Below are 113680 nucleotides of genomic sequence, written 5' to 3'. Positions count from 1 at the left end.
TGCACGCCCGCCGGGCACGCACGGCGCGTCGCCGCGCTCAGCCGGGCCGTCGGCCGGGACCTGGGACTGCCGGAGGCCGAACTGGACGTACTGGAGTACGCGGCCCTCATGCACGACATCGGACAGCTGAGCCTGGTGGACCCGGTGCCGGCGGGGGCCACCGCCGTGCTGCCCGCCGCCGAGCAGCGACGGATCGCGCTGCTCGGCGGGGCCGTCGTGCGGCAGACGGGCGTGGACGGGGCCGTGGCGGTGGTGGTGGAGCGGCAGGCCGACCCCTACCGGGAGCAGCCGCCGGCGGCCCGGATCGTGCGGGCCGTGAACGCGTACGAGGAGAAGGCGCGCGACGCGGGGCCCGGCGGCCCGCTCACGGCGCTGGAGGAACTACGGCTCGGGACGGCCGGGGAGTACGCGCCCGAGGTCGTCGAGGCACTGGCGCGAGTCCTGTCACGGGGCTGTCTGACCTTGCCCTCCTTGGGGTAACCCATGGGTAATGAGCGCCTCTCCAGCCCTACGTGGTTGGATGCGAGGGAGAGGGTGTCCGGGGGCACTGGCCAGCCCACCCCACGGAACTGGACCGGCAGGCGGGAATCGTGAGGATCTTCGGCAAGGGACGGCACCGGCCCTCCGCCTCCTGGCGGCAGGCCACCGATCGCGCGTTCACGCTGATCGGTGACGGCCGGTACGAGGACGCGGGCGCCCTGCTGACGCGGGCCGCCGATCTGGAGCCGTGGCTGTCCGAGTCCTGGTTCAACCTCGCCCTGCTGCACAAGTTCCGGCACGACTGGGAGCAGGCCCGCACGGCCGGCCTGCGGGCCGTCGCCCTGCTGGAGCGGGAGACCGGGGCGCCGGACTGGTGGAACGTCGGCATCGCCGCCACCGCCCTCCAGGACTGGCCGCTGGCCCGCCGGGCCTGGCAGGCCTACGGGCTGCAGGTGCCCGGGGGCGCCACCGCGGCCGGGGAGCCCGTCGGCATGGAGCTGGGCAGCGCGGCCGTACGGCTGTCGCCCGAGGGCGAGGCCGAGGTGGTGTGGGGGCGCAGGCTGGACCCCGCCCGGATCGAGGTGCTGTCCATCCCGCTGCCGTCCTCCGGGCGGCGCTGGGGCGAGGTCGTGCTGCACGACGGGGTGCCCCACGGGGAGCGGACCACGTCGGCCGGGCACTCCTACCCGGTGTTCGACGAGATCGAGCTGTGGGCGCCGTCGCCGGTGCCGACCTGGGTGGTCCTGCTGGAGGCGGCGACCGAGGCCGACCGGGACGCGCTGGAGCGGCTCGCGGCCGACGCCGGTTTCGCCGCGGAGGACTGGTCGTCGTCGGTCCGGCTGCTGTGCCGGATGTGCTCGGAGTCACGGATGCCGTCCGACGAGGGCGACGGGGTGCACCTCGACCCGCACGACCACAGCGAACCAGGTCACCCCGGGCCGCTCGGCCACCGCACCGACGGGCAGCTCTGGGTGCCCGAGCGGGAGTGCGGGGTGGCCGCCCCGGCCGCGCTGGTGCGCGGTCTGCTGGACGGCTGGGTCGCGGACAGCCCGGACTCACGGGACTGGCGTGACCTGGAGGAGGTCTGCTGAGCCGTCCCGGGACGTACGCCCCCGTAGGCTGTACCCGCAGAAATCTCAGGCTTGCAGGAAGGCGTATGTCGGTCATGGCGCAGCAGGACACCGATCAGCAGCACACGGGCGTGCTCCCCGTGGACGACGAGGGCTTCGTCATCGACACCGAGGAGGCGGAGGAGCGTGAGAGCGCCTGGCGCGAGCGCGGCACCTCCCGGCCGATCACCGTCGTCGGCAATCCGGTGCTGCACAAGGAGTGCCGGGACGTCACCGACTTCGGCGCCGAACTCCAGCAGCTCGTCGCGGACATGTTCGCCAGCCAGCGCACCGCCGAGGGCGTGGGCCTCGCCGCGAACCAGATCGGCGTCGACCAGAAGGTCTTCGTCTACGACTGCCCCGACGACGAGGGCGTCCGGCACGTCGGCGTGATCTGCAACCCCCAGCTCGTCGAGCTGCCCGCCGACCGGCGCAGTCTGGACGACAGCAACGAGGGCTGCCTGTCGGTGCCGACGGCGTACATGTCGCTGGCGCGCCCCGACTACGCCGAGGTGACCGGACAGGACGAGCTGGGCAACCCGGTCCGGGTGCGGGGCACCGGCTACTTCGCCCGGTGTCTCCAGCACGAGACCGACCACCTGTACGGCTACCTGTACATCGACCGTCTCTCCAAGCGGGACCGCAAGGACGCGCTGCGGCAGATGGCCGATGGCGAGCCGCGCTATCCGGTGGTGGCCAACGACTGAGCCGTTCGACGGCTTCCTCACGCCTGGCCGGGTTCTTCCCGGCCAGGCGTCGTGCGTATGCCCTCCGCCGGGCGACGCCATGCACCTGACGCCGTACGCCCGGGCAGTGATCCAGAACCAGTCATGCGGGAGAGGATTCTCGGCAGGTTGGGTAGGGAATTGAAGCAAATCCATTCCCAGAACGGTCAGTCGTGGTGCTGAATAGGAAGTGCGGGGATACGCAACAGCGCACGCCCGGCACGACGGGAGGGGTGTTGCGCCTACCGGCGGCTGAGAGGGGTAGTTCGTGCCTGCTTTCCTATACAGCACAACCCACGGCACCACACCGGCATCCGCGCCGAATGTGACCGTCGTCCCGCCCGCGCTCTGTCTTTCGATGGTCGAGGACGAGTTTCCCCGGCAACTCCATGAGTATTGGCCAAAGCTTCAGGAGCGCACCCGCACCTGGCTGCTGGAAAAGCGGCTCATGTCGGCCGACAAGGTGTCTGAATATGCCGACGGTCTTTGCTACACCGACCTCATGGCGGGGTACTACCTGGGCGCTCCCGACGACGTCCTGCAGGCCATCGCCGACTACAGCGCGTGGTTCTTCGTCTGGGACGACCGTCATGACCGCGACATCGTGCACGACCGGCCGGCCGGCTGGCGGCGGCTGAGGTTCCGGTTACACGCGGCCCTGGACTCCCCCGGGACCCATCTGGACCACGAGGATCCTCTGGTCGCGGGGTTCGCGGACAGCGTGGCCCGGCTGTACGCCTTCCTGTCCACCACCTGGAACACCCGGTTCGCCCGGCATTTCCACGAGGTGATCGAGGCGTACGACCGTGAATTCCGCAACCGCGCCCGCGGGATCGTCCCCACCGTCGACGACTATCTCGCGCTGCGCCGCCTCACCTTCGCACACCGGATATGGACGGATCTGCTGGAGCCGAGCGCGGGGTGCGAACTCCCGGACTTTGTGCGGAAGAATTCCGCCTATCGACGGGCGGCCCTGCTGAGCCAGGAATTCGCCGCCTGGTACAACGACCTCTGTTCCCTGCCGAAGGAAATCGCGGGAGCGGAGCTGCACAATCTCGGGATCAGTCTCATCACTCATGAGAAGCTGACCCTGGAAGAGGCGGTCGAGGAACTCAGACGGCGTGTCGAGGAATGCGTATCGGAATTCCTGACGGTCGAACAGGACGCCTTACGGTTCGCTGACGGACTCGCCGACGGCACGGTGCGGGGAAAAGAACTGAGCATCGCCGTGCGGGCCTGTCTCGGAAACATGCGGAACTGGTTCAGTTCCGTCTACTGGTTCCACCACGAGTCCGGCCGTTACATGGTCGAGAGCTGGGACGACCGGTCCACGCCCCCGTACGTCGACAACGAAGCGGCAGGTGAGAAATGACCGTCGAGTCCGTGAAACCCGAGGGGACCGAGGCGTTGGGGCTGCGCGAGCCGCCCCTGGCGGGGGGCGGTGTTCCGCTCCTCGGCCACGGCTGGCGACTGGTGCGCGATCCACTGGCGTTCATGGCGCGACTGCGCGACCACGGCGACGTCGTACGCCTCAAACTCGGCCCGAAGACGGTGTACGCCGTCACCACCCCCGCCCTCACCGGCGCGCTGGCGCTCAGCCCCGACTACAAGATCGACGGGCCGCTGTGGGAGTCGCTGGAAGGCCTGCTCGGCAAGGAGGGCGTCGCCACCGCCAACGGCCCCCGGCACCGGCGCCAGCGGCGCACCGTCCAGCCGGCCTTCCGGCTCGACGCGATCCCCGCCTACGGGCCGATCATGGAGGAGGAGGCGCACGCGCTGACCGTGCGCTGGCAGCCCGGCGACACCGTCGACGCCACCTCCGAGTCCTTCCGGGTCGCCGTGCGGATCGCCGCCCGGTGCCTGCTGCGCGGCGACTTCATGGACGAGCGCGCCGAGCGGCTGTGCGTCGCGCTCGCGACCGTCTTCCGCGGGATGTACCGCCGGATGGTGGTCCCGCTCGGACCGCTCTACCGGCTGCCGATTCCGGCCAACCGGGATTTCGACCGCGCGCTGGCCGATCTGCATCTCCTCGTCGACGAGATCGTGGCCGAGCGCCGGGCATCCGGTCAAAAGCCGGACGATTTGCTGACGGCATTGCTGGCGGCGAAGGACGAGAATGGCGACCCCATCGGGGAACAGGAGATCCACGACCAGGTCGTCGCGATCCTCACCCCGGGCAGCGAAACCGTCGCCTCCACGATCATGTGGCTGCTCCAGGTCCTCGCCGAACACCCCGAACACGCCGACAAGGTGCGGGCGGAGGTCGAATCCCTGACCGGCGGCCGCCCGGTCGGATTCGACGACGTCCGCAAACTCACGCACACCAACAATGTCGTCGTCGAGGCCATGAGGCTGCGCCCCGCGGTTTGGATTCTGACCCGGCGGGCGGTGACCGACACCGAACTCGGTGGCTATCGCATTCCGGCCGGTGCGGACATCGTCTACAGCCCCTACGCGATCCAGCGCGACGGCCGTTCCTACCGGGACAACCTGGAGTTCGACCCCGACCGCTGGCTGCCCGAGCGGGTCAAGGACGTGCCGAAGCACGCCATGAGCCCGTTCAGCACCGGCAACCGCAAATGCCCGAGCGACCACTTCTCGATGGCGCAGCTGACCCTGATCACGGCGGCGGTGGCGACGAAGTACCGCCTGGAGCAGGCGGCCGGTTCCGACGACACCACCCGGGTGGGCATCACGCTGCGTCCGCACCGGCTGCTGCTGCGGCCGGTGGCGCGGTGACGGTGGTGGGGGTGACGGGGCGGGGGTGACGGCGGCCGGCCGCGGTCAGGCGGCCACCGGGCCCCTGAACGTGCGCCGGTAGGCCTGGGGCGTGGTCCCCAGCGCCCGGACGAACTGGTGGCGCAGTGCCGCCGCGGTGCCGAACCCGGTGCGCCAGGCGATCGCGTCCATCGTCTCGTCCGTCGCCTCCAGCAGCCGCTGCGCCAGCAGCACCCGCTGGCGCAGGATCCAGCGGTAGGGAGTGGTCCCGGTCTCCTGCTGGAAGCGGCGGGCGAAGGTACGCGGAGACATGTGGGCGCGGGCGGCGAGCTGGTCGACGGTGACCTCCTCGTCGAGGTGCTGCTCCATCCACGCCAGCGTCTCGCCGACGGTGTCGCACGCGCTGCGCGGCAGCGGTCGCTCGATGTACTGGGCCTGACCGCCGTCCCGGTGCGGCGGCACCACCATCCGCCGGGCGATCTTGTTGGCGACCTCGGGCCCCTGCTCCTTGCGCACGATGTGCAGACAGGCGTCGATCCCGGCGGCGGTGCCCGCCGAGGTGATCACCGGGTCCTCGTCGACGTAGAGCACGTCCGGCTCGACGATCGCCCGCGGGTAGCGCCGGGAGAGCTCGGCCGCGTGCCGCCAGTGCGCGGTGCAGCGACGCCCGTCCAGCAGTCCGGCGGCACCGAGCACGAAGACCCCGGAGCACACGCTGAGCACCCGGGCGCCCCGGTCGACGGCCCGGCGCAGCGCCGTCAGCAGCTCGGGCGGGTGCTCACGCAGGACGGTGGCGTCGGAGGCGGGCACCGCGATCAGGTCGGCCTCCTCCAGCCGCTCCAGGCCGTGCTCGGTCGACACCGTGAACCCGGCGACATGGGTGCTGAGGGTCGGCCCCTCGGCCGAGGCGACGGCGTAGTCGTACACCGGCAGCCCCTCGTCGCTGCGGTCGATGCCGAACACCTCGCAGACCACGCCGAGTTCGAAGGGGTGCGCGCCGTCGAGCAGAACGGTCACCACGTTCTTCAGCATGCCGTCAGTGTGCAGCAGATCCCGCCCGGACGCTGGCAGGAATTCGAAGTTGTGCGGCAGTCCTGCCACTGTCAGGGGTGTTCGCGGCGTACGACAGTTACTTCATGAACACATTCACCGGATACGCCGCCCTCCTGGTCGCCCTCGTCCTCCTCGCCGGTCCGGCGCTCGCGTGGCTGCTGCGCGAGCGCCGGATCGACCGGGAGCTGAGGCCGCGGCAGGCTCAGAAGTCCTCGTCCAGGTCGACGGTGCCCTCCACCGCCACCTGGTACGCGGACGGGCGCCGCTCGAAGAAGTTGGTCAGCTCCTGAACCCCCTGGAGCTCCATGAAGGAGAAGGGGTTCTCCGAGCCGTACACCGGGGCGAAGCCGAGCCGGCTGAGCCGCTGGTCGGCGACGCACTCCAGGTACTGCCGCATCGATTCGGTGTTCATGCCCGGCAGGCCGTCACCGCACAGGTCGCGCGCGAACTGCAGCTCGGCCTCGACGGCCTCCCGGAGCATGTCGGTGACCTGCTGCCGCAGCTCGTCGTCGAAGAGCTCCGGCTCCTCCTTGCGGACGGTGTCGACCACGTCGAAGGCGAAGCTCATGTGCATCGTCTCGTCGCGGAACACCCAGTTGGTGCCGGTGGCCAGACCGTGCAGCAGACCCCGGCTGCGGAACCAGTAGACGTACGCGAAGGCGCCGTAGAAGAACAGGCCCTCGATGCACGCGGCGAAGCAGATCAGGTTGAGCAGGAAACGGCGGCGGTCGGCCTTGGTCTCCAGCCGGTCCAGCTTCTCGACCTCGTTGATCCACTTGAAGCAGAACCCGGCCTTCTCGCGGATGGAGGGGATGTTCTCCACGGCGTCGAACGCCGCCGCCCGGTCCTCCGGGTCGGGCAGGTAGGTGTCCAGCAGCGTCAGATAGAACTGGACGTGCACGGCCTCCTCGAACAGCTGGCGCGACAGGTACAGGCGCGCCTCCGGGGAGTTGATGTGCTTGTAGAGGGTCAGCACCAGGTTGTTCGCCACGATCGAGTCGCCCGTCGCGAAGAACGCGACCAGACGGCCGATCAGATGCTGCTCGGCCGGGGTCATCTTCGCGAGGTCGGACACGTCCGAGTGGAGGTCGACCTCCTCCACGGTCCAGGTGTTCTTGATGGCGTCCCGGTAGCGCTCGTAGAAGTCCGGGTAGCGCATCGGGCGCAGCGTCAGCTCGAAGCCCGGGTCGAGGAGGTTCTGGTTACGGGTGGAGCTCATTACTGGCAGGCCTCGCAGGACTCGGGGTTCTCAAGGGAGCAGGCGACGGCGTCGGGGTCGGCCGTCTGCTGGACGGGGACGGTGGCCTGGGCCTGGGCGGCCCGCGCGATCCGGGTCGCCGGACGCGAACGCAGGTAGTACGTCGTCTTCAGGCCCGACTTCCAGGCGTACGCGTACATCGAGGAGAGCTTGCCGATGGTCGGCGTCTCCAGGAACAGGTTCAGGGACTGCGCCTGGTCCAGGTACGGGGTGCGGGCCGCGGCCATGTCGATCAGGCCGCGCTGCGGGATCTCCCACGCCGTGCGGTACAGCGCCCGCACGTCGGCCGGGATCCACGCGAAGTCCTGCACCGAGCCGCTGGAGTCGCGCAGCGCCTCCCGGGTGCGGGCGTCCCACACGCCGAGCTCCTTGAGGTCCTGCACGAGGTAGGAGTTGACCTGGAGGAACTCGCCGGACAGCGTCTCGCGCTTGAACAGGTTGGAGACCTGCGGCTCGATGCACTCGTACACGCCCGCGATGGACGCGATCGTGGCGGTCGGCGCGATCGCCAGGAGCAGCGAGTTGCGCATCCCGGTGGTGGCGATGCGTGCCCGCAGGGCCGCCCAGCGCTCCGGCCAGGTGAGCTCGACGTCGTAGTGGTCGGGGTGCAGGACGCCCCGGGCGGTACGGGTCTTCTCCCAGGCCGGCAGCGGGCCGTTGCGCTCGGCGAGGTCGGCGGAGGCCTCGTACGCGGCGAGCATGATCCGCTCGGCGAGACGGGTGGACAGTTCCCTGGCCGCCGGGGAGTCGAAGGGCAGCCGCAGCTTGAAGAAGACGTCCTGGAGGCCCATCGCGCCGAGGCCCACGGGACGCCACTTCGCGTTGGAACGGCCCGCCTGCTCGGTCGGGTAGAAGTTGATGTCGACCACGCGGTCGAGGAAGGTGACGGCGGTGCGGACGGTCTCGTCCAGCCGCTCCCAGTCGATGCCGCCGTCGACGACGAAGGCGCCGAGGTTGACCGAGCCCAGGTTGCAGACCGCCGTCTCGCCGTCGTTCGTGACCTCCAGGATCTCCGTGCAGAGGTTGGAGGAGTGGACGACGTGCCCCGGCTCGGCCGTCTGGTTGGCGGTGCGGTTGGCGGCGTCCTTGAAGGTCATCCAGCCGTTGCCGGTCTGCGCGAGGGTGCGCATCATGCGGCCGTACAGATCGCGGGCGGGGATCGTCTTCTTCGCCAGGCCCGCCGCCTCCGCCGCGCGGTAGGCCGCGTCGAACTCCTCGCCCCACAGGTCGACCAGCTCGGGCACGTCGGAGGGGGAGAACAGGGACCACTGCGCGTCGGCGTTCACGCGGCGCATGAACTCGTCCGGGATCCAGTGCGCGAGGTTGAGGTTGTGCGTACGGCGGGCGTCCTCGCCGGTGTTGTCGCGCAGCTCCAGGAACTCCTCGATGTCGGAGTGCCAGGTCTCCAGGTAGACCGCGGCGGCGCCCTTGCGCCGGCCGCCCTGGTTCACCGCGGCGACCGAGGCGTCGAGGGTCTTCAGGAACGGGACGATGCCGTTGGAGTGCCCGTTGGTGCCGCGGATCAGCGAACCGCGCGAACGGATCCGGGAGTACGACAGACCGATGCCGCCGGCGTGCTTGGAGAGCCGGGCGACCTGGTGGTAGCGGTCGTAGAGGGAGTCCAGCTCGTCCAGCGGGGAGTCGAGGAGGTAGCAGGACGACATCTGGGGGTGCCGCGTACCGGAGTTGAAGAGCGTGGGGGAGGACGGCAGGTAGTCCAGGCGGCTCATCAGCCGGTAGAGCGCGGCGACCTCGTCCACCGAGCGCACGGAGTCGTCCTCGGCGAGGCCGGCGGCGACCCGCAGCATGAAGTGCTGGGGTGTCTCGATCACCTGACGGGTGATCGGGTGCCGGAGCAGGTAGCGGCTGTGCAGGGTGCGCAGACCGAAGTAGCCGAACCGGTCGTCGCCCTCGGTGTCGACGAGCGCGTCGAGGCGGGCGGCGTGGATGCGGGTGAACTCCGCCGTGCGGTCGGCGATGAGGCCTTCCCGGTGCCCGACGGCGACGGACTCGGTGAACGTCGTCACGCCCTGCGAGGCGGCTTCCGCGGCGATGCTGATGGTCAACAGCCGGGCGGCCAGCCGCGAGTAGGCGGGATCGTCGGAGATGAGCCCCGCGGCCGCCTCCGTGGCCAGCTCGCGCAGCTCCGTCTCGTCCGCCCGCGCGGACCGGCCGCGCAGCGCGGCGGCGGCGACCCGGCCGGGGTCGGCGTCGGGGAGGTCGGAGGTCAGCTCGGTCAGGGTCCGCAGCAATGCGGCACCGGGACCGTCGGTCTCCCTCGCCGGGGTGGCTGAAGCCGGATCGGCTGGCGCGATGGTCACTTGGGGCTCTCCCTCGCTCGGCAGGGGGCCTCACGGAGGGCAGGGGGCGGCACACGAGCGCACGGGGCGTCGCGTCCACCGGTCCATTCCGCGAGACCCGGACGTCAAGGCACCCGGACCGGACGGCCGGGCGCGCGGTCGGCAGGTCCTCGGACTGGACGCGTGGACGCCCGCCGTAGGGCGGACAGGCACGGGTACACCGTTGCGGGACAGTTCCGGATTCGCACCGGATTCCCCTGCGGCGACAGCGAGCATGAGCATACATCTTGTGCCGGGCTGCGGTGCCACCCCCAGATGTTGTGTCACATCGGCTTCGGAGCGTGTCAGTCGGGCTCGTCGAGGACGGCGGCCGGAGGCCCGGGCGCGGGCGCGTGCGGGCTCCTCGCGGGCGCCGGACGGGGGCGTGGCGCGGCTGTCCTGCGAGCGCCGGACGGGCCCGTGGCGGGGCTTCCCCCGGGCGCCGGACGGCGGGCGGCGGGCGCCGGACGGGGCGGAGGCCGGGGACGCGAAGGGGCGGCGGGGCCTTGTTGCCCCGCCGCCCCTCGCCCCCGCCGGTGAATCCGGCGGGGAAGTGGTTCAGTGTCCTGCTCCGGTGCCGGCGTGCGGCTCCCGACGCGTCGGCGTCAGTGCGCCGATCCGGCCGTGGCAGGCGGCAGTTCCACCTGTACGCCCGGGTCGCCGGCGTCCGCCGTGTAGTCCTGCGGGCTGGTCTCGTCGACGCCCTCGGGCGCCTTGAGGGCCTTCAGGACGAAGGTGAGGACCACCGTGACGGCCACGTTGAGCACGAACGCCGTCAGGCCGATGTAGCCGATCTCGCCGATGCCGGGGATCTCCTTCGAGCTGCCGCCGAAGTGCTTCTGGGTCGGCGAGGCCACCCCGTACGCGGCGAGCGTGCCGTACACCATGCCCACGGCCCAGCCCGCCAGCAGTGCCCAGCGGTGGAACCAGCGGGTGAACAGGCCGCCGACCAGGGCCGGGAAGGTCTGCAGGATCCAGATGCCGCCGAGCAGCTGGAAGTTGATCGCGACCGTCTTGTCCATGGTGAGGACGAAGACGAGGGCACCGACCTTCACCAGCAGCGACACCAGCTTGGAGACCTGGGTCTCCTGCTTCGGGGTCGCGTCGGGCTTGATGAAGTCCTTGTAGATGTTGCGGGTGAAGAGGTTCGCGGCAGCGATCGACATGATGGCCGCGGGGACCAGGGCGCCGATGCCGATGGCGGCGAACGCCACGCCCGCGAACCAGTCCGGGAACATGTTCTCGAAGAGCTGGGGGATCGCCAGCTGGCCGTTGGTCACCTTCACCCCGGCCGCGATCGCCATGAAGCCGAGCAGGGCGAGCAGGCCCAGCATCAGCGAGTACAGCGGGAGGATCGTGGTGTTGCGGCGGATCACGTCGCGACTGCGACTGGACAGCGTCGCCGTGATCGAGTGCGGGTACATGAACAGCGCGAGCGCCGAGCCGAGCGCCAGGGTGGCGTACGTCCACTGGCCCGCCTCGGGGGGTACGAGCCCGCCCGCACCGGCCGCCGTGTACTTGTCGCCGGCCGCCTTGAAGATCTCGTCGAAGCCGCCCAGCTTGATCGGGATGTAGATGATGGCCACCGCGATCACGATGTAGATCAGGGTGTCCTTCACGAACGCGATCAGGGCGGGCGCGCGCAGCCCCGAGGAGTAGGTGTAGGCGGCCAGCACGGCGAACGCGATCAGCAGCGGCAGGTCCTTCACGAACCAGTTGCTGTTCTCGCCGCCGCCGACGCCCATCACGTCCAGCACGGCCTGGATGCCGACGAGCTGGAGCGCGATGTACGGCATGGTGGCCAGGATTCCGGTGACGGCCACGGCCAGGGACAGGCCCTTGGAGCCGAAGCGGCCGCGGACGAAGTCCGAGGTGGTGACGTACCCGTGCCGATGGGACACCGACCACAGCCGGGGCAGGAAGGTGAAGATCAGCGGATACACCAGGATCGTGTACGGCACCGCGAAGAAGCCCGCGGCACCCGCCGCGTAGACCGCGGCCGGCACGGCGACGAAGGTGTACGCCGTGTACAGGTCGCCGCCGAGCAGGAACCAGGTGATCCAGGTACCGAAGGAGCGGCCGCCCAGACCCCATTCGTCGAGGGTGTGCTCGTTGTCGGCCCGGCGCCAGCGCGCGGCCAGGAAGCCCAGGACCGTGACGGCCAGGAAGAAGAAGACGAAGACGCCGAGCGCGACGCCGTTGACCCCGTCCTTCACTGCGACGCACCCCCCTTCCGGGCGGCGCGGGCGCGCTGGTCGCGCTGCCACAGCCGGTAGGCGGTCATCGTCAGAGCCGTGGAGAGCAGCACCCACAGCATCTGGTACCAGTAGAAGAACGGGATCCCGATGAACGTCGGATCCGTCTTGGCGTAGGAACCGACCCACAGCATCGCCACGAAGGGCGCGACGAGGCAGAGGCCGATGACGGCGCGCACGGGCGTCATCACCGGCTCCCGGGTCACTTCTGGGGCATCTGACATCTGGCGTTCCGTCCCCTCGTAGATCGCCTATGACGCGCAGGCAATCTAGGTCACGGTGTCACGGGAACGGAACCCCTTGTTCGCACAACACGCGCACCACGGGGGCGCGATGGGTGCGCGAAGGCCCCGGTGGCGACGTGCCCCGGGGCCTTCCCCGTCTGTCGGCCGGGTCAGTCCTGCGGGCGCTTGAGCCGCGCGACGAACTTGTACCGGTCCCCCCGGTAGACCGAGCGCACCCACTCCACCGGCCGGCCGTTCTTGTCCAGCGAGTGCCGGGACAGCATCAGCATGGGCAGGCCGACGTCGGTGCCGAGCAGGCCCGCCTCGCGCGGGGTGGCCAGCGAGGTCTCGATGGTCTCCTCGGCCTCCGCGAGGTGCACGTCGTAGACCTCGGCGAGGGCGGTGTAGAGGGAGGTGTACTTCACCAGCGACCTGCGCAGCGCCGGGAAGCGCTTCGCGGACAGGTGGGTGGTCTCGATGGCCATCGGCTCGGCGTTGGCCATGCGCAGCCGCTCGATGCGCAGCACGCGGCCGCCCGCGGTGATGTCGAGCAGGCCGGCGAGGGTGTCGTCGGCGGTGATGTACCCGATGTCCAGGAGCTGCGAGGTGGGCTCGAGGCCCTGGGCGCGCATGTCCTCGGTGTACGAGGTGAGTTGGAGCGCCTGCGAGACCTTCGGCTTGGCGACGAAGGTGCCCTTGCCCTGGATGCGTTCGAGGCGGCCCTCGACGACGAGTTCCTGGAGCGCCTGGCGGACGGTGGTGCGCGAGGTGTCGAACTCGGCCGCCAGGGTCCGCTCGGGCGGCACCGGGGTGCCGGGCGACTGGGTCTCCGTCATGTCCAGCAGGTGCTTCTTCAAGCGGTAGTACTTGGGCACGCGCGCGGTACGGACGGTCGCCCCACCCTCGTTCTCCGCACTGCTGACGTCGGTGCTCATGCTCCGCCTTCCCGGCTTCCGCCGCCGAAGCGACCGACATGTCCGTCGGCCACGGCTCACATCGTGGCACGGCTTCGTGTGCGTGGTATCCCCTGTGGATGACCTCGCACGCTCCGTGATCCCCTCTGTATACCGTCGAGCCTCTGGTTGGTCTAGTCCAAGGTACTGCTGTGGGGGATGTGGTCCCGGGGAACCGGGGCGTCCGTTCTGGTGCCTTGCGAAATGAAAAGTCCCTGCATATCGCGGTCACGTAACGGACGACTCGACCCCGCTCGAACACCCTTGACAGCCCTATTGGTCTGGGCCAAGCTCCCGCTTACTGGTCTACACCATTGGTCCAGTCCCGGCCCCACGGGCGGTACGGCGCGTTGACGGTCACCGCGGGGAGGCAGGGGGGTTTGTGGCATCCCTGAGGAGGGTGGCGTGAAGCGCAAGCTGGTAGCCGCGATCGGTATCGCGGGCATGATCTTCTCCGTCGCGGCGTGCGGTGGCAAGGACGACGACAAGGCCGCAGCGGACGGCAACAAGGGCCAGACCCTCACCGTGTGGGTCATGGACGGCTCCGCGCCGGACCAGTGGCAGAAGGACGTGGCCGCCGCCTTCGAGAAGAAGACGCAGGCGAAGGTCAAGTTCGAGGTCCAGCAGTGGAACGGCATCCAGCAGAAGCTGACCACGGCGCTGTCGGAGGAGAACCCGCCGGACGTCTTCGAGATCGGCAACACCCAGACGCCCGCCTACGCCAAGACCGGCGGCCTGGCCGAGCTCGCCGACCTCAAGAGCTCCATCGGCGCCGACTGGACCGCGGCGCTGAACAACTCCTCGGTCTTCGAGAACAAGCAGTACGCGGCGCCCTGGTACTTCGCCAACCGCGTCGTGATCTACAACAAGAAGGTCTGGGCCGACGCCGGCATCAAGGACACGCCCAAGACGCGTGACGAGTTCTACGCCGACCTCAAGCAGATCGGCTCCAAGACCAAGGCCGAGCCGATCTACCTGCCGGGCCAGAACTGGTACCACTTCGTCGGCCTGACCATCGGCGAGGGCGCCGAGCTGGTCAAGAAGGACGGCGACAAGTACGTCTCCAACCTGGCCGACCCGAAGGTCGCCGCCGCCATGGAGACCTACAAGAAGTTCCAGGCGCTGTCCAAGGCGCCCAAGGACAAGGACGAGGCCACCCCGCAGCAGGGCGAGGTCTTCGGCAAGGGCAACGTCGGCGCGATCATCGGCATGGGCTGGGAGGCCGGCACCGCGATCAAGGCCAACCCGGCCATCGAGAAGGAGATCGGCTACTTCACCATCCCCGGTGCCACGGCCGGCAAGCCCGAGGGTGTCTTCCTCGGCGGCTCCAACCTCGCCGTCGCGGCGGGCAGCAAGAAGCAGGAGCTCGCCAAGGAGTTCCTGAAGATCGCCCTGTCCGACCAGTACGAGGGCGAGCTGGCCAAGATCAACGGCGTCATCCCGAACAAGGAGTCGCTGCAGAGCAACCTGTCGGGCAACGCCGCCGCCGAGGCCGCCGCGCCGGCCGCCGCGGGCGGTGGCACCACGCCGCTGATCCCGGAGTGGGCCGCGGTCGAGAACGCGCCCAACCCGGTCAAGGCCTTCATGACGGCCGTGCTGAACGGCAAGTCCCCGGCCGAGGCCGCCAAGCAGGTCGAGGGCGACTTCAACAAGCGCCTGGCGCAGCAGCAGTAACGCTCCGCAGGAGGCGGGGGCCGTCCTTCCGACGGCCCCCGCCCTGGCGTCGACCCGGTCGAGAGAAGAGATGGCGAGCATGACCGTGCAGACCGAACGGCCGCCCTCCGGTCCGGCGGACGTCCGCAAGTCGGACGACGGACCCGGCAGGCCCCAACCAAGAGCCGCCGAGCGCACCGGCGCGCTCGCCCCGTACCTCCTGCTGCTGCCGGCCTGCGCGGCCACCGTGCTGCTGCTCGGCTGGCCGCTGCTGAAGGACCTGCTGCTGTCGTTCCAGAACCTCAACATGGGACAGCTGATCCAGCATGTCACCGAGTGGAACGGCATCGACAACTACAAGGCAGCCCTCACCGGCGAGGACTTCTGGCGCGTCACCCTGCGCACCCTGCTGTTCACGGCCGTCAACGTCGTCCTGATCATGCTGCTGGGCACGCTGGTCGGCCTTCTGCTCGCCCGCCTCGGCAAGCGGATGCGGGTGACCCTGATGATCGGCCTGGTGCTGGCCTGGGCGATGCCCGTGGTCGCCGCGACCACCGTCTACCAGTGGCTGTTCGCCCAGCGCTTCGGTGTCGTCAACTGGGTGCTGGACAAGCTCGGCTGGCACTCCATGGCCGACTACAGCTGGACCAGCGACCAGTTCTCGACCTTCTTCGTGGTCACGCTGCTGATCGTCTGGCAGTCCATACCGTTCGTCGCGATCAACCTGTACGCGGCCACCACCACCATCCCCGGTGAGCTGTACGAGGCGGCGGCCCTCGACGGCGCCGGCGTGTGGAAGAGCTTCACCACGGTCACCCTGCCGTTCCTGCGGCCCTTCCTCTACGCGACCACGTTCCTGGAGATCATCTGGGTCTTCAAGGCGTTCGTGCAGGTCTTCACCATCAACGGCGGCGGCCCCGACCGGCTCACCGAGACCCTTCCCGTCTACGCCTACATCGAGGGCGTCGGCAACCAGCACTACGGCATGGGCGCGGCGATCGCCGTGCTGACCATCCTGATCCTGCTCGGCGTCACCGCCTACTACCTGCGGATCGTGCTCAAGCAGGACGATGAAGAGGGGGCCGAGCTGTGAAGCGCTCGCTCATTGGCCGCGTATGGCCCAACGTCACGGCCGCCGTCCTGTTCGTCGGCTTCGTCTTCCCCGTGTACTGGATGTTCGCCACGGCCTTCAAGCCGACCGGCGACATCATCTCGGAGGACCCGGTCTGGTTCCCGACCGACGTCACGTTCGAGCACTTCAAGAAGGCGACCGGCGTCGACCACTTCTGGACCTATGTCGGCAACTCCCTGGTCGTCACGGTCCTCGCGGTCGTGTTCTCGCTGGTCATCGCACTCGTCTCGGCCTTCGCGCTGGCACGGATGCGGTTCCGGGGCCGGCGCGGCTTCATCATCGGCTTCATGCTGGCGCAGATGGCCCCCTGGGAGGTCATGGTCATCGCGATGTACATGATCGTGCGCGACGCGTCGATGCTGAACAGCCTCGTCCCGCTGACGGTCTTCTACATGATGATGATCCTGCCCTTCACCGTCCTGACGCTGCGCGGCTTCGTCGCCGCGGTGCCCAGGGAGCTGGAGGAGGCGGCCATGGTCGACGGCTGCACCCGCGGCCAGGCCTTCCGCCGGGTCATCCTGCCGCTGCTCGCCCCGGGCCTGATGTCCACCTCGCTGTTCGGCTTCATCACCGCCTGGAACGAGTTCCCGCTCGTCCTGGTCCTCAACAAGGAGGCCGAGTCCCAGACGCTCCCGCTGTGGCTGTCCAGCTTCCAGACCGCCTTCGGCGACGACTGGGGCGCGACCATGGCCGCGTCCTCGCTCTTCGCCGTACCGATCCTGATCCTCTTCGTCTTCCTCCAGCGCAGGGCCGTCAGCGGCCTGACCGCCGGAGCCGTGAAGGGATAACCCCGTCCGATGACGACATTCGCCAGCGGCACCGACACGCTGACCCGCGACGCGCTGACGGTCCTCCAGCCCGGCTTCACCGGCACCACGGCCCCCGACTGGCTGCTGCGCCGCCTCGGTGAGGGCCTCGCCTCCGTCGGCCTCTTCGGCCGCAACATCGCCTCGCCCGAGCAGCTCGCCGTCCTGACCGCGCAGCTGCGCGCCGAGCGTGACGACGTGCTCGTCGCGATCGACGAGGAGGGCGGCGACGTCACGCGCCTGGAGGTGCGCACCGGTTCCAGCTTCCCCGGCAACCACGCCCTCGGCGCGGTGGACGACGTCGAGCTGACCCGGGAGGTGGCCTTCGAGCTGGGCCGACGGCTCGCGGACTGCGGCGTCAACCTGAACTGGGCACCCTCCGCGGACGTCAATTCCAACCCCGCGAACCCGGTCATCGGGGTCCGTTCGTTCGGCGCCGACACCGCGCTGACCGCCCGGCACACGGCCGCCTACGTCACCGGGCTCCAGTCGGCGGGCGTCGCCGCCTGCACCAAGCACTTCCCGGGCCACGGTGACACGGCCGTCGACTCCCACCACGCGCTGCCCCGCATCGACGTGGACGCCGACGTGCTCGCCGAGCGCGAACTGGTCCCGTTCCGCGCGGCGATCGCCGCCGGCACCCGGGCGGTCATGAGCGCCCACATCCTGGTCCCCGCCCTGGACCCGGAGCACCCGGCGACGCTGTCCCGCCGCATCCTCACCGGACTGCTGCGCGGCGAACTCGGCTACGACGGGCTGATCGTCACCGACGGCATGGAGATGCAGGCCATCGCCGCCACCTACGGCATCGAGCGCGGCAGCGTCCTCGCCGTCGCGGCCGGAGCCGACGCGATCTGCGTGGGCGGCGGCCTGGCCGACGACGAGACGGTACGACGGCTGCGCGACGCCCTCGTCGGCGCCGTACGCTCGGGCGAGTTGTCCGAGGAGCGGCTGGCGGACGCGGCGCGGCGGGTGCGCGAGCTGGCCCGCTGGACCGCCACGACCGACGTGCGCACCCACGAGGTCCGCTCCGACGTGGGGCTCGTGGCCGCCCGGCGCGCCCTCACGGTGACCGGCGCCGACACCTACGCGCCGCCCGTCGAGGCCCCGTACGTGGCCGCCTTCACCCCGGTCGCGAACATCGCCGTCGGCGACGAGACCCCCTGGGGGGTGGCCGCCGAACTCGCCGGTCTGCTGCCGGGGACGCGGACGGGCAGCTTCACCGGCGCGGACGCAGGTCCCGCGGCGCTGGCGGCGGCGGGGGAGCGGCGGATCGTCGCCGTCGTCCGCGACGAGCACCGCCACCCCTGGATGGCGACGGCGCTCGACACCCTGCTGGCGGCCCGCCCCGACACGATCGTGGTCGAGATGGGCGTACCCCAGTCCGTGCCCCGCGGCGCCCTGCACATCGCCACCCACGGCGCGGCCCGGGTGTGCGGACGGGCGGCGGCGGAGGTCGTCGCCGGCCGTTAGGGACGCTTCCACGACGAAGGCGCCGGGCCCCTTTCGAGGGGCCCGGCGCCTTCGTCGTGTCCGCGGGATCCGGTCAGATCCCCTGCCAGTGCGGCTTGTCGGCGTAGGTCTGCCGGAAGTAGGGCGCGAGCTTGAGCTTCGAGGCCGCGGCCTCGTCGACGACGACCGTGGCGTGCGGGTGGAGCTGGAGCGCCGAGGCCGGGCACACCGCCGCCACCGGTCCTTCCACGGTCGCGGCGACCGCGTCCGCCTTGCCCTCACCGGTGGCGAGCAGCACCAGGTGCCGTGCCTCCAGGATGGTGCCGATGCCCTGGGTGATGACGTGGTGGGGTACCTGCTCGATGTCGCCGTCGAAGAAGCGCGCGTTGTCCACGCGGGTCTGCTGGGTCAGCGTCTTGATGCGCGTGCGCGAGGCGAGCGAGGAGCAGGGCTCGTTGAATCCGATGTGCCCGTCGGTCCCGATGCCGAGCAGCTGGAGGTCCACACCGCCGGCCTCGGCCAGCGACCGGTCGTACGCCTCACAGGCCGCCGGTACGTCCTCGGCCGTGCCGTCGGGCCCCAGGAACGCCGGCATCCCGATGCCGAGCGGCTCCAGCACCTCGCGGCGCAGCACCGAGCGGTAGGACTCCGGGTGGTCGGCGGGCAGCCCCACGTACTCGTCGAGCTGGGCGATGCGCGCCCGTGAGACCTCCACGGCGCCGGAGCGCACCTTCGCCGTCAACGCCTGGTAGACGGGCAGCGGGGTCGAGCCGGTGGCCACGCCGAGCAGCGCGTCGGGCTTGCGCCGCAGCAGCCGCGCCATGGCCTCGGCGATGAGCTCGCCGCCCGACTCGGCGTCCGGAACGATGACAACTTCCACGTGGGCCTGCCGTTCTGGAGAAAGCTGGAGAAGGGGCTGGAAGGACTATGTGGTTTAGACCAATCTAGCAGAGCGGACTCTTGTCTCCCAGGCTACGGATCCGCCGGGGCGCCGGGGTCGCGCTCGCCCGGTGTGCCTCGGCGGTGGCCCAGGGTGAGCCCCGGCGGCCGCGGGGCGGGGCGAGCCGGGCGGAACCGGAGGCAGTCGCGGAAATTGCCATGAACATCTGGTCCCGCCGGTGACCCCGGCGGGCTAGGCTGCGTGGCGTCGGCTGCGAATCGCCGTCAACAAGCGACCTCCGACGCATGGACAGGCCAAGTGGTCTAGTCCAGAATGCTGGGGACGGTCGACAACACAACGAGCCTCCGTTCTCCCCGCACAGGAGAGCGGACCGAGGATCCGGTGCTCTCTGCCCTGACTGCCCCGGCTCCTCATCCTTCGGCCGAACGGGACCGCACACCCCGTGGCCGGATATTGCTCCGGGCTGCGGTGCCGACGGAGGGCTGAGGGTCCCTCCCAGGCGCCGCGGCCCGCGGGTGTTCCAGGACGGGGACGGACCGGCTGTTTTACGGCTGGTTCGGACCGGCGGGTACGCTCGCACACGTGCCCTCCATGAACGAACTCGTACGCCAGCACACGGCCCTCGACGACTCCGACCTCGAGTGGCTCCACCTGCTGGTCTCGGAGTGGCAGTTGCTCTCCGACCTCTCCTTCGCCGACCTGGTCCTGTGGGTGCCCACCCGCGACGGCGCCCGGTACGTCTCCGTCGCCCAGATGCGGCCCAACACCGGCCCCACCTCCTACCAGGACGACATGGTCGGCCACCTCGTCCCGCGCGGGCGCCGCCCCATGCTGGACGCGGCCCTGGACGAGGGCCGGATCGTGCGCGAGGGCGACCCGGAGTGGCGCGAGGAGGTCCCGGTCCGGGTCGAGTCGATCCCCGTACGGCGCGAGGGGCGCGTCCTCGGCGTGATCGCCCGCAACACCAACCTGCTCACCGTGCGCACCCCGAGCCGCCTGGAGCTCACCTATCTCCAGAGCGCCTCGGACCTGGCGCAGATGATCGCCGCGGGCGCCTTCCCGTTCCCCGGCCAGCAGGTCGACATGGACGCCTCGCCGCGTGTCGGCGACGGGCTGATCCGCCTCGACGCGGACGGCATCGTGCAGTACTCGTCCCCCAACGGGCTGTCCGCCTACCACCGGATGGGCCTCGCCTCGGACCTCGTCGGCCAGCACCTGGGCCAGCTCACCGCCGAACTCGCCCCGACCCGGGGCCCGGTGGACGAGGCGCTGGCCAAGGTCGCCAGCGGCTGGGCGCCGCGCGAGTTCGAGATCGAGGCCAACGACGGGGTGATCCAGTTCCGAGCGATCCCGCTCAAGCCCAAGGGCACCCGCATCGGTTCGCTGGTACTGCTGCGGGACGTCACCGAACTGCGCCGCCGCGAGCGGGAACTGATCACCAAGGACGCGACCATCCGGGAGATCCACCACCGGGTGAAGAACAACCTCCAGACGGTGGCCGCGCTGTTGCGGCTCCAGGCGCGGCGCATCGACTCCGAGCGCGGTCGCGAGGCGTTGGAGGAGGCCGTGCGCCGGGTGGGCTCGATCGCGATCGTGCACGAGACGCTCTCCCAGAACCTCGACGAACGGGTGGAGTTCGACGAGATCGCCGACCGGGTCCTCGCGATGGTCGCGGAGATCTCCCCGGGCAAGGTCACCGGCCGGCGCACCGGCCGGTTCGGCATCCTGGACGCGGAGGTCGCCACCCCGCTGTCGATGGTGCTGACGGAAATCCTCCAGAACGCCCTCGAACACGGCTTCCGCGAGGGCGACACGGGCACGGTCGAGGTCTCCGCGGTCCGCGGCGGGACGACGAAGGAGGGCCGACTGCTCGTCACCGTCCAGGACGACGGCGTCGGTCTGCCCGAGGGCTTCGACCCGCACCGCTCGGGCAACCTCGGCCTCCAGATCGTACGGACGCTGGTGGAGGGGGAGTTGGGCGGCAGCTTCGACATGGTCAGGGCACCGGAGCGCGGCACCCAGGTGATCCTGGACATTCCGGTCAGTGCGCAGAAGTAGGCACCTTCGCCCGGACAGCATTGAGCCCCGGACCACCAAGTGATCCGGGGCTGAAGCTCGTTGCTGCTTTTTACTGCTAAGCGCATCGGGGGTACTGCGCGCTGCGGCTCGGGGGCGGGAGTTGCGTACTCGCTGTACGCGCCGCCAAGCTCAGGCTGTTAGCGGGGTGGGTGAGGTCAGGCGGAGGCCTGACGAGCCCGGTTGCGGGCGGCGCGGCGCTTCATTGCGCGACGCTCGTCCTCGCTGAGGCCACCCCAGACGCCGGAGTCCTGGCCGGACTCGAGCGCCCACTGCAGACACTGATCCATAACGGGGCAGCGACGGCAGACGGCCTTGGCTTCCTCGATCTGCAGCAGCGCAGGACCGGTGTTGCCGATGGGGAAGAAGAGCTCGGGGTCTTCCTCGCGGCAAACGGCGTTGTGACGCCAGTCCATGGCTGCTACCTCTCCTTGGTATTACATGCAAGTTGCTTGTGAATGTGAACGCTTTCACGAATCCCTCAACAAGTGAAGGGCCACCCGCCAGGTTCCCTGGCGTGGTCCTTGTGTAGAGGGGTTCCGGTGATCTGTGGAGGCCGGTGTTGCGGGCCGTCCCGATCGCCAGGAAGAGACTCGCAAACCTCGACGGCGGATACAACCCCTTCTGAAAAGTTTTTTTTGATTCCTCGGTGTCGACTAGGTCACAGCCGTACTTCCATGGGGTGGATCCTGGCCTAAACGTTCGAGTGAAAGGACTTTGGCCCGTTCCGCTCACACAATCACACGCAGTGCACGGCGAACGCCTGTGAACGTCACGCTCGTACGCAGTCCCAGGTGGTCGCCGTCCATCTGGAGGGGCAGTGGCACCTTCGAATGCAAGGTGAACTGGTCAAGGTCGTGCAGTGAGGTCGCATGCCTGCCATGGGGTCCCCGCTCCGGGGACGAAGTGAGCAACTGCGTGCCATACCGGGCAACCGCCGCCGTGGACAGTCGGCTGAGACCGAGTACGTCGAGACCTTTATCGAACGAGGCCTTAGGCGACGTGTACATCGGGCGATTGCCGAGATACGTCCAGGGGGACGTGTTCGAGACTATGGCGACCACCAGATCGGCGACCGTGTCCTCACCGGGCCGATCCACCGAGATCGTGCCGCGTCGCCGGTGCTGCTCCCCCAGGAACTGCCGGACGACCTGACGAACGTACAGCGCGTGCGTCGACTTCATGCCGCGCTCGCGCTGCTGCTCGACCCGGCCGACCACGCCCGCGTCGAAACCCAGGCCCGCGTTGAAGGTGAACCAGCGGGACGGCACGGACTCGTCGTCCGTGCCGGGCGTACCGGAGGTGAGGCCGAGGCCGACCGTGCGCTCTCGGCCCTCGCGCAGGGCGTCCAGCAGGGCGCCGGTCGCCTCGACGGCGTCGTTCGGCAGTCCCAGGGCGCGGGCGAAGACATTGGTGGAGCCACCGGGGACCACCGCGAGGCCGGGCAGCCGGTCCGGGTCGGGGCCGGAGTGCAGCAGGCCGTTGACGACCTCGTTGACCGTGCCGTCGCCGCCGAGCGCCACGACCATCTCGACCTCGCCGCTCTCGGCCGCCTCGCGGCCCAGGTCGCGCGCGTGTCCCCGGTACTCGGTGGTGGCCACCTCGAGCTTCATCTCGCTGGCGAGCGCGTGGATCAGTACATCGCGCGTACGTGCGCTTGTGGTGGTTGCCGCCGGATTGACCACGAGAAGTGCACGCATGGGGTGCAGCGTACCTACTGGGTGGTACCCGGCCCAGACCGAGGGTAGGGATCGGGTAAGAGATCAGGACATGAGGCTCGACCCGGACGGCCGGGCTGACCGGGCTACCCTTCTCGGGTGAGCAGCCAGAGCCCCTCCAGTTTTGAGACCGAGATCACGCCGGAGAACGCCGGCCCCCGCCCGCGGCGGCTGACGTACGCCGCCGCGCTCGCCGCCCTCGAAGGGCTCGCCCTGCTCGTCGGAGGCGTGTGGATCCTGGTGCTCGGACTCACCGGCGACTCGGGCGACCGCACGTCGGGGGTGACCGGCGGGGTGACGCTGATCGCGCTCTCCCTGCTGCCGCTGCTCGCCGCCCGCGGCCTGCTCGGCCGGCGCAGCTGGAGCCGGGGCCCCGCGCTCATCACGCAGATCATGGCGCTGCCGGTGGCCTACACGCTGCTCCAGGCCGACAGCGCGGCGATCCCGGCCGGTATCGCGCTGGCGATCGCGGCCGTCGCCTCGCTCGTACTGCTCGTCAACGCGGAGACGACCCGGGCCCTCGGGATCCGGGGGCCCGGAAACGCGCGGCATCAGGACGAGCCGAAGTAACCGCTACTCCTCCACGAGCAGCTTCTCCCGCAGCTGCGCCAGGGTGCGCGCCAGCAGACGGGAGACGTGCATCTGCGAGATGCCGACCTCCTGCGCGATCTGCGACTGGGTCATGTTGCCGAAGAACCGCAGCAGCAGGATCCGCTTCTCGCGCGGCGGGAGGTCCTCCAGCAGCGGCTTGAGGGACTCCCGGTACTCCACGCCCTCCAGCGCCTCGTCCTCCGCGCCTAGGGTGTCGGCGACCGCCGGGGACTCGTCGTCGGTGTCGGGGACGTCCAGGGACAGCGTCGAGTACGCGTTCGCGGACTCCAGGCCCTCCAGGACCTCTTCCTCCGAGATGGCCAGCTTCTCGGCGAGCTCGTGCACCGTGGGCGAGCGGCCGTGCTGCTGCGAGAGCTCCGCGGTCGCCGTGGTGAGGGCGAGGCGCAGCTCCTGGAGCCGACGGGGCACGCGCACCGCCCAGCCCTTGTCGCGGAAGTGCCGCTTGATCTCACCGACGACCGTCGGCGTCGCGTACGTCGAGAACTCGACACCGCGCTCCGGGTCGAAGCGGTCGACCGACTTGATCAGGCCGATGGTGGCGACCTGGGTGAGGTCGTCCAGCGGCTCGCCGCGGTTGCGGAAGCGCCGCGCCAGGTGCTCGACGAGCGGCAGATGCATGCGGACCAGCCGGTTGCGCAGCTCCGCGTACTCGGCGCTGCCCTCCTTGAGCTGGCGCAGTTCGACGAACAGGGCCCGTGCTCCGGTGCGGTCCTGTGGGTCGTGCTGCGTGGCCTGCGGCGCGCTCTGCGCGTCCGGCTTCTCGTCTCGCTCGTGCTCGCTCATCGTCCCGCCCGTTGCCCTTCCCCGAGCTCTCGCCTCGGCGCGGCCGGGGAAGGCCCCGGACCGCCGCTCCCGAGGCGCGCTCTGCACGGCACCTTCCCGATCCCGCTGCCCGTCGTCGTCCGGGAGACCGGCCTCCGAGGTGTGTTCCTCCGGATGCGGCCGGGCCGGCTCGGGGATTCCGTCGATGCCTTCCGCCATGCGCCGGGAGTCGTCCAGGTCGGTGTTCTCGGCCGGCAGCCCCCGCGCGCCGCGCTCTTCGTCCCGCACCGGCCCGTCCCCGTTCCTCACGCCGACCCGGGTCCCGCGCCGCGCTGTTTGTAGAGGCTGATCGACACGGTCTTGTCGTCGTCCACGGCGGAGGAGACCTTGCCCGCGAGGGCGGACAGCACGGTCCAGGCGAAGGTGTCCCGTGACGGAGCGTGACCATCGGTGGTCGGCGCGGAGACGGTCACTTCGAGCGAGTCGTCGACGAGTCGGAAGACGCAGCTGAGCACGGAGCCCGGCACGGCCTGCTGGAGCAGGATCGCGCAGGCCTCGTCCACGGCGATGCGCAGGTCCTCGATCTCGTCCAGGGTGAAGTCCAAACGGGCCGCGAGGCCGGCCGTGGCCGTCCGCAGCACCGACAGGTAGGCACCCGCAGCCGGCAGCCGGACTTCCACGAAGTCCTGGGTCGCGGGCTCGCCTGCGATCTGGGACACCCTCACCTCCAAGGTGGTACAAGCTATTCGGGGCCGAGGGTCGCCCCCCGGGGTGACACGAAGTGTGGTTCAGCGGTGACGCTATCGCGCGCCCGACTTTGCTGTCCCCCGGACCCCAACCCCTTGCTGTCACTCATAGTAAACCTACGGATACGCTCCGTGGCTAGGGGTTTGCGGGCCCAAATGGGAAGAGCGCGCGCCGGGTTGACGTACCCAGACGTCAGACGGTCGAACCGTACCCGTCGGACGGTCTCGCGGGTGCCCGTCCAGGGTCACACGAGGACATGGTCCACGAAGCACCAACGCCAGTCCTCACCCGGCTCGAAGGTCCGCATCACCGGGTGGCCGGAGTCCGCGTGATGCCCCGTGGCGTGCCGTCCCGGCGACGAGTCGCAGCAGCCGACGTGGCCGCACGTCAGGCACAGACGCAGCTGCACCGGGTGCGTGCCGGCCGCCAGGCACTCCGGACACGTGGCGGTGAGCGCCTCGGGTTCGGGGTGCGGGAGTGCGTCCGAGTGCGTGCACTGTTTCATGATTGCCAGATTACGACGGCCGCACGGTCGGCGGCGCGGAAAACGAGGGCGGGCGAGGACCATGGACGTGATGCCACTGCTGTTGCTGGTGGCGGGGAGCGCGGCGATCGCCGCGGCGGCCCGGCGCACCCCGGTGCCGGCGCCGCTGCTGCTGGTCGCGGCCGGCCTGATGGTGTCGTACCTGCCGGGGGTGCCGGACTACACGCTCGACCCGGACGTCGTCCTGCCGCTGCTGCTGCCCCCGCTGCTGTACACGTCGGCCACCGACAGCTCCTACCTCGACCTGCGCGCCCAGCTGCGTCCCGTGGCGCTGCTGTCGGTCGGGTACGTGCTCTTCGCGACCTTCGTGGTCGGCTGGGCGGTGTACCGGATCGTGCCGGAGATGCCGCTGACCGCGGCGCTGGTGCTGGGCGCGGTGGTGGCGCCGCCGGACGCGGTCGCGGCCACGGCGGTGGCCCGCAGGGTCGGCCTGCCCTCCCGGATCACCACGATCCTCCAGGGCGAGTCGCTCCTGAACGACGCCACCGCCATCACCGCCTACAAGGTGGCCCTCGCGGCCGCCGTGGGCGAGGGCGCCACCTGGGCCGGCGGGGTCGGCGAGTTCCTGGTCGCGGCGGTCGGCGGTGTCGGGGTCGGTCTGGTCCTGATGGCGCCGCTGCACTGGCTGCGCACGCGCCTGACGGAACCGCTCATCCAGAACACGCTGTCCCTGCTGATCCCGTTCGTCGCCTACGCGGTCGCCGAGCAGTTCCACGCCTCCGGGGTCCTCGCCGTGGTCGTCGTCGCCCTCTACCTGGGGCACCGTGCGTGGGAGGTCGACTTCGCCACCCGGCTCCAGGAGGAGGCGGTGTGGAAGATGGTCGCCTTCGTCCTGGAGTCGGCGGTCTTCGCGCTGATCGGCCTCCAGCTGCCCGTCGTCGTGCGCGGACTCGGCGCCGACGAGGGGGCCGACGCCGCCTGGTACGCGGTGGTCCTCTTCCTGGTGGTCGTCGCGGCCCGGTTCGTGTGGGTGTACCCGGCGGCCTTCGTGCCGCGACTGCTGTCGGCGCGGATCAGGGAACGCGAGGAGAACCCCACCTGGAAGGGGGCGATGATCACCTCCTGGGCCGGGATGCGCGGCGTGGTCTCGCTGGCCATCGCCTTCTCGATCCCGATGACCGTGCACCACGGCGGCGCGCCCTTCCCGCAGCGCAATCTGATCCTCTTCCTGACCTTCACCACCGTCATCGGCACGCTGGTGGTGCAGGGGCTCACCCTGCCCCCGCTGATCCGGCTGCTGAAGCTCCCCGAGCCCGACCCGCAGGCCGCGACCCTCGCCGAGGCCAACGCGCAGGCACAGGCCTCCCGGGCCGCCGAGCGGCACCTGGAGGAGCTCCTCGCCGACGAGCGCAACGCCCTCCCGCCCCCGCTCGCCGACCGCCTGCGCATGGTCCTGGAACGCCGTCGCAACGCCGTCTGGGAGCGGCTCGGCCAGGTCAACCCGGTCACCGGCGAGACCGTCGACGACACCTACCGCCGGCTGTCGAGGGAGATGATCGGCACCGAGCGCGAGGTCTTCGTGAAGCTGCGCGACGGCCGCTACATCGACGACGAGATGCTGCGCACCCTGCTGCGCCGACTGGACCTGGAGGAGGCGGCGGCCTACCGGGAGGCGGCGTGAGCACCCGCGCGCGAGGGGGCGGGGGCGGCTGTGCGCGGCACCGCCGCGGCCGGGGTACGCACCGGGCGGAGTGTGCGGGGCCGCGTGCGGGGGCTTCGGCCGGCCGCCCGTGACGGGCGTCGTGAAGGGCGGGCGCCCGCGGGTCACGGGCGGCCGGTGATCACCGCCGCGACGGTGCTTCCCGGCGCGAGCCGGCCCTCGTCGGCGAGGGCGACAAGTCCGTACAGCAACTTGGCGACATAGAGACGCTCGACGGGCAGGCCGTGGCGCTGTTCGAAGTCCGCGGCGAAGGCGTCGAGTTCGGGGGTGGTACGGGCGTAGCCGCCGAAGTGGAAGCGGTCGTCGAGGGACCAGGCGCCGCGACGGCGGCCGAACGCCCGCTCCTGGAGTGCCTGTGTCTCGGCGTTCAGGAAGCCGCCCTTGAGGACCGGTATGCCCAGGGCGCGCTGGCCGGGAGCGAGCCCGGCGGCCAGGCCGGCCAGGGTGCCGCCGGTGCCGCAGGCGACCGCGACCACGTCGGCGAGACCGCTCAGCTCACCGCCGAGGGACACGCAGCCCCGGACCGCCTCGGCGTTGCTGCCGCCCTCGGGGACGACATGGGCGTCCTCGGCGTCGGCCGCCCGCAGGATCGCGGCCAGGGTCCGCGGCTCGGCCTTCGCCCGGTACGTCGACCTGTCGACGAAGTGCAGCCGCATCCCGTCGGCCGCGCAGCGGGCCAGACAGGGGTTGAGGGGCCGGTCGGCCAGTTCCTGCCCCCGGACCACGCCGGTCGTGCGCAGGCCCAGGAGCCGGCCGGCCGCGGCGGTGGCGCGCAGATGGTTGGAGTACGCGCCCCCGAACGTGACGATCGGCCGCCCCGCCGCCGCTTCGAGGTTCGGCGCCAGCTTGCGCCACTTGTTGCCGATCAGCTCCGGATGGATCAGGTCGTCGCGTTTGAGCAGCAGCCGGACGCCGTGCCGCGCGAACCGCACGTCCTCCACCTCCTGGAGCGGCGAGGGCAGCCGGGGCCGCAGGGCGGCGAAGAGGTCGGAGCTGGTCACCCCGCCATTGTCGGACACCTGTCCTGATCGGGCCGGCCGCCCCACGGGTACGAGGGCGGGACGGCCGCTCGGGATCCCTCTTCCTGCCCCGCCGCCCGGTGATCCATTCCCGCTCTTTCGGGTAATAGCACCGCCACGCTCCGTGATGGAAGGCTGGTCGCGAGATCGGTGCCCGGTGCGAACGGCACCGGTGCATGACGGGAGGGCAATTCAGAATGTCGGTAGGCGAAGAGGTCCGCACGGATCAGGGCAAGCCGCAGCAGAGCCTCGGCACGGCCGCAGCGCGGAACCTGGCCACCACCACCAAGTCCGCTCCCCAGATGCAGGAGATCAGCTCGCGCTGGCTGCTGCGGATGCTGCCCTGGGTGGACGTGCAGGGCGGCACGTACCGGGTGAACCGGCGCCTGACCTACGCGGTCGGTGACGGCCGCATCACGTTCGTGAAGACGGGGGACCGGGTGGAGGTCATCCCCGCCGAGCTGGGCGAACTGCCCGCCCTGCGGGACTACGAGGACCAGGAGGTACTCGCCGAGCTGGCCCAGCGCTGCCGGCAGCGGGAGTACGCCCCGGGCGAGCTGATCGCCTCGTTCGGCAGCCGCACGGACGAGGTGTACCTGCTGGCGCACGGCAGGGTGGAGAAGGTCGGCACCGGCCCCTACGGGGACGACGCGGTGCTGGGCGTCCTCGCCGACGGCGCGTACTTCGGCGAGGCGGCGCTGATCGACCCGGAAGCCATCTGGGAGTACACCGCCCGGGCGGACACCGCGTGCACGGTCCTGATCCTGTCCCGCCAGGACCTCGACCAGGTCGCGGAGCGCGCGGACACGCTGGGTGAGCACATCGGGCGGCTGCGCGCCATCCCCGAGCAGCGCACCAACAAGTACGGCGAGAAGGCCGTCGACCTCGCGGCCGGCCACTCCGGCGAGGCCGAGATCCCGCACACCTTCGTCGACTACGACGCCAGGCCGCGCGAGTACGAACTGAGCATCGCCCAGACCGTCCTGCGCATCCACACGCGCGTGGCGGACCTCTACAACCAGCCGATGAACCAGACCGAGCAGCAGTTGAGGCTCACCGTCGAGGCGCTGAAGGAGCGCCAGGAGCACGAGCTGGTCAACAACCGGCAGTTCGGGCTGCTCCACAACTGCGAGTACGACCAGCGGCTCCAGCCGCACGACGGCGTCCCGAGCCCGGACGACATGGACGAACTGCTCAGCAGGCGACGCGGTACGAAGCTGTTCCTCGCCCATCCGCGCGCGATCTCCGCGTTCGGGCGCGAACTCAACAAGCGCGGACTCGTCCCCGAGACGATCGACGTCGGCGGGAACCGCATCCCCACCTGGCGTGGCGTCCCGATCTACCCGTGCAACAAGATCCCGGTCACCGAGGCCCGGACCAGCTCCATCATCGCGATGCGCCTGGGGCAGGAGGAGCAGGGCGTCGTCGGCCTGCGGCAGTCCGGCATCCCGGACGAGATCGAGCCGAGCCTGTCGGTGCGGTTCATGGGCATCAACGAGCAGTCGATCATCAACTACCTGGTGACGGCCTACTACTCGGCCGCGGTCCTGGTGCCGGACGCGCTCGGTGTCCTGGAGAACGTCGAGATCGGCCGCTGGCGGTGAACCCGCCTGCCGGAACCTCGAGTTCCGGCCCGTCCCCCCGGGTGCGCTCCAGGGGGGTGCGCCCGGCCGGGACGGAAGCGTCCGACGCGCCACCGTGCGCCGCTGCTGCGAGGGGGATTCCATGACCGAGTTCACGACACGGGGGAGAACCGAGACGCTCGAAAGGCGGACGACCATAGCGACCCCGGGGAACGGGCGGCCCGCTCCGGCCGACGGGCACGAGGCGGCGGTGATCCTGGAGCGGGCGCGGGCCTCGGTCGACCCCGAGCTGCGGGCGGCTCTCGACTCGCTGCCCGGTTCCATGCGCCGGGTCGCGCTCTACCACTTCGGCTGGGAGCACGCCGACGGCACACCGGCGGCGGCCCACGCGGGCAAGGCGATACGTCCCGCGCTCGTGCTCACCGCGGCCGCCGCGCTCGGCGGCCCGGGCGCACGGGAGAGCGCCGTGCGGGCGGCCGCCGCGGTGGAGCTGATCCACAACTTCACGCTGCTGCACGACGACGTGATGGACCGCGACACCACGCGTCGGCACCGGCCCACCGCCTGGACCGTGTTCGGCGACCCCGACGCCATCCTCGCCGGTGACGCCGTCCAGGCGCTGGCGCTCGGGCTGCTCGCCGAGGACCCGCACCCGGCGTCCGGGGCCGCCGCCGCCCGGCTCGCCGCGTGTGTGGTCGAACTGTGCGCCGGGCAGCAGGCGGACACGGCGCTGGAGCGGCGCAACCCGGCCGACGTCACCCTCGACGAGGTGCTCGCCATGGCCGAGGCCAAGACGGGAGCGCTCCTGGGGTGTGCCTGCGCCCTGGGCGCGCTGTACGCGGGGGCCGCCGAGGACGACGTCGACGCGCTCGACACGTTCGGCCGCCAGGCCGGGCTGGCCTTCCAGCTCATCGACGACGTGATCGGCATCTGGGGCGACCCGAACCGCACCGGCAAGCCGGCCGGCGCGGACCTGACCGCCCGCAAGAAGTCGCTGCCCGTGGTCGCCGCGCTGACCTCCGGCACACCGGCCGCCGCCGAACTGGCCGAGCTGTACGCGGTGCCGTGCGGGACGGCGGACGCTGCGGGGACGGCGCGTATCGCGCTCGCCGTGGAGCGGGCCGGCGGCCGGGACTGGGCGCAGAGCCAGGCGGCCGACCGGATGTCCCGGGCGATGGGCGAACTGGCCCGGGTGATTCCGGAGCCGGAGTCCGCGGGCGGCCTGCTCGCCCTGGCCGAGTACGTGACCCGGCGCAGCGACTGAGCGCCGGCCGGGCGGCCCCGGAGTCGGCGGGGCCACCCGACTCCCGACCCCGTCGGACCACGGCGGCGAGGGGGGTCCGGTCCCGCGGGTCCCGCGCCTCCCCACGGGGTGCGGGGCCCGCGGTCTGCCGGTGGGGCGAGTGCGGCCGGGAGCGCCGGGCGCGCGTCCGCCCTACGCTGATGACATGGACAGAGACGAACAAGTCTGTCCCGTCTGTGGACAGCCCGTCCGGACGGCCGCCCGGCGGTACAAGACGCTGGGCGTCTGGGTCCCGGTGTGGGGGCCCGGCCCGTGCCGGAACCGCGCCTGCGAGGCGTACGCCGGTGGCGGCGCCGCGCCGATGGAGGACCCCGGCTCCGCGAGCGGCCCCGGGACCGGTTCGGCACCCGGCCGCGCATCCGGCCCCCCGGCCGGTGTCGTCACCGACCCGGTGGCCGATCCGGTGACCGGTCCCGCGGCGGCCCCCGTGACCGGCCCGGCGACCGGCCGTACGAGCCGCCGCGCGGAAGGCCCCTGAACCCGAACCGGGCGGACCGGGGCCGGACCCGTCGGGAGGAACCCCGGCCGGGCAGCGCACCGACCGGGGGCCGACCGTGGTCCGCCCGTGTTCCGTCCGAGGGGCTAGCGTGCTCCCATGGCCGAACACCCGTACCTCCTGCACATCACCGAACGCGCCCTGTGGGACGCGGCCCGCGAAGCCGGCGCGTACGCGATGTCGACCCGTGGCCGCACCCTCGCCGAGGAGGGCTTCATCCACTGCTCGACCCGCGCCCAACTCCCGCGGGTGGCCGCGTTCCTGTACGGAGCGCCGGACGCCCCCGACGACCTGGTGGTCCTGGTCGTGGACCCCGCCCGGCTCGGCGTACCGGTGAAGTACGAGGCGCCGCAGCCCGGCGGCGAGGAGTTCCCGCACGTGTACGGGCCCATCCCGGTGGACGCCGTGGTGGACGTGGAGACCTGGAGGGCGACGGGTTCCTAACCCGCGCCGCGGGGCAGTCCGCCGGTCTCCGGGTCGCGGCCGGTGAGGCAGTACGTGCCGCCGGCCGGGTCCCGCATCACGGTCCAGTGCCGCTGGCGGGACACCGTCACCGCGCCCAGCCGCTCGTGCGCGGCGACGGTCGCCTCGATGTCCGCGCAGGCCAGGTCCAGATGGGCGGAGGCCGGGCGTTCCTCGTCCAGGCGTTGCAGGAGGATGCGCACCGGCAGCCCGGCCGGCGGCGCGACCACATGGAACTCGGGGAGCGACCCGGGCCGTGCCTCCCAGCCGGGCAACAGGGCACCCCAGAAGGCGATCTCGTCCTTGTACACCGACGGCGGCAGGTCGAGGCTGACCTGGTCGAGACGGCTGCCCCGCACCACGGGAGGCCGGACCGCCTCGCCGTGCCACGACACCACGCAGAACAACGGCCCGCCGGGCGAACGCAGCACGGTCCAGCCCGCGTTGTCGGCGACCGTCCGCGCGCCGAGCCGCAGCGCCTCGGCCGTGAACCCCGCCACGTCCTCGACGCAGAGGCAGAAGTGCGCGCCGCCGTCCCCGGAGGCGACCCCCTGCACCTTCACGCAGGCGTCGGCCCCGTCCGGCAGCAGGGTCGCGAACTCACCGTGCTCGCCCCTCGGTTCCGACAGTTCGGTGCCGGTGACGGCGGTCCAGAAGGCGTGGGCCCGGTCCAACTGCGCGGCGGGCCGGTCCACGAAGGCGTACGTCCAGCGGATGTCCATGCGGTGATCGTAGGCAACGGCCTTACGGCGTAGGTCAGTCGTTTCGCTGGATGAACCGCAGCATGTTTCCCGCCGGGTCCCGGAACGCGCAGTCGCGCACTCCGTACGGCTGGTCCGTCGGCTCCTGGAGCAGGTCGTAACCGGCGTCCTGGACGCGCTCGCACAGCGCCTCGCAGTCGGTGGTGGTGAAGATGACCCCGCGCAGCATGCCCTTGGCCAGCAGCCGGGCCATCGCCTCCTTGTCGGCCGGGGAGGCGTCCGGGCTCGCGCCCGGCGGCTCCAGCACGATCTCCACGTCCGGCTGGAGCGGCGAGCCGACGGTCACCCAGCGCATGTTCTCGAAGCCGACGTCGTTGCGCACCTCCATGCCGAGGACGTCCTGGTAGAACGCGAGCGCCTTGTCGTGGTCGTCCACGGCGATGAAGCACTGCTTGAGTTTCAGGTCCATGGTCTCGAACCTAACGATCGTCTCGGGCGGGTGAAGGTGCGCGCCACGCAGGGCGGGATCGCCGCGAGGTCCTCGTCGTGCGAGCCGTGCGAGCGGGCCCGGTAGGCGCTGGGGGTCTCGCCGACCAGCTCGGTGAACCGGGAGCTGAAGGAGCCCAGCGACGTACAGCCGACCGCGAGGCACACCTCGGTCACGCTGAGGTCGCCGCGGCGCAGCAGGGTCTTGGCGCGTTCGACCCGGCGGGTCATGAGGTAGGCGTACGGCGTCTCGCCGTACGCCTCCCGGAAGCTGCGCTGGAAGTGTCCGGGGGACATCAGCGCGGTACGGGCGAGCGCGGCGATGTCGAGCGGCTCGGTGTACTCGCGGTCCATGCGGTCGCGGGCCTGCCGCAACCGGACCAGATCTTCGAGGGCCACCGCACCAGCATGGCACGGTGGCCCCCGTCGGGTCCTCGGACCGGTTGCTTCCGGCAGACCGGTTACTTGAGGTAGACCAGCCCGTCGGCGGTGACCGTCGGGCGGCCCGCGGTGCCGACGACCACGAGCTTCACCGTGTGCTTGGCACTGGCGGACCAGGTCTTCGTCCAGATCGCGTCGCGGTACTTCGTCGTCGTCGACTTCAGGTCCACTGTGGCGGTCTTCACGCCGTCCACGTAGACGTACACCTGGCCGGAGGTCGCGGCGCGCGAGACCACCAGGGCCGCCGAGCGGCCGGTGAAGGTCCAGCTCAGCGAGGCGTTCTTGGTCGAGCTGCCGTACGACTTGCCGCCCAGGTAGCTGGTCGACGACTTGGCCGTCCAGGTGCCCGACTTCGTGGCCGAGGTCTCCTGGAGGAGTACGGGGGTGCCGCTCACGGAGGCCGAGGCGGTGTTGCCCGCCCGGTCGTACGCGGTCATCCTCCAGGTCGTCGTCACACCGGGCTTGGCGGTGAGGTTCGCGCTCAGGACCGTCGGGCCGTACGTCTTCGCGACCGGCGCGGTGAGGCGGACCTCCTTCAGGCCGCCCGCGTCGGTGGCCTTCCACTTCAGGGCGAGCGGGACGGCCGTGGTGTTCACCGTGCCGAGCCCCAGGGCGAGGTTCGGCTTGGTGGAGAAGGCGGGCGGGGTCTTGTCGGCGGCGGTGGTGGGCTTCGTGGTGGGTGTGGCAGCCGGTGCCTGAGTGGTGGGTGTGACGGTCGGAGCGGAGGTGGTGGGTGTGGCGGTCGGAGCAGGGGTTGTGGGTGTGGCGGCCGGGGTGGTGGCGGCGTCCGTGGTGGCCGGGGCGGGCTCGGCGAGCACGGTGACCTCCGAGCTGAGCGCGGCCCAGCCGGACTGGTGGATGCCCTGTACGGAGACCTTGTGGGTGCCCGCCGTCAGGTCCACCCGGGCGGAGCCGACGGAGCCGGCGACGGTGGCCGCGACCTTGCCGTCGACCAGCACGTCGTACTGCCTGACCAGCACGGCCGGGGTGGTGGCCGACCACTTCACGGTGACGGCGCCGCTGGTGAGGACGGTGGTGCCGGACATGCCGTCGCCGGTGACCGAGTCCAGCGTGAGTCCTTCGACCGGTCCGCCCGCCCAGGTGCGGATCGTGGGCAGCAGGTTGTAGTAGGCGTCACCCGGACACACCGTGTTGTAGCCGTCGCGGTGGCCGTGGATGACGGGGAGGGTCCTCGTGTCGCCCGCGGCCCACGTCTGGCGGAAGTAGTTCGGCCCGGCCGCGCCGGCGGTGAGCTTGGCGGTGCCGGTCGGGTCCACGCCGTACTGGCCGAGCTTCCACGCGGCGAGCCGGGCGACCGCGGTCATCGCCTCCTTCGACGGGGCGAGGGTGCTGTAGTCACCGATGATGGAGATACCGGTGGTCTCGGAGTTGAAGCCGTAGGCGTGCGCGCCCATCACCGGCCGGTCCACCCCGCCCTTGCGGCCCTCGTAGATCGTGCCGCACTTGTCGACGAGGAAGTTGTAGCCGATGTCCTTCCAGGTCAGCTCCTGCACGTCGTAGGCGTAGATGGACCGGATGACGGCCGGTGCCTGGGCGCAGGTGTAGTCGTTGGAGGTGGCGGTGTGGTGGAGCACCACGGCCTTGATCTTCCCGCCGGGCAGATAGCCGGGCGCCTCGGGGCTGATGGATTCGTCCGCGCCCCAGTCCAGCCGTGAGGCGATCGGCGGGCGGGGCGCGGACGACGCCGGGGCCGGGGGCACCGACGCCGCCGACACGCTCGGCGCGGCCGGGTCCGGCGCGGAGACGGTGGGGGAGACGTCCGGGCTGCCGGCCGAGGTCGCCGTCTCCGTGGGCGCGGCGGAGGTAGTCCCGGCCGGCGGGGGATCGGTGGACTCGGAAGCGGACGGGTCGGCGGGGTCCGGTGCCGACGGGTCCGGGGTGACCGGGTCGGCGGTGTCGGTGGGGTCGACGGGGTCCATCACGAAGCCGGCGGGCTCCACCTGCGTGGTCGTACCGCTGCCGGGGTCGACCATGGCCACCCGCAGGCCCTCGGGGAGCCGCTGCGACGCCCGGCCGGACATCCGCACCTCCACCCCGTCGGACGGGCCGAACCACATCGGGGCGGTGCCGCCGCGGGACGCGTCCTGCGCGCCGTCCCCGCTGTTGCCGTCGAGCCGCCGCCACTTCGACCAGGTGCCGTTCGCCGTGCTCCGGGCCCGGGCCTCGACGGTGCCGGTCACGTGCGCGGCCGGGTCGGTCCAGCTGACCCCGAGCAGGCTGAAGGACGCGGTGTCACGCCGGTCCAGCCGGGCGGACGTGCCGTCCCCGGTCACCGTCAGCGCGGCCGTCGTCGTACTCGTCCTGATCGGCCCGGGCTTCCCCTTGTCCCCCGAACCGCCCTCTCCGTCACCGATCCCCTGGACGACCAGCGTCCCGGTCACCGCAGCGACCGCCAGAACGGCCGCACCCCACCCACGACGTCTCATGCCCCGCCCCTGCCCCTGCCTGCTCATATGCATCACGTGTATGACGCAAGGAAAGGTATATGAAGATTCAGTGGAGGAGGGGACGAGGTGTCTGAATCGTCATGTGCACGGCCGCCACGACATCACGCACACCCCGCGCGCGCTCCGCAAAGCACCGCACCCGGCCCGCCCCGGACGCCGGAAGGGGCGTCCCGGGCGAACCGGGTGCGGTGGGGAGGCGCCGCGGTCAAGTGGGCCGCGGGCCGGAGGGCCTGATGCGGGATCAGGCCTTCTTGGTCTCCCAGAAGATCTTGTCGATCTCGGCGATGAGCTCGAGAGCCTTCTCGCCGGTCTTCGGGTCCGTCGAGGCCTTGGCGGCCGACAGGGCCTTCAGGGTGTCGTTGACCAGCTGGTGCAGCTGCGGGTACTTCTCGAAGTGCGGGGGCTTGAAGTAGTCGCTCCACAGCACGGACACGTGGTGCTTCGCGAGCTCGGCGCGCTGCTCCTTGATGACCGTCGCGCGGGCCTGGAAGTGCGGGTCGTCGTTGGCGGCCATCTTCTCCTGGACAGCCTTCACCGAGTCCGCCTCGATGCGGGCCTGGGCCGGGTCGTACACGCCGCAGGGCAGGTCGCAGTGCGCGCTGACCTTGACCTTGGGGGCAAACAGGCGGGAAAGCATGGAGCGTTCCTTCCTCGTGATCGTCTTCTCAGGTGGGACATTACTCCTTGGGGGAGGGGTTTTCGCGAGTGCCCCTGTGGGCTTAGGGCAAAAGTCCGGCGTCACACTGGGACTGGTGGAGGACCGACCGGGGAGGTGCCGGGTGATGCCGGAGCTGTCGCAGGAGACCGAGCGCGGGCGGGCGGGGCAGCCTTTCGGGCTGGCCGAGGTGACCGGGCCGTCGATGGTGCCGACGCTGTACCACGGCGACCAGCTGGTGGTGCGTCACCGGGGCCGGGTCAGGCCCGGTGACATCGTCGTCCTGCGTCATCCCCTCCAGCAGGACCTGCTCATCGTCAAGCGCGCCACCCAGCGGCGCGAGGGCGGCTGGTGGGTGCTCGCGGACAACTCGTTCGCCGGCAACGACAGCAACGACTACGGCGTGGTGCCCGACGACCTGATCCTGGGCCGGGTCTGTTTCCGCTTCCGGCCGCGCAGGCCCGATCAGCGGGCGCCCTTCGCGCTGCTGCGGTGGGCGCTGTCGGCCGCCAGGCCGGTCTTCTCCGACCGGTCCGCCTCCTGGCGCTTGCGGGCGCGGTAGGCGGCCACGTTGGCGCGGGTCGCGCAGCGGTCGGAGCAGTAGCGCCGCGACCGGTTGGTCGAGGTGTCCAGGTAGGCGTTGCGGCAGGGGGCGGCCTCGCACAGGCCGAGCCGGTCGACGCCGTACTCGGTGAGGTGGAAGGCGAGCCCCATCGCGGCGATCGCGGCATAGCCGGCGGTCGCGTTCGACGGATGGTCCGCCAGGTGCATGTGCCACAGCGGGCGGCCGTCGTCGTCCCGGAAGTCGTGCCCGGAGATCTGCGGGCTGACCGGGAACTCCAGGAGCAGCGAGTTCAGCAGGTCCACCGCGAGGGTCTCGTCGCCGGTGTCCGCCGCCTCGAAGACCGCGCGCAGCCGGGCGCGTACCGAGCGGAACCGCGTGACGTCCGCGTCGGTGGCGCGCCGGGCCGCCGACTGGTTGCCGCCGAAGAGGTCGCGGACGGCCCCGACCGAGGTCAGCGAGTCGTTGCCCCGGGCCGGTTCCTCGCTGTTGACGAGACGGACGGCATAGTCCGAGTAATAGGCCAGTTCCACTTGTAGTCCTTACGGAGGCGCTCTATGGTCTTGGATGCGGTCGGGGTAACAGCCGGTCGTGCATGCAGGGTATTACGTTGGAGCCTGCGACGGAGGATGCGGTGACGAACGCGGACACGACCACGACGGGTACCACCGGAGCGAACGGCGCGGACTGGCCGGCCTGGCAGGAGAGCTGGGACCGGCAGCAGGAGTGGTACATGCCGGACCGCGAGGAGCGCTTCCGGATCATGCTCGACATGGTCGAGGCGCTCGTCGGCACCACCCCGCGCGTACTGGACCTGGCCTGCGGCACGGGCAGCATCACCGCCCGGCTGCTCGCCCGCTTCCCCGGGGCCACCAGCACCGGTGTCGACCTCGACCCGGCCCTGCTCGCCATCGCCGAGGGCACCTTCGCGGGCGACGGACGGGTCTCCTTCGTCACGGCCGACCTCAAGGACCCCGACTGGCCGACGCGGCTGCCGCACGACTCGTACGACGCCGTGCTGACCGCCACCGCCCTGCACTGGCTGCACCGGGAACCCCTCGCGGCCCTCTACGGCCGGATCGCGGAACTCGTGCGCGACGGCGGTGTCTTCATGAATGCGGACCACATGATCGACGAGAGCACGCCGAGGATCAACGCGGCCGAGCGCGTCCAGCGCCTCGCTCACATGGAGCGGGCCAGGGACGCCGGTGCCCTCGACTGGGCCGAGTGGTGGCGGGTGGCCGCCCAGGACCCGGTCCTCGCCGTGCCGACCGCCCGCCGCTTCGAGATCTACGGCGAGCACGCCGACGGCGAGATGCCGTCCCCCGCGTGGCACGCGCGCGTGCTGCGCGAGAAGGGCTTCGGCGAGGCCCGCCCGGTGTGGTGCTCGCCCTCGGACACCCTGCTGCTCGCGCTCAAGTGAGCCCGGCCGACGCGGAGGGGCGGGCGACGCGGAGGGGCGGGCGGGGCCGGACGTGGAGAGGGGCGGTACGGAACTCCGTACCGCCCCTCTTCCGTCGTCGCTCGGCGCCGGGTTACAGCACCTTGGACAGGAACGCCTGGGTCCGCTCGTGCTGCGGATTCGTCAGCACGTCGCGCGGGTTGCCGGACTCGACGACCACACCGCCGTCCATGAAGACCAGGCTGTCGCCGACCTCGCGGGCGAAGCCCATCTCGTGGGTGACGACGACCATCGTCATGCCGGACTCGGCGAGGTCGCGCATGACGTCCAGGACGTCACCGACCAGCTCCGGGTCGAGGGCCGAGGTCGGCTCGTCGAAGAGCATCAGCTTCGGGTCCATGGCCAGCGCCCGGGCGATGGCAACCCGCTGCTGCTGGCCGCCGGAGAGCTGGGAGGGGTAGTTCCCGGCCTTGTCGGCCAGGCCCACCCGCTCCAGGAGCTGCATCGCGCGCTCCCTGGCCTGGGCCTTGCTGGTGCCCTTGACCTGGACCGGTGCCTCGATGACGTTCTCGACGGCCGTCATGTGCGGGAACAGGTTGAAGCGCTGGAAGACCATGCCGATGTCCCGGCGCTTCAGCGCGACCTCGCTGTCCTTGAGCTCGTACAGCTTGTCGCCCTTCTGGCGGTAGCCGACCAGCTCGCCGTCGACGTACAGCTTCCCGGCGTTGACCTTCTCCAGGTGGTTGATGCACCGCAGGAAGGTCGACTTGCCGGAGCCGGAGGGGCCGATGAGGCAGAACACCTCGCCGGTCTTCACCTCCAGGTCGATGCCCTTGAGGACCTCGACGTAGCCGAAGGACTTGTGGACGCCCTCGGCCTTGACCATCGGGACGGTGGAGGACCGTACGGGCGTGTCCGCGCCGCTCTGCGTCTCGGTCATGCCAGGCCTCCCTTCGGACGGCTGAAGGACATCATGTTGCTCTTGATCTTCTGGAACACCGTGGGCGGCAGCGAGCGGCTGGAGCCCCGGGCGTAGTACCGCTCCAGGTAGTACTGGCCGACGCTGAAGATCGAGGTCAGCAGCAGGTACCAGGCCGCCGCCAGGAACAGCATCTCGGCGGGGGCGCCGGAGGTCTGCCCGATGTCCTGGGCGACGCGGAACAGTTCGGAGTACTGGACGACCGACACCAGCGAGGTCGTCTTCAGCATGTTGATGACCTCGTTGCCCGTGGGCGGCACGATCACGCGCATCGCCTGCGGGATGACGATCCGGCGCAGCGTCTTGGCGTGGCTCATGCCCAGCGCGTGCGCGGCCTCGGTCTGGCCCTCGTCGACCGCGAGCAGACCGGCACGGCAGATCTCGGCCATGTACGCGGCCTCGTTCAGGCCCAGGCCGAGCAGCGCGGTCAGGAACGGGGTCATGAAGTCCGACCACTGGTCCTTGTAGATCGGACCGAGGTTGATGTACTCGAAGACCAGGCCCAGGTTGAACCAGACCACGAGCTGCACCAGGACCGGGGTGCCGCGGAAGAACCAGATGTAGAACCACGCGATGGACGAGGTCACCGGGTTCTTCGACAGGCGCATCACGGCGAGCAGGATGCCGCCGCCGATGCCGATCGTCATCGACAGCACCGTTATCAGGAGCGTCTTGCCCACGCCCTGCAGGACGCGGTCGTCGAAGAAGTAGTCCGGGATCGCACCCCAGTTGATCTTGCCCTGGGAGAACGCGTAGACCACACCGGCCATCAGGGCCAGCGCGATGACGGCGGAGACGTACCGCCCGTAGTGACGGACCGGGATGGCCTTGATGGCCTCCGGGCCGGCCGGTGGAGCGTCCACCGGCCCGTCCGCCTTGGTGTTTTCAACAGTCACGGGTGTTGCCTTTCAGCGGCCGCGGCGCGGTCACTTGCCGCCGTTGACGGCGGCCGAGGTGACGGCGCCGGCGTCGACGCCCCACTTCTGGATGATCTTGCCGTACTCGCCGTTCTTGATGACGGCGTCCAGAGCGGCCTGGATCGCGTCGCGAAGCTGCGTGTTGCTCTTGGCCACCGCGATGCCGTACGGCGCGGCCTCGACCTGCTCGCCGACGATCTGGAAGTCGTTGCCGCCGCCGGAGGTCTTCACCGCGTACGCGGCGACCGGGAAGTCGGACGAGCCGGCGTCGGCGCCGCCCGCGCGCAGCCGGGTCTGGGCCTGCTGGTCGTTGTCGAAGGACTGGAGGGCGATGGTCTTGCCACCGGCGCACTTCTTCGACTCGGCCTTGGCGAGGTCCTCGGAGACCGTGCCGCGCTGCACCACGAGCTTCTTGCCGCACAGGTCCGCCCAGGTCTTGATGCCCTGGTCCTTGCCCTTGGGGGTGTAGATCGAGACGCCGGCGGTGAAGTAGTCGACGAAGTCGACGCCCTCGCCGACCTTCTTGCCGGTGTCGGAGTCGATGCCCTCCTGCCGGTCCTTGGTGTCGGTCATCGCGGACATGGCGATGTCGTAGCGCTTGGAGCGCAGACCGGTGATCAGGGTGTCGAAGGTGCCGTTCTCGAAGTCGAACTTCACTCCGAGCTGCTTGCCCATCGCGTCGGCCAGGTCGGGGTCGATACCGACCGTCTTGCCGGAGCTGTCCTTGAACTCGACCGGCGCGTAGGCGATGTCGGAGCCGACCTTGATGACACCGGCGTCGCGAACGGCCTGCGGCAGCTTGTCGGCCAGCGGGGCCGAGGCGGTGGCGGTGGAGGAGTTGCTTCCGGAGCCGTTGTCCTTCGTCTGGTCACCGCAGCCGGTGAGCAGCAGGGCGCCGGCGACCGCGATCGCGCCGACCGCTGCTAGCCGGGTGTGCGCGGCGGTGGAACGACGGGTGGTGCCTGCGGTCATGGTGGGTTCCTCCGGCGGGTGGATGGAGTTGCCGATGGGTCGACGAGAACACACACCTTCGGGTGTCGCGACCTCGTGTGGTTACGGCATCCTGCCATTCGGATTCAGTCATTCAGGTGAGTCGGCATGTCAAAATCGGATAACGGGACACCCTCGAACTGCACCAGGCCGGACATCACGGCCGGACCTTCTGCGGGAATCCCTCCTTCCGGCCGAAAAATCTGCGGCGTGTCCCGCCGTGCGGCCGGTCTCGGCGCGTCCGTCGCGGACGCTTGATTCTCCTTCGAGTCTTTGTCCAGGATTTGCCCCCATTTCCGAACATGAGTCATCTCACTGGTGCCGGAGCACATGTGACCTTCGCGTTATGGACTCGTCCTCGGCCGCGTCCGTCCGGTAAGAAGGATCCTCACACCCCTCATCCGGGGCTCAGGGCGCGTGTGCGGCGCGCCCGACGCGTATGTGCCCGTACGCCTCACCTCACTGGGCCGTGCGCGATGCCCGCCCACCCCTCACCAGGAGTGGCCACCCTCAACCATGTACACCTAAGGGGTAAGACACAGTGGCAGCGGAGATCGTCAATCCTCGCAGCAAGAACAATACGGACCAAGGGGACAGTGCGGAGCCCCTCGATTCCTTCGACCCCGCGTTCGCCCTGCATCGCGGCGGCAAGATGGCTGTGCAGGCCACCGTGCCGATCCGGGACAAGGACGACCTGTCCCTCGCCTACACCCCCGGCGTCGCGCGCGTGTGCACCGCGATCGCGGAGAACCCGGAACTGGTCGACGACTACACCTGGAAGTCGTCCGTGGTCGCCGTCGTGACGGACGGTACGGCCGTGCTCGGCCTCGGGGACATCGGTCCCGAGGCGTCCCTGCCCGTGATGGAGGGCAAGGCGATCCTGTTCAAGCAGTTCGGCGGCGTGGACGCGGTTCCGATCGCCCTCGCCTGCACGGACGTGGACGAGATCATCGAGACCGTGGTGCGCCTCGCGCCGTCGTTCGGCGGGGTGAACCTGGAGGACATCTCGGCCCCCCGGTGCTTCGAGATCGAGCGCCGGCTCCAGGAGCGCCTGGACATCCCCGTCTTCCACGACGACCAGCACGGCACGGCCGTCGTGACCCTGGCGGCGCTGCGCAACGCGGCGCGGCTGAGCGGACGCGCGGTCGGGGATCTGCGCGCCGTCATCTCGGGCGCGGGCGCGGCCGGTGTCGCCATTGCGAAGATGCTGGTCGAAGCGGGTATCGGGGACGTCGCGGTCACGGACCGCAAGGGCGTCGTCTCCCGGGACCGTGACGACCTGACGCCGGTCAAGCGGGAGTTGGCCGAGTTCACCAACAAGGCCGGGATCTCCGGAACGCTGGAGACCGCGCTGGACGGAGCCGACGTCTTCATCGGCGTCTCCGGCGGTACGGTCCCGGAGGAGGCCGTGGCCTCGATGGCGAAGGGTGCCTTCGTCTTCGCCATGGCGAACCCGAACCCCGAGGTGCACCCCGAGGTGGCGCACAAGTACGCCGCCGTCGTCGCGACCGGGCGTTCGGACTTCCCGAACCAGATCAACAACGTGCTGGCGTTCCCGGGCATCTTCGCGGGCGCGCTCCAGGTGCGGGCCTCCCGGATCACCGAGGGCATGAAGATCGCCGCGGCCGAGGCGCTGGCGGCCGTCGTCGGCGACGACCTCGCCCCCGACTACGTCATCCCCTCGCCGTTCGACGAGCGGGTCGCCCCCGCGGTGACCGCAGCGGTCGCGGCGGCGGCGCGGGCGGAGGGCGTGGCTCGCCGCTGAGCCCCTCCCCGAGTTCCACGGAACGGCCTCGCCCGCACGGGCGGGGCCGTTCTTCCGTCCTCCGCCGTTCTGCCGTTCCTCGCCGTTCTTCCGCCCCCCGCCGTCCGGGTGTCGTGCTTCCCCCCGCCGTTACGTCTGACGTGTTCCGCGCAAGAGGGCGTGTGTCACAACGTGTCCTGGTTCCCCCTGCCGCCCCCGGAACCTATCGTCGGCTTCATGTTCGCTGCCTATGCCGCCCGAATCGACCGTGACCAGCCGCTCTCCGGACTGGAGTTGGGGGAGCGTCCGGCCCCCGAGGCCCGCTCCGGCTGGAGCGTCGTCGACGTCAGAGCCGCCTCCCTCAACCACCACGACCTCTGGTCCCTGCGGGGTGTCGGCCTGCCCGAGGACAAGCTGCCCATGATCCTCGGCTGCGACGCCGCCGGTGTCGACGAGGACGGCAACGAGGTCGTCCTGCACTCCGTGATCGGCCAGAGCGGCCACGGAGTGGGGCCCAGGGAGCCCCGTTCCATCCTCACCGAGCGCTATCAGGGCACCTTCGCCGAGCAGGTCGCCGTGCCCACCTGGAACGTGCTGCCCAAGCCCAAGGAGCTCTCGTTCGAGGAGGCCGCCTGTCTGCCCACGGCCTGGCTGACGGCGTACCGCATGCTCTTCACCAACGCGGGCGTGCGCCCCGGCGACTCGGTGCTCGTCCAGGGCGCGGGCGGCGGGGTCGCCACCGCGGCCATCGTGCTGGGGAAGGCGGCCGGGCTGCGGGTCTTCGCGACCAGCCGCGACGAGGCCAAGCGCAAGCGGGCCCTGGAGCTCGGCGCCGTGGAGGCACTGGAGTCGGGCGCGCGGCTGCCCCAGCGGGTGGACGCCGTGATCGAGACCGTGGGCGCCGCGACCTGGTCGCACTCGGTGAAGTCCCTGCGGCCCGGCGGCACCCTGGTGATCTCCGGCGCGACCAGCGGCGACCGGCCCTCGCACGCCGAGCTGACCCGGATCTTCTTCCTCGAACTCAAGGTCGTCGGCTCGACGATGGGCACCAAGGACGAACTGGAGGACCTGCTCTCCTTCTGTGCCGCGACCGGGGTGCGTCCCGTCATCGACGAGGTGCTTCCGCTCGACCGGGCCCGGGAGGGCTTCGAGCGGCTGGAGTCGGGCGACCAGTTCGGCAAGATCGTGCTGACCACCTCCTGATCTCCCGTCCGCTCTCCCGCCCGCGCGCTCTCGACGGCCGGCCCGGCTCCCGGGCCGGCCGTTCGCATGTCAACTTGGGTTGACATCGTTCGCGTGTCAACGTAAGTTGACATCATGACCGAAGCAACGGATCTCGCCCAGCGAGCCGGCGACCGCGATCCGCGGGTCGGGCTGCGGGCGGTGGCGGCGCTGCGCCGGCTGCTGGAGCAGTTGGAGGCGGTGCAGGTGCGCAGTGCGCGCCATCAGGGCTGGTCGTGGCAGGAGATCGCCGCGGAACTCGGAGTCAGCAGGCAGGCCGTGCACAAGAAGTACGGGAGGCAGTGATGTTCGAACGCTTCACCCAGGACGCCCGCGCGGTGGTGGTGGGGGCGGTGGCCCACGCGGAACGGGCGGGCGCGGAACGGGTCGAGGAGACCCATGTCCTGCTCGCCCTCCTCGACCGCGAGGGCAGCCGCGGATCCTTCGCGCTGGCGGCGCTCGGCCTTCCGCCGGGAGGCCGGGACGGTGTCGTACGGGAACTGGGCGAGGCCCGCCGCCGCGGCGGGCTCTCCCGGGCCGACGCGGACGCCCTGTCCGGGCTGGGGATCGACCTGGCGGAGATCGTCGCGCGGATCGAGGAGGAGCACGGGGAGGGTGTGCTGGCGGATTCCGGCCGGGGCGGTGCCACCGGCCGGCGGACCGGGCGGCGGTTGTTCGACCGCGGCGCCAGGGATCTGCTCACCGAGTCGCTGCGCATCACCCTCGGCCGGCGCGACCGCCGGATCGGCGACGAGCATCTGCTGCTCGCCCTCACGGCACGCCCCGGTGTGCCGGCGGAGGTCCTCGCCGACCACGGGGTGACCCATGAGTCCCTCACCCGGGTCCTGTACGGCCCGGGCTCCGCAACGGACGCCGGAACCGGCCAGGCGAAGGCCGGCTGAGGAGCGGGCGAGCGGGGCGGCGGGCAGGGCGGGGGCCGGCCGGGGGAGGGAGCGGGGGGAGGGCGAGCGCCGGTGCGGCGCTCGCCCCGTCTCATGCCTTCGGCGTACGCAGCACCGCGCCGATGAGGGCCGCAGCCGCGGACAGATGGCCACGGGCGTCATGGAGCTGGTCCGCGGTGACGCCGTGATCGCGGGCCGCGTCCCGGATGTCGTCCCGGAAGCGGTCGAGCAGCCGGTCCAGATCGCGGGCCGGATCGCCGGTGAGGTCCTCGTGGGCCCAGGCCGGTTCGTAGTCGGCCGGGAAGTCCTTCGGCGCGCGGCCGTACTCGGGACCGGGCGTCGCCCTCTCGGCACCGGCACCCCTGCCGGCACCGGTACGGCCGAAGCCGAGGTCCCTGCCGAACTCCTTACCGAACTCTTTCCCGAAATCGCCGAACTCCTTGGCGATTTCCGTCAGGCCCTCCCGCAGACCCGTGGGCCAGTCGCCCCGCTCGAAGTGGTCCTGGACCTGCTCCTGGACCCGCCGGGAGATGCGCTGCAACTCCTCCTGGGCCTGGGCCCTGGCCTTGTCCTGCGCCTCCTTCGCCTGCCGCCGGGCCCGCTGGGCCTCCTCGCGGGCCCGACGGCTCTCGTCCTTGGCGCGGCGGGCCTGCTCCTTCCACTCCTGCTTGACGCGCCGCATCTCCTCCTTGGCGGCCCGCCACGACTCCTTGTCCCCGTGGTCCCCGTGGTCGCCGTCGGTCCGGGGTTCCCCGGACGGCGCCGAGCCGCCGCGCCGGGCCTCCGAGGCCGCCGCCCGCATCTCCCGGCGCAGGTCACCGGCGGCGCCGCGCACATCGGCGCGGATCTCGGCGGCCAGTTCCGCGACCGACTCCCGGATCTCCAGTTCCAGGTCGGCCAGTTCACCGCTGCGGTCGGCCAGTTCGGCGCGACCCGCCTCCGTGATGGCGTACACCTTGCGGCCGCCCTCGGTGGTGTGGGTGACCAGGCCTTCCGCCTCCAGCTTCGCCAGCCGGGGGTAGACCGTGCCCGCCGACGGGGCGTACAGCCCCTGGAAGCGCTCTTCGAGGAGGCGGATCACCTCGTAGCCGTGGCGCGGGGCCTCGTCCAGCAGCTTCAGCAGGTAGAGGCGCAGACGGCCATGGGCGAAGACGGGAGGCATGTCAGAGCACCTTCTTGTCGGTCGTGCCGTCGGTCGTGCCGTCCGCGGGGGCGCCGGTCGTGCCGTCGGCCGGGCGGGGGCCCTCGTCCGGGCCGCCGGGCGCGGGTGCCGCCTGCGTCGGCGCCTCCCACGGTTCGTCCTCCGCGGGAGGCCGCCGCAGCAGGGCGATGGACCCGGAGACCGTCGTCGCCTTCAGCCGGCCGTTGCCCGCGCCGAGCCGCCCGGTGATCCGCTTGGCGCCCCACTGGCCGCTGACCCGCAGGTCCTCGAAGGCGTTGGAGACGGTGCCGCTCGCGGTGTTCGCCTCCACCTGCGCGTCCGCCGGGTGCGGCAGCCGGATGGTGATCTCACCGGAGACGCTGGTCAGGCTGATCTCCGCGGGGCTGCTCGTCGAGTCGACGTCGACGATCATCGAGCCGCTCACCGAGTCGGCCTTCACACAGGACCCGGCGGCCTCGACCACGGTCAGGTCGCCCGAGACGGAGTGGAAGCGCAGATCCCCGCTGAGGGCCTGGGCCTCCACGTTCCCCGAGACGGTGTCCGCGCGGACCGGGCCCGCCAGTCCCACCAGCGTGGTGTCCCCGCTGACCCCCTTCACCTCGGCGTGCCCGTCGATGCCGGAGACCACGGCCGTGGCCCCGACGACACCCACCTCGACCCGGGTGCGGGCCGGCACCGCCAGGGAGACGACGGCGCTGCGCCGCCAGCCCTTGTGGTCGAGCCACTTCAGGAAGCCCTTCCACGGCAGGTCCTCGTAGGCCACCGTCAGGGTGCCGTTCTCCTGGGTGACCACCAGTGGCGGGCCCTCGACCCCGGACACCTCCAGGCGGGCGGAACCTTCGTCCGTGCCCACGACGTTCACTGTTCCGTTGACGATGCGCACGTGCAGTTCGCTCACCGGCTCGTCGAAGGTGAGCTTCCTCGGCTCTGCGACGGACCACTCGGACATGGTGCGGACCTCCAGGACGGCAAGAACGCGCCATATCGCGTCTCCTGTCAAACACGATATATCGCGGGCGTCGAAAGTCAAGACACCCGTCGAGACACCCCTCGAGACACCCGTTCTGGCGATCACCGATCACGCAGAGCCGAGGAATCGTCCTAGCGTGTGAACATGCCGACGGAAGACTTCGGGCCGCGTGCCCGGCCGGGGCGCCCCGCTCCGGGCGCCCTGCTGCTCTGCCGGGCGGACCCCGGCTCCGTCGCCCCCGCCGCGCGCCTGTTGCGCGACCGTGTCCTGCTCACGGCGGCCGGTGAGGCGTGGAGTGTCCTCGTACCCGAAGGCAGGCCGTGGCGGCGGGAGGGCGAACCGGTCGACCGCGTCGCCACCGGCTGGGCGACCGCTCTGGCCGTCGGCGCGCCCTGGCCCGTGCTGGCGCTGTGGTGGGACGCCGACCGGGCCGGCTACACCCTCGCGTCCGGTTACCGCCGTCCCGTCGGCTACGTCTGGCTCACGGACGGCACCCCGGCCGGCGAGGCGGAGGCCATGGGCGCCTTCGCGGCCCGCCTGGGCCTCGACCCGGCCGTCGACCTGCCGCTCCTGGAGGCCCTGACCCGTTCCGGCCCCGACCCGGGCCTCGGCTCCAGTCCCGGGTCCGGGGCCGACGCCCGGGCCCGGCTGGGCGGCCTGCTGGCGGTTCTCGCCCGGGCGGGGGTCGCCCTGCTGCCTGGTCTCGTGCCCGGTGAGTCCGCCGACCGCCTCCGGGAGGCCGCCCGGTCCCACCCCGGCGCCCAGGAGGTCCGGCAGCCGGACCGGCAGGAGACATCCCGCCGGGCGCCCACCGGCACGGAATCCGGGCCGAGGACGCCCGGTACCGCCGGCGGCGGGCACGAGCGCGGCCTTCCGGGCCCCTTGCTCCCCTACGCGGGCAGCCCCGGAGCCCAGGTCCTCGCCCTCGCCCAGGTGGCGGCGGGCCTCCCGCTCACCGCCCGGGGCCTGCGGCGCCGCGACTGCGGCTGGATCGCCTCGGGCGCGCTGCTCCTGGCCCACGGGGCGCTGGGGCTGCTGTACGACCTGGGCAGGCCACGCGACTGACGGCCGCGGGGCGAAAAGCGCTGGGAAGCCCTACGGACAACGGCGGGGGAGGGAAGCCGCACAGCAACGACGGAAGCCGCACGGCAGCGGAAGAAGCCGCACAGCACGACGCAAGCCGCACGGCGGCGGCAGAAGCCGTACGGACGGCCTACTCGTCGTCGTCCTCGTCGTCCAGCCGGGCCAGCCACGTCGCCAGCCGCTCCACCGGCACCTCGAAGTCCGGGTTGAGATCGACGAACGTACGCAGCTGCTCGGCGAGCCACTCGAAGGTGACCTCCTCCTCGCCCCGGCGCTTCTCGAGCTCCTCGATGCCGCGGTCGGTGAAGTACACGAATGCTCCGCAATGAACTGGGCGTCAACGACCCCTCCAGGCTATCCCGCCAGGTGGGGGAACGAACGCGGCCCCGCCCCCGGCCACAAGGGCTGGGGGCGGGGCCGCGAGGCGTCCGGGGTGTGCGAGGGGCTTACGCCTCGAACACCTCACGCACCAGCTGCTCCTGCTCCGCCTGGTGCCGCTTCGCCGAGCCCACCGCCGGGGACGACGAGTGCGGGCGCGAGATGCGACGCAGACGCTCGCCGTGCGGCACGTCCGCGCCGACGGCCAGGTCCAGGTGGTCGATCAGGTTCAGGGCGATGAACGGCCAGGCACCCTGGTTGGCCGGCTCCTCCTGGGCCCAGAGGTACTTCTCGGCGTTCGGGTACTTGGCGATCTCGGCCTGGAGCTCGGCACCCGGCAGCGGGTACAGGCGCTCGAGGCGGATGATCGCCGTCTCGGCGGCCGCGGGGTCCGAGGCGCCGCGCTTCTGACGCTCGGCCTCCAGGTCGTAGTAGACCTTGCCCGCGCAGAAGACGACCTTCTTCACGGCGGCCGGGTCGGCCTTGGCGTCGCCGATGACCGGGCGGAACTGGCCGCTCGTGAACTCCTCCGCCTTCGAGGCCGCGGCCTTCAGGCGCAGCATCGACTTCGGGGTGAAGACGACCAGCGGCTTGTGGTGCGGGTTGTGCACCTGCCACCGCAGGAGGTGGAAGTAGTTCGACGGGAGCGTGGGCATCGCGACCGTCATGTTGTTCTGCGCGCACAGCTGGAGGAAACGCTCCGGGCGGGCGGACGAGTGGTCCGGGCCCTGGCCCTCGTAGCCGTGCGGGAGGAGCAGGGTGACGCCGGAGGTCTGGCCCCACTTCTGCTCCGACGCGGAGATGTACTCGTCGACGACCGTCTGCGCGCCGTTGACGAAGTCGCCGAACTGCGCCTCCCACATCACGAGCGCGTCGGGGCGGGCCAGCGAGTAGCCGTACTCGAAGCCCATCGCCGCGTATTCGGACAGCAGGGAGTTGTAGACGTTCAGGCGGGCCTGGTCCTCGGACAGGTACAGCAGCGGGGTGAAGTCCTCGCCCGTCTGACGGTCGATGATCACCGCATGGCGCTGGCCGAACGTACCGCGCTGCGAGTCCTGGCCGGCCAGACGCACCGGGACGCCCTCCAGCAGGAGGGAGCCGAAGGCGAGGGTCTCGCCCATGCCCCAGTCGATGGTGCCGTCCTCGACCATGGCCGCCCGGCGCTGGAGCTGCGGCAGCAGACGCGGGTGGACGGTGACGTGGTCGGGGATGTTGACCTGGGACTCGGCGATCCGCTTGACCGTCTCCGCGGACACCGCCGTGTTCACCGCGACCGGGAACTCGGCCTGCGGGTCGGACGGGGCGGTGGCGGTCGGCTGCGCGGTGGCCTCGCGGACCTCCGTGAAGACCTTCTCCAGCTGGCCCTGGTAGTCCTGGAGCGCCTGCTCGGCCTCTTCCAGGGTGATGTCTCCGCGACCGATGAGGGACTCGGTGTAGAGCTTGCGCACCGAGCGCTTCTTGTCGATCAGGTCGTACATCAGCGGCTGGGTGAAGGCCGGGTTGTCGGACTCGTTGTGACCGCGGCGGCGGTAGCACAGGAGGTCGATCACCACGTCCTTGTTGAACGCCTGGCGGAACTCGAAGGCCAGCCGCGCGACGCGGACCACGGCCTCCGGGTCGTCGCCGTTCACGTGGAAGATCGGGGCCTCGATCATGCGGGCCACGTCCGTCGCGTACATGGAGGAACGCGAGGACTCGGGGGCCGCGGTGAAGCCGACCTGGTTGTTGATGACGACGTGGACCGTGCCACCGGTGCGGTAGCCCCGCAGCTGCGACATGTTCAGGGTCTCGGCCACCACACCCTGGCCCGCGAAGGCCGCGTCGCCGTGGATCGCCACCGGCAGGACCGTGAAGTCGGTGCCGCCCTTGTTGATGACGTCCTGCTTGGCGCGGGCGATGCCCTCGATGATCGGGTCGACCGTCTCCAGATGGGACGGGTTCGCGGCCAGCGAGACCTTGATCTGCTCGCCGTCCAGGCCGGTGAAGGTGCCCTCGGCGCCCAGGTGGTACTTCACGTCGCCGGAGCCGTGCATCGACTTCGGGTCGAGGTTGCCCTCGAACTCGCGGAAGATCTGCGCGTACGACTTGCCGACGATGTTGGCGAGGACGTTCAGACGGCCGCGGTGGGCCATGCCGATGACGACCTCGTCGAGACGCGACTCGGCCGCGGAGTCGATCACCGCGTCGAGCAGCGGGATGACGGACTCGCCGCCCTCCAGGGAGAAGCGCTTCTGGCCGACGTACTTCGTCTGGAGGAAGGTCTCGAAGGCCTCCGCCGCGTTCAGCCGGCGCAGGATGCGCAGCTGCTCCTCGCGCTCCACGCGCGCGTGGGGGCGCTCGACGCGGTCCTGGATCCACTTGCGCTGCTTGGGGTCCTGGATGTGCATGAACTCGATGCCGGTGGTGCGGCAGTACGAGTCGCGCAGCACGCCGAGGATGTCGCGCAGCTTCATCAGGGACTTGCCCGAGAAACCGCCGACGGCGAACTCGCGCTCCAGGTCCCACAGGGTGAGCCCGTGCTCGGTGATGTCCAGGTCGGGGTGCTTGCGCTGGCGGTACTCCAGCGGGTCGGTGTCGGCCATGACGTGGCCGCGGACCCGGTAGGAGTGGATCAGCTCGAAGACGCGGGCGGCCTTGGTGACGTCGTCGTCGTGGCTGGCGTCGATGTCCTTGAGCCAGCGGACCGGCTCGTAGGGGATGCGCAGCGAGGCGAAGATGCCGTCGTAGAAGCCCTGCTCGCCGAGCAGGAAGTTCGCGACGATCCGCAGGAACTCGCCGGAGGCCGCGCCCTGGATCACCCGGTGGTCGTAGGTCGACGTGAGCGTCATGACCTTCGAGATGCCGAGCTTGTTCAGGGTGTCCTGGGAGGTGCCCTGGAACTCCGCGGGGTAGTCCATGGAGCCGACGCCCATGATGACCGACTGGCCGGGCATCAGACGCGGGACCGAGTGGACGGTGCCGAGGCCGCCGGGGTTGGTCAGGGAGACCGTGACACCGGTGAAGTCGTCCATCGTCAGCTTGCCGTCGCGGGCGCGGCGGACGATGTCCTCGTAGGCCTGCCAGAACTCGAAGAAGTTCAGCGTCTCGGCCTTCTTGATGCCGGCGACGACGAGCTGGCGGTCGCCGTTCGGCTTCACCAGGTCGATGGCGAGACCGAAGTTGACGTGCGCGGGCTTGACGAGGGTGGGCTTCCCGTCCTTCTCCGCGTAGTGCCAGTTCATCGACGGCATGGCCTTGATGGCCTGCACCATCGCGAAGCCGATCAGGTGCGTGAAGGAGATCTTCCCGCCCCGGGCGCGCTTCAGGTGGTTGTTGATGACGATGCGGTTGTCGAACAGCAGCTTCACCGGGACCGCGCGCACGGACGTGGCCGTGGGCAGCTCAAGGGAGGCGTTCATGTTCTTGGCGACCGCGGCGGACGGACCGCGCAGCGTCACGAACTCGGGACCCTCGGGGCCCTCGGCGGCCGGAGCGGCCTTCGCCTTGGCGGCCGGGGCCGCGGCGGGCTTCGCCGGAGCCGCGGCGGGCGCCGGAGCGGCGGCCACGGGCTTCGCGGGAGCCTGCGCGGGCGCGGGCACGGCCGGGGCGGCCGGAGCAGCGGCCGCGGGCGCGGCCGGGGCGGCGGGTGCCGGGGCGGAGGCGCCTGCGGCCCCCGCGGCCGCAGTGCCCGCCGGAGCCGGGGAGGTAGCCGTCCCCGGCTTGTAGTCGGCGAAGAAGTCCCACCAGGCACGGTCTACCGAGTTCGGGTCCTGGAGGTACTGCTGATAGATCTCGTCGACGAGCCACTCGTTGGGGCCGAACGCGGCAGCGGGGTTCTTGCCCGCTTGGTCTGCGTCGGTCGAGAGGCTCGATGCGTTACTGGGGGACTGTGGCGACACGGCGAGAACCGCCCTCTTCCGCTTCACAAGGTGATGGACAGCGGGAATAAAGGCTACGCCCCCCCGGCCGGGAAGGTCAGGTCGGGCCGGTTCAACGTCGTGTAAGTCACATCAGAAAGTGTGTTTCGGCCCTGGAAATGGCGGGAAACACATGTGGTTCCGCTACGCAGGTGATGTATCTGGGTTCGTCGAAATGGGCCTCGCACGTCGTTGACGTGGGCCTGTGCCTGATCACACGTGTCCGTCAGCGCGGACGCCCGTGGATCTTGTGGCTCCGGTTCGCACTTTACGTCAACTTGGCACGGATGACAGTCCCGGGAGAGTGACGATGATCCTGCACCCCCGGTCGGATTCGGCCACGCCGATGCGGCCGCCGTGCAGATCCACCGCCCACCGGGCGATCGCCAGCCCCAGTCCCGTACCGCCGTCGCTGCCCGGGCCGTGCGGCCGGCGGACGGTTCCACGGTTGAACCGCTCGAAGACGCGGTGCCAGTCCGAGCGGGGTATGCCGGGCCCCTCGTCCAGGACCTCCAGCTCCAGCGACTCCGGCAGCGTCCCGCGCCGCGCCCGGACCGTCACCCGGCCGTGCGGCGGGCTGTGCTTGACCGCGTTGTCGATGAGGTTGGCCACGACCTGGTGGATGCGCTCGGGGTCCGCGTGCGCGGTCAGCTCCGGCGGGGACACGTCCAGGTGGAGGTGGACGTCCGTACGGGTGTGGCTGCCGGAGCCCGAGGCCATGCTCGCCCGCGCGGAGGCGACCATGTTGGCCTCCTTCAGCACCCCGGACAGATACGGCCAGACCTCGAAACGCCGCTGGCGCAGCGGTACGACGCCGTTGTCGAGCCGGGACAGGTCCAGCAGCGTCTCCACCAGCCGGCCGAGCCGCTCGGTCTGCTTCAGGGCGGTGCGCATCGTCTCGGTGTCCGCCACCGAGATGCCGTCCACGACGTTCTCCAGCACCGCGCGCAGTCCCGCGATGGGCGTCCGCAGCTCGTGCGAGACGTTGGCCACCAGTTCCTTGCGCTGGAGGTCCTGCGCTTCCAGCTCGTCGGCCATGACGTTGATCGTCTGCGCCAGGTTGCCGAGCTCGTCCCGGCGTTTCTCGCTCACCCGGCGGGTGTAGTCGCCGTGCGAGATGGACCGGGCGACCGTGTTCATCTCGTCCAGCGGCGCGGTGAGCGAGTGCGCCACGAACTGCGTGATGAGCAGTGTGGCGATCATCGAGAAGACCGTGATGAAGCGCAGCTCGGTCTTGGTGTGCACCGCGATCATCGACAGCCCGGTCGTGATCAGCACCGATATGACGACCAGCGCGCCCAGCTTGGTCTTGATCGAGAACGGGCGTACGCCACCCCAGGGCTCGCCCCTGGGGCTCTTCCGTGCGGCCGACCGTCCCTCGCTCATGGCGTCGGTGTCTCCAGCGCGTAGCCCACACCGTGCACGGTGCGGATCCGCTCGGCGCCGATCTTCCGGCGCAGCGCCTTGATGTGGCTGTCGACGGTACGGGTGCCGGAGGCGTCCGCCCAGTCCCACACCTCGGCCAGCAGCTGCTCACGGGAGAGCACCGCGCGCGGGGTGTTCGCCAGGCACACCAGCAGGTCGAACTCGGTGGGCGTCAGATGGACGTCCTCGCTGCGCACCCGCACCCGGCGCTGCGCGTGGTCGATCTCCAGCTCGCCGAGGCGCAGTATGCCGCTGCGCGGTGTCGAGGCGGCCACGACGGCCCGCTCGACCCGGCGCAGCAGCACATGGACCCGCGCGGCCAGCTCCCGCATCGAGAACGGCTTGGTCATGTAGTCGTCGGCGCCCACGCCGAGCCCGACCAGCATGTCGGTCTCGTCGTCACGCGCGGTCAGCATCAGCACCGGCACCGGCCGCTGGGCCTGCACGCGACGGCAGACCTCCAGACCGTCGAAACCGGGCAGCATGATGTCGAGGATCAGCAGATCGGGCTGCCATGCCTCGGCGGTGTCGACGGCCGCCGGGCCGTCGCCCGCGGTTTGCACCAGGAATCCCTCGGCGCGAAGTCGGGCCGCGATGGCTTCGACGATCGTCGAGTCGTCCTCGACCACCAGGACCCGCCGCTGGGCGCCCTGAGTCGCCGTGGCCGTCCCGTTGTGGGAGGTATGTGTCTGCTCCATCGCCCGCCCCTGAGTGTGCTCTCCGGAATCAGTGGGGTGATTCCTCGGTCTGCGCATGCTTGCGATTGACGCTTGAATGATCCGCGTCAGGGATGCAGCGTACGGGGAGTCACTACGGCTTTGCTATCCAGGTCGGACGGCGAGGTGGACGACGTCCGGAACGCCCCGGGCAACCGGCACCTCTTCGGTACGCACCTGCGTGAACCCGGCATTTCGCAAGGTTTCCTCGAATTCGGCAGACGGCCGCGCCGACCACACCGCCAGCACCCCGCCGGATCTCAGCGCCCTGGCGCAACTCGCAAGCCCGGCAGGGCCGTAGAGTCCTTGGTTGCCCTCGGTGACGGTCCAGTCCGGCCCGTTGTCGATGTCGAGACACAGTGCGTCGAATGTGTCGTATGTCTCATTGATGAAGTCGAGCAGGTCCGCCTGGACGATCTCCGTGCGCGGGTCCGCGAGCGCCTCGCGGGTGGTTTCGGCCAGGAGGCCCGTGCGGTGCCAGTCGATGACGGCGCTCTCGCGCTCCACGACGGTGATCCGGCCCCAGCGCGGGTCCGCCGCGGCGTGCGCGAGCGAGAAACCGACACCCAGACCGCCGATCAGCACGGCCGGATGCTGGTGACCCCCCGTGACGGGCGGCCGACGGCAGTCGTCCAGGGCGGTGAGCGCCGCGTCGACGAGCAGCCGTTCCGAGCGGCCGTCGGAGGTGTCCATCAGGAAGCAGCCGTTGGCGATGATCTGCAACAGGCCGCCGTGGCGGCGCAGTACGACCTCGCCGTACGGGCCCTCGCGGCGGTCCAGGACTTGGGGGGCGTCGTATGGCGTGGGCATCCGCCCATCCTGGCACTTTGCTGACGGATCGTTGGAGGATTTGCTCCGGTGCAGGGGCACACCCGCGTGGAGTCATCTCGGTACGCGAGCGCCGCCGCCGGGTACCGCTCCTGTGCCGCACCGCGCCGGGCCGGACGCGAGTGCCGCATTGGAGGTTGCTGTGAATCGGCGTGTGCGTGGCGCCGGTCATAGACAGTGACCCCGTGGTGCGCGAAGGGTGGGGGCGAACCGGAAGGAGCGCCTCACCGTGGAACGGACTGCGACCGCCGCCTCCCCTGCGGATCCGGACGACTCCCTCCCGGACGCCTCCGGTCCGGAGGCCGTGGCTGCGGGCCCGGCCCGCGCGGACACCTCCGCTGCGCTGGGCGGGATGCCCAGACAGTGGATCCCGGCCGTGGCGAGCGCATCCGGGGCCCCGGCCGTGGCGAGCGCATCCGGGGCCCCGTACGCGGGGGTGGCGTCCGGGGCCCCGTACGCGGCGACGCCCGAAGCGCGCCCGGCGGCGGATCCGGCCAGGGGGCCGGCCAAGGGTTCGACCGGGGGTTCGATCAGGAGGTCGACCGGAGGGCCGGCCGCGGGGGCGCGTCCGCGGCTGCGTCCCTGGCGGCTGCTCCCCACTCCCACCGGAACGCCGTTCGCCTTCGCCTTCACGGCCGTCCTGGCCGTCACCTCACTGATCACGGCCTACGCCGATCCCGCCCTGGTGCACACCCTCCACCAGGGCTCCAGCACCGACGTGGCGCACCTCGTACGCACCCCCGTGCTGGTCCTGCTGGCCAGCGCTCTGTGGATCGCGGGCGGGGTCCTGTCCGTCTACGCGATCTGCTGTGTGCTCGTCCTCACCGCCCTGGAACGACGGATAGGAGGGCTGCGCACGGCCGGTGTCTTCCTGCTCGGGCACGTCACGGCGACCCTCGCCACCGAGGTTCCGGTGGGCCTCGCCGTGCTGGTCGGCCGTCTCCCCGTCAGCTCCCTGCACCGCCTCGACTACGGCATCAGCTTCGGCGTGGCCGCCGGTGTCGGCGCCCTGGCGGGCCTGCTCGCGCCGTGGCTGGGCCGGCCGGTGCTCGTGGTGTTCGCCGCGATGCTGGTGCGCGACCTGATCGGGTTCGCGGACCCCATGACGAACTGGGGGCACCTGATGTCCCTGGCGATCGGCTGCGCCACCTGGCCGCTGACGCGCCGCCGGCACCGCGTCCGCGCGGCCACGGCACGCTGATCCTTCGAGGGCCTACCGCGGCGACCACACGTACGGAGTCGTCGTGGTCACCGCCCGGAAACCGAGCCTGCGCAGGATGGGCCCGCTGTCGTCGGACGCGTCCACGTGCAGATGGCGGACTCCGCGGGCGGCGGCGATCTCGGCGCGGGCGGCCAGCAGGGCGCGGTAGATCCCCCGGCCGCGCCACTCGGCGAGCGTCGAGCCGCCCGCCAGCGAGGCGAACTCGCTGCCGGGACGGAAGGTCAGCCAGGCCGCGCAGACCACGTCGCCCGCCGCCTCGGCGACGAAGACGGCGATCTCCTCCGGAGCGCGGGCGACGCGCCCGATCAGGTCGTCGGCGATCGAGCTCAGGTCCAGGCCCCAGACCGTCGTCTCCAGGGCCGCCACCCGGCGCAGGTCGGCGTCCGCGGTGACCTGCCGCACGGTGACCCCGTCCGGCACGGCGGGCGCGCCCGCCGACTGCGCCACGGATCCGATGAGCACCGTCTCCCGCGCCTCGGGCACGAAGCCCGCCGCGGTCAGCCGGTCCGTGAGATCGGCCGGGCTGTCGTGCCCGCGGACCTTCCACTCCACCGCCTGCCCGCGGGCCGCGAAGAAGTCCCGCTGCCGTGCGATCAGTTCGTCGACCTCCCGGCCCCGCAGGCCGCCCAGATCGCGCGGTCCGGTGACGAAGCCGCGGAAGCCGAGGTCGAGGCGGAGCAGCGGGCCGTCGTACTCGTACGCGACTCCGGGCGGCGGGGTGCAGCGCTGGGCGTCGTAGGCGTCGAGCAGGCTCTGGGTCTCCTGGGTCTCCGTCATGGGGGAGAACGTACGGGCGGGGGCCCGGGCGCGGGCAACACCTCTTCGCGGAGGAGGCGAGGAGGCGAGGAGGCGAGGAGGCGAGGAGGCGGAAGGAGACGGGGGTCGGCGGTGTTGTGCCGGGTGTCACCCGTTGCGGCAGGGGCGATCGCTCAGAGCGAACAGCCGGTGGGGAACATTCGGGGGCTCAGGTGCATTGAGTCGGCATAGCTCAACTTGACTGCCGAAGGGGAGATCATGGCTGCTGAGTCCAGTGCGTTCACATCGCTCACTCTGCCTGTGCTGCCGCTCGACGACGAGGTCGTGCTGCCCGGGATGGTGGTGCCGCTGGATCTGAACGACGCCGACGTGCGGGCCGCGGTGGAGGCCGCCCAGGCCGCCGCACGCTCGGAGCCCGGCAAGCCCAAGGTGCTGCTGGTGCCGAGGATCGACGGGGCGTACGCGGCCACCGGTGTGCTCGGCACCGTCGAGCAGGTGGGACGGCTGGCCGACGGCGACCCGGGCGCGCTGATCCGCGGTCGTGGCCGCGTGCGCATCGGTGCCGGCACCACCGGACCGGGCGCGGCCCTGTGGGTCGAGGCGACGCGCATCGACGAGAGTGCGCCCGAGCCGCTGCCCGGCCACGTCACCGAACTGGTCAAGGAGTACAAGGCGCTGGCCACCGCCTGGCTGCGCAAGCGCGGCGCCTGGCAGGTCGTGGACCGGGTGCAGGCCATCGACGACGTCTCCGCGCTCGCCGACAACTCCGGCTACTCGCCGTTCCTGACCACCGAGCAGAAGGTGGAGCTGCTGGAGACCACCGACCCGGTGGCCCGGCTGAAGCTCGCCACCCAGCAGCTTCGCGACCACCTCGCCGAGCAGGACGTGGCCGAGACGATCGCGAAGGACGTCCAGGAGGGTGTCGACAAGCAGCAGCGCGAGTTCCTGCTGCGGCGCCAGCTGGAGGCCGTGCGCAAGGAGCTGCGGGAGCTGAACGGCGAGAAGGAGGGCGAGGAGTCCGACGACTACCGCGCCCGGGTCGAGGCCGCCGACCTCCCCGAGAAGGTCCGCGAGGCGGCCCTGAAGGAGGTCGACAAGCTGGAGCGGTCCAGCGACCAGTCGCCCGAGGGTTCCTGGATCCGCACCTGGCTGGACACCGTCCTCGAACTCCCCTGGAACGAGCGGACCGAGGACGCCTACGACATCCAGGGCGCCAAGGCGGTCCTGGACGCCGAGCACGCCGGTCTGGACGACGTGAAGGAGCGGATCACCGAGTACCTGGCGGTGCGCAAGCGCCGTACGGACCGTGGCCTGGGTGTCATCGGCGGCCGGCGCGGTGGCGCCGTGCTCGCGCTCGTCGGGCCGCCCGGCGTCGGAAAGACCTCGCTCGGCGAGTCCGTCGCGCACGCCATGGGCCGCAAGTTCGTCCGGGTCGCCCTCGGCGGCGTGCGGGACGAGGCCGAGATCCGCGGCCACCGGCGTACGTACGTCGGCGCGCTGCCCGGCCGGATCGTGCGGGCCGTCAAGGAGGCCGGGTCCATGAACCCGGTGGTCCTGCTGGACGAGATCGACAAGGTGGGCTCCGACTTCCGCGGCGACCCGGCCGCGGCCCTGCTCGAAGTCCTCGACCCGGCCCAGAACCACACCTTCCGCGACCACTACCTGGAGGTCGAACTCGACCTCTCCGACGTGGTGTTCCTGGCCACCGCCAACGTGCTCGAAGCCATCCCCGAGGCGCTGCTGGACCGGATGGAGCTGGTCCGCCTGGACGGCTACACCGAGGACGAGAAGGTCGTCATCGCCCGGGACCACCTGCTGCCGCGCCAGCTGGAGCGGGCCGGACTCGGCGCCGACGAGGTGGCCCTGGACGAGAGCGCGCTGCGCAAGCTCGCCGGCGAGTACACCCGCGAGGCGGGCGTACGCACCCTGGAGCGGTCCCTGGCCCGGCTGCTGCGCAAGGTCGCGGCCCAGCACGAGCTGGGCGAGCGGGAGCTTCCGCTCACCGTCACCGACGGCGACCTGCGCGCACTGATCGGCCGGCCGCACCATGTGCCCGAGTCCGCGCAGGACCCGGCCGAGCGCCGTACGGCCGTCCCCGGTGTCGCCACCGGGCTCGCGGTCACCGGCGCGGGCGGCGACGTCCTGTTCGTCGAGGCGTCGCTGGCCGACCCGGAGACGGGCGCGGCCGGTCTGACCCTCACCGGTCAGCTGGGCGACGTGATGAAGGAGTCGGCGCAGATCGCGCTGAGCTTCCTGCGCTCGCACGGCGCCGAGCTGGAACTGCCGGTCGCAGACCTGAAGGACCGGGGCGTGCACATCCACTTCCCGGCGGGCGCGGTCCCCAAGGACGGCCCGAGCGCAGGCGTCACGATGACGACGGCCCTCGCGTCGCTGCTGTCCGGCCGGCTGGTCCGTACGGACGTGGCGATGACCGGCGAGGTCTCGCTGACCGGACGGGTGCTGCCGATCGGCGGGGTGAAGCAGAAGCTGCTCGCCGCGCACCGGGCGGGGGTCACCACGGTGATCATCCCCAAGCGCAACGAGCCCGACCTGGACGACGTCCCGGCGGAGGTGCTGGACCGGCTCGACGTCCACGCCGTCACCGACGTCCGTCAGGTCCTGGAACTGGCGCTGGCGCCGGCCGTGAGCGGCGCGTCGCAGGAGGTGCCGGTGGCGGCGTGAGACCGCCGCCGGTCGGCGGCCACCGGACGGGAAGGGCCCGGGTCACCGTGAGGGGGACCCGGGCCTTCGCCCTGTGCGCGTGCGGGCGCCGGGTGCGGGTCAGCCGTTGGCGAGCGCGACCACCCGGTCCAGGGCACCGTTGAACTTGTCGTGGTCGCCGACCGTCGGGCCGGACGACGTGTACTGCCACATCGTGTAGTACGGCCAGCCGGACGGCAGCGTCCCGGCCTCCGAGGCGTACCGGGCGATCCACAGCGGATCGGCCGAGGCGAAGCCGCCGTAGTCGCCGGTGCACTGGGTCCACCAGCTGGTGGCCGTGTAGATCACGGCGTCCCGGCCGGTGCGGGCCTTGTAGGTGTTCAGGAAGTCCGCGATCCAGCTCACCATCGCGCCGGTCGTCTTGCCGTAGCAGGCGGCGCCGTAGGGGTTCCACTCGATGTCGAGGGTGCCCGGCAGTGTCTTGCCGTCCTTGGACCAGCCGCCGCCGTGGTCGACGAAGTAGTCGGCCTGGGCGGCGCCGCTGGTGGTGTCGGGGGTGGCGAAGTGGTACGCGCCGCGGATCATGCCGACGTTGTAGGAGCCGTTGTACTGCTGCGCGAAGTACGGGTTCGTGTAGTACGTGCCTTCCGTGGCCTTGGTGTACGCCCACTTGATCCCGCTGCTCCACAGGGTCGACCAGGCGACGTTGCCCTGGTAGCCGGAGACGTCCACGCCCTCCGTCTGGGTGGCGACGCCGGGCGCGGGGGAGCCGTCCGAGCCGTCGTGGGCGAGGACGCCGATGCCCATGCGGGCGGAGCCGCGGGCCGGGACGTCGGCCGCTTCGGCGGAGACGGGAACGGTGAGGGAGAGGGCGGCGAGCAGGAGCGCGACGGCGGCGGTGGCGGCGCGCGGGGGGACGGAGCCGGGTCTGTGCACGGGCATGACGTGCCTCCGAGGCTTGGTGGTGCGGGGGAGGGGCCGGATCACCCACAGTTGTGGCGTGGGCATGCCATGCGTTGCCTGACGAAGACGCTACGCACGTAGAAGAGGTACTGGGAAGGGGGTCCGGATGACGCCGTTGGTCTACGCCTGCGAAATACTGACGGAGCTGCGGCGATGGCGGATTCTGGCGATAACTTTCAGGATCGGGAAACCGGATCAGGGGTGCTGACGTGCACGAGCGCGGAAACGGCAACGCGCGTCGAGATGACGCGCAGACGTCGCGAATTGGTGTGGACCAGGAGTTCCTGTCCCTGGAGCGCGAGTTGACGGTGCTGTTGCGGCGTGCCAGGGCCAGCCAGGGCGAGATGGCCCGCGAGGTCCACCCGGACCTCGAACCCGCCGCCTACGGACTCCTCGTACGGCTGGAGGAGTGCGGACGGCTGCGCGCCACGGAACTCGCCGGCTACATCGGTGTCGGCAAGGCCACCATGTCCCGTCAGCTGCGCGCCCTGGAGGAGCTCGGCCTGGTCGCCCGCGAGCCCGACCCGGCGGACGGCCGTGCCTGGCTGGTGGACCTCACCCCGGAGGGCCGCAGCAGGGTCGGCAAGGTGCGCGAGGCCCGCAGGGTGCGGTACGTGAACCAGCTCGCGCACTGGGACCGCGGCGAGGTCGCCGAGCTGGCCCGACTGCTCCAGCAGCTCAACCAAGGCATGGAGCGCTGACGGCCGCCCCTCCCCGGGGGCCGGGCGCCCGCCCCGCGCTCCGCCCCGCGCTCCGCCCGGCGACCGCCTAGAACTCCACGTACGCGACCGTCGCGTCGTCGTGCGTCTTGGCGCGACCCAGGAAGCGGCGGTCACTGTCCGTGCTCTCCAGCAGCCGCACCCGGTCCACCAGGGCTCGGGGCCCCTCCTTCCGTACGAGGGTGAGGCAGTCCGTCCAGTCGCCCTCCCGGAACGTCTCCACCCAGCGCGTCGCGCCGTCCGTCAGCGCGGCCAGCGCGCCGACCTCGGCGCGGGGCACGGTGCCGGTCACGGCGCGGACGGCCACGGACGGGTCGGCCGCCGCGGTGAAGAAGCCGCCCTCCTTGTTGCGGACGGTCGCGTCCACCACCGCGTCGGTGGCGAGCGAGGCGCGCGGCAGCCTGGCGATGCGGTCGTCCAGGACCGGGGTGACCGTCCCGTCCGGGGACCGGAGCAGCAGCGCCGAGTCGGAGAGCACCAGGTACGCGACCGTCTCCGGCGACCAGCGGGCGAGGACCACGGTTGCCTGCGGCGTACGCGGGTGAGAAAGGTCACAGGTGCCCGCGTGGGCCGAGGCGGTACGGGTGATGGCGCGGGCGAGAATCCCGGTCAGCGGGACATCGGTGAGGGAAATGATCATTTCGGTCAGGGCACCCCCGAGGCGTGCCGTGTACCAGGGGACCGAATGCAGACAGCCCGTCGCGCTCCGTGGTGGTGTCACGCCGTCCAGGACGACGAGTGCGCCGCCTCGCCCGGTTGCGGGTAGTCCGATGCTCGCGAAGTCCTCGTTGGGGCGGTCGTGTTGACCAGGCTCCGAGACAAGTTCCGTACGCATTCAGCCAGTCTGCACCACCTCTTCACAACTTGCGCGAAAGGGCGGCATCGGCCGCCGGATCGGCGCACCAGCGCAGGTCGGCCGCCTGGTTTGGGGTGGAATGGCATACTCCGGGAAGGTGCGGCGGCGAATACTGCCAAAGCCCGCCGCCCACGTCCAACCGGCCCACCACGCACGGCTGTCGCGGGCGCCGGGGAAACTTGCCCACCAACTCCCCTCCGATGTTCACTCCTTCGGGTGGCGGGTCAGGTGATGCCGGACCGTCGCCCACCGGCACTGGGAGGGTCGGGAGCCGATTGAGGGGTGCCCCCCTGCTCGGGTGAAGCCGAGAATGCGGGGGAGGTTGTACGAGCCGATTGACGGAACGTCATCCGGACCCATGGGTACACGAGTCAGGAATGCGAGCACCGGTGCAGAAGACGCGGCCTCGGCGCGCAGACAAGAAGTCGGCCTCCGAAGGGGGCGCGCAGAGCTCCTCCGTCGGCAAGGGCCGTCCCACCCACGTACGTAACCGGCTGATCGTCGCGGTGGCCGTCGTGGCCGCGGCCATCGCCGCGGCCGGAGCCCCGTCGGTGCTGGCCGCCTCGGGTCGGCTCAAGGACTCCCAGGATCTGGTGACGCTGGCCGGCCAGACCCAGGACGCCCTGGTGCTGGCCCACTCGCTCGCCGACGAGCGGGACGAGATCACCTCCTATGTCGCCGCCGGGCGGCCCAAGTCCAAGGCGCCCGCCGAGGACCGCAGCGCCCGGGTCGACCGCCTGCTGGAGGAACTGCGCGCCGATCCGGACGTGCCCGCCTCGCTGCGCGCGGACCTCGACGACGTCGCGGCCGTACGCAGAGCGGCGCTCACCGGCAAGAGCAGTGCTCTCGAAACGCACGGTGCGTACTCCGCCGCCATCACCGAACTCCACCGTCTCGCCGAGCGCCTCGCCGACCGGATGCCCACCCGCGCGGGTGCCGGCGCCCACGCCCTCGCCGAGCTCGACTCCGCCGTCCAGCAGGCCGCGGCGGCCCGCGGGCTGCTGCTGGCCGCGCTGAACGTGCCGACCGGCACCGAGTCGGTCTACAACCCCGCCACCGGCCTGACGGAGAAGGTCCCGGTCTCCTCCGGCGCCGACACCAAGCAGCGCGACGCCCTCACCGCCGCCGCCCAGCAGGCCCGGTTGCGCTCCGACGCGGCTCTCGCCGACTTCCACGAGACCGCGCCGAAGGCCACCGTCGACACCTACGACTCGACGGTCACAGGCCCCGAGGTCGACTCCGCCGACAAGTACCTCGCCCGTCTCACCGATCAGCCCGAGCTGTCCGACAGCGAGCTCGCCACCAGCGTCAAGAAGCTCGACGCGGCGCTCACCGCCCGGGTCGAGCTGATGCGCGGCGCGGAGTCCTCGCTCTACGACCACCGCACCAAGGACCTGGGTCTGCTGCGCGACGACGACGTCACCGCGCTGGAGATCCGCGTCGCCGCGCTCGGCGTGCTGATGCTGGTCGCCGTCGGTATCGCCACCGGCATGGCACGCTCCCTGACCCGGCCGCTGTCGGCGCTGCGCCGCGGCTCGGCCCGGCTGGCGGCGGCGGCGGACCCCGCCGCCGAGGAACCCGTCAAGTTCATCGGCCGCAACGACGAGTTCGCCCAGGTCGTGCGGTCCGTCAACGCCCTGCACGCGCACGCGGTCGCCCTCCAGGAGCGCATCACCACCCTGGAGACCGACCGCAAGCACCTCGTCGGCCAGCGCCAGAAGATGGCGGACGCCCGCGAGGAGCTGCGCTCCGAGCTCACCGGCTCCGCCGCCCAGCTGGAGCGGCTGCGCACCAGCATCGGCGGCTCCTTCGTCAACCTCGCGCTGCGCACCCTCGGCCTCGTCGAGCGGCAGCTCGCGGTCATCGAGGGCCTGGAGGAGCGCGAGCAGGACCCGGACCGGCTGGCCACCCTCTTCAAGCTCGACCACTTCGCCACGGTCATGCGCCGGCACAGCGAGAACCTCCTGGTGCTGGCCGGCACCGAACACGTCCAGCAGCACGCCGGGCCCGTCCCGCTCGTCGACGTCGTACGGGCGGCGGTCAGCGAGATCGAGCGCTACGAGCGCGTCCGCATCGCCACGGTGCCGCCGCACGCGCACGTCGCCGGCTACGCGGCCGACGACCTCTCGCACCTGCTGGCCGAACTCATGGAGAACGCCACCTCGTTCTCCCCGCCGGACGTGCCCGTGGAGGTCTCCGCCTGGCTCCTGGAGAACGGCGAGGTCATGCTCTCCGTCCAGGACGAGGGCATCGGCACCACCGAGGAACGGCTGACCCGCCTCAACGCCCGGCTCGCCGACTTCGACCCGGCGTCCCCCTACGACCAGGAGGGCGAGGACGGCCTCGGGCTCGGCCTGTACGTCGTGGCCCGGCTGGCCCACCGGTACAACGTGCGCGTGCAGCTGCGGGCGCAGAAGCAGGGCGGCATCGCGGCCGTGGTGGCCCTCCCGCAGACCCTGTTCGCCGCGGCCCCGTCGGCCGCCGTCCCGCCCGCCAGGTCGTCGGCCGGCGGTGCGCAGGGCTACACGCTGCCGGGCGCCGCCGCGGAGGCCAACTCCAACGTCCTGCACGGTCGTTCGACCGGCCCGGACCCGCTGGTGACCCTGGCGGAGCAGGCGGTACGAGCCGCCACGGACGACGAGACGGACGTACCGAAGGCGGACGTACCGCAGACGGACGCGCCGGCGACGGACGCACCCGGCACGGACGTACCGGAGGCCGCCGCTCCGGAGGCCGCCGCGCCGCTCGCCCCGGCGGAGGAGCCCGCGCAGGTTCCCGCGCGGGCGCGGCCCGGCACGCCCGCCGAGTCCCTCGCCGAGACCACGATGGAGCTGTTCATCCCGGCTCCCGCGACCGAACCGGAGCCGACACCGGCTCCCGAGCGGCCGGCGCCCGCCGCGCCCGCCGTCCAGGCCGCGCCCACCGTCGATCCTTACGCCATCGGCCCCGACAGCCACCAGCGCACCCCGGACGAGACCGAGGAGCCTGTCACCAGCAAGGGGCTGCCCAAGCGCACCCCGAAGGTCACCGCGCCCGCCTCGGAACCGAGGCAGCGCAGCGGATCCGTCGACGCCGAGGCGCTGCGTCGCCGCCTCGGTGGCTTCCGCCGGGGGGCGGAGGCCGGTCACCGTGAGGTGGCGGCGGAGATCGCGGAGCAGACGGACCGCAACGAGGTCCCGACCACGGCGACCGCGCGACCCGCGGAACCGGCAGCGCCTGCCCGACCGGCAGTGCCTGCCCGATCAGCAGCACCAGCGACACCGGCTACACCTGCAACACCTGCAACACCAGCGACACCCGCACGGAACGCAGTTGGCGATGACGCCACGGGGGGCACAGTCGAGGAGGCAAGCAGTTGACCGCCACCAGTACCTTCGGCCTGAGCAGTGAGGCCCGGAACCTGCACTGGCTGCTGACGAACCTCGTGGAGGAGGTGCCAGGCATCCTGTCGGTCGCGGTGGTCTCCTCCGACGGCCTGCTGCTGCTGTCCTCCGACCCCGGCCGCATCGCCGAGGCCCGCGAGGCCTTCGACGACAGGCCCAAGGGACCACGCGGTTCCTCCGCCGACCTCGCCACCATCGTCTCCGGCATCGGCAGCCTCACCGTCGGCGCCGCCAAGCTGATGGACTTCGGCCCGGTCAAGCACTCCATGGTCGCCATGGAGGAGGGCAGCCTGTTCGTGATGTCGATCAGCGACGGCTCGCTGCTCGGTGTCCACGGAGGCGCGGAGTGCGACATGAGCGTGGTGGCGTACCACATGGCGCTCTTCGTCGGCCGGGCCGGGCACGTCCTGACCCCCGAACTCCGCAGCGAGCTGCGTAAATCCCTGGAAGGCGAGCCGACGGGAAGTGTCCGATGAGCACCACGCCGCGTAACTCCAGGCCGCATCTCCCGGTCCGCGACTCCCGGTCGCACCTCCCGGTCCGCGGCGGCGACCGCAAAGTGGCCCGCGTACGCCCCTACTCGCTGACCGGCGGCCGTACCCGCTTCGGCCATGTCCTCCTCGTCGAGACGTTCGTGGCGAGCACCGCCGCGATCGAGGCCGCGCAGGAGCGCAAGGAACTGACGAGCGGCACCCCGCACGCGCTGAGCCTCGGGGCAGGGCCGCTCAGCGCCCGGGTCATGCCGGAGATGCTGGCCATCGTCGAACTGTGCCGCCGGATGCGCACGGTGGCCGAGATCGCCGCACTGCTGAGCATGCCGCTCGGTGTGGTCCGGGTCCTGCTGAGCGACCTCGCGGACCAGGGAAAGATCCGTGTGTACGGAACCGGAACCGGTCACGGCGTCGGCCGGCCTGACCGCGCTCTGCTGGAAAGGGTGCTGAGTGGACTCCGTCGTCTCTGACGCCGCCGCCTCTGGCGTCACCTCGTTCGTCGAGCCCGACGAACCGTCGCAACCCTGGCAGACGGACCGGACCCGCGCCCCGATCGCGACGAAGATCGTGATCGCGGGCGGCTTCGGGGTCGGCAAGACCACGCTGGTCACCGCCGTCTCGGAGATCACGCCCCTCCAGACGGAGGCGCTGATGACCGAGGCGAGCGAGGAGACCGACGACCTCACCGACACGCCCGGCAAGCTCACCACCACCGTGGCCATGGACTTCGGCCGCATCACGCTCGACGACGACCTGGTGCTCTACCTGTTCGGCACGCCGGGCCAGCAGCGGTTCTGGTTCATGTGGGACGACCTGGTGCGGGGCGCGATCGGCGCGGTCGTCCTGGCCGACACCCGTCGCCTGAAGGACTGCTTCCCGGCGCTGGACTACTTCGAGAGCTGCGGGCTGCCGTACGTCGTCGCGGTCAACCACTTCGACGACACGGAGAACTTTGAACCCGAAGACGTCCGGGAGGCGTTGACGATCGCCGAGCACATCCCCGTGCTGATCATGGACGCGCGTCGGCGGGTGTCGGCGATCGAGACCCTGCTGGCGCTGGTGGGCCACGCACTCGCCGAAACCCCCGAGTAACCCCGAGCGGTCCCGAGCGGTCCCGAGCGGTCCGAACAGCCCCAGAGGTCCCGGGCAGTTCCCCGGGCAGTCCCCGAGCAGTTCTTCGCGGCCCGACGGCCGGCCCCCGGCGGTCCCGCCGTCCGGCCGCTGTGCGCAGTATCGAACGGCACCGACACCGGTTCCGTGCGTCCCGAGTCCTGAGCAGTCGTGATAGAGGAGCCACCACTCGCATGCGGAAGATACTCGTCGTCGGAGCCGGCCAGTCCGGTCTCCAGCTCGCCCTCGGACTCCAGTCGCACGGGTACGAGGTCACCCTGATGTCCAACCGGACCGCGGACGAGATCCGTTCCGGCCGGGTCATGTCCACCCAGTGCATGTTCCACACGGCGCTGCAGCACGAGCGCGACCTCCAGCTCAACTTCTGGGAGTCCCAGGCCCCGAAGATCGAAGGCCTCGGCGTCTCGGTCGCGGCCCCCGGCTCGTTCGACCCGGGCCCCTCGCAGCGGGCGATCGACTGGGTGGGCAGGCTGGACGGCTACGCCCAGTCGGTCGACCAGCGGGTGAAGATGGCCGGCTGGATGGAGACGTTCGTCCAGCGCGGCGGCCAGTTGGTCATCCACGGGGTGGCGGTCGGCGACCTCGACTACTTCTCCCGCGCCTACGACCTCGTCCTCGTCTCGGCGGGCAAGGGCGAACTCGTGTCGATGTTCGGCCGGGACGCCTCCCGCTCCCCCTACAGCACGCCGCAGCGCGCCCTCGCCGTGTCGTACGTCCACGGTCTGGGCCCGCGCCCGGAGCACCCGGAGTTCGACGCGGTCCGCTGCAACCTGGTCCCCGGCGTCGGCGAGCTGTTCGTCATGCCGACGCTGACCACCTCCGGTCGCGCGGACATCCTGTTCTGGGAGGGCATCCCCGGCGGCCCGCTCGACGCCTTCGCGGGCGTCAAGGACCCGGCCGAGCACCTCGCCCTGACCCTGGCGCTGATGGAGAAGTTCACGCCCTGGGAGCACGCGCGGGCCACCGGGGTCGAGCTCACCGACGCGGGCGGCACGCTCGCCGGCCGGTACGCCCCGACCGTCCGCAACCCCATCGGCCGCCTCCCCGGCGGTGGCCTGGTCCTGGGCGTCGCCGACGTGGTCGTCGCCAACGACCCGATCACCGGCCAGGGTTCCAACTCGGCGTCCAAGTGCGCGGCCGCGTATCTCGCCGCGATCCTCGAGCACGAGGACAAGCCGTTCGACGAGATGTGGATGCAGTCGGCCTTCGACCGCTACTGGAACACCGCCCAGCACGTCACCAAGTGGACCAACGCGATGCTCGCGCCGCCGCCGGAGCACATCCTCAACCTCATCGGCGCCGCCGGCCAGCTCCAGCCGGTCGCCGACCGCTTCGCCAACGCCTTCGACGACCCGGCCGACTTCGAGAACTTCTTCTACGACCCCGAGAAGACGGGCGCGTACCTGGCCTCGGTGGCCGGGGCCTGACCGGCGGACCCACCGGTCTCGGGTCCCCGACGCGCTGTCGGGGACCCGCTCCTCTGCGGCAGCACCACCTCTGGCGGCCGCGCTCGCCCGCCTACGGGACGGACGGCCGCGATGCGGCAGACCGCGGTGCGGAAGGCTGCCGGACGGCAGACCGCTGTGCGGACCGCTGTGGTGCGGCCGGTTGCGAGACGGACCGCTGTGGTGCGGCCGGTTGCGCGGCGGACCGCTGTGGTGCGGCCGGTTGCGCGGCGGACCGCTGTGGTGCGGCCGGTTGCGAGACGGACGGCTTCGGCACGGCTGGTTGCGCGGCGGACCGCTGTGGTGCGGCCGGCTGTGAGGCCGACGGCTTCGGTGCGGCAGGCCGCGGGGCCGTCGCCGGGGCGTAGCCGGCGTCCGTGCCGTCGAGGGCGTGGGCGGGGAGCTCCGGCGGCGTGTAGCGCGGCAGCGGCCGGCCCTCGGGATCGGGTCGTACGGCGCCGAGCACCGGGTTGGCGGCCAGCGGGGAGATCTTCACCCGCGCGCCGGGCCGGGGTGCCTGGACCACCATGCCGTGGCCCAGATACATCGCCACATGGGTCGCCTCCGGGAAGTAGACGACGAGGTCGCCGGGGCGCAGCTCGGTGAGCGGGATCCGGGGCAGCCGAGCCCACTGCTCCTGGCTGGTCCGCGGGATCACCGTCCCGGCGTCCTCCCAGGCCCGCGAGGTCAGCCCGGAGCAGTCGTACGACTTCGGGCCCTCCGCCCCCCACTCGTACGGCTTCCCGAGCTGTCGCACGGCATAGCGCACCGCGTCCTCGCCCTCCTGCGTCGGCGTCCGCTCGACGCCGGTGCCTAGCGCGCCCGAGGCGATCAGCTCGTCCTGCGCCTTCGCGATCCCGGCCTGCTCGAACTCGGCCAGCGCGGAAAGCTGTTCGGCGCTGAGCGAGGCGATCAGCTTCTCGACCGCCGCGAGCCGGCCGTGCACGTCGTCGCGGTCCTTCCTGCGCCGCTCGGTGAGGGTACGCTGGGTGTCGAAGGCGGAACGGGCCCTGCGGGCCAGCTCACGGCTTCTGCGCTCGTTCCCGGTCAGCCGCCCCACCGTCTCCGTCCGCTCGCGGGCCAGCCGCCCGATCACATGGCCCTCGTCGAGCGCGTGCTGCGGGTCGCGGGCGAGCAGCAGCCGCAGGTACGGGGAGATGCCGGTGCTGCCCTGGTACTGCTGACGGGCCAGCCGTGCCGCCTCGCTCCTGCTCTCGTCCAGCGACAGCCGCGCCCGGTCCAGCTCGGCGTCCAGCCGGCCGGCCCGGGTGCGCTGCTTCCTCAGCTGCTCCTCGGTGGCGTTGTAGGTCTCGGTGGCCTTCTCCGTCGCCCGGTATAGCTGCTGAAGGTCCGTCAACAGCTCGGCGACGGAACGCGTGTCGGGGCCGGGCGTGGCCAACGCGGGCTGGGGTACGAGGGCGAGCTGGGCGGCCACCGCCGCCGTACAGGCCAGACGCAGAAACCTTCCTGACACCTGATCACCTCCGGCGCGGAGCGGACGGCCGGTCCGCCCGTCTCCGTACCGTGATCATCAAATAACTTTGCGTGGTTCGCGTACTAAGTGTGCGCGGACCGGCGCAACGAGGTCACCCGTACGGGTCGCCCGGCTTGCCGTCCGGCGTGGCATGTGGATCGGCCGTCGGCGGGGTGCGCGGCCAGGCGTCCGGACCGGCCGCCTGCGGCATGGTCCGCCGGACACGCCCTAAGAGCTCCGAACAAAAGTGGGGCCCGGCGGGCGGTGTCCGGCACGCACCCTCGCCGCGTTGCCGAAAGGCCCTGGTAGCTCCGCTACAAGGACCTTCCGGCGCCTTGCGATCGCACGCACCGGACACCGCCCGCTGATCGGACCCCACTTTTGTTCGGAGCTCTTACTGCGGGACATACGGGGTACTCGTCGGGGGCGTGCGGAGCGACGGGCCGACCGGCGGACGCCGATCGCGACCAGGGCCAGGCCCAGGACGCCCACGGCTCCCACGATTATTCCGCTCAGAAAGAGGGACCCGGTCGAGGAAGTCGCGTGGTAGCCGAAAACCGAGAAGTCGCCGCCGGTTCCGAGACCGTGTCCGGCACCGATATTGCCGAACACTCCCGCCAATCCGACGATGACGGCAAGAGCCAGAATGATCAGGCCAAGGATGAGAATCATGGAGATGCTCCTTTGAGCTGCGACCGATAAGGTCGCGGGCCGTCATCACCACCTACCCCTGTTGTGCAGCGTCAAGCGAAAGGGTGGACACCATGCTCATCCTCGGCATCATTCTCCTCGTCGTCGGTTTCCTGACGGGAATTTCGATCCTGTGGACGATCGGGATCATTCTCCTCATCGTCGGTGTCATTCTCTGGATTCTGGGAACGGCCGGTCACGCCGTCGGCGGCCGCCGACATTACTGGTAGCCCCGCCCGGGAGGCGATCCGGCAGCGGACCGGCAGCGGACCGGCAGCCCCGATCACGCCGTGCGCGGGACACCACCCGCGCACGAGGCGTAGAACGGTGACATGACAACGCCAGCATCGATGCCGGACCGGACCGACGTCGCCCGTGACCTGTGGCGGCTGCTCGAACCGATCCACGCCGTCGTGTACTTCGCCCCGGAGCCGGTGGAGGAGTTCAGGACGGCGGGTTACCGCGGCTACTGGATGGGCTACTTCGCCGGCCGGGCCGCCCCGCTGGGGCAGGCGGGCGCCGACGTCGTGCACGCGCTGTTCTACAACTTCGCCTACGAGCGGGTGAGCCGGGCCGTGCCCGCCGCGTGGAGCTTCGCCCCGCCCGACGAGGCTCTGCGCGCGCGGCTACGGGGATCCGTACGGGCGCTCGCCCGGGCGTTCGGGCCCGCGGCCGACGGCGCGGAGGTGGCCCGGGCGGCACGGCTCGCGACGCGTGCCGCCCGGTCGGCCCCGCTCGAAGGCCGGGCGCTCTTCGCTGCCAACCGCTCCCTGCCGGTGCCCGAGGAACCCCTCGCCCGGCTGTGGCAGGCCGCGACGCTTCTTCGGGAACACCGCGGCGACGGCCATGTCGCGGCCCTGGCCGCCGCCGGGATCGGCGGCCGTGAATCGCACGTCCTGCAGGCCACCGCACGGGGGATCCCGCGCGAGGTCTACACGGTGGCCCGCGAGTTCGACGACGCCGAGTGGACCGCGATACGCGACAGGCTGACCGGGAGAGGGCTGATCGAGGACGGGCGGCTGTCCCGGCGCGGACGACAGCTCACCGCCGAGGTCGAGGAACGTACCGACCGGCTGGCGGCGACCGCCTACGACGCGCTCGACGCCGAGGAGACCGACGAACTCCTGCGGCTGCTGCGCCCCCTGACCCGTGCCGTGCTATGGGAGGGCGACATCCCGCTCGACAACCCCATGGGACTCGACCTGCGCGCGGACCTCGGCCGGCCGTGACGCGGCGGCGGTGACGGCACGGCTGTTCGGGAAGCACACCGCGGGTGTGTCCACCGTGCCGTCACCGCCACCGCGGGGCCTCACAACGAGGCGGTGGTCTGCTGCCCGGACGCGCTGCCCACGAGCCACTGGTCCCACGGCAGGTTGAAGGAGGCGTAGCCGTTGTCGGCCGAGGCCTTGGCGCGGGGCGAGCCGGTGATGGTGATCGGGTCGCCCTGCTTGACCTGGCCGTAGAACCACTTGGCGTCCGACAGGGACAGGTGGACGCAGCCGTGCGAGCCACGAGCGCTGCCGCTGCCCGGGTTGGGGTCGCCGGTCGAGTAGTGCACGTACGTACCGGACTGGGTCAGGTGGACGTCCCAGGGCAGTGTCAGGTCGTAGTAGTTGGAACTGCCCTTGTCGCAGCTGATGTGGACGCTGCAGGAGGTCATGTGGACCTTCTCCTGCTTGTCGATGACGGCCATCGTGCCGTTCCACGTCGGGTACTGGGCGCTGCCCGCGTTGATCGACAGGGTGCGCACCGGCTTGCTGTTCCGGGTCACCTTCATGGTGTGGCCGGTCACCGAGACGTCCGCGCGTACGTCGTCGCCGATGGTGAAGGAGTGCGTGTAGCTGCGTACGCCATAGCGTCCGTTGCCGTTGCTGACGCCCTTCATGTCGACGTCGACCTTCACCTTCGTACCCGAGGGCCAGTAGTTCTGCGGCCGCCAGTCGGCGCGCTGGTCACCGAACCAGTGCCAGGCGCCGACCACCGGCTGCGAGGCGCTCACCCGCATGTGCTTCTCCACCGCGGCCCGGGCCTTCGCCGCCACCGGGTTCGTGAAGACCACCGAGACCGGCATGGCCACACCGACGGTGGCGCCCGTCTGCGGGGTGATCGTCTCCAGCAGCATGGGCGGACCCGCGGGTTTCGTCGGTGACGCGCTGGCACTCGCGCGCGGGGTGCCCGACGCCTTCGCGTCGTCCCCGCCGGCCTTGTCGCTGCCGCCCCCGCCCCCGCCGCAGGCACTCGTGCCCACCAGCACGGCAGCGGTGACGAGTGCGATGCCTATGCCGCTCTTACGCCGTCGCACGACCTGCCCCGCTCTCTCTCGCTTCGGCCCTCACGGGCCCGTCTTCCGGTCAGACAGCGAGTGCCCACGCCGCAGTTGCATGAGTCACGTAAAACGTGTCCCAAGAAACGGTGTGACTCAGCCGCCGCTCTTGCGCCGGAACGAGCGCTGGCTCGACGCCGGGCCGTGCGCGCCGCGTACCTTCGACGCCGCGGGGTTCGCGGCGAGTTCGGCGGCGTCCGCCTGCTGGGCGCGCTTGCGTGCCAGCGCCTCGCGGAACTTGCGCTTCAGGTCGTCCTGACCGCCCTCGTCGGGCGCCAGGTCAGGAGATTCGGTCTCGGCCGGCTCCGTACCTTCTCGGGATGAGGACTCTGCGGTCACGGGGACCTCCTGTGGTCTGGCGGTGGAATGCACAGCTTGGCATGGAGGGACCCGGATGAGGCATCCGTTTTCCGGTGACGCGGACGGCGGCCATGATTCGACGGCGGACCGCGGGGCACGTCGGCGCGTCGCGGGACGAGCCGGTGCGGCCTGCGGACAAAATCTGATCATGACCGATACCACGAAAGCAGTTCTTGAGGGCGGCCCCGACGGTCTCACGGAACGGATCGTCTCGGTTCCCGGGTCGGGGCTCGACATCAAGGTCCCGTTCAACGGGGGATACGAGCACTTCAGGGTCACGACACGTCAGCAGAGCACCGAGCACGGCAGGTTGCCCGTGTACGAGTGGTGGGAGCGTACGGAGCTCCCGGGGTAGACGCGGGATCCGGGGAGGCGAGGTCCGGGCGTCGGTGCCGGCCCGGACGGACGGTCCGGGCCGGGTCCCTCGTCAGGACAGGGTGACGGGACGCATGGCGAGGCCCTCGGTGCCCGCCCAGTACGTGACCCGCTGACCGTCGTCGGCCGGGAAGGAGGCGACGGGCATGCGTACGACGACCGGCTTGCCCGCCTCGCTCTCGCCGCCGGGGCTACCGAGGCCGAGGGTCATGGACCGCACGTCGTAGGTGTCCCGGTGGCCGCCGGTGGCGAGCAGGCCGGCGTACGCCTTCCCGCCGGGAGCGAGGGTGAGCACCTCGCCGGGATCGGTCTCCTTCTTGACCGGCGCCGGTGCCTTGGCGTTGCCGAGCGTGACCTCGGGGGCGCCCTGGATGTCGCACTTCTTGCGGCCGGTGTTGGTGACGACGAGGAGGAGATGGCGAACCGGCTCACCCTTCGCGTCGTAGTTCGTGGCGGAGACCGAGAGGTCCTGCAACGTGCACAGGGGGACGCCGGAGCTGTCGCCGCCGGTGGTTCTGCCGGTGTTCCCGCCCTGTTCGCTCTCGTCGCTGCCGCCGCCGGGCCGCGTCGAGGTCTTCGCGCTCGGTGTCGTCGTACTCGACGGCGGCGTACTCGTCGCACTCGACGGCGTGGTGCTCGTCGTGCTCGACGGCGTGGTGCTCGTCGTGCTCGACGGCGTGGTGCTCGTCGCGCCGGACCGGGCTGAGGACTTGGACGCGTCCGCGGTGTCGTGCGAGCCGGCCTGGCAAGCCGTGGTCGCCAGGAGCGCGGCGATCGCCGCGGCGCCCAGGGCGTAGGACTGCCGGCCGTTGGGGCTCTTGGGTTTCTTGCGGGCAGCGGTGTTCACGAGGTCCCCCTGTGGTCGGTCGTGCGTGGTCGGCCGTCGAAGCGACGGCGGACCGATTCTGCACCGGGGACCGCCCCCAACTCGCAAGCCGAGGGCTCCTGTTACCGATCAAGGACAGGTTCGCCGCAAGGTCACAGGCATCGGTTGCGGACCCCTGCCGGAAGGACCGACCCGGCTGTCATGCGCAGGCGTCGGCGGGTGATGCCGGTGAGGCGTGGACGCCTGCGCGGTAGGCGCCGGGGGTCGTGCCCATGGTCTGGGCGAAGGCGTGGACGAACGCGCTGGTCGTCGCCCATCCGCAGGCGTGCGCGGTGTCGGTGACGGAGGCGCCCTCGGCGAGCATGACCATCGCGTTGAAGACGCGGGCGCGAGTGCGCCACTGGGGGAAGGTCATGCCGAATTCGTCGCGGTACAGGCGCGAGAGGGTGCGTTCACCCGCGTGTACCCGGTCGGCGAGCTGGGCGAGGGTGTAGGGATGGCGCAGGTTCTCCTCGATCAGGCGGCAGGCGTCGGCAAGGCGCCGGTCACGGGCGGAGGGCAGGGCGACGGGCTGGGCAGTGACGCGGCGCAGCCGGTCGCGCAGCACCGCTTCCATGTGGCGGCTCTCGGTCTGCGTGAGGGCGGTGCCGGTGAGTGCGATGAGGAGTTCGCGTACGAGGGCGTCGACGGCGATGACCGTGGGGTGTTCGGTGTCGAGCAGTGCCGTCGTGCCCCGGGCGGGGAAGCCGATGGCGTGGAAGCGGCTCCGGCCGTAGAAGCGGTGCTCGTGCCAGATGTTCGCCGGGATCCACAGGGCCCGGTCGTTGGAGGCGATCCAGGACCCGTGTTCCGTGGAGATGGCGAGGACTCCGGAGCTCACGTAGATGAGCTGGTGGTCGTCGTGGCGGTGCCGCTCGATCGTGTCGCCGCCGCCGTGGGCCTCGGTCTTGGTGGGCGCGACGGGCATGTGGCGGATCTTCGACATGGGTAGGCAGAATACGGGAAGCGCGCCCGCGGTGCCGCTGAGCATGGTGGAGCCGTGACAGCGACACAGGAAACGAGCACGGCGCGTGACGTCGGTGACCGGCCGGAGCAGGGGCACTGGCGCCGGATGCGGATCTGGGCCGGCGCCCACGCGGTCGACGACTTCTATCAGGGACTGGTGCCCGCCGCCGTCCCCTACTTCGTACTGCAACGCGATTTCAGCTATGTCCAGGCCTCCGGGCTGGCCCTTGCCGCCACCCTGGGCAGCGCGTTGCCGCAGGTGCCGATCGGGCTGCTGGCCGACCGGTACCGACTGCGGTGGATGTCACCGCTGGGGGTCGCTCTCGCGGGGATCGGGGCCGGCCTGTCGGGGCTCGCGCCCTCCTATCCGCTGGTGTTCGCGTTGCTGCTGCTGGCCGGTGTCGGTATCGCGATGTTCCATCCGCCGGCGGGGCGGGACGCGCGCCGCGCGGCCGGCGGCAGTGCCACCGCGATGAGCTACTTCGCCGCGGGCGGCAGCGTGGGCTTCTTCGTGGGACCGGCGCTGGTGACCCCGGCCCTCGACAGCCTCGGGGTCGGAGCCACGGCGCTGTTCATTCCTCCTGCCGTGCTCATGGGCTTCGTCCTGCTGCGCCATCACCACCGCACGGCGGGCGCGGCCGCGAAGAAGGTGCAGCGTCAGGGCACGGACCGGCCGTGGCTGTTCGCGGCGCTGACCGCGGTCGAGGTCGTGCGGTCCACGATCTCGACCGGCCTGAACACCTTCATCTCGTTGTACTGGATCCGCGGTCTGGAGGCGAGCAGCGGGCTGGGCGGTACGGCGCTGACGCTGGAGCTCGGTGGTGGTGTGCTCGGCACGCTGCTCGGTGGCCGGCTCGCCGACCGGATCGGCATGGTGCGCACGGTGCAGCTCGGGAACGCGGCCATGCTGCCCGCCCTGTGGCTCATGCTGGTGTGCGACGACAAGTACCTCGCGCTGCCGCTGGCATTGCTGGTGGGGCTCGTGTCGAACATCCCGTTCGCGGTGCTCATCAAGCTCGGCCAGGACTATCTGCCCAGCCGTCCCGGCACCGCGGCCGGTGTCACCCTCGGCCTCGCGGTGAGCGCCGGCGGACTGTTCATGCCGCTGCTGGGCATCGTCGCCACCCACTACGGCCCCCGAGGCGCGCTCATGGTGCTCGCCGTCATCCCGGTGCTGGCCGTCGTGCTCTCCACCGCCCTGCGCGAGCCCGTCCACCAGGAGCCCGAACCCGCCCGGGCCGCACCGGCCGGGTCCACCTGATGCCTTCCCTCCCGGACACGGGTCGATCCGCCGTCACTCCCGGCGCGGGAGGGCGAGCCAGCGGTCGTCCTGGAACTCGGCCGGCACCTCGTCCTCCCAGGGGTCGATCCCGCGGCTCTCCAGCTCGTCGAACCATCGGTCCCGCTGCGACGCGGGGAGCTGCCGGCCGCACCAGGGGCAGAAGCCGATCGTGATGGAGGCCGTGCCGCCGTCATGGATGATCAGCCCGTACTCCTGGAACTCGGCGCTGAAGTCGATCAGGGCGTCGGGGCAGTCGAAGGGGTCGTCGTGCTGGTCGCACTGTACGTTCACGTGGCTGGTCATCGCCTCGCAGCAGTGGCCGGTCATGACCTCGGCTCCTCGTCGATCGGTACGGTGACCAGCAGTAGACCACGGTCTGTGTCGATCACCGGGGCGCGGGCGGAGACCCGGCGGACGCGTACCGGGCCGCCGGGCGGGGCGATTCCGCCGGATTCGTCAGCGTGGCTGATGCCGGTGCTCCGGGTCGGGATCCGGGGTGCTGCGGGGGACGGTGTCCCAGGTGGCGCCGACGGAGGGCGCGCCCGACAGGCCGAGGCTGCCCGCGCCGATGAGCAGGATGCCGATGACCTCGGGTGCGAGGCGCACGCCGAGTCCGATGTGCTCCGCGAACAGCGCCCATCCCAGGGCGACGCTCGTGATGGCGTCACCCAGTGTGAGGGCGGGCTGTGACGCCGTCAGCGATCCGGCACGGAAGGCGGCCTGGAGCAGCACGAAACTGAGCAACCCGACGACGGCCGTCCCCCACAGCGACCAGTGGGCGAACACGCCCGCCGGTCCTTGGCCCCGCCGTCCCACGACCTCCTTGATCAGCGCGGCGGTCAGCGCGAACGACATCGCGGCGGCCAGGCCGAGCAGCGCTGCCCGCGGGCCGCCGCGCGTGGGACGGCTCGCCAGCACGAGGGCCACCACCAGGGCGAGCACGACACCGCCGGCCGTCAGCCAGGCGCTGTCGGGTGCCGTCTCGAGGCCGGCGGAAGGGGAGGCCGCGGTGAGGAAGAGGGCCAGCCCGACGCCGAGCGAGATGAACGCGAACCACGTACGTCGATCAGGGCGGCGGTGGAACACCATGCTGCCCACCACCAGGGTGAACAGGAGCTCACTGGCCAACAGCGGTTGGACGACGGACAGACTGCCCACGGCGAGGGCCCAGGCCTGGAACACGGTGGACAGGATCAGCAGACCGAAGCCCGCGAGCCAGTGCGGTCGTTGCAGAACGCGCGTCAGCCAGCGGACGGCGTGCCGGGCGCCGCTGCGGCTGTCGGACTCCTCGGCGGCGGCTCGGCGTTGCAGGACCGAGGCCGAGGCGTTGCACAGCGCCGCGAGCAGGGCGAGGGCGACCGTGAGCGCTCCCACGGGCTCCTCATCCGAATCTGGTGGCGAGGCACCGGTACAGCCCCGGCGCCCCGCCCCGCACCCGGGCGGGCAGCCGGAGCCAGCCCGGCACGTACACCTCGTCGCGGTCGTGTCGTACGGCGCTCCAGACGGCGTCGGCCACCCGCTCCGGGGCCACCGGCCGGGGGCGGGACCGCAGGTAGGGGGCCCCGCGGCGGGCGAAGAAGGGCGTGTCCACCACACCCGGGATCACATGGCTGACGCCCACGCCGGTGCCCCGCAGTTCGTACCGCAGGGCGTCGGCGAAGACGCCGAGCGCGGCCTTGACGGCGGAGTACACGGCTTCTCCGCGGACGGCGACGCTCCCCGCCACGGAGCCGATCAGCACGATGCGCCCGGAGTTCGCCTCCGTCATGTGGGGGACGAGCCGCCGTACGACATGGAGGGTGGAGAGCAGGTCCACGGCGACGACCTCCTCGACGGCGGACGCGGGCATGGCCGTGAAGTCACCCGCCCAGCCCACACCGGCACATGCCACCACCAGGTCGGGTCCGCCGACCCGGTCGAGGACGAAGTCGCACAGGAGCCGGTCGGTGTGCGGGCGGGTGAGGTCCGCGGGGAACGCCGCTGCCGACACCTGTGCGGCCACCCGGTCGAGCCGGGTGGGGTCGCGTCCGTTGAGGACCATGTGCCAGCCGCCCTCGGCGGCCAGCCGGCGGGCGACGGCCGCACCGATACCGGAGGAGGCTCCGGTCACGAGGGCCGAGCCGCGGAAGCGCGTCGCCCCGATCGTGGTGCGCGCGTGCGCCGCCGGGGCCGGGCCGGCCGCGGGCACAACCGTGGCTGCCCTGTCTGCATGGTCAGGGGCGTGGGACATGAGCGGACCTCGCTGCACTGGTGGACAGGTGAGAGGGCCTGACCGCGACCGTTCCCGGATCTGGGTCGATGGGGGAAGGGCATTCCGGCCTCCGTACCCTCGCTTCAGCTCATGGGCGTCCTTTCACCTTGGCACACCGGCATGGACAAAGCGGACTTCACCGACGGTCGACCGGTGGTCGGCGCAGGGTGCCGTCGGGCGCGGACAGGCCCGTGACCTCGGAGATCGCCTCGGCTGAGAGGTGCCGGCAGCGCCGTACGCTCGCCGGATCGCGATGCCGCGACTTCGTCACGGACATCGGCAGGCTGGCCGCGGTCCCACCGCGGGGTGAAACTGGAGTGCGGGTACTCGTGCGGGTGCCGGCCCGGGCCGATTTCCGAGGATTCATGGCTGTTCACCTGTCCGCTCGCCATGAGGCGGCTTCGGCGCCGGAAGCCGAACGGGTGCTGCTGGTCAGCGCAAGCATGGGGGCCGGGCACGACAGCGTGGCGGCCGAGCTGGCCCGTCGGGTCCGGGCGGAGGGGAAGCAGGCGCGCGTCGTCGATGTGCTCGCGCTGCTGCCCCGCGGTCTGGGGACGGGACTGCGCGGGTTCTACGAGGCCTGCGTCCGAGGTGCCCCCTGGGCCTACGGGGGCATCTACGAGCTGTTCTTCAGGCTCGGCGCCGGTCGTCGCCCGGCCGGCACCCCCTTGGCCCGGCTCGCCGCCGACGCCTTCATGACGTCCGTGCGCCAGTCGCGCCCCGACGTGGTGGTGCCCGTCTTCCATCTGGCGGCACAGCTGACGGGGGAACTGCGGACGGCCGGCGTGCTGCGCGTGCCCAGCACCGTGATGATCGTCGACTTCGCCGTGCACCGGCAGTGGCTGCATCCCGGCAACGATCTCCATCTGTGCGTCTCGGAGGACGGCGCCCGTCAGGTGCGCCGGTGGCTGGGCGGACCGGCGGAGGCGGTCGGCCCGGTGGTGGACCCGCGTTTCTTCGACGGCGGAACGGACGCGGGGGAGGCCACCTGGCGCGGACGCCTGGAGAGCCGAGGGCACGGGCGCCCCGCGGTGCTGGTGTCGGCCGGCGCCTGGGGCGTGGGCTCGCACCTGCTCGACACGGCCCGGCTGCTCGCCGGGCGAGGTTTCCTGCCGGTCGTGCTCAGCGGACGCAACGAGCGGTTGCGGCGCGCGCTGTCAGGCACACCGGGTGTGCTCGCGCCCGGCTGGGTGACGGACATGCCCCGGCTGCTGCGCGCCTGCGCCGCGCTGGTGGACAACGCGGCCGGGCAGACCGCCGTCCAGGCGCTGGCGGCCGGTGTGCCCGTGGTCGGCTACCGGCCGCTGCCCGGGCACGGGGCGGACGGGGTACGGCGGATGGCCGCCCTCGGGCTGTGCGACTTCGCGACCGAGGCGACCGGGCTGCTCGGATCGCTCGACCGCCTGACCGGGCCGGGCCCGGAGCGGGCTCGGCGCATCACGGCGGGACGGGCGGTGTTCCGGGACGACGTGCTCGCGCGAGTGCTGGGGCGTGTCTGACCATTGCCGTCGTCCGCCCGGAGGGCGGGATCGTACGAGTGCTCGCGCGGCCGGGTCCGCACCGGTCATCCTGAGCCCCTGCCGGAAGCCCCGGCGACGGCACCGCCGCTGCGTCCCACCGGGCGGTGCTCGGCGAGCGGTCCCACCGTCAGCCCCGCCGTGTGACAGCCGTTCACGATGTCCGGGAGCGCTGCCAGGGTGGAGCGCCAGCAGTCCGGCGCCGCGACGCGGTCGGAATCGTGGAGCAGGACCGTGCCGCCGGCCCGTAGATCGGCGCCGATCCGGGCCCGCACCGAGACGGGCGTGGCGTCCTCCGTCCAGTCCTTCCCCCAGACGGTCCACAGGACCGTCCTCAGCCCCGCGCGGTGTGCGGCCGCCCAGCGTCCGGAGGTCAGAATCCCGTAGGGCGGGCGGTACCAGCGCGGGCGTTGCCCCGCGAGGTCGTACAACGCCTCCACCGAGCGCATGACCTCGCGCCGGTCGCGGGCGGGCGACGGCAGCCAGGGGCGGTCGTGCGTCCAGCCGTGGACGGCGAGCTCGTGACCGCGCTCGGCCATCTCGCGGACGAGCGCCGGATACCGCACCGCGCTCTCACCGAGCAGGAAGAAGGTGGCCCGGACACCGAGGTCGTCCAGAGCCTTCAGGAAGGACGGGGTGGAGCCGGGGTCGGGTCCGTCGTCGAAGGTCAGGGCGATGTGGTTCGGGCGTCCGAGGCCTGCCAGCCCGGGGAAGCACCGGTGCCGCAGTCCGGGGAGCCAGGTGGCGGCAGGACCGATGTGGGCCGCGGCCACGGTCAGCAGGGGGAGCAGCACGCCCGCGGACATGTCGCGGACGGGCGTGGGGCGAATCGGCCGGGCCATTGACGACGTGCCTCCTCGAACGAAACGAAACGGAACGAAACAGAACGGGACCGAACGGAACGGGACCGAACGGAACGGCTGCGGGCGGCGACGCCCGTCGACCAGGGCCGCAGCCCGGGTCCCCGGCTCGGCTCCTGTGGCGAGGCTCCGGCGGGGACGGTCCTGACGGTGCCGAGGTAACCAGCACGCTCGACGCCAAACCACGCCCCCGCCCGAGGACCGCAGCGCGTCGCGCCGGAGGCGCCACGGCGCACGGATCTGGACTTTCAAGGTCAATGAGGTTGTCATAAGAGCCCCCAGGAGGGCCACGCCAGAGCCTGCCGCACGTCCCCTCAGAGATCGGAGTCCGGGTGAGCGCCCACGACGACACGGACGGCGCGGCCCCCGCCGACCGGCTCGCGGCCGGACGGCGGCGCCGTGCGACCCGGACCGGCACCGTGCTCAGCCAGGAGTTGATCGTGCAGACGGCGATCCGCCTGCTGGGCCAGCCCGGCAACGACGCACTGAGCGTGCGGCGTCTGGGGATCGCGCTGGGAGCCGACCCCTCCGCGCTGTACCGCTACTTCCGCAGCACCGACGACCTCGTCCTCGCGGTCGCGGACGAACTGATCGGGATGAGCCTCGAGGACGTGCGGATCACCGGAGACTGGCGCGCCGACCTGCGCGGCATCGGGACGGACCTGCACCGCACGTACACCGCCCATCCCCAGGTCGCGGTGCTGACGGCCTCCCGTGTCACCCGCCGTCCCAACGAGATGCGGGGGGTCGAGATCGGCCTGGGCGTCCTGCGCGACGCCGGGTTCGGACCGCAGGACGCGGCCTGCTACTACCACCGGTTCATCGACTTCACGCTGGGCTTCGCCGCCATCGACGCGGCCGCCCACGCGCTCCCCACGGAAGCCGGCGCGGCCGACCGCGCGGCCTGGCAGGGGACGTATGCCTGCCTGCCTCCCGACCGGTATCCCCGCATCGCCGAATCCGCGCACACCCTGGCGCGGACCATGAGCACCAGCGCCTACCCGGGTGCGCTGGAGGTCTTCCTCGACGGAGTGCAGGCGGCACTCGACCGGCTCGGCCGGTGAGGGCGACCGATACAAGGAGGCAACATGTCGAATCTGGCGGAGTTCCTGGCGCACACGGCACGCCGGTACCCCGAGCGCACCGCGCTGCGCACGACGGACACGGCCGTCTCGTACGCGGAGTTGGACGAGCTCAGCGCGCGTGCGGCCGCGCTGCTGCGCTCCGAGGGCGTGCGCCCCGGCGACCGGGTGGCGCTCATGCTGCCCAACGTGCCGGAGTTCGTCGTCCTCTACTACGGCATCCTGCGCGCCGGAGCCATCGTCGTCCCGCTCAACCCGCTGCTCAAGGAACGCGAGACCGAGTACCACCTGCGCGACTCCGGTGCCGTGCTGCTGTGCGAATGGCACCAGGCCCCCGGCGAGGGCGCGCAGGGAGCGGCAGGCGCCGGTGTGCGCCGACTGGTCGTCGAACCCGCCGCCTTCACCGGAATGCTCGCCGGGTCGCCTCCGGTGCACGAGATCGCGGGCGTGGCCGGCGACGACATCGCCGTACTGCTCTACACGTCAGGCACCACCGGCCGCCCCAAGGGAGCCTCGCTCACCCACGCGGGACTGCGCCACAACACCGAAGTCACCGCCGTGGACATCGAGTCGCTCACCCCCGAGGACGTCGTCGTCGGCTGTCTGCCGCTGTTCCACATCTTCGGCCAGGTCTGCACCCTCACCGCCGCCGTCCACGCGGGCGCCGCGCTGATCCTCGTCCCCCGTTTCGACCCGCAGGCCGTGCTCGACGCCATCGGCCGCCACAAGGCGACCGTCTTCGAGGGCGTGCCCACCATGTACGCGGCCCTCCTCCAGCATCCGGGCGCCGACGGCCTGGACGTCTCCTCCCTGCGCCTGTGCATCTCCGGCGGCGCCTCGCTGCCGGTGGAAGTCCTGCACGGCTTCGAGCGGCGCTTCGGCTGCGTGATCCTCGAGGGCTTCGGCATGTCCGAGACCAGTCCCGTCGTCACCTTCAACCACAGCGACCGCCCCCGCAAACCCGGCTCCATCGGCACTCCCATACGTGACGTGGAGGTACGCCTCCTCGACGACCGGGGCCGGGATGTCGCGCCCGGAGCCGTCGGCGAACTCTCCGTGCGCGGGCCGAATGTGATGAAGGGCTACTGGAACCGCCCCGAGGAGACCGCCGCGACCGTCCCCGACGGCTGGCTGCGCAGCGGCGACCTCGCCCGCCGCGACGAGGACGGCTACCTCTTCGTCGTCGACCGCAAGAAGGACCTCATCATCCGCGGCGGCTACAACGTGTACCCCCGCGAGATCGAGGAGGTCCTGCACGAGCACCCCGCCGTCGGCCTGGCGGCGGTGATCGGGGTGCCGCACGAGCGGCTCGGCGAGGAGATCGCCGCCGCCGTGGTCCTGCGTCCGCAGGCCCGGGCCACGGCCGACGAACTGCGCGAGTTCGTCAAGGAACGTGTGGCCGCCTACAAGTACCCCCGCCACATCCGGATCGTGGACGCGCTGCCGACCGGCCCCAGCGGAAAAATCCTCAAACGGCAGATCTCTTTGCCCACCGACTGAGTACACCCCACGCCTGGTCCGGCGAAATTCGGCCACTTGCGTCGCGAGGCATTGTGCGCATGGGGGCGAGCTGTCACCGTCGTGCGCGGAATGAAAAGTCGATCATGAAATTCCATGAACGGCGAACCCGGCGCCACCGACAATCCGTAGACCCATTGAAGGGGATATCGCGCATCCATGAGAAGCACCCTGTTTTTATCGTCCGATACATCCCGTGTCCGGAATCGCGGCAGGACAGGGACTTTCCTCGCCGCTGCGGCGGTCCTTTCGGCGGCCACGCTGTTCGGTGCCGGTCCGGCCGCGGCCGCGCCGACGGCGATCAAGCTGACCTCCTCGTCCTGCCCCACCGAGATCGTGCAGGGCCAGGTGGGCGGCTGCGTCACCGAGCTGCAGAGTCTGCTCAACCACCACGGGGCCGATCTCGCCGTGGACGGCGACTTCGGGCCGATGACCGCCAGCGCGGTGCGCGACTTCCAGACCGAGAAGGGCCTGTCGGTCGACGGCAAGGTGGGGCCGAACACCAAGGCCGCGCTGTACGGCGCGGTCACCCCGCCGTCGTCGACCCCGCCCGGCGGCGGGTACGGCAAGATGCTCGACGTGGCCGAGGCCGAGGTCGGCACGGTCGCGGGCAGCGCCCGGGCGAACAGCTACGGCACGGCCGTGGGCGTATCGCTGTCCACCAGCAACTACGCCTGGTGCGCGACCTTCGTGAGCTGGGTGGCCCAGCAGACCGGCGCCACGTCGTACCGCCACACCTACGTCGACCACTGGGTCAAGCAGGCACGGGCGGGCGACTACCACCTCTCGGTGACGACCGATCCGCAGCCGGGCGACATCGTGGCCTACGACTGGGACGGCGGCAGCGACTTCACCGGCGGCAACGAGCACATCGGCATCGTGCGGTCGGTGAGCGGCGGGGCGAGCTTCACTGCCGTCGAGGGCAACACCAGCAACCCCGAAACCGGTTCGGGATCGGGCGTCTACATCAAGAACCGCAGCACGAACAGCGGATACGACGTCGTCTTCATCCGGGTGCGCTGACCCCCGGTACGGCTCGACGCGAGGGCCGATCGCGCCATGACGCGGCGGAGGGCCGTTACCCACTTTCGGGGGACGGCCTGCTCGGTCCGGGGCCGTCGTGGAGCGGCGGTCCGGCGGCGTTCCTCAACGCCCGCACGGGGCGAGCGGCCTGTCGGGGTGCCAGGGGCGGGCGCCCCGATATGCGTGGGTGATGCATCCAAGGGTCACGGAAATATGGGCAAGCTGTAACAGGGGTGGGTTTCCAGCTCAAAGATGGCGCATTGCGGACAGAGTGTGCGTGCGGCCGCAAAAGGGGGCCGTGACCTCGTACACCGCGTCGGTGCCGCGGCGGCCCGCAAGGCCGCTTCCGCACCGGCGCCCGCACCGTCAGGGGGACATCTTGTCCACTTCTGTCTCTGTCGCCGCCCGTCGTCTCTCTCCTCGCCGTCTGGCCGCCGCCGCGCTCGCGGCGGGCGCCATCGTGGGTGTGGTGACGCTGCCGGCGTCCGCGGCCGGAATGGCCCGTCCGCACCAGCCGCAGGTGGAGATCACGGACGTGCAGGCCGATTCCCCCGGACGTGACGAGCGGTCGAACCACTCGCTGAACAAGGAATGGGTCGAGCTGACCAACAGCACGCGTCAGGCCGTCGACCTCGACGGCTGGACCCTGCGCGACGACTTCGGACGTACCTACACCTTCCACCACTACCGACTGGACGGCCGCGACACGGTCCGCATCCACACCGGTCAGGGCCGGGACACCCGCACCGACCTGTACCAGGACCGCCGCCACCACGTCTGGGACAACGACCGCGGCACCCTCACCCTGCGCGACAACCGCGGCCGCTTCGTCGACGACGAGTCCTGGGGCCGCTACCGCCACCACGGTGACGACCGCCGTCACGGCGACCACCGCGGACACGGCGACGACCGCCGCCACGGTGACGACCACCGTCACGGCGACAACCGTCACTGACCCCGCACGCCGTGTCCGGGCGGCTGACTGCGCCGCCCGGACACGGCGGTGACCTGCTACTATTCATTCAGAGCTGATCGGCGGAAGACGCGCTGGTCCGCGATGCGTTGGTGGTCCAAGGAAAGACGTCCCGCTTCCTGCGGGGAGATGCAGGTGCAAGGCCTGCCCGGCGCTCTGTGAAGACCCTGTCCCGTGTTCTGCGGGGCGGGGTCTTCTGCTGTTCGCGGCGGACCCGCCACGGCGGGATGCCGTACTTTCGTGTGTACCGGCTCGAACACGCGGGAGGGTACCTCTTGTGGCAAGCCCCCTGATCGAGACCAAGCTGTACCGCCCCCGGATACGCCAGGGTGCGGTGGCGCGCCCCCGCCTGGGCGAATTCCTCAGCCGCGGGGCGAAGTCGAGGATGACCCTCGTGTCGGCCCCGGCCGGCTTCGGGAAGACGACAGCGGTCGCCGAGTGGCTGGCGGGCGCGGCCGACGGCCAAAGGAGTGCGGCCTGGCTGTCCCTCGACGCCCGTGACAGCCGACCCGCCTCGTTCTGGACGTACTTGGTCACCGCCCTCCAGCGGGCCGTGCCCGGAGTGGGCGCCGGTGCCCTGCCGCTGTTGCAGTCGGCCCAGCCGGCGATCGAGACCGTCCTGGCCACCGTGCTCAACGAACTCGGTGCCCTGACGAACCCGCTCGACCTGATCCTCGACGACTACCACCTCGCCGACACCCCGGACGTCCGGACGGGCATGACGTTCCTGCTCGAACACCTCCCGCCGCGGGTGCACCTGGTGATCTGCACCCGCGCCGACCCGGCGCTGCCCCTCGCCCGGCTTCGGGCCCGCGGCGAACTGGTCGAACTGCGCGCCGCGGACCTCCGCTTCACCGCCGAGGAGACGGCGGCCTATCTCGACGAGGCCGTCGGGCCGCAACTGGCCGCCCGGGACGTCGAAGCGCTGGAGCAACGCACCGAGGGCTGGATCGCCGCGCTCCAGTTGGCTGCGCTCTCGCTCCGGGGGCGCGAAGACGTCTCGCGTTTCGTGGCGGGCTTCGCGGGGGACGACCGGTACGTCGTCGACTACCTGGTCGAAGAGGTGCTCGGACGCCAGAGCGACGACGTGCGCGACTTCCTGCTGCGGACGTCCGTCCTGACCCGTCTCCACGGGCCGCTGTGCGACGCCGTCACCGGACGGCGGGACGGCAAGGCCATGCTCGAAGTCCTCGACCGGGCCAATCTGTTCGTCGACCGACTCGACGACAGGCGCCGCTGGTACCGCTATCACCAGCTCTTCGCGGACGTCCTGCGCACGCATCTGGCCGACGAGCGCCCCGAGGAGGTCGCGAGCCTGCACCGCCGGGCCGGTCAGTGGTACGCCGCCGCCGGCGAGCCGGTGCCGGCGGTCAGCCACGCCCTCGAGGCGGGAGACGCCGACCGGGCGGCCGACCTCGTCGAGCGTGCGATCCCGGCGTTGCAGCGCGACAGGCAGGAAGCCACCATCTGCGGCTGGATCAAGGACCTCCCGGACGACGTCGTGCGCGTCCGCCCGGTGCTCGCCGTGGGCCTGGTCGGCGCGCTCATGACACGAGGCGAGTTCGAGGGGGTCGAGGACCGTCTGGACGAGGCCGAGCGGCTCCTCGGCGACTGCGAACAGGAGGGCCCGGCAGCCGAGTTGGTCGTGGCCGACCCGAGTGCGCTGGACCGGCTGCCCGGCGCGGTCGAGATGTACCGCTCCGCCCTCGCCCTGGCGCACGGCGACCCGTCCGCGACCGTGCGCCACGCACGGCGGGCCATCGACCGGGCAGCCGCGGACGACCATGTGGTCCGGGCCGCGGCATCTGCCCTGTCGGGGCTCGCCAGTTGGGGCGGCGGCGATCTGGACGCCGCCCACGCCTCCTATTCCGCCGCCGTCGAGGGCCTGCTGCGGGCCGGATATGTCGCGGACGTCCTGGGCTGCTCGATCACGCTGGCCGACATCCGCATCACCCAGGGCCGACTGGCCGACGCGCAACGCACCTACGAGCGGGCCCTGCGGCTGGCCTCCGAGGCACCGGACATCCTGCGGGGCACCTCGGACATGCACGTCGGACTGAGCCAGATCGCCTGGGAACGAGGAGACATCGCGGCCGCGACCGGACATCTGGAGCGAGCGCGGGAACTCGGCGAGCTCGCCGGACTGCCGCAGCACCCCTACCGGTGGCGGGTCGCGAAGGCCCGGATCCTGGACGCCGAGGGCGATCGGGCCGGAGCCCTGGAACTGCTGGAGGAAGCGGAACGCGTCTACACCGGCGACCTCTCCCCGGACGTACGACCGGTCCCGGCCACCCGGGCACGGCTGCTGCTCACCCACGGCAACCTGGCCGAGGCCCTCGACTGGGCCCGCCGACAGGGCCTGACCACGGACGACGAGCTGTCCTACGTACGCGAGTACGAGCACCTCACCCTGGCCCGGATCCTGCTCGCCGCGCACACGGCCGACCCTTGCGGAACCGCGTTCGGCACCGTCGTCCCCTTCCTCCGACGGCTCCTCACGGCTGCCGAGGCGGGCGGACGCACGGCCGGCGTCATCGAGGTCCTCGTACTGCAGGCACTGGTCCATGACGCCCGCGGCGACTCCGGCGCCGCCCTCGCCGCCCTGGAGCGGTCCCTGACCCTGGCCGAACCGCACGGCCACGTCCGCGTGTTCGTCGACGACGGACCGCCGGTCACCGCCCTGCTCGCAACTGTCGTGGGACAACGGTCCGGTTGGGCGTACCCGCGCCGACTCCTGGACGCGGCCCACCGCACCGGTGGCGCCTCCGGCGAGGAGACGGGCACGACGTCCGCGGCCACCCGGCACGAACTCGTCGAGCCCTTGAGCGAGCGCGAGTCGGAGGTGCTGCGACTGCTCGCCGGCGACCTCGGCGGCCCGGACATCGCCCGCCGGCTCCATGTGTCCCTGAACACCCTGCGCACCCACACCAAGCACATCTACGCGAAGCTCGGAGTCAACAACCGGCGGGACGCGGTCCGTGTGGCCCTGAGCCTCGACCTCGTCCCCCGCGCACCCGGCCGTTGAAAGAGGGCTTCCTGACGGCCCGGCCGCACAATCACCACCCCGGTCACCACATGTGGTGACGGCGACTCACCACACTGCTTGGGACCTTGGAGTCGACTTCCCGACCCACAAGGCCCAAGGAGCGTCATGAACACTCCGACGACCGGCTCCCAGGACCGTGGCCCCGGCTGGTACGAGATCCGCCTGCAGGGCCGTCTCGGCCCCCGCTGGGCGACCCGGTTCGACGGCATGACCCTGACCACCGACAGCGACGGGACGACCCTCCTCCGGGGGCCCGTCGTGGATCAGGCGGCGCTGCACGGCCTGCTGCACCGGCTGCGCGACGTCGGCCTCCCCCTGGTCTCGGTCGCCCGGGTCGAGACGGGCCCACCGGAGGTCGAACCGACGACGCCCCCACCCCGCACACCCGACCACTCGGCACCCGGAGACTGACATGACCAGCACCATGCCCACGGCCTCGACCACACGGGCGGACACCGACCGGACGAGGAGCCACGCCCGCGCGGCCGGAGCGTTCTACCTGATCACCTTCGTGGCATCCATCCCCGCCCTGCTGCTGATCGCCCCCGTCCTGGACCACGCCGACTACGTCGTCGGCGCCGGCGACGACACCCGGGTGCTGTGGGGGTGCCTCCTCGACCTGGTCAGCGCCCTGGCCTGCGTCGGCACCGCCGTCGCGGTCTTCCCCGTCGTCAAGCGGACGAGCGAGGCGCTGGCACTGGGCTTCGTCACCGCGCGCCTGGTCGAGGCCGCGGTCATCCTGATCGGCGTGGTGAGCCTGCTGTCCGTGATCACGCTGCGCCAGGACCTCGCCGGCGCGACCGGTCAGGACGCGGCGGCACTGGTCACCACCGGGAAGGCGCTCGTGGCCGTCCGCGACTGGACCTTCCTGCTCGGCCCCGGCTTCATGCCCTGCCTCAACGCCCTGCTGTTCGGCACGCTGCTGTACCGGTCCAGGCTGGTGCCACGCTTCATCCCCGTCCTGGGCCTCGTCGGCGCCCCGCTGCTCCTGACGGCCGGCATCGCGACCTTCTTCGGCCACAACGACCAGCTCTCCGCGTGGTCGTTCCTCGCGACCCTGCCCATCGCCGCCTGGGAACTCGCCGTCGGCACCTACATGCTCGTCAAGGGCTTCAGGCCCGCGGCCCCCACCGCCGCACAGGCCTGAGCAGCCCGGCCCACGCCGGGATCCCCACGACCGCGAGGGATGCGGTCCGCCACGTCAGGCAGCGGGGCCGGGCGCGGAGGGCCGCTTGGCGGTGTCCCGCCGCGAGATGGCCTCGGCGACCTCCCGGACGATGCCTCGGACCATGTCCCCGTAGGGATCCCGAGGCAGGCCGGGGGCGTGTGCCGCGGCCGCGTCGATGTGCGCGGTGGCCGCCTCGAAGGAGCCCAGGCGGCGGTAGTTGTCGGCCAGGTTGAGGTGCAGCGAGGGATAGAAGCCGGCGATGTGGAGGCCGGCGTGGTGCTCCTGGACGCGCTGCTCGGTCACCGCGTCGGCGGCGTCCAGGGCCCGTACGTCCCAGGCGAGTGCCTGTGCGGGATCCTCGTAGAGGTCCGCCAGGTAGTGGGCGAGGGAGCAGCGGTGCAGCGGGTCGCCGGTGACGCCGATCCGCGCCCACAGACCCAGGAGCTTCCGGCGGGCGGAGTCGACGTCGCCGGTCCGCCCCTCGACGACGGCATGGCCGATGGCTTCCATGGTCGGGTCGGATCCGGCGGGTGCGGTGGTCATGAAGGGTCCTCTTCTCTGTTCTCTGCCGTCTGTTCCCAGGCCGAGTGGTCAGGATCTGGACTCACGCCGGGCCGTCGGCTCTGACGGGCATGGCCAGGGTGGTGAGATCGCCGCGGTCGGCGGAGCGGACCGTGACGGGCTGGTCGTCTCCCCTGAGGTCGAGCATCACGTCGGGTCCGATCGCCGTGCTCACCGCGGGGTAGAGCGTGGTCAGCTCGAACCGGATCCGGAGGGCGTCGCCCGTCGTGGCGGCGGGGAGCAGGATGCCGGGTCGCCCGTCGTCCACCGACCGGACGTCCACGGTGTGCTCGGCGACGCACAGCGCGACGCGTTCGCCGGGCTGTTCCTCCAGGGCGCGCAGGAACAGGTCCTTCGAGACCGTCGCGCGGGTGGTGACCTCGCGCAGTGACGCGAGCAGCAGGCGGTGGTCGGGGAATTCCTCCGACAGCAGTCGGCAGTGCCGGTCCTCCCGCCCGGACAGGCGGAGCCGGATCCCGTGCGGCACGGCTTCGAGCCGTACCAGCGCGCTGCGGCGGACCTCGGCGGCCGCGGCCCGCAGATCGTCGCCGTCGACCGTGCCCGCCCAGGTCTGTCCGGGCGGTCGGGTCGGCACCAGGGTCCGGGTGGCGAGCCGGTAGCGGTCGGTCGCGGTCAGCACGACCGCCTCATGACCCGCCTCGATGCGCAGGCCGGCGAGTACCGGCAGCCCCGGCTCGTGCGCGGTCGCGGTCAGGACCTGCTCGACCGCGTCCGCCAGCACCGGCCCCTTCAGCACCGCGACCGGCAGCCCGGGCGCGTCGCCGGCCAGCGCCGACTTGATGACGGCGGCCTTCCGCACTGCCGCCGCCGCATCCCCGACGATCTTCGAGACATGCTCGTCGAGCAGTCGGGACGCTTCCCGCGCCTCGGCGTCGAGGACCGCCTCGACGGCCGTGAGGGGCATGGCGATCTCGCGGAGCCGACGCAGCGCGGTCGCCCGCGCCACCTGGTCGGCGGTGTAGTAGCGGTAGCCCGAGACCGGGTCGACCTCGGCAGGGGACAGCAGCCCGGAGTCGGCGTAGAACCGCAACGCACTGGAGGTCAGACCAGTGCGCCGGGCGAAGACCCCGATCGGCATCAGCTCGGAATTCGGCACCTCGCCATCATTGGGCTTCAACCAGCTCGAAGGTCAACAGCGACGTGCGGCGACACCGGCCAGGGGGACGGTTCCACCTCAACACCGCAGATGCCCCAGCACGGACCCGACCGCGCGTTCCACGGCCCGCCTCGCCTGCTCGGTGCGGTCGATCGTCTCGAAACCGTGGTGACCCAGCGGTACGTCGATCACCTCGACCTCGGCGTCGCACTCCTCGGCGGCCGTCAGGAACTCCTCGACCGTCGCCGCGATCGCGGCGCGTTCGAGCTCCACCCGGGTCAGCACGACGGGCAGCCGCCCGGCCGTCCGCACCGCGACCGCCGGGCGGAACCGGGAATCGACGAACCCCCAGTTCGGCAGCGGTGCGAGGATCGGATAGCTCGCTGCCACACACCGCAGCCACGGCGGGGGTGCCGCGAGCAGGTCCGCCGACAGCAGCCCGCCCGCCGAGAAGCACCACAGCGCCACCCGGTCCTCGTCCACGCGCGGATCGGCCCGTACGAGCTCGACCGCTTCGGCCACGTCCTCGGCGGCCCGCCCGTAGTCGGCGAGATCGTGCAGCCGGTGGTCCACGGTCACGCCGACCGCTCCCAGCCCCGCCACATGCCGCCCGTAGCCGGCGAAGCCCGGCCAGTCCCGTGGAGTGGGCCGCGCGTCGGGTGGGACCGGGCCGCCGTGGACGAACACCACCGCCGGCCACCGGCCGTCGTCTCCGGCGAGGGCGTCGGAGCAGTCGTCGGGGAAATACATGTCGACCCGTCCCACCCGCTCGCGTTCCCGCTCCGGTACATCCATCAGGAAGGGACGAAGGTGCACCGGCAGTTCGCCCCCGGCCTCGGACAGCCGGTGCCCCTCTCCCGCAGCCGCCCGGAGGAGGACCTCGGCCACGTCGTCCGGGCGGGACAGCATCGGCCAGTGCCCGGTGTCGAGTTCGAAGAACGTCACACGAGGGTCGATGAGCGCCTTCAGGCGCGGGTCGCCCCAGCGCACCAGCTCCTCGACCATGGCGATGCTCGAACCGTTCGCGGTGCACAGGACGCCGGTCGCGGGCAGCCGGGAGACCGCTCCCGACAGGCGGAGCGGCTGGGTGAGCGTGCCCGCCGGCTGCGGGACCGCGTTCCGCGCCAGCTCGGCCAGCACGGCGGGGGAGAGCCCGGCGACGCTGCCCCAGCGCCGCCACTCGTCGAGCGCCGGCGGCGGGACCCGCCAGTCGTCCCCGGACGCCTCGGCCCGGTGCGACAGCCGGTCGTGGACCGCGGGGTCGGGCACCAGGGACAGGGCCCGGTCGCCGTGCCCGGGCATGCCCGCGTCCAGATGGACGATCCGGGCGATCCGCTCCGGACGCCGGTCGGCGGCGCCGAGCACCGGATGGATTCCGTAGCAGTGACCGACCAGCACCACCTCCCGCGCCGCGTCCACCTGGTCGATCACCCGCAGCAGGTCGTGGACATGCGTCTCCAGGTCCGTGCCGGGCCCCGCCGCACCGCCGTGCTCCCCCATGCCGGTGAGCGTCACCGGATACGCCTGCGCCGCCGACTCCCGCAGCCGGGCGGCCACGTCCCGCCAGATCCAGCCGCCGGTGTGGGCGCCCGCCACGAGGATGAATGCCGTCATCGCCGTCTCCTCTCACGCTGCCGTACGCGCGGCCGGACGCACCGGCGCGCGGTGTTCGCCGGTACCGTAGGAACTCCCCCTGAGGGAGGTTCAATTCGTGCCGCTCGACAACATGTGGAGCATCGGAGAGCTCGCCGAGCGCGCGGGCGTCACCGTCAAGACCGTCCGCTTCTACTCGGACCGCGGACTGCTGCCCGAAGCCACGCGCAGCACCGGCGGCCACCGCAGGTACGGCCCCGAAGCGCTCGACCGGCTCCACCTGATCCGCTCCCTGCGCACCCTCGACCTGCCGGTTCCCGAAGTGGGCCGGGTCCTCGACCGGGAGGACACGCTGGAGGACGTCGTCGCGGGGCAGCTCCGGCAGATCGGTTCCCGACTGACCGCCCTGCGCTGGCAGGAAGCGGCCCTCCGACTGCTCCAGGACTGCGCCCCCGAGGAACGTGCCGAGCGGCTGCGTCTGATCGGCGCCGTGGCCGTCCCGCCCAGCACGGCCCCGCTGGCACGCTTCTGGCGGCGCTGGCTGCCGCCGCGGCTCCCGGCCCGGCTGGTCTCCACGGTCGTCGAGCACGCGGTTCCGCAGCTCCCCGAGCAGCCGACCCCGGCCCAGGTACTGGCCTTCACCCGACTGCACGCTCTCGTCTCCGCGCCCTGTCACGGCACCGATCGCGGCCAGCCGGCAGCCCACCGGCGCGACGGGGGCCGCCCGGCCGTGCTCTACGACGGTCTCGTCGAGGCGTACGCGCTGGCCGCTCGGCAACTGCGGGCCGAGCGGCCACCGCACGTGGGCGAGGCTCTCGACTGCTTCGTCTCCGCCTACGCTCGTTCACGCAGTGCCCAGGACACCCCCGCCTTCCGTCGCTTCCTCGGCGGGCTGCTGGCCGCGGATCCCCGTATCGACCACTACTGGAGACTCACCGCCGAACTCACCGGTCCGTCGCAACCGACCCCCGGCGCCACCCACGACTGGCTCTGCGCCGCGCTCGACGAGCAGATCGCCCACGCGACCGGCTGAACGGCGTAGGCGTAAGAGGCTCACCGTCACCGAATCCTCCGTCTACGAGGTGACGGCCGCGCGTTCCTGGAAGTGCGCGTAGGCCATGAGGCCGAGCAGGACGACCAGCAGGACGGCCGAGGAGCCGGCGGTGCCGAGGTCCAGCCCGCCCTTGGCGGCCGGCTTGGTGAGGAAGTCGCCCGCCGTCGCGCCGAGCGGGCGGGTGAGGACGAACGCGATCCAGAACAGCAGCACGTTCGGCACCACGGGCACCTTCATCAGCGCCACCAGTACGGCGAGCGCCCCGGTCACCAGCAGCGCGCCGCCCGCGTAGCCGAGACCGGAGCTGTCCGAGAGGAAGTCGCCCATCGAGGTGCCGAGCGTGTTGGAGACGAGGATCGCCGACCAGAACAGGGCCTCACCGCGGAAAGTGACGATGTCACGGATCTGGAAGGTCATCCCGCTCAGCCGCCAGATCGCGAAGATGACCACCAGGATCGACAGCAGGACCGCCGCGCCGGACGGGTAGCCGAGGCCCAGGCCCTGCGGCCCCCAGCCGAGTGAAGTGGCGCCCACGGACAGGTACTTGGAACTGGCGTCGCGGTTCATGAAGTCGGACATGGTGGTGCCGGCCATGCTGGTCGACAGGATCACCGTCCAGTAGAAGAACGGGTTGTAGCGGCTGGAGCGGAGCTGGACGACGAGCGTCACCACGAAGATCAGGAACAGTGCGATCGTGGTGAGGAAGTAACCGAGCCTCAGGGTCTGGGAGAAGAGGTCTCCGGCGGTCTCGCCCAGCGTCGTCGCGGCGACTTTCATGATCCAGAACGCGAGGGTGACTTCGGGCAGTTTCTTCATCACCGATTTGGTCGGGCTCGCGACATCGAGGTCGGTGAGGACTTCCGGCTGCTGCAAGGTGGGGGGCTCCTTGTGTGTCGTACGGCGGGGCGCTCGCCCCGCGTCGGGGACGAGCGCCCTGCCACGTGAGCGACCGTGCCGAGACGATCGCGGTCGACGACCATCGCAGCGTCAGCCTGAACACATCCTGAACGCCTGCCTCGTGCCTGTTCGGGCGGCGTGGCGCGCGGGCTGCCGCGGTGGGCCGGGGGCCGTCGCGACCACCGGCCCCGCCGTCGGGCTCCCAGAGCCCGACCTCAGGCGTCGGGCCCGGACTCGGGGAGGTCGGCGGAGATGCTGTCGATGCTGCCGTCCGAGAGGACCATCGTGTGGACGTGGACGGGCCGGATCGGGTTCGGCGGGACGAACGAACCGGGCGGGGAGATCTTGAGGAAGCGCGGGAAGACGGTCAGCGGGCTGATCGGGTCCGGCGGCCAGGCGACGACGTTGCGGTCGCTGCCGACGAAGCGGTAGAAGCCGCCGGTGTTCCGTCCGATGCCGGTGGTGTTGCGGAGCTGACTGGTGACGGTGGCGGTCCCGCCGCCGCCCCGGTTGGCCACCGTGACCACGGTGACGCGGATACGCCCGACGATGTCGACCGGCTCCGGAGTGGTCGACAGGGTGCCGCTCAGGGCCAGCTCCAGGGTGCGCTGGTGGACGATCGGGGCGGCGGTCGAGGCAGGGGTCGAGGCGGAGGCCGTCGCCGTGGGGACGGTGAGCCCGAACAGGGACACGAGCAGGAAGATCTTGCCGAGGGCACGCCGGGAGTGGCCGCGCATAGGTGCTCCAATCAGTGCGGCGGGACCGCTTGGCCGCCCCTCCCGCCGAGTACGTCCAGCCTGACCAGGCAGCCGAGCCGATGTCCTGCCGGACCGGGCGGACGGGTGATCCCGCCGCCTGTATGCCGCGGCCCCCGGGAGACACGGAACGGACATGGACGCCCCGGAACGCGGCAGCAGCAGGCGTCTCCCGCCCTGGTCCGTCACCTCGTCCGGTCACCTCGGTAGAGCTCCGGACGCCTCAACTCCGGGCCTGGCAAGGGCACATGACCCGACGGCTGAGCTCGGCCGGCCGCGCTGTCCGCCGGCGGCGAGTCGTCGTACCGCGCCCCGTGACGGCCGTAGCGGCGATGCGGGGCCCGGCTCTGATGGCGGCGGGCTGCGTCGGCACCCCGGACCCGGCGCGCCGGCCGGCCAAGCCGAAGGGCGACGCAGGCGCGTGGCGGATCGAATACCCCGGTCCGGTGTCGAATTCCGGACTCGACAGCCTGGTGGCCGTCTCCGCCGACGAGGCCTGGGCCGTCGACGACCAGGGCGTCCTGTGGCACTGGGACGGCAGCCGCCGGCGGCGGACCTGGCTGCCGATCCGGGTCGTCGATCTCGACGCGGCCTCCCCGGACAACGTCTGGGCCGTGGGCACGCGCATGCCCCGCCGTCCTCCGAACCAGCTCGCGGCGATGCGCTACGACGGACACGGCTGGCAGCAGACGCGGCTGCCGGAGCACCGCTTCACCCGGAACGGCATGCTGCCCGGAGAGATCGGCACGATCGACTACGTCCGTGTCCTTGCCGCGGGCGACGTCTGGGCGCGCGGGGCACACACCTGGCAGCCCGAGGAAGAGGAGGCGACCGACCCGCCACAGGTCGAGGACTGGACGGAGGCGGACGTGGACCCCGTGAAGCGGCAATGGCTCTCGCTGTCGGAGCCGGCGGTGATGCCGGGCACGCCACCGTTTTCGGGGCCGGGAGCCTCAGCACCCACGAAGGGGGCACGGCGGTCGTCGTCCGGTACGAAGCAGGCGCCTCCTGAGCCCTGACTGCCGCTTCACGGCGTTTACTCGAGTGGGCCGCATCACTGGGAGCGCACCGACGACCCCGTTCGGGGCCGCGGCGGCACGGGTATGCCAGGCCGTGCGGCGCGCAGGTCGGGCGCGCTGAGCCGGCTTCGGGCAAGGGGTGGCAGTGAGAGACGGAGTGGCTGGTCTGGGGCTCGGCGAGATCCGCGGCGATCACGCGCTCATGACCCCGGCGATAGGCACCATGATGCAGGTGCTGCGGGGGTTTCTGCTGCTGGCCTGGATCGCCATGCTCGTCACCACGGTCGTCAACCCGTCCGCGGTCGACGGCAATGCCGTTCCCACGACGGCCGTGGTGGTCGCGGTGTACGCCCTGAGGTTCGGATGGCGTCGGCTGTCCGCCCGGCTGGGTGTGAACAGGTGCTACCTGTGCACGGACGGGGTGACCGTCACCAACCGGTTCGGGCGGATACGGGACTCGGTGGCGTGGAGCGAGGTGACCGGGGTGCAGCAGACGGTGATCGTGGGCTACGTCGTGGCCGGCCACCGCATCGAGATCTCCAGAAGCTCTTCCGCCGCACCCCTGTGGTTCGTGGCGCCGGGAGCGAAGTCGCCCCTGGTGCAGGCTCTGCTCCAGGAAGGCAGACGCAGCGGCGCTCTCCTGTGATCGCGTGCCGTCGCATTCATGACCGACGGGCAGCGGCCGTCGCTCCGGCGGGCCGAGGACGGCCCGCGTCCGTCGCCGGCGTGGAGCGCGGCGGCGTCGCGGGCCGTCCTGGAGGTCGGTACGGGTGTGCCCTGCGCGCAGGTGTCGGGGCGTCAGCTCTTCTTGGCGGCGTCGTCCATGCTCTTCAGCGCCTCGTCGACGCTCTCGCTGCCGGAGAACAGCTTCTGCACCGCGGTGAAGTGGGTCGCCTGGACCTCGGGGTTCGGCCACCGCTGGTCCATGAACGGCACGGTCTTGCCGTTCTTCTGCATGTCGATCAGGCTGGTCAGGGCCGGGTCGGCCTTGAAGGAGTCGTTGGGCAGGGCGGGCAGGGTGCTGCCCTTCTCCGCGTAGATCTTCTGGCCCTCGCTCGAGGCGAGGTACTCGACGAACTTCCTGCCCTCGGCCGCGTGCTTGCTCGCGGCGTTCAGACCGTACGCGGCGGAGACGGCCGCGGGTATGCGCGTCTCGTCCGCGGTGTCGGTCGACGGCAGCGCGAACATGCCGAGTTCGGCGTCGGCGCCCGCCTCCTTCTGCACCTGCGGGATGCTGGTGGTCACCTGGACCACGCCGACGGCCTTGCCCTGGGCGACGTCGGAGATGGACGTCTCGTAGCTGGTGCCGTTGGGGTTCTTGCTGAAGCAGCCCGCCTTGTCGAGGTCGAGGTACTTCTGCATGGTCTGCTTCCACTGGGAGCCCGCGAACGTGGCCTTGCCGGCGCTGAGGTTCGCGTCGAACTCGGGTCCTTGGCGTAGACGGTCGTCGCGGCGAGGGAGTAGTCGACCAGCTGGGTCACCCAGTTGGTCTGGTTGCCGAGGGCCAGCAGGACCTTGCCGTGGTCCTTCGCCCTGGTGCACAGGGCGAGCACGTCGTCCCAGGTCTGGGGCTCGGTGCCGCCGATCTCCTTGAGCGTCGCCTTGTTGTAGATGGCGCCGATGCCGTTGAAGGGGACGGGGACGATGTAGGTCTTGCCGTCGACCTGGGTGACGCTCTTGTCGCCGTCGGCGATCTGCGAGGCGAAGGAGTAGCCGCTGAGGTCGGCGAGGTAGCCGCCCTTCTGGAGGACCTGGAGCGCTCCGGGGTTGCCGTTGCCGGGCCAGACCGTGAAGACGTCCGGAGCGGTGCCGGAGGACAGCTGGGTGCGCAGGGTGGACTGGAGCTGGTCGGTGTCGGCGTAGGTGACGCTGACCTCGATGTCGGGGTTCGCCTTCCGGAAGGCCGCGACGACGGCGTCCATGGGCTCGCGGTCGGTGGAGTTGGCGGCCACGCGCAGGGTGTCGCTGCCGCCGCCGCTGCCCGCGGCGTTGGAGCTGCAGGCGGCGGTGAACGCGGCGAGGCTGAAGGCGGCCAGCGTGGCGGCGACGGGACGGCTTGCTCTCATGACGGCTCCAGGGTGTTCAACGGGATGGAGTTGGTGTGGCACAGCCGACGCCGGGCGTGGGGGACCACGAAGGCGGCTCAGGAGAGGCGAGCGGTGGGCTCGGAAGGGACCCGTGGGCTCGGAAGGGACGAGCGGTGGGCTCGGTGAGGAAGGCGGCGGGCGGTCAGCCCTTCAGGCCGCCGGCGAAGCCTTGGATGATGCGCTTCTGCATCATGAAGTAGGCGGCGAGGACCGGCAGGATGCCGATGATCAGGCCGGCGAAGACCATGGGCCACTGGGAGACGTACTGGCCGACGAACCCGAACAGTGCCACGGGGATGGTCTGGCGGCCCGAACCGCTGAGGTAGAGCAGTGGGGTGAGGAAATCGTTCCAGACGAAGATGACGTTGAGGATGACCACCGTGCCGGTGATGGGCCGCATCAGCGGGAACACCACCCGGACGAAGGCGCGTACCGGACCGCATCCGTCCATCAGCGCGGCTTCCTCGTAGCCGGGGTCCAGGGACCGCAGGAACCCGGTGTACATGAAGATGGAGAACGGCAGTTGCAGGCCGGTGTAGAAGATGATCAGGGCCAGCGGGTTGCCCAGCAGTCCCAGGTCGCGCATGGTCTGGTAGAGCGGGATGAGGGCGAGCTGGAAGGGCAGCAGCAGTCCCAGCATGAAGACCGCGAAGACCCACCGCGACCAGTGCCGGGTCGACCGGGCCAGCGGATACGCGGCTGCGGCGGCCAGGGCGACGATCAGTACGACACTGCCGGCGGTGACCATGAAGCTGTTGCCGATGGCCGCGCCCAGCCCGGCCTTCTGCCAGGCGTCGCCGAAGTTGGCCAGCGTCGGGTGCGCGGGCGGCGCGATCGGTGAGGCGGTGTCGCCCTCGTTGCGCAGGGCGATGGAGACCAGCACGTAGACGGGGAAGGCGAAGACCAGCGCGACGAGGACCATGGCCGCTTCGAGAAGCCCGGTACGCCATGTGTAGCGGTTCATGAGTTCTTCTTCGCGCGGCGAGGACGGCGTGTGGCGGCAGGGCAAACAGCTCGGCGACTGGCTCGACCCCGCTTCGCCCCCGAGGATCCCTGGCAGTCGCGCACCGACGCCCACCTGGTCGCCCAGGCCTATCTGGCGTACTCCGCGCGGATCCTCTCGCTCACCGCCGCCGAACTCGGCGAGAGCGCCGACGAACGACGCTACCTGGACCTCGCCGACCAGGCCCGCGAAGCCTTTCTGCGTGCCTTCCGCACCCTCGACGGCCGGATGACGTCCGACACCCAGACCGCCTACGCGCTGGCCCTGCGCTTCGACCTGCTGCCCGACGCGGAGAGCCGCGCGAGGGCGGGGGAGCGGCTGGCGGAGCTGGTCGCCAAGGACGGACACCGCATCGCCACCGGGTTCGCCGGCACCCCCGAGGTCTGCGACGCGCTCGGCGACACCGGCCACCACGAGGCCGCGTACCGGCTGCTGCTGCAACGCGAACGGCCGTCCTGGCTGTACCCGGTCACCCAGGGCGCGACGACCGTCTGGGAACGCTGGGACAGCATGCTGCCCGACGGCACCGTCAACCCCGGCGAGATGACCTCCTTCAACCACTACGCCCTGGGCGTCGTCGCCGACTACCTCCACCGCGTCGTCGCCGGCCTGGCCCCCGCCGCCCCCGGCTACCGGCGGCTGCGGATCGCACCGCGCCCCGGCGGCGGCCTCACCCGCGCCGGTGCCCGCCTGCTGACTCCGTACGGACCCGCCGAGGTCGACTGGCGGGTGGCCGGCGGCAGGCTGAGCGTGCGGGCCAAGGTGCCGCCGAACACCACGGCGGAGGTCGATCTGCCGGGCTGGTCGACCACCGTCGGCAGCGGGACCCACGGCTTCGAACTGCCCTGGCCCGAAACGCCTGTCGGCCACGATGATTGATCCGGCTAGCATGTCCACACTCAATTGAAGCGTTACAAGCGACCGTCCTCGGGCGGCCGTTCGAAGGGCTCACGGAGATGAACACCATCGGGATCAAGGACGTGGCGCTGCGCGCCGGAGTCTCGATCGCCACCGTCTCCAACGTGCTCAACAGGCCCGAGAAGGTGGCCGAGGGCACGCGGCAACGGGTCGAGGACGCCATCGACGTCCTCGGCTACGTGCCCAACCTGGCCGCCCGGCAACTGTCGGGCAGCCGGGGCAGCATGGTCGGACTGGTCGTCTTCGACGTGCGCAACCCGTTCCTCACGGATGTCGCCCGCGGCGCCGAGGACCTGCTGCACGCCGAGGGCCGGACGGTGATGCTGTGCAACACCGACGTACTGGCGGACAAGGAACAGCGCTACCTGCAACTGCTCGCCCAGCAGAACGCGGCGGGCGTGCTGATCACGCCCGCCGACCTCAACAGCCACTGGCTGGAGGGGCTGCGCGCCCGCGGGCTGCGGGTGGTCCTCCTCGACAACGCCGAGACCTACCCGGACGTCTGCTCCGTCGCGGTCGACGACGTGGCCGGCGCCGACTCGGCGATCACCCACCTGCTGGCCCGCGGCCACGAGCGCATCGCCTTCATCACCGGCCCGATGCACATGCGTCAGTCGAAGGACCGCCTGGCGGGCAGCCGCCAGGCGCTGGAGCGGGCCGGCCGTCCGGGCGAGGTCCTGCAGATCGTCGAGGCGGGCGCGTTCACCGTCGACCAGGGGCGACGCGCCGGCGAACAGCTGCTGACGGCGAGCGAGCGGGTCACTGCGGTCTTCTGCGCCAACGACCTGCTCGCGCTGGGTGTCATGCAGACCGCCTTCAGGGCGAAGCTGCGGGTGCCCGACGATCTCGCGATCGTGGGGTACGACGACATCCACTCGGCCGCGACCGCCGGTGTCCCGCTCACCTCGGTGCACGTCGGCGGGTACGACCTCGGCAAGGCCGCCGCGGAACTCCTGCTCGACGAGGACCGCCCCGGCCACACCCACCGCCGGCTGGTGTTCCCGCCCCGGCTGGTCGAACGCAACTCGACCTGACCCGGGGCTCGGTCGGGCCGCTTCCCGCGCTCCGACCCCCCGCCGTGAAGAGGGGCGGCGGGGGCCGGAGCGTGACCGGGTGGTGGGGCACTGGGGCAGGGGCGCCTGAGACCCTCCCGGTGTCTCGGCCGCGGGCACCGAGACGGCCGGGCCCGCTCTGTCCGGCGCTCCAGGGCCTGTCCGGCGGATCAAGTCGCAGGAAAGCAACGATGCGGTATCAGCCGAGGTGAGCGGGGTCATGGGGGTGCCCCCTGCTCGAGCGGAGCCGAGAGCTTGGGGGAGCGTCCGGCTGCAAGGCGGAGGAGGGAGCCGACGCGGTGGGGGCACCTCCCGGCCGGAGGCCGGGGGACGTCGGCGAGTGACGACAACGCCGCTGGGGTCCCCCTCTGGGGGAGGGCGCGCCAGACCCTGCGTCTGCGGCATGATCCGCCGGACAGGCCCTAATCGGCCGGGTAGAGCCCGCCGTTGTCCGCGCGCCTCCACAGACGGATGTGCCACTCGTTCGCGTCCGGGGCCGGCCGCTCGGTGAGGACCGGGTCGGGGCCGGTCTCGATGAGGTGGAGCAGGGCCCACGCCAGTCCGTAGCAGTCGTCCGGCCCGAAGCAGTCCACCAGCGCCCGCGCCTCCTCCCCGGTCACGGGACGGGAGATGGCGTCCAACTGCCGGTCACGTCGGTCGATCTCTTCTTCGCTGCCCTCCTGGTCCGGGAGGGGGCCGTCGGCGATGAAAGCCAGCACTTCAGGTCGCATCGCGCCATGATCCCCCACCGGGCTCCTCCGAGGGCGATCGGTCAGCTCCGCGGCTCGGTCCGGGTGCGCTCCGCGTCCGAGGGCTGTCGGCCGGTCTTGTCGTCGAGGCCGGTTCGAGCGGTCGCGCCGTCACCGGTCCTCGACGGGGACGGTGAGCGCGTGCGAGGCCGCGGCTGCTCCGTAGGCACCCGGCCGGGCCCGACGTCTGCGGGCACGAACGGCCAGGATCGACAGCAGCATGCCCGCCCCGGTCGCGACCGCGAGCAGCAGGCACGCGCTGGACAGGCCCGCCGCCAGGGCGTCCGCCGCCCCGGCCCCGGCCGAGCGCTGCGACTCTCCCACCGTCGCGTCGACCGTCGCCACGGCGGCCGTGAAGGCGGCGGCGCCGATGTACCGCGCCATGTTCGAGATGCCCGATGCCGCTCCGACATCGTCCTCGGACACCGACGACGTGGACGCCGAGCTCGCCGGACCGTTGACGAGTCCGAGCCCCGCGGCCAGGAGCACGAGCGGCAGGACGAACGCCGCGTACCGCCAGTCGCCCTGGACGAAGAAGAGCAGCGCGCAGCCGGCCGTCGCCGCCGCGAAGCCGAAGGCGATCACGGGGCCGATGCCCAGCCGTTGGACCAGCCGGGGCACGAGTGGCGTGATCGCGATCAGTCCCACCGTCGCGGGCAGCGTGGCCAGGCCCGCCTCGAACGGGCTCAACGCGAGCGTGGCGGGGTTCTGGAAGTAGAGGCTGAGCAGGTACATCAGACCGTTGATCACGCCCGCGCTCAGCAGGATCCCGACCGTCGCCCCGATCAGTACGCGTTCCTTCAGCAGTCGCAGGTCGACCAGTGGTGCCGCGACCCGTCGCTCCACCGCGACGAACGCCACGCACGACACCAGGGCCAGGGCGAAGCAGGCCAGCACCGCGGGCGACGTCCAGCCCCAGGCGGCGCCCTCGCTGAGGGCGAGCAGCGCCGGGGCGAGCACGGCGGCGATCAGCGCGGTCCCCGCGTAGTCGATCGAGCGGCTGCGCTGCGGATCGCGGGATTCGGCGACACCCTTCAGCGTCACCGGTACGCAGACGACGGCGATCGCCGCATCGATCCAGAACAGTCCCTGCCACCCGGTGCCGTCCACCAGCACACCGCCGAGCAGCGGCCCGGCCGCGGCGCCGACCGCCGACGCCCCGCCCCACAGCGTCACCGCCCGTACCTGCCCCTCGCCCGCCGAGGACACGGACAACAAGCTCATCCCGCAGGCCAGGATCGTCGCCCCCGCCGCCCCCTGGACCGCCCGGCCGGCGATCACCCCGGCTCCGCTGTCGGACAGCGCGATGAGCACGCAGGAGGCGATGAACAGGGCCAGGCCGCCGAGGAAGACGAGTCGTCGTCCGAACACGTCGCCGAGGGCTCCCGAGGTGACGATCACCGCGGCTCCCACCAGCGAATACCCGGTGACGGCCCATTGCAGGGTGTCCAGCGACGTGCCGGTGTCCGCGCTGATCGCCGGAAGCAGGATGCTCACCGCCGAGGTGTTCGCGTTGACGACCAGGGTCGAGACGCACGTCGCGATCAGCACCGCCATCGGCGCCGACCGGCTGGCGTCCTCGAGTTCCGTGTCACGTGCCTGGACATCCACACAGGCAGGGTCACACGCGCGGCGTCGCCCCGCAGCCCGGGGACGCCGCCGAGGCGGCCGGCCGCGTGGCGTACGACACCGCGAGGGCCGTCGGCCTAGCCGGCCGACGGGGCCGGCGGTGGTCCGCTGGAGCGGCGGACGGTCAGCGAGGGGGGGATGACGTGGTGTTGGGCCTCGTCCCGGCCCGCGATGCGTTCGAGCAGCATGGCGATCGCCCGCCGTCCCATCTCGGTGCCGTGCTGGTCGACGGAGCTGAGCGAGATCGCCGGGTGGGCGGCCAGATCCGTGTTGTCGTACCCGATCAGGGAGATCTCACCGAGGGCGTCGCGTTCCACCAGGGCCGCCAGGGCGCCGAGGGCGAGCTGGTCGTGACCGGCGAACACGGCCGTGGGCCAGGGCCGGGTGTCGAGCAGTTCGTCGACGGTGGCCCGCGCGTGCTCCTCGGTCTGCCCGGTGCGCACGACCCGGATGTGGTCCTTCAGGCCCGCCGCGGTCATGGCCTCCTCGTAGCCCTGCAGCCGCAGGGCGTGCGGGACGCCGCTGCCGGGTGTGGTCACCGCGAAGTCCTCGGTCAGATGGACGATTCTGCGGTGGCCGAGCCCGAGCAGGTACGCCATCACCTGCCCGGTGCCCGCCAGGTCGTCGCCGACGACGGTGTCGTAGTGGACGGATCTGTGGTGCCGGCCGAGCATGACCACCGGGACGGAACCCGCCAGCCGCTCCAGCCAGGAGGCGTCGACCCGGGGTGAGACGACCACGATCCCGTCGACCTGCCGGTCGGCCAGCGCCTCGATCGCGCCGTACCCTTCCCTGCCGTCGGCCGGCGCGATGATGGTCTGTTGACATGCTCCTCGCCCTGAAGGGCGAGGATTCTGGCCTTCCCGGACTGGTTGCTGTGCCGCTACGCGGCACGGTTTCCGGTCGGGAATCCGTGGCTTCCTGTTTCTTCGCGCTGTGCCAGAACGGGTTCTGGTCCTACCGGCGCTCCGCAGGCCGATGCCGCCAGTCCGGCGGCCGTCTTTACGTTGATCGCGGCGTTGGTGTCCCGGTCGTGGAGGGTGCCGCAGGCGGTGCAGGTCCATTCCCGCACGGACAGGGGTTTGGGCCCGTCCTTGACGCCACAGGTGGAGCAGATCTGACTCGTCGGTTCGAACCGGCCGATCTGGACCAGGGTGCGCCCGTACCGGGCGGCCTTGTACTCCAGCATGCCGATGAACTGCGACCAGCCGGCGTCGTGCACGCTCTTGGCCAGCCTGGTGCGGGCCGGTCCCGCCATCGACAGGTCCTCCACGGCGATTCCTTGGTTCTCGGAGATCAGCTTCGTGGAGAGCTGGTGGTGGAACTCGCGGCGGGCATCAGCGACCTTGGCGTGGGCGCGGGCGACCTTGAGGCGGGCTTTCTCCCGGTTCCTGGATCCCTTCTGTTTGCGGGACAGCTCCCGCTGGGCCTTCTTCAGCTTCTTCTCCGCGCGCCGCAGGAAGCGTGGGGAGTCGATCTTCGTGCCGTCGGACAGGACCGCGAAGTGCGTGAGGCCGAGATCGATGCCGATGGTGCGGTCGGTGTCGGGCATCCGTGCGGCGTCTGCGGCGGGGTCGGTGTCGATGACGAAGGAGGCGAAGAATCTGCCCGCCGCGTCCTTGACGACGGTGACCGACGACGGTGTCGCGGGCAGGGTGCGCGACCACTTCACCTTCACCGCGCCGATCTTCGGCAGGTTCAGACGGCCACCGTCGGTGATCTTCCAGCGGGCGTTGGCGGTGAACCGGACCGACTGCCGGGTGTCCTTGCGGGACTTGAAGCGGGGTGCACCCAGCCTGGGGCCTTTGCGGGTGCCCTTGAGGGAGGTGAAGAAGTTGCGGTAGGCGGTCTCGGCGTCGCGCAGGGACTGCTGGAGCACCACGGAGGAGACCTCGCCCAGCCAGCACCGTTCCTTCGTCCGCTTCGCCTCGGTGATCAGCTTCCGGGACAGCTGTCCGGCCGTCGGGAACGGCAGGCCGGTCCTGCGGGCGTCCTCACGGGCGCGGACCGCGTCGTTGAACACGACGCGGGCGCACCCGAACGCCCTGGCCAGCGCGGCCTGCTGAGCGGCGTCGGGGTACAGCCTGAAGGCGTACCGAAGCTGCATGGCGATCACCCTAGGCATATCGAACCCGTGCCGTCATCGGGAACACACAAGCGATCCGTCACCGTCACCGGGCAGGGTCCGGCTCCGCCGGAACGCCACTGCGACGCTCCGCGTCGCGACCACAGGATTCGCTTCACCCTCGGCTTGAAGGCCGGAGCACTGCGAATGAATCCCGGTAGCGGTAGCCGACCTTCATGCCCTCGCTGTAGTCGACCTGACGGATCGACTGACCGGCGGCCTTCACGCCCGGGTACTGCTCCGCGGTGTGCGCGGGCTGCTGCGACTCGGACTTCGGGAAGGTGAGCGGCAGCTTGCCCGACGGGTCGACGTCACCGAACAGCAGCCCGCTGATGGCCGGGCCCGCCTGCTCGCCCGGGTACCAGGTCTCCAGCACCGAGTCGACCTCGGACAGCCACGGCATCGTGGTCGCGGTACCGGTCTCCAGCACCACCACGGTGGGCTTGTTCTTGCCCGCGACCGCGTCGATCAGCGCGTCGCCGCCGGCGTCCAGGCTCAGGTCCTTCGGGTCGGAGAACTCGCCGACCTGCTTGTAGCCGAACACGACGGTGGCGTCCGCACCGGCGGCGACCTGCGCGGCCCGGGCCGGGTCGCTGCCGTCGTCGTAGACCACGTCGGCGCCGGCCGCGGCGGTCCGCTCACGGATGGAGTCCAGCGGCGCGACCATGTCCTCGCAGGACATGGTGTTGCGACCGGAGGCGGTCCCGCTGAAGTTCAGCGGCAGGCTGCACAGTTGCCTGGCGTTCAGGCCGACGGCGGGGGTGTTCGAGGCGACCGAGCCGATCACAGCGATCTTCTTGTGCCGGTTGCCGAGCGGCAGGGTGTCGCCGCTGTTCTTCAGCAGGACCGAGCCCTCCTCGGCGATCTGCCGGGCCAGGGCCTTGTGGGCGGGCGTCGAGGCGTCCGTCACCGGCTGCGAGGGCAGCGGGTGGTCGAACAGCCCGCCGCGGATGTACGAGCGCACCACGCGGAAGGCCGCGTCGTCGACGTCCTTCCGCGTGATCTCACCGGCGGCGAGGGCGGCGTCCAGCTTGTCCGGGGTGAAGTAGATGGGGCGGTTCAACTCCTGGTCCAGACCGGCCTTGAGAGAGGCGGCCGTGGAGTGGACGGAGCCGAAGTCGCTCATCACATAGCCGTCCAGGCCCAGTTCGCCCTTGAGGCTGTTCTTCAGCAGCGGGTTCTCGCAGGCGTAGACGCCGTTGACCTGGTTGTACGAGCACATGACGCTCTCGGCCTCGCCCTCCTTCAGGGCAATCCCGTACGGCAGTTCGTAGATCTCCTTCAGGGTCCGCTCGTCCACGTCGGAGGAGCTGGTCTGCCGGTCGGTCTCCTGCTCGTTGGCGACGTAGTGCTTGAGGTCGGCCAGCACCGGCTTGTCCTCGTCGCCCTGGATGCCGCGGGTCTGGGCGCCCGCGAGGACGCCGTTGAGGACCGGGTCCTCTCCGAAGTACTCCGGCGTCCGGCCCGCGAGGGGCGTGCGGCCCGCGCTGACGCCGGGGCCGAGGACGACGTTCTTGCCCTTGTCGAAGGCTTCGCTGCCCTCCGCCCGGCCCTTGGCGTAGGCGGTGTCCTCGTTGAAGCCGGCGGCGAGGGCGATCTGTGCCGGGAAGGTCGTCACGCCTTCTCCGGCACGTACGCCCTCGGGGCCGTCGGTGTAGACGACGGTGGGCGTGCAGTCGACCTGGACCGGATAGGTCACCCCGCTGAAGGTGGTCTGGGCGGGGCTGTTGGCCGGCTGCTCCACCAGCCAGCGGTACTCCTGGTGCCGGGTGCTCGCGGCGAGCAGGGCCCTGGCCCGCTGGTCGGCCGATGCCGTGCGGCCGACGACCCCCTACTGTGAGGGCCGCCGTGAAATGGATCGATCTATGTCACGTGGGGGACTGCTCGGCGCCTGCCCCTGGACTCAGGATCGGACGCGCAGTACGGCCTTCCCCATGTTCTCGCCCGATTCCAGCACTTCGTGGGCCTTCGCCGCGTCGGCCAGGTCGTACTCGGCCGTGATGTCGATCCGCACGGCACCTGATGCGACCAGACCCAGGGCCGCGAGGGCGTGCCGGCGAAGAGTCTCGGGGGCCCGGCGGGAGAGGTCGCCGATGTTGTAGCCGCTGAGGACGCGGTTGTTCTTCCACAGCGGGAGGACCGGGAGGGTGAGGTCGGGGTGGCGGGCCGCCTCCCCGTAGACGGCGACCCGGCCGAACGGGGCCAGTACCTCAAAGCTCGCCAGGCGAGTGGGGCCACCGACCGGGTCCAGGACCAGATCCACACCCCTGCCGGATGTCGCCTCGCCCACCGCCTCCGCGAAGCCGTCCCTCAGGAAGACGTCGTCGTACCCAAAGCGCTTGGCGTACTCCGCCTTCTCCGGCGTGCTCACGGTCCCGTACACCGCTGCCGCCCCCAGCGACCGGGCGAGCTGTGCCGCGGCCGAACCGACCCCGCCCGCCGCCGCGTGGATCAGCACAGTGTCGCCGGGCGCGATCCGGCCCGCGCCCGCCAGCACCCCGTACGCAGTGGTCAGGACGAGGGGTGCGGCACCGGCCGTGCGGAGATCGAGGCCCAGCCCCGCCAGGGGGAAGACGAAAGGCGCCGGCGCGAGGGCGTACTGCGCGTATCCGCCGCCGTCCGGGAGGTACGCGGCGACTTCGTCGCCGACTGCGAGGTCCGTCACACCCGCGCCCGTCGCCGCCACTGTCCCGGACGCCTCGAGACCGGTCACCGTCTCGCCTTCGGGTGCGCCGAAGTCACCCAGGCGGTGCTGCACCTCGCCGTAGTTGACGCCCGCGTACGACACCTGGACGAGCACCTCACCCGGGCCGGGTTCCGGGTCGGGCAGGTCCACCGGGCGCAATACTTCCGGCCCGCCGATCTCCTCGAACGCGACAACCCGCATACGTCCCCCTGCTGTCGGACCGCAATCGGCGGTCACCGTGATCATCTTTTGAGCGTCCAGACGTCCGCAACCCGTGCCTGGGCCGCCCTATTCCCTCGGCGGGGCGCGCGTCGGGCAGGAGCGAGAGCCGATCGTCGTCGGCGGGACCGGCGATGTGCCGGCCGCGACCCCGCAGGGTCCGGCTCGGTATGTACGAGAGGGCGGGACGGCAGATGTTGGCCCGGATGTCCGGCGCCATGCGAAACTATGGTCCGCTCGATTCCTGATCGAGGTTCGGAAGTCCTCCGCGCAACCACCTGGCCACCGACGGGCCGGGAGCCTTCATGGCTCCGGCCGCCTTCGGCCACGTCCCTGCGCGTCAGGCGAAGCCCGTGATCGGCATTCCTGGGAAGCCCCTGTCGGGAGTGTCGTGATCTATCGGCAGATCGACGGTTTGCCCGGTCTGCAAGAGTTTCTTCCTATGGCGCCGTTTCCCTGCTATAGTCGTTATCGATCGACCCCGATCGCAGGATTGTTACTCCCTATGGACGCCATCGTCGTCGCCTCATGCGAGGTGACGGCAGCGGGCCGGTTCGGCGGGAGGCAAGGCCTGGGCGGCGCCATGTGCGCCACCCAGGCCTTTTTTGCTGCCACGGTCCGGGCGGGAGAGATCGAAGACCGATGCACGATCACCAGAACCAGGGATGTTAGGACGCACCCATGAGCACACGCACACCCGTTGCGCTGGCGGAGTCGATCCTCCGCGGTGTCGGCGGCCCCGAGAACATCGAGAGCCTCACGCACTGCGCGACGCGACTGCGCTTCCAGCTCCACGACGGCAAGAAGGTCGACCAGGCCGCGCTCGACGCCCTCGGTGGGGTCATGGGCACCGTGCCGCAGTCCGGCGACCGCTTCCAGATCGTCATCGGCGGAGCCGTGGCCGGCGTCTACTCCGACATCATGAACCTGCCGTCGATGAAGAGCGGCGCCGCTCCCCGCCCCCAGTCCGACGCGGACGTCAAGGCCGAGATCCGCGCCAAGGGCCGCGGTCGCTACGCCTGGCTCGACAACTTCTTCGAGTACCTCTCGGACTCGTTCCGCCCGCTCCTGGGCGTGCTGCTCGGCGCCTCGCTGATCATCGCGATCGCCTCCATGCTCGACGCCTTCGGCCTGGTCGACTTCCGCGCCGCGGACAAGTCCGCCAGCTGGGTCTTCGTCGACGCCATGTGGCGCTCGGTGCTCTACTTCCTGCCGATCATGGTCGCCTACAACGCGGCCAAGAAGCTGAAGATCGACCCATGGGTCGGCGCCACCGTCATGGCCGCGGTCATGACCCCGAACTTCACGGGCATGATCGGCTCCAAGACCCCCGGTGTCACCACCCACGTCAACGCGACGCTGGGCACCTCGGAGTCCGTGGCGCACGTCTTCGGGCTGCCGATGCAGCTCAACGACTACGGCGGCCAGGTGTTTGTGCCGCTGCTGATGGTCGCGCTGCTCGCCGTGGTCTACAAGGGTCTGAAGCGGATCTTCCCCGAGAACGTGCAGATGGTGTTCGTGCCGTTCTTCAGCATGCTGATCATGATCCCGCTGACCGCCTTCCTCATCGGTCCCATGGGCGTCTGGGCCGGCAACGGCCTCGGCACGGGTCTGTCCTGGCTGAACGGTCACGCGCCGATCGTCTTCGCGATCGTCATCCCGATGCTGTACCCGTTCCTGGTGCCGCTGGGTCTGCACTGGCCGCTGAACGCGCTGATGCTCGTCAACATCAACACCCTCGGGTACGACTTCATCCAGGGCCCCATGGGCACGTGGAACTTCGCCTGCTTCGGCGCCACCGCCGGTGTCCTGCTGCTCTCGATCCGTCACCGTGAGAAGGACATGCGCCAGACCGCCACGGGCGCCCTGGCCGCGGGTCTGCTCGGCGGCATCTCCGAGCCCTCGCTGTACGGCATCCACCTGCGCTTCAAGCGGATCTACCCGCGCATGCTGGCCGGCTGCCTCGTGGGCGGTGTGATCATCGGTCTGCTGGGCGGTGTGAACACCAACGCCTTCGCCTTCACCTCCCTGCTGACCATCCCGGTCTTCGACCCGATGATCAAGTACATCATCGCGATCTCGGTCGCCTTCTTCACCGCGATGGCCCTCGTCTACTTCTCCGACTACCGCACCAAGGAAGAGCGCGTCGAGGCCAACGCCCAGCGTGACGCCGCCGAGGCCGCCGCCCGCGGTGAGGTCGCCGCCCCCGCCGAGGCCGCGGTGGCCGAGGACCGTGAGCTCGTCACCGTCGGCGCCCCCGCGGCGGCCGCCGAGCGTGAGCTCGTGACCGTGGGCGCCACCGGTGCCTCCGCCGGCACCGCCGCGGCGGACGCTCCCGCCGCTGCCGGTGCGGACGTCGAGCTCGCGGCGCCGGTCTCCGGGCACGTGATCGGGCTCGGCGGGGTCGAGGACCCGGTCTTCGCCTCCCGCGCGCTCGGTGAGGGTGTGGGCATCGAACCGGCCCACGGCCACGTCGTCGCCCCGGTCGACGGTGAGCTGATCACCGTCGCCAACACGGGCCACGCGTTCGGAATCCGCACCGCGGACGGTGTCGAGGTGCTCGTCCACATCGGCATCGACACCGTGAAGATGAAGGGCGAAGGCTTCGACGTCCGCGTCGAGCCCGGCCAGAAGGTCTCGGCCGGTGACCTCCTCGCCGAGGTCGACCTCGGCGCCGTGCACGCCGCGGGGCACCCGACCGTCGTCCTGATGACCGTCCTGAACACCGCGGACATGGCCTCGGTCGTGCCGCACACCGGGCAGGACGTCACCGCCGGCGCCCGGGTGGTGACCGTGCGGCGGTGATCACCCGCCATCGGAACGGCGCGCGCACGCCCCCCTCACGGGAGG

Annotated in this window: 103 protein-coding genes, 2 pseudogenes and 1 riboswitch (1 of these 106 cut by a window edge); of the genes and pseudogenes, 50 read left to right on the top strand and 55 right to left on the bottom strand. The window is 71.2% G+C overall.

Translation table 11 applies throughout. From position 1 onward, the window contains the following. The 5 genes from ACWC24_RS05490 to ACWC24_RS05470 all read left to right on the top strand — a co-directional run. Positions 1–480, top strand: the 3' portion of a protein-coding gene (locus ACWC24_RS05490; protein WP_450661523.1) for an HD-GYP domain-containing protein. The gene continues 771 nt to the left of window position 1, outside the view; the window shows 480 of its 1251 coding nt (coding positions 772–1251); its start codon lies beyond the left edge, outside the window; its stop codon occupies positions 478–480. Positions 481–590: 110 nt separating this feature from the next. Further along, complete coding sequence (locus ACWC24_RS05485; RefSeq protein ID WP_450661522.1) at positions 591–1571, top strand: tetratricopeptide repeat protein; 981 nt, start codon at positions 591–593, stop codon at positions 1569–1571. A gap of 74 nt (positions 1572–1645) precedes the next feature. Beyond that, positions 1646–2296, top strand: coding sequence for a peptide deformylase (gene def, locus ACWC24_RS05480; RefSeq protein WP_450661733.1), 651 nt, complete (start codon positions 1646–1648; stop codon positions 2294–2296). A 286-nt stretch (positions 2297–2582) separates the two neighbouring features. Then, positions 2583–3686, top strand: a complete 1104-nt coding sequence (gene cyc1, locus ACWC24_RS05475) for an epi-isozizaene synthase (protein WP_450661521.1) — start codon at positions 2583–2585, stop codon at positions 3684–3686. After that, the gene (locus ACWC24_RS05470; RefSeq protein ID WP_450661520.1) at positions 3683–5053 is read left to right on the top strand and encodes a bifunctional albaflavenone monooxygenase/terpene synthase; all 1371 of its coding nucleotides are present in this window, start codon (positions 3683–3685) and stop codon (positions 5051–5053) included. The genes cyc1 and ACWC24_RS05470 overlap by 4 nt, the downstream gene beginning before the upstream one ends. Positions 5054–5098: 45 nt before the next feature. Here the strand turns inward: ACWC24_RS05470 and ACWC24_RS05465 are convergent, their stop codons facing one another. The 6 genes from ACWC24_RS05465 to ACWC24_RS05440 all read right to left on the bottom strand — a co-directional run bounded on the left by ACWC24_RS05465 (position 5099) and on the right by ACWC24_RS05440 (position 13096). After that, positions 5099–6064, bottom strand: a complete 966-nt coding sequence (locus tag ACWC24_RS05465; RefSeq protein WP_450661519.1) for a GlxA family transcriptional regulator — start codon at positions 6062–6064, stop codon at positions 5099–5101. Between the two features lie 223 nt (positions 6065–6287). Next, on the bottom strand, positions 6288–7304 hold the full coding sequence (locus ACWC24_RS05460; protein ID WP_450661518.1) for a ribonucleotide-diphosphate reductase subunit beta: 1017 nt from the start codon (positions 7302–7304) through the stop codon (positions 6288–6290). Then, entirely contained in the window at positions 7304–9664 is a 2361-nt protein-coding gene (locus ACWC24_RS05455) for a ribonucleoside-diphosphate reductase subunit alpha (protein WP_450661517.1), read from the bottom strand. The genes ACWC24_RS05460 and ACWC24_RS05455 overlap by 1 nt, the downstream gene beginning before the upstream one ends. A gap of 123 nt (positions 9665–9787) precedes the next feature. Further along, positions 9788–9931: riboswitch (cobalamin riboswitch) on the bottom strand. A 356-nt stretch (positions 9932–10287) separates the two neighbouring features. Next, entirely contained in the window at positions 10288–11898 is a 1611-nt protein-coding gene (mctP, locus tag ACWC24_RS05450) for a monocarboxylate uptake permease MctP (protein ID WP_450661516.1), read from the bottom strand. Next, positions 11895–12161 carry a DUF3311 domain-containing protein gene (locus ACWC24_RS05445; protein WP_450661515.1) on the bottom strand — a complete coding sequence of 89 codons (267 nt, stop codon included), beginning with the start codon at positions 12159–12161 and terminating at the stop codon, positions 11895–11897. Before ACWC24_RS05445 ends, mctP begins: the two co-directional genes overlap by 4 nt. Before the next feature lie 170 nt (positions 12162–12331). Beyond that, positions 12332–13096: a GntR family transcriptional regulator gene (locus ACWC24_RS05440; RefSeq protein WP_450661514.1), complete on the bottom strand. Its 765-nt coding sequence runs from the start codon at positions 13094–13096 to the stop codon at positions 12332–12334. 423 nt (positions 13097–13519) lie between these two features. On the opposite strand from ACWC24_RS05440, the gene ACWC24_RS05435 reads away from it, so the two are divergent. The 4 genes from ACWC24_RS05435 to ACWC24_RS05420 all read left to right on the top strand — a co-directional run bounded on the left by ACWC24_RS05435 (position 13520) and on the right by ACWC24_RS05420 (position 18178). Next, on the top strand, positions 13520–14788 hold the full coding sequence (locus tag ACWC24_RS05435; RefSeq protein ID WP_450661513.1) for an extracellular solute-binding protein: 1269 nt from the start codon (positions 13520–13522) through the stop codon (positions 14786–14788). Between the two features lie 79 nt (positions 14789–14867). After that, complete coding sequence (locus ACWC24_RS05430) at positions 14868–15860, top strand: carbohydrate ABC transporter permease (protein WP_450661512.1); 993 nt, start codon at positions 14868–14870, stop codon at positions 15858–15860. Then, positions 15857–16687, top strand: a complete 831-nt coding sequence (locus ACWC24_RS05425) for a carbohydrate ABC transporter permease (protein WP_450661511.1) — start codon at positions 15857–15859, stop codon at positions 16685–16687. Before ACWC24_RS05430 ends, ACWC24_RS05425 begins: the two co-directional genes overlap by 4 nt. A gap of 9 nt (positions 16688–16696) precedes the next feature. Beyond that, positions 16697–18178, top strand: a complete 1482-nt coding sequence (locus ACWC24_RS05420; RefSeq protein ID WP_450661510.1) for a glycoside hydrolase family 3 protein — start codon at positions 16697–16699, stop codon at positions 18176–18178. 73 nt (positions 18179–18251) lie between these two features. Here the strand turns inward: ACWC24_RS05420 and nagB are convergent, their stop codons facing one another. Continuing rightward, entirely contained in the window at positions 18252–19037 is a 786-nt protein-coding gene (gene nagB / locus ACWC24_RS05415) for a glucosamine-6-phosphate deaminase (protein WP_450661509.1), read from the bottom strand. A gap of 612 nt (positions 19038–19649) precedes the next feature. On the opposite strand from nagB, the gene ACWC24_RS05410 reads away from it, so the two are divergent. Beyond that, complete coding sequence (locus tag ACWC24_RS05410) at positions 19650–21116, top strand: sensor histidine kinase (protein ID WP_450661732.1); 1467 nt, start codon at positions 19650–19652, stop codon at positions 21114–21116. A gap of 176 nt (positions 21117–21292) precedes the next feature. On the opposite strand, the gene ACWC24_RS05405 is transcribed toward ACWC24_RS05410, so the two are convergent. Both ACWC24_RS05405 and ACWC24_RS05400 read right to left on the bottom strand, forming a co-directional pair. After that, positions 21293–21550 carry a WhiB family transcriptional regulator gene (locus ACWC24_RS05405; protein ID WP_006142322.1) on the bottom strand — a complete coding sequence of 86 codons (258 nt, stop codon included), beginning with the start codon at positions 21548–21550 and terminating at the stop codon, positions 21293–21295. Between the two features lie 315 nt (positions 21551–21865). Beyond that, positions 21866–22834, bottom strand: a complete 969-nt coding sequence (locus ACWC24_RS05400) for a diacylglycerol/lipid kinase family protein (RefSeq protein WP_450661508.1) — start codon at positions 22832–22834, stop codon at positions 21866–21868. 117 nt (positions 22835–22951) lie between these two features. On the opposite strand from ACWC24_RS05400, the gene ACWC24_RS05395 reads away from it, so the two are divergent. Further along, positions 22952–23422 carry a hypothetical protein gene (locus ACWC24_RS05395; protein ID WP_450661507.1) on the top strand — a complete coding sequence of 157 codons (471 nt, stop codon included), beginning with the start codon at positions 22952–22954 and terminating at the stop codon, positions 23420–23422. A 3-nt stretch (positions 23423–23425) separates the two neighbouring features. On the opposite strand, the gene ACWC24_RS05390 is transcribed toward ACWC24_RS05395, so the two are convergent. From ACWC24_RS05390 to ACWC24_RS05380, 3 genes are all read right to left on the bottom strand, one after another. Beyond that, a complete protein-coding gene (locus ACWC24_RS05390; RefSeq protein WP_450661506.1) occupies positions 23426–24535 on the bottom strand; it encodes an RNA polymerase sigma factor SigF in 1110 nt (369 codons plus the stop codon). Further along, positions 24532–24945 carry an anti-sigma regulatory factor gene (locus ACWC24_RS05385; protein WP_450661505.1) on the bottom strand — a complete coding sequence of 138 codons (414 nt, stop codon included), beginning with the start codon at positions 24943–24945 and terminating at the stop codon, positions 24532–24534. The genes ACWC24_RS05390 and ACWC24_RS05385 overlap by 4 nt, the downstream gene beginning before the upstream one ends. Before the next feature lie 272 nt (positions 24946–25217). Then, positions 25218–25478 (bottom strand): UBP-type zinc finger domain-containing protein, encoded by a 261-nt coding sequence (locus tag ACWC24_RS05380; RefSeq protein ID WP_450661504.1) that lies wholly within the window; start codon positions 25476–25478, stop codon positions 25218–25220. A 61-nt stretch (positions 25479–25539) separates the two neighbouring features. On the opposite strand from ACWC24_RS05380, the gene ACWC24_RS05375 reads away from it, so the two are divergent. Next, positions 25540–27138, top strand: a complete 1599-nt coding sequence (locus ACWC24_RS05375; RefSeq protein ID WP_450661503.1) for a Na+/H+ antiporter — start codon at positions 25540–25542, stop codon at positions 27136–27138. Positions 27139–27281: 143 nt separating this feature from the next. Here the strand turns inward: ACWC24_RS05375 and ACWC24_RS05370 are convergent, their stop codons facing one another. Next, complete coding sequence (locus ACWC24_RS05370; protein WP_450661502.1) at positions 27282–28178, bottom strand: 1-aminocyclopropane-1-carboxylate deaminase/D-cysteine desulfhydrase; 897 nt, start codon at positions 28176–28178, stop codon at positions 27282–27284. Positions 28179–28393: 215 nt separating this feature from the next. On the opposite strand from ACWC24_RS05370, the gene ACWC24_RS05365 reads away from it, so the two are divergent. The 4 genes from ACWC24_RS05365 (at position 28394) to ACWC24_RS05350 (ending at position 32022) form a co-directional block, all read left to right on the top strand. Beyond that, positions 28394–29800, top strand: a complete 1407-nt coding sequence (locus ACWC24_RS05365; RefSeq protein WP_450661501.1) for a family 2B encapsulin nanocompartment shell protein — start codon at positions 28394–28396, stop codon at positions 29798–29800. Positions 29801–29921: 121 nt separating this feature from the next. Beyond that, a complete protein-coding gene (locus tag ACWC24_RS05360; RefSeq protein WP_450661500.1) occupies positions 29922–31043 on the top strand; it encodes a family 2 encapsulin nanocompartment cargo protein polyprenyl transferase in 1122 nt (373 codons plus the stop codon). Between the two features lie 184 nt (positions 31044–31227). After that, entirely contained in the window at positions 31228–31560 is a 333-nt protein-coding gene (locus ACWC24_RS05355) for a hypothetical protein (protein ID WP_450661499.1), read from the top strand. 117 nt (positions 31561–31677) lie between these two features. Further along, positions 31678–32022, top strand: a complete 345-nt coding sequence (locus ACWC24_RS05350; protein WP_450661498.1) for a DUF952 domain-containing protein — start codon at positions 31678–31680, stop codon at positions 32020–32022. On the opposite strand, the gene ACWC24_RS05345 is transcribed toward ACWC24_RS05350, so the two are convergent. The 5 genes from ACWC24_RS05345 to sodN form a co-directional block, all read right to left on the bottom strand. Next, entirely contained in the window at positions 32019–32762 is a 744-nt protein-coding gene (locus ACWC24_RS05345) for a VOC family protein (protein ID WP_450661497.1), read from the bottom strand. The two genes, ACWC24_RS05350 and ACWC24_RS05345, sit on opposite strands and share 4 nt — an antisense overlap. Positions 32763–32796: 34 nt before the next feature. After that, positions 32797–33210, bottom strand: a complete 414-nt coding sequence (locus tag ACWC24_RS05340; RefSeq protein ID WP_450661496.1) for a VOC family protein — start codon at positions 33208–33210, stop codon at positions 32797–32799. Continuing rightward, positions 33201–33626 carry a helix-turn-helix transcriptional regulator gene (locus ACWC24_RS05335; RefSeq protein WP_450661495.1) on the bottom strand — a complete coding sequence of 142 codons (426 nt, stop codon included), beginning with the start codon at positions 33624–33626 and terminating at the stop codon, positions 33201–33203. The genes ACWC24_RS05340 and ACWC24_RS05335 overlap by 10 nt, the downstream gene beginning before the upstream one ends. A gap of 62 nt (positions 33627–33688) precedes the next feature. Beyond that, the gene (locus ACWC24_RS05330) at positions 33689–36115 is read right to left on the bottom strand and encodes an N-acetylmuramoyl-L-alanine amidase (protein ID WP_450661494.1); all 2427 of its coding nucleotides are present in this window, start codon (positions 36113–36115) and stop codon (positions 33689–33691) included. A gap of 262 nt (positions 36116–36377) precedes the next feature. Beyond that, complete coding sequence (sodN, locus tag ACWC24_RS05325; protein ID WP_450661493.1) at positions 36378–36773, bottom strand: superoxide dismutase, Ni; 396 nt, start codon at positions 36771–36773, stop codon at positions 36378–36380. 145 nt (positions 36774–36918) lie between these two features. Here sodN and sodX point away from each other — a divergent pair, with 145 nt between their 5' ends. Beyond that, positions 36919–37353 (top strand): nickel-type superoxide dismutase maturation protease, encoded by a 435-nt coding sequence (gene sodX, locus ACWC24_RS05320; protein ID WP_450661492.1) that lies wholly within the window; start codon positions 36919–36921, stop codon positions 37351–37353. Here the strand turns inward: sodX and ACWC24_RS05315 are convergent. Then, on the bottom strand, positions 37257–37886 hold the full coding sequence (locus tag ACWC24_RS05315; protein WP_162469104.1) for an ABATE domain-containing protein: 630 nt from the start codon (positions 37884–37886) through the stop codon (positions 37257–37259). The genes sodX and ACWC24_RS05315 overlap by 97 nt on opposite strands. Positions 37887–37987: 101 nt before the next feature. Here ACWC24_RS05315 and ACWC24_RS05310 point away from each other — a divergent pair, with 101 nt between their 5' ends. Then, entirely contained in the window at positions 37988–38776 is a 789-nt protein-coding gene (locus tag ACWC24_RS05310) for a class I SAM-dependent methyltransferase (RefSeq protein WP_450661491.1), read from the top strand. A 112-nt stretch (positions 38777–38888) separates the two neighbouring features. Here ACWC24_RS05310 and ACWC24_RS05305 read toward each other — a convergent pair whose 3' ends face one another. Genes ACWC24_RS05305 through ACWC24_RS05295 form a run of 3 tightly spaced genes read right to left on the bottom strand, consistent with a single transcriptional unit; the run spans position 38889 to position 41623 of the window. Next, positions 38889–39641: an amino acid ABC transporter ATP-binding protein gene (locus ACWC24_RS05305; RefSeq protein WP_450661731.1), complete on the bottom strand. Its 753-nt coding sequence runs from the start codon at positions 39639–39641 to the stop codon at positions 38889–38891. A 50-nt stretch (positions 39642–39691) separates the two neighbouring features. Beyond that, the gene (locus ACWC24_RS05300; protein ID WP_450661490.1) at positions 39692–40630 is read right to left on the bottom strand and encodes an amino acid ABC transporter permease; all 939 of its coding nucleotides are present in this window, start codon (positions 40628–40630) and stop codon (positions 39692–39694) included. A 30-nt stretch (positions 40631–40660) separates the two neighbouring features. After that, positions 40661–41623: an ABC transporter substrate-binding protein gene (locus ACWC24_RS05295; RefSeq protein WP_450661489.1), complete on the bottom strand. Its 963-nt coding sequence runs from the start codon at positions 41621–41623 to the stop codon at positions 40661–40663. A gap of 559 nt (positions 41624–42182) precedes the next feature. Here ACWC24_RS05295 and ACWC24_RS05290 point away from each other — a divergent pair. The 4 genes from ACWC24_RS05290 (at position 42183) to ACWC24_RS05275 (ending at position 45508) form a co-directional block, all read left to right on the top strand. Beyond that, positions 42183–43406: an NAD(P)-dependent malic enzyme gene (locus ACWC24_RS05290; protein ID WP_450661488.1), complete on the top strand. Its 1224-nt coding sequence runs from the start codon at positions 42183–42185 to the stop codon at positions 43404–43406. 216 nt (positions 43407–43622) lie between these two features. Further along, positions 43623–44588 carry a zinc-binding dehydrogenase gene (locus ACWC24_RS05285; RefSeq protein WP_450661487.1) on the top strand — a complete coding sequence of 322 codons (966 nt, stop codon included), beginning with the start codon at positions 43623–43625 and terminating at the stop codon, positions 44586–44588. A gap of 114 nt (positions 44589–44702) precedes the next feature. Then, positions 44703–44912 carry a helix-turn-helix domain-containing protein gene (locus ACWC24_RS05280; RefSeq protein WP_152892126.1) on the top strand — a complete coding sequence of 70 codons (210 nt, stop codon included), beginning with the start codon at positions 44703–44705 and terminating at the stop codon, positions 44910–44912. Further along, positions 44912–45508 carry a Clp protease N-terminal domain-containing protein gene (locus tag ACWC24_RS05275; protein ID WP_450661486.1) on the top strand — a complete coding sequence of 199 codons (597 nt, stop codon included), beginning with the start codon at positions 44912–44914 and terminating at the stop codon, positions 45506–45508. The genes ACWC24_RS05280 and ACWC24_RS05275 overlap by 1 nt, the downstream gene beginning before the upstream one ends. Positions 45509–45599: 91 nt before the next feature. Here ACWC24_RS05275 and ACWC24_RS05270 read toward each other — a convergent pair whose 3' ends face one another. Together ACWC24_RS05270 and ACWC24_RS05265 are read right to left on the bottom strand one after the other, a co-directional pair. Continuing rightward, a complete protein-coding gene (locus ACWC24_RS05270; RefSeq protein ID WP_450661485.1) occupies positions 45600–46670 on the bottom strand; it encodes a helix-turn-helix transcriptional regulator in 1071 nt (356 codons plus the stop codon). Between the two features lies 1 nt (position 46671). Beyond that, complete coding sequence (locus ACWC24_RS05265; RefSeq protein WP_450661484.1) at positions 46672–47619, bottom strand: DUF4097 family beta strand repeat-containing protein; 948 nt, start codon at positions 47617–47619, stop codon at positions 46672–46674. 165 nt (positions 47620–47784) lie between these two features. On the opposite strand from ACWC24_RS05265, the gene ACWC24_RS05260 reads away from it, so the two are divergent. Further along, positions 47785–48705 (top strand): hypothetical protein, encoded by a 921-nt coding sequence (locus ACWC24_RS05260; RefSeq protein ID WP_450661483.1) that lies wholly within the window; start codon positions 47785–47787, stop codon positions 48703–48705. A gap of 148 nt (positions 48706–48853) precedes the next feature. Here the strand turns inward: ACWC24_RS05260 and ACWC24_RS05255 are convergent, their stop codons facing one another. The 5 genes from ACWC24_RS05255 to ACWC24_RS05235 form a co-directional block, all read right to left on the bottom strand. Then, on the bottom strand, positions 48854–49036 hold the full coding sequence (locus tag ACWC24_RS05255) for a DUF6104 family protein (protein WP_019075209.1): 183 nt from the start codon (positions 49034–49036) through the stop codon (positions 48854–48856). A gap of 133 nt (positions 49037–49169) precedes the next feature. Next, entirely contained in the window at positions 49170–52979 is a 3810-nt protein-coding gene (locus ACWC24_RS05250) for a multifunctional oxoglutarate decarboxylase/oxoglutarate dehydrogenase thiamine pyrophosphate-binding subunit/dihydrolipoyllysine-residue succinyltransferase subunit (protein ID WP_450661482.1), read from the bottom strand. 291 nt (positions 52980–53270) lie between these two features. Then, positions 53271–54383 carry a HAMP domain-containing sensor histidine kinase gene (locus tag ACWC24_RS05245; RefSeq protein ID WP_450661481.1) on the bottom strand — a complete coding sequence of 371 codons (1113 nt, stop codon included), beginning with the start codon at positions 54381–54383 and terminating at the stop codon, positions 53271–53273. Beyond that, on the bottom strand, positions 54380–55120 hold the full coding sequence (locus tag ACWC24_RS05240) for a response regulator transcription factor (protein WP_450661480.1): 741 nt from the start codon (positions 55118–55120) through the stop codon (positions 54380–54382). The genes ACWC24_RS05245 and ACWC24_RS05240 overlap by 4 nt, the downstream gene beginning before the upstream one ends. A 123-nt stretch (positions 55121–55243) precedes the next feature. Next, a complete protein-coding gene (locus tag ACWC24_RS05235) occupies positions 55244–55948 on the bottom strand; it encodes a spermine/spermidine synthase domain-containing protein (RefSeq protein WP_450661479.1) in 705 nt (234 codons plus the stop codon). Positions 55949–56195: 247 nt separating this feature from the next. Between ACWC24_RS05235 and ACWC24_RS05230 the strand changes: the two genes are divergently transcribed. Further along, positions 56196–57167, top strand: coding sequence for a rhomboid-like protein (locus tag ACWC24_RS05230; protein ID WP_450661478.1), 972 nt, complete (start codon positions 56196–56198; stop codon positions 57165–57167). Positions 57168–57179: 12 nt separating this feature from the next. On the opposite strand, the gene ACWC24_RS05225 is transcribed toward ACWC24_RS05230, so the two are convergent. Then, complete coding sequence (locus tag ACWC24_RS05225; protein ID WP_450661477.1) at positions 57180–57965, bottom strand: GNAT family N-acetyltransferase; 786 nt, start codon at positions 57963–57965, stop codon at positions 57180–57182. A 237-nt stretch (positions 57966–58202) separates the two neighbouring features. Between ACWC24_RS05225 and lon the strand changes: the two genes are divergently transcribed. Next, the gene (gene lon / locus ACWC24_RS05220; protein WP_450661476.1) at positions 58203–60626 is read left to right on the top strand and encodes an endopeptidase La; all 2424 of its coding nucleotides are present in this window, start codon (positions 58203–58205) and stop codon (positions 60624–60626) included. A gap of 99 nt (positions 60627–60725) precedes the next feature. Here the strand turns inward: lon and ACWC24_RS05215 are convergent, their stop codons facing one another. Beyond that, the gene (locus tag ACWC24_RS05215; RefSeq protein WP_450661475.1) at positions 60726–61547 is read right to left on the bottom strand and encodes a lysozyme; all 822 of its coding nucleotides are present in this window, start codon (positions 61545–61547) and stop codon (positions 60726–60728) included. A gap of 230 nt (positions 61548–61777) precedes the next feature. On the opposite strand from ACWC24_RS05215, the gene ACWC24_RS05210 reads away from it, so the two are divergent. Then, the gene (locus tag ACWC24_RS05210; RefSeq protein WP_450661474.1) at positions 61778–62269 is read left to right on the top strand and encodes a MarR family winged helix-turn-helix transcriptional regulator; all 492 of its coding nucleotides are present in this window, start codon (positions 61778–61780) and stop codon (positions 62267–62269) included. 67 nt (positions 62270–62336) lie between these two features. On the opposite strand, the gene ACWC24_RS05205 is transcribed toward ACWC24_RS05210, so the two are convergent. Then, entirely contained in the window at positions 62337–63122 is a 786-nt protein-coding gene (locus ACWC24_RS05205) for a protein phosphatase 2C domain-containing protein (RefSeq protein ID WP_450661473.1), read from the bottom strand. Positions 63123–63532: 410 nt separating this feature from the next. On the opposite strand from ACWC24_RS05205, the gene ACWC24_RS05200 reads away from it, so the two are divergent. The 5 genes from ACWC24_RS05200 (at position 63533) to ACWC24_RS05180 (ending at position 69575) form a co-directional block, all read left to right on the top strand. After that, on the top strand, positions 63533–66502 hold the full coding sequence (locus tag ACWC24_RS05200) for a nitrate- and nitrite sensing domain-containing protein (protein ID WP_450661472.1): 2970 nt from the start codon (positions 63533–63535) through the stop codon (positions 66500–66502). Beyond that, positions 66499–67002, top strand: a complete 504-nt coding sequence (locus tag ACWC24_RS05195; RefSeq protein WP_450661471.1) for a roadblock/LC7 domain-containing protein — start codon at positions 66499–66501, stop codon at positions 67000–67002. The genes ACWC24_RS05200 and ACWC24_RS05195 overlap by 4 nt, the downstream gene beginning before the upstream one ends. Continuing rightward, on the top strand, positions 66999–67487 hold the full coding sequence (locus ACWC24_RS05190) for a DUF742 domain-containing protein (protein ID WP_450661470.1): 489 nt from the start codon (positions 66999–67001) through the stop codon (positions 67485–67487). The genes ACWC24_RS05195 and ACWC24_RS05190 overlap by 4 nt, the downstream gene beginning before the upstream one ends. Next, the gene (locus ACWC24_RS05185; protein WP_450661469.1) at positions 67468–68109 is read left to right on the top strand and encodes a GTP-binding protein; all 642 of its coding nucleotides are present in this window, start codon (positions 67468–67470) and stop codon (positions 68107–68109) included. Before ACWC24_RS05190 ends, ACWC24_RS05185 begins: the two co-directional genes overlap by 20 nt. A 212-nt stretch (positions 68110–68321) precedes the next feature. Further along, positions 68322–69575, top strand: a complete 1254-nt coding sequence (locus ACWC24_RS05180) for a styrene monooxygenase/indole monooxygenase family protein (protein WP_450661468.1) — start codon at positions 68322–68324, stop codon at positions 69573–69575. A gap of 337 nt (positions 69576–69912) precedes the next feature. On the opposite strand, the pseudogene ACWC24_RS05175 reads toward ACWC24_RS05180, so the two are convergent. After that, positions 69913–71067: pseudogene (locus ACWC24_RS05175) on the bottom strand (NlpC/P60 family protein); the annotation flags it as partial. A gap of 764 nt (positions 71068–71831) precedes the next feature. Between ACWC24_RS05175 and ACWC24_RS05170 the strand changes: the two are divergent. Together ACWC24_RS05170 and ACWC24_RS05165 are read left to right on the top strand one after the other, a co-directional pair. Beyond that, complete coding sequence (locus ACWC24_RS05170; protein ID WP_450661467.1) at positions 71832–71987, top strand: DUF6131 family protein; 156 nt, start codon at positions 71832–71834, stop codon at positions 71985–71987. Between the two features lie 102 nt (positions 71988–72089). Continuing rightward, entirely contained in the window at positions 72090–72986 is an 897-nt protein-coding gene (locus tag ACWC24_RS05165; protein ID WP_450661466.1) for an SCO6745 family protein, read from the top strand. 80 nt (positions 72987–73066) lie between these two features. On the opposite strand, the gene ACWC24_RS05160 is transcribed toward ACWC24_RS05165, so the two are convergent. Beyond that, the gene (locus tag ACWC24_RS05160) at positions 73067–74059 is read right to left on the bottom strand and encodes a L,D-transpeptidase (protein ID WP_450661465.1); all 993 of its coding nucleotides are present in this window, start codon (positions 74057–74059) and stop codon (positions 73067–73069) included. A gap of 117 nt (positions 74060–74176) precedes the next feature. After that, positions 74177–74419 (bottom strand): DUF5302 domain-containing protein, encoded by a 243-nt coding sequence (locus tag ACWC24_RS05155; RefSeq protein WP_450661464.1) that lies wholly within the window; start codon positions 74417–74419, stop codon positions 74177–74179. Positions 74420–74588: 169 nt separating this feature from the next. On the opposite strand from ACWC24_RS05155, the gene ACWC24_RS05150 reads away from it, so the two are divergent. Beyond that, positions 74589–74795, top strand: coding sequence for a DUF5988 family protein (locus tag ACWC24_RS05150; protein WP_450661463.1), 207 nt, complete (start codon positions 74589–74591; stop codon positions 74793–74795). A 72-nt stretch (positions 74796–74867) separates the two neighbouring features. On the opposite strand, the gene ACWC24_RS05145 is transcribed toward ACWC24_RS05150, so the two are convergent. Further along, positions 74868–75290, bottom strand: a complete 423-nt coding sequence (locus ACWC24_RS05145; RefSeq protein WP_450661462.1) for a DUF4232 domain-containing protein — start codon at positions 75288–75290, stop codon at positions 74868–74870. Between the two features lies 1 nt (position 75291). On the opposite strand from ACWC24_RS05145, the gene ACWC24_RS05140 reads away from it, so the two are divergent. Next, a complete protein-coding gene (locus ACWC24_RS05140; RefSeq protein WP_450661461.1) occupies positions 75292–75612 on the top strand; it encodes a hypothetical protein in 321 nt (106 codons plus the stop codon). A 228-nt stretch (positions 75613–75840) separates the two neighbouring features. Here the strand turns inward: ACWC24_RS05140 and ACWC24_RS05135 are convergent, their stop codons facing one another. Next, positions 75841–76626 carry a helix-turn-helix domain-containing protein gene (locus tag ACWC24_RS05135; RefSeq protein ID WP_450661460.1) on the bottom strand — a complete coding sequence of 262 codons (786 nt, stop codon included), beginning with the start codon at positions 76624–76626 and terminating at the stop codon, positions 75841–75843. Between the two features lie 126 nt (positions 76627–76752). Here ACWC24_RS05135 and ACWC24_RS05130 point away from each other — a divergent pair, with 126 nt between their 5' ends. Then, entirely contained in the window at positions 76753–77907 is a 1155-nt protein-coding gene (locus ACWC24_RS05130; protein WP_450661730.1) for an MFS transporter, read from the top strand. A 33-nt stretch (positions 77908–77940) separates the two neighbouring features. Here the strand turns inward: ACWC24_RS05130 and ACWC24_RS05125 are convergent, their stop codons facing one another. The 3 genes from ACWC24_RS05125 to ACWC24_RS05115 form a co-directional block, all read right to left on the bottom strand. Continuing rightward, on the bottom strand, positions 77941–78255 hold the full coding sequence (locus ACWC24_RS05125) for a DUF6980 family protein (RefSeq protein WP_450661459.1): 315 nt from the start codon (positions 78253–78255) through the stop codon (positions 77941–77943). Between the two features lie 129 nt (positions 78256–78384). After that, on the bottom strand, positions 78385–79302 hold the full coding sequence (locus ACWC24_RS05120) for a DMT family transporter (protein ID WP_450661458.1): 918 nt from the start codon (positions 79300–79302) through the stop codon (positions 78385–78387). Positions 79303–79309: 7 nt separating this feature from the next. Beyond that, positions 79310–80158: an SDR family NAD(P)-dependent oxidoreductase gene (locus tag ACWC24_RS05115; protein WP_450661457.1), complete on the bottom strand. Its 849-nt coding sequence runs from the start codon at positions 80156–80158 to the stop codon at positions 79310–79312. Positions 80159–80544: 386 nt separating this feature from the next. Between ACWC24_RS05115 and ACWC24_RS05110 the strand changes: the two genes are divergently transcribed. Then, positions 80545–81678: an MGDG synthase family glycosyltransferase gene (locus tag ACWC24_RS05110; protein WP_450661456.1), complete on the top strand. Its 1134-nt coding sequence runs from the start codon at positions 80545–80547 to the stop codon at positions 81676–81678. A 65-nt stretch (positions 81679–81743) separates the two neighbouring features. On the opposite strand, the gene ACWC24_RS05105 is transcribed toward ACWC24_RS05110, so the two are convergent. Then, complete coding sequence (locus tag ACWC24_RS05105; RefSeq protein WP_450661455.1) at positions 81744–82538, bottom strand: polysaccharide deacetylase family protein; 795 nt, start codon at positions 82536–82538, stop codon at positions 81744–81746. A 350-nt stretch (positions 82539–82888) separates the two neighbouring features. Here ACWC24_RS05105 and ACWC24_RS05100 point away from each other — a divergent pair, with 350 nt between their 5' ends. From ACWC24_RS05100 to ACWC24_RS05070, 7 genes are all read left to right on the top strand, one after another. Continuing rightward, positions 82889–83620: a TetR/AcrR family transcriptional regulator gene (locus tag ACWC24_RS05100; RefSeq protein ID WP_450661454.1), complete on the top strand. Its 732-nt coding sequence runs from the start codon at positions 82889–82891 to the stop codon at positions 83618–83620. Between the two features lie 24 nt (positions 83621–83644). Beyond that, entirely contained in the window at positions 83645–85138 is a 1494-nt protein-coding gene (locus ACWC24_RS05095; protein WP_450661453.1) for a long-chain-fatty-acid--CoA ligase, read from the top strand. Between the two features lie 177 nt (positions 85139–85315). Beyond that, positions 85316–86179: a peptidoglycan-binding protein gene (locus ACWC24_RS05090; protein WP_450661452.1), complete on the top strand. Its 864-nt coding sequence runs from the start codon at positions 85316–85318 to the stop codon at positions 86177–86179. Between the two features lie 379 nt (positions 86180–86558). After that, positions 86559–87134, top strand: coding sequence for a lamin tail domain-containing protein (locus tag ACWC24_RS05085; protein ID WP_450661451.1), 576 nt, complete (start codon positions 86559–86561; stop codon positions 87132–87134). Positions 87135–87429: 295 nt separating this feature from the next. Further along, positions 87430–90177 (top strand): LuxR C-terminal-related transcriptional regulator, encoded by a 2748-nt coding sequence (locus tag ACWC24_RS05080; RefSeq protein ID WP_450661450.1) that lies wholly within the window; start codon positions 87430–87432, stop codon positions 90175–90177. Positions 90178–90303: 126 nt separating this feature from the next. Next, on the top strand, positions 90304–90609 hold the full coding sequence (locus ACWC24_RS05075; RefSeq protein ID WP_450661449.1) for a hypothetical protein: 306 nt from the start codon (positions 90304–90306) through the stop codon (positions 90607–90609). A gap of 1 nt (position 90610) precedes the next feature. After that, positions 90611–91345, top strand: coding sequence for a DUF4386 domain-containing protein (locus ACWC24_RS05070; RefSeq protein WP_450661448.1), 735 nt, complete (start codon positions 90611–90613; stop codon positions 91343–91345). A 54-nt stretch (positions 91346–91399) separates the two neighbouring features. Here ACWC24_RS05070 and ACWC24_RS05065 read toward each other — a convergent pair whose 3' ends face one another. From ACWC24_RS05065 to ACWC24_RS05055, 3 genes are all read right to left on the bottom strand, one after another. Beyond that, entirely contained in the window at positions 91400–91909 is a 510-nt protein-coding gene (locus tag ACWC24_RS05065) for a hypothetical protein (RefSeq protein ID WP_450661447.1), read from the bottom strand. 61 nt (positions 91910–91970) lie between these two features. Beyond that, positions 91971–93044, bottom strand: coding sequence for a DNA polymerase III subunit beta family protein (locus ACWC24_RS05060; protein ID WP_450661446.1), 1074 nt, complete (start codon positions 93042–93044; stop codon positions 91971–91973). 78 nt (positions 93045–93122) lie between these two features. Further along, a complete protein-coding gene (locus tag ACWC24_RS05055) occupies positions 93123–94658 on the bottom strand; it encodes an alpha/beta hydrolase (protein WP_450661445.1) in 1536 nt (511 codons plus the stop codon). Between the two features lie 97 nt (positions 94659–94755). Here ACWC24_RS05055 and ACWC24_RS05050 point away from each other — a divergent pair, with 97 nt between their 5' ends. Continuing rightward, positions 94756–95670, top strand: coding sequence for a helix-turn-helix domain-containing protein (locus ACWC24_RS05050; RefSeq protein WP_450661444.1), 915 nt, complete (start codon positions 94756–94758; stop codon positions 95668–95670). A gap of 42 nt (positions 95671–95712) precedes the next feature. Here the strand turns inward: ACWC24_RS05050 and ACWC24_RS05045 are convergent, their stop codons facing one another. Together ACWC24_RS05045 and ACWC24_RS05040 are read right to left on the bottom strand one after the other, a co-directional pair. Beyond that, positions 95713–96564 carry a COG4705 family protein gene (locus ACWC24_RS05045; RefSeq protein WP_450661443.1) on the bottom strand — a complete coding sequence of 284 codons (852 nt, stop codon included), beginning with the start codon at positions 96562–96564 and terminating at the stop codon, positions 95713–95715. Between the two features lie 239 nt (positions 96565–96803). Continuing rightward, a complete protein-coding gene (locus ACWC24_RS05040; RefSeq protein ID WP_450661442.1) occupies positions 96804–97325 on the bottom strand; it encodes a hypothetical protein in 522 nt (173 codons plus the stop codon). A gap of 464 nt (positions 97326–97789) precedes the next feature. Between ACWC24_RS05040 and ACWC24_RS05035 the strand changes: the two genes are divergently transcribed. Together ACWC24_RS05035 and ACWC24_RS05030 are read left to right on the top strand one after the other, a co-directional pair. Continuing rightward, positions 97790–98362 carry a hypothetical protein gene (locus ACWC24_RS05035; protein ID WP_450661441.1) on the top strand — a complete coding sequence of 191 codons (573 nt, stop codon included), beginning with the start codon at positions 97790–97792 and terminating at the stop codon, positions 98360–98362. A 145-nt stretch (positions 98363–98507) separates the two neighbouring features. Next, on the top strand, positions 98508–99008 hold the full coding sequence (locus ACWC24_RS05030) for a hypothetical protein (RefSeq protein WP_450661440.1): 501 nt from the start codon (positions 98508–98510) through the stop codon (positions 99006–99008). Positions 99009–99160: 152 nt separating this feature from the next. On the opposite strand, the gene ACWC24_RS05025 is transcribed toward ACWC24_RS05030, so the two are convergent. The 3 genes and pseudogenes from ACWC24_RS05025 to ACWC24_RS05015 form a co-directional block, all read right to left on the bottom strand. Then, positions 99161–99904: an extracellular solute-binding protein gene (locus tag ACWC24_RS05025; RefSeq protein ID WP_450661439.1), complete on the bottom strand. Its 744-nt coding sequence runs from the start codon at positions 99902–99904 to the stop codon at positions 99161–99163. After that, positions 99826–100428, bottom strand: a pseudogene (locus ACWC24_RS05020) (ABC transporter substrate-binding protein); the annotation flags it as partial. The pseudogene ACWC24_RS05020 and the gene ACWC24_RS05025, both read right to left, overlap by 79 nt. A 163-nt stretch (positions 100429–100591) precedes the next feature. Further along, the gene (locus tag ACWC24_RS05015) at positions 100592–101413 is read right to left on the bottom strand and encodes a carbohydrate ABC transporter permease (protein ID WP_450661438.1); all 822 of its coding nucleotides are present in this window, start codon (positions 101411–101413) and stop codon (positions 100592–100594) included. A 30-nt stretch (positions 101414–101443) separates the two neighbouring features. On the opposite strand from ACWC24_RS05015, the gene ACWC24_RS05010 reads away from it, so the two are divergent. After that, on the top strand, positions 101444–102331 hold the full coding sequence (locus ACWC24_RS05010) for an alpha-L-rhamnosidase-related protein (protein ID WP_450661437.1): 888 nt from the start codon (positions 101444–101446) through the stop codon (positions 102329–102331). Between the two features lie 77 nt (positions 102332–102408). Then, entirely contained in the window at positions 102409–103404 is a 996-nt protein-coding gene (locus tag ACWC24_RS05005) for a LacI family DNA-binding transcriptional regulator (protein ID WP_450661436.1), read from the top strand. 440 nt (positions 103405–103844) lie between these two features. Here ACWC24_RS05005 and ACWC24_RS05000 read toward each other — a convergent pair whose 3' ends face one another. The 6 genes from ACWC24_RS05000 to ACWC24_RS04975 form a co-directional block, all read right to left on the bottom strand. Continuing rightward, on the bottom strand, positions 103845–104153 hold the full coding sequence (locus ACWC24_RS05000) for a hypothetical protein (protein ID WP_450661435.1): 309 nt from the start codon (positions 104151–104153) through the stop codon (positions 103845–103847). 129 nt (positions 104154–104282) lie between these two features. Beyond that, complete coding sequence (locus ACWC24_RS04995) at positions 104283–105782, bottom strand: MFS transporter (RefSeq protein WP_450661434.1); 1500 nt, start codon at positions 105780–105782, stop codon at positions 104283–104285. A gap of 95 nt (positions 105783–105877) precedes the next feature. Further along, positions 105878–106612: a LacI family DNA-binding transcriptional regulator gene (locus ACWC24_RS04990; RefSeq protein ID WP_450661729.1), complete on the bottom strand. Its 735-nt coding sequence runs from the start codon at positions 106610–106612 to the stop codon at positions 105878–105880. A 71-nt stretch (positions 106613–106683) separates the two neighbouring features. Beyond that, positions 106684–107907, bottom strand: coding sequence for an RNA-guided endonuclease InsQ/TnpB family protein (locus ACWC24_RS04985; protein WP_450661433.1), 1224 nt, complete (start codon positions 107905–107907; stop codon positions 106684–106686). 133 nt (positions 107908–108040) lie between these two features. Next, positions 108041–109669 (bottom strand): glycoside hydrolase family 3 protein, encoded by a 1629-nt coding sequence (locus tag ACWC24_RS04980; protein WP_450661432.1) that lies wholly within the window; start codon positions 109667–109669, stop codon positions 108041–108043. Between the two features lie 159 nt (positions 109670–109828). After that, positions 109829–110812 (bottom strand): quinone oxidoreductase family protein, encoded by a 984-nt coding sequence (locus tag ACWC24_RS04975; RefSeq protein ID WP_450661431.1) that lies wholly within the window; start codon positions 110810–110812, stop codon positions 109829–109831. Between the two features lie 699 nt (positions 110813–111511). Here ACWC24_RS04975 and ACWC24_RS04970 point away from each other — a divergent pair. After that, positions 111512–113635, top strand: a complete 2124-nt coding sequence (locus ACWC24_RS04970; protein WP_450661430.1) for a glucose PTS transporter subunit IIA — start codon at positions 111512–111514, stop codon at positions 113633–113635. Positions 113636–113680 lie beyond the last annotated feature (45 nt).

It is taken from the genome of Streptomyces sp. NPDC001443, from assembly GCF_053597355.1.
The sequence above is the reverse complement of the archived record's forward strand: the minus strand, read 5'-3'. Positions and strand labels throughout refer to the sequence as shown.

Coding starts and splice junctions, on each gene's coding strand:
- lon (WP_450661476.1), top strand. CDS start 58,203: ATGGCTGCTGAGTCCAGTGCGTTCACATCGCTCACTCTGCCTGTGCTG.
- ACWC24_RS05125 (WP_450661459.1), bottom strand. CDS start 78,255: ATGACCGGCCACTGCTGCGAGGCGATGACCAGCCACGTGAACGTACAG.
- ACWC24_RS05330 (WP_450661494.1), bottom strand. CDS start 36,115: ATGAGACGTCGTGGGTGGGGTGCGGCCGTTCTGGCGGTCGCTGCGGTG.
- ACWC24_RS05350 (WP_450661498.1), top strand. CDS start 31,678: ATGGCCGAACACCCGTACCTCCTGCACATCACCGAACGCGCCCTGTGG.
- ACWC24_RS05225 (WP_450661477.1), bottom strand. CDS start 57,965: ATGACGGAGACCCAGGAGACCCAGAGCCTGCTCGACGCCTACGACGCC.
- ACWC24_RS05400 (WP_450661508.1), bottom strand. CDS start 22,834: ATGCGTGCACTTCTCGTGGTCAATCCGGCGGCAACCACCACAAGCGCA.
- ACWC24_RS05285 (WP_450661487.1), top strand. CDS start 43,623: ATGTTCGCTGCCTATGCCGCCCGAATCGACCGTGACCAGCCGCTCTCC.
- ACWC24_RS05135 (WP_450661460.1), bottom strand. CDS start 76,626: ATGTCGAAGATCCGCCACATGCCCGTCGCGCCCACCAAGACCGAGGCC.
- ACWC24_RS05420 (WP_450661510.1), top strand. CDS start 16,697: ATGACGACATTCGCCAGCGGCACCGACACGCTGACCCGCGACGCGCTG.
- ACWC24_RS05150 (WP_450661463.1), top strand. CDS start 74,589: ATGACCGATACCACGAAAGCAGTTCTTGAGGGCGGCCCCGACGGTCTC.
- ACWC24_RS05380 (WP_450661504.1), bottom strand. CDS start 25,478: ATGAAACAGTGCACGCACTCGGACGCACTCCCGCACCCCGAACCCGAG.
- def (WP_450661733.1), top strand. CDS start 1,646: ATGGCGCAGCAGGACACCGATCAGCAGCACACGGGCGTGCTCCCCGTG.
- sodN (WP_450661493.1), bottom strand. CDS start 36,773: ATGCTTTCCCGCCTGTTTGCCCCCAAGGTCAAGGTCAGCGCGCACTGC.
- ACWC24_RS05295 (WP_450661489.1), bottom strand. CDS start 41,623: ATGACCGCAGGCACCACCCGTCGTTCCACCGCCGCGCACACCCGGCTA.
- ACWC24_RS04975 (WP_450661431.1), bottom strand. CDS start 110,812: ATGCGGGTTGTCGCGTTCGAGGAGATCGGCGGGCCGGAAGTATTGCGC.
- ACWC24_RS05240 (WP_450661480.1), bottom strand. CDS start 55,120: ATGGAGCAGACACATACCTCCCACAACGGGACGGCCACGGCGACTCAG.
- ACWC24_RS05305 (WP_450661731.1), bottom strand. CDS start 39,641: ATGGTCAAGGCCGAGGGCGTCCACAAGTCCTTCGGCTACGTCGAGGTC.
- ACWC24_RS05260 (WP_450661483.1), top strand. CDS start 47,785: ATGCCGACGGAAGACTTCGGGCCGCGTGCCCGGCCGGGGCGCCCCGCT.
- ACWC24_RS05215 (WP_450661475.1), bottom strand. CDS start 61,547: ATGCCCGTGCACAGACCCGGCTCCGTCCCCCCGCGCGCCGCCACCGCC.
- ACWC24_RS05280 (WP_152892126.1), top strand. CDS start 44,703: ATGACCGAAGCAACGGATCTCGCCCAGCGAGCCGGCGACCGCGATCCG.
- ACWC24_RS05410 (WP_450661732.1), top strand. CDS start 19,650: ATGAACGAACTCGTACGCCAGCACACGGCCCTCGACGACTCCGACCTC.
- ACWC24_RS05170 (WP_450661467.1), top strand. CDS start 71,832: ATGCTCATCCTCGGCATCATTCTCCTCGTCGTCGGTTTCCTGACGGGA.
- ACWC24_RS05245 (WP_450661481.1), bottom strand. CDS start 54,383: ATGAGCGAGGGACGGTCGGCCGCACGGAAGAGCCCCAGGGGCGAGCCC.
- ACWC24_RS05075 (WP_450661449.1), top strand. CDS start 90,304: ATGAACACTCCGACGACCGGCTCCCAGGACCGTGGCCCCGGCTGGTAC.
- ACWC24_RS05110 (WP_450661456.1), top strand. CDS start 80,545: ATGGCTGTTCACCTGTCCGCTCGCCATGAGGCGGCTTCGGCGCCGGAA.
- ACWC24_RS05375 (WP_450661503.1), top strand. CDS start 25,540: ATGGACGTGATGCCACTGCTGTTGCTGGTGGCGGGGAGCGCGGCGATC.
- ACWC24_RS05445 (WP_450661515.1), bottom strand. CDS start 12,161: ATGTCAGATGCCCCAGAAGTGACCCGGGAGCCGGTGATGACGCCCGTG.
- ACWC24_RS05430 (WP_450661512.1), top strand. CDS start 14,868: ATGACCGTGCAGACCGAACGGCCGCCCTCCGGTCCGGCGGACGTCCGC.
- ACWC24_RS05265 (WP_450661484.1), bottom strand. CDS start 47,619: ATGTCCGAGTGGTCCGTCGCAGAGCCGAGGAAGCTCACCTTCGACGAG.
- ACWC24_RS05270 (WP_450661485.1), bottom strand. CDS start 46,670: ATGCCTCCCGTCTTCGCCCATGGCCGTCTGCGCCTCTACCTGCTGAAG.
- ACWC24_RS05470 (WP_450661520.1), top strand. CDS start 3,683: ATGACCGTCGAGTCCGTGAAACCCGAGGGGACCGAGGCGTTGGGGCTG.
- ACWC24_RS05040 (WP_450661442.1), bottom strand. CDS start 97,325: ATGCGCGGCCACTCCCGGCGTGCCCTCGGCAAGATCTTCCTGCTCGTG.
- ACWC24_RS05205 (WP_450661473.1), bottom strand. CDS start 63,122: ATGCGTACGGAACTTGTCTCGGAGCCTGGTCAACACGACCGCCCCAAC.
- ACWC24_RS05015 (WP_450661438.1), bottom strand. CDS start 101,413: ATGAACCGCTACACATGGCGTACCGGGCTTCTCGAAGCGGCCATGGTC.
- ACWC24_RS05130 (WP_450661730.1), top strand. CDS start 76,753: ATGCGGATCTGGGCCGGCGCCCACGCGGTCGACGACTTCTATCAGGGA.
- ACWC24_RS04985 (WP_450661433.1), bottom strand. CDS start 107,907: ATGCAGCTTCGGTACGCCTTCAGGCTGTACCCCGACGCCGCTCAGCAG.
- ACWC24_RS05005 (WP_450661436.1), top strand. CDS start 102,409: ATGAACACCATCGGGATCAAGGACGTGGCGCTGCGCGCCGGAGTCTCG.
- ACWC24_RS05340 (WP_450661496.1), bottom strand. CDS start 33,210: ATGGACCTGAAACTCAAGCAGTGCTTCATCGCCGTGGACGACCACGAC.
- ACWC24_RS05165 (WP_450661466.1), top strand. CDS start 72,090: ATGACAACGCCAGCATCGATGCCGGACCGGACCGACGTCGCCCGTGAC.
- ACWC24_RS05465 (WP_450661519.1), bottom strand. CDS start 6,064: ATGCTGAAGAACGTGGTGACCGTTCTGCTCGACGGCGCGCACCCCTTC.
- ACWC24_RS05405 (WP_006142322.1), bottom strand. CDS start 21,550: ATGGACTGGCGTCACAACGCCGTTTGCCGCGAGGAAGACCCCGAGCTC.
- ACWC24_RS05000 (WP_450661435.1), bottom strand. CDS start 104,153: ATGCGACCTGAAGTGCTGGCTTTCATCGCCGACGGCCCCCTCCCGGAC.
- ACWC24_RS05275 (WP_450661486.1), top strand. CDS start 44,912: ATGTTCGAACGCTTCACCCAGGACGCCCGCGCGGTGGTGGTGGGGGCG.
- ACWC24_RS05095 (WP_450661453.1), top strand. CDS start 83,645: ATGTCGAATCTGGCGGAGTTCCTGGCGCACACGGCACGCCGGTACCCC.
- ACWC24_RS05180 (WP_450661468.1), top strand. CDS start 68,322: ATGCGGAAGATACTCGTCGTCGGAGCCGGCCAGTCCGGTCTCCAGCTC.
- ACWC24_RS05070 (WP_450661448.1), top strand. CDS start 90,611: ATGACCAGCACCATGCCCACGGCCTCGACCACACGGGCGGACACCGAC.
- ACWC24_RS05460 (WP_450661518.1), bottom strand. CDS start 7,304: ATGAGCTCCACCCGTAACCAGAACCTCCTCGACCCGGGCTTCGAGCTG.
- ACWC24_RS05190 (WP_450661470.1), top strand. CDS start 66,999: ATGAGCACCACGCCGCGTAACTCCAGGCCGCATCTCCCGGTCCGCGAC.
- ACWC24_RS05345 (WP_450661497.1), bottom strand. CDS start 32,762: ATGGACATCCGCTGGACGTACGCCTTCGTGGACCGGCCCGCCGCGCAG.
- ACWC24_RS05090 (WP_450661452.1), top strand. CDS start 85,316: ATGAGAAGCACCCTGTTTTTATCGTCCGATACATCCCGTGTCCGGAAT.
- ACWC24_RS04970 (WP_450661430.1), top strand. CDS start 111,512: ATGAGCACACGCACACCCGTTGCGCTGGCGGAGTCGATCCTCCGCGGT.
- ACWC24_RS05105 (WP_450661455.1), bottom strand. CDS start 82,538: ATGGCCCGGCCGATTCGCCCCACGCCCGTCCGCGACATGTCCGCGGGC.
- ACWC24_RS05360 (WP_450661500.1), top strand. CDS start 29,922: ATGACCGAGTTCACGACACGGGGGAGAACCGAGACGCTCGAAAGGCGG.
- ACWC24_RS05055 (WP_450661445.1), bottom strand. CDS start 94,658: ATGACGGCATTCATCCTCGTGGCGGGCGCCCACACCGGCGGCTGGATC.
- ACWC24_RS05355 (WP_450661499.1), top strand. CDS start 31,228: ATGGACAGAGACGAACAAGTCTGTCCCGTCTGTGGACAGCCCGTCCGG.
- sodX (WP_450661492.1), top strand. CDS start 36,919: ATGCCGGAGCTGTCGCAGGAGACCGAGCGCGGGCGGGCGGGGCAGCCT.
- ACWC24_RS05065 (WP_450661447.1), bottom strand. CDS start 91,909: ATGACCACCGCACCCGCCGGATCCGACCCGACCATGGAAGCCATCGGC.
- ACWC24_RS05440 (WP_450661514.1), bottom strand. CDS start 13,096: ATGAGCACCGACGTCAGCAGTGCGGAGAACGAGGGTGGGGCGACCGTC.
- ACWC24_RS05365 (WP_450661501.1), top strand. CDS start 28,394: ATGTCGGTAGGCGAAGAGGTCCGCACGGATCAGGGCAAGCCGCAGCAG.
- ACWC24_RS05235 (WP_450661479.1), bottom strand. CDS start 55,948: ATGCCCACGCCATACGACGCCCCCCAAGTCCTGGACCGCCGCGAGGGC.
- ACWC24_RS05115 (WP_450661457.1), bottom strand. CDS start 80,158: ATGTCCCACGCCCCTGACCATGCAGACAGGGCAGCCACGGTTGTGCCC.